The following is a 115343-nucleotide window of genomic DNA, read 5'->3' on the forward strand; positions in this document are numbered from 1 at the left end:
AAATTAGAAATGAAAGAGCTCATCGAAGCCGCTAAAAAACCTTACAAAGGGTAAAAAAAGGGGGCGTCCAAAAAGATCGGACAGCCCCTTTTTTTTTAATATCCAGCCAACTATAATCCAACCAACTCCCGAGCCTAAAAGAAGAATTTTTATGGGCTTTAAGGCTTTCTTTATATTGTGGATCGGATGAATCCGCCGAAATGAGCCATACAGCACATAAATTTGAGCTATCAGCAAAAATAGATCTTTCTCAGCAGTCTTATCTTTGTTGTTATACAATATGCAGATGGCAACAAGAAACAACAGGAAGAAGTGGCTTCTATTTTTGAAAAGAACAATCTTAGGACTGGCAGTTCTCATCGCTCTTATCGGACTATATATGATGCATCCACAATTCGGCAAAAGACCCTCGGGTGAAAGACTTCAACGCATACAGCTATCGAAACAGTTTAAAGGAGGAAAATTCCAGAATAGCAGCCCTACACCACAGCTCACGCAGCCCTGGACGGTCGCCCTATACGATTACTTTTTTAAACGCTCGAACGAAACAAGTCCCAGACACACTATACCAACAGTGGATATCGACTGGGAAAAGTTGTTACGTCAGTCGCATGGCCTTGTTTGGTTTGGTCATTCTTCCTATTTCCTTCGTCTCGATGGTAAGAACATACTCGTCGATCCAGTCCTTAGCGGCAGTGCTTCGCCTATCCCAGGAAGTGTAAAAGCGTTTAAGGGAGCCGATGTCTCTACCGTATCTGCCCTACCGCCGATTGACTATCTATTCATATCACATGACCATTATGATCACATGGATTACAAGACGTTAAAGGCACTACAACCCCGGGTTGGAAAAGTCATTGTTGGTCTTGGTGTTGGCTCCCATCTTGAATATTGGGGATATCGTCCTGAACAGATCATCGAAAAAGATTGGTGGGACGAAATCAACTTGGGTGATGGTTTCAGTGTAACAGTTGCACCCGCCAGACATTTTTTGAGGCCGCAGCATATTTTCTGCCAATACATTATGGGCATCCTATGCGCTCCAGACACCTTCCATGCGGCTCTATTTAGGCGGGGACAGCGGTTACGATAACCACTTCAAAGAGATAGGTAATCAATTGGGTCCTTTTGACCTGGCTATATTGGAAAATGGTCAATATGACCTTAGCTGGAAACATATACACATGATGCCAGAGGAGGTTGTCCAAGCGGCACATGATCTCAAAGCCACCTTGCTATTTCCGGTTCATTCGTCCAAGTTTGTATTGGCCAATCATGCCTGGAATGAACCTTTAGAACGTATTTCCAAGGAAGCAATACGACAACAACAGCCCTTGCTTACCCCCATGATCGGCCAGGTCATCGACCTCGATCAGCCCCCTTTAACACCTAGTTATTGGTGGCGGAAATAGTTTTAAGCAACGGAATTGATAGTCGCTGGTGTTATGCCAAACTTCTCCTTGAAAGAGGCATAAAAATGAGAAAGGTTTTCAAAACCCAGATCAAGATAAAAATCTGCAGGTTTTTGCCGCTTATTTTCAATTAGATAATAAGCCTCAGAAAGACGTCTTTCTTGCAGCCATTTTCGGGGCGATGTCTGGAATATTTTCTCAAAATCACGTTTAAAGCTTGCTAAACTCCGCCCTGTTAGTTTCGCAAAGTTTTCTAAAGGTACATTGTACCGATAGTTTTTAACCATAAACTGCTCGAGATCAATTTTATGCGGCTCTGAAAAGTCAAAAAGCAGGTCTTTTAACTGTGGATAACTTTCCAACAACAAGGTGATCAACTCGTAGATCTTTATGTTTTCCATCTGCGGACTTACTCGGTCGATGGCTTCTGCATAAGGGGTCAATGACTCAAAATAACTTTTTATAAACAGGTTACTTTCCAGTACAACATTGGACTCACCCTGATACTTTTTGTCTGAACTGAGGTGATGATCCATTGCGTATTGCTTCAGTCGATCCGCTTGCAACAAGACGGAAACAGATTTATAGACATTATTTTCTGCAGGATATTTAAAAGCTTTGGCCAATTGGTTTCTACGGGCAACCACAATCTGCCCTTCTGTTGCTACCAATTTTCCTTTTTGATGATCCAGGTGCGTTTCGCCAGACATCTGGAAAAAGACCACATGTTCGGAAATAAACTGTTCATGCCCAAATGCTTTCTCGACATAACAGGAATACAAAAAGGCATTCCCAAAATCTCTCTCTTCCATGCTCAATACGATTTATTTTAAACGGCTATGCGACTATGGGTACCAATCGCTAAAATCAGTCCCAGTCTAAAGGTAGCAAATATCTCATACCTTTTGCAAAGTCTAGTTGTCCAAAAGCTCAAAATATATTTGCCGCACAGCTCAAATCAAATCGCAAAAAATGCCACACAGAAATCCACCAATTTTAATAAAGCCTGCGGTTCAATCAAGACACTTCTCGTCCATAAAAATTTGTATTTCATTACGAAACCATTCGGACTGATTACTATTTCTTCCATTAGGCTTAAATAACACAAACATGGCCTACCTTTACAGCATAACAACTTCATAAATTATGTCCAAAATTTCACATGCTCTACTTTACTGCCTATCTTTTCTTTTACTGGGCAACACGCTATTTGCACAATCCGTTTTTTCAAAGAAGGTCCTCGAACAGAGTCAGCTCGACTTTGTCAATCTTGGATTCGGTATGTTCATCCATTATGGCATGCCGACGTTTATGGAACAAGATTGGTCGGATCCCAATGCCGCACTTGAACTGTTCAAATCGCCAAAGCTCAATGCAGTTCAATGGGCGAAGGCGGCCAAATCGGCCGACATGACCTATGGTTGCCTAACCACCAAACATCACAGTGGCTTTCCGATCTGGAATACCAAAACAACAGATTATAATGTAATAAATACGCCTTTACATCGTGATGTTGTTAAAGAATTTACGGATGCTTTCCGTAAAAATGGTTTGCGTGTTATGCTGTATTATTCCATTCTGGATATGCATCAAGGTATACGTCCACATACCATTACCAAAGCACACATCCAATTGATCAAATATCAGCTGACGGAATTGTTGACCCAATACGGGGAAATCGACGCCTTGGTCATTGACGGATGGGATGCCCCTTGGTCGCGTATTTCGTACGATGATGTTCCTTTCGACGACATCTATTATCTTGTCAACCGAAATGTTTGTTGATGGATCTCAATTCAGCAAAATACCCAGGTGATGCGTTGTTTTACACCGATATTAAATCCTATGAACAAGGTGCGGGTCAATTTATTTCTAAGGAGCACAACAAACTTCCGGCAATGGCCTGTCTTCCTTTACAACAAAATTGGTTCTGGAAAACATCATTTCCGAACACCCCAGTTAAAAACGTCAATGAATTGGTCGAGAAATTTGTCATTCCGTACAACAACGCGTATTGCAACTTTATGCTGAATGTAGCACCAAATAGTGATGGTCTGATGGATCAAAATGCACTTGATGCACTGAAGACAATCGGTACATTATACAAAAATAAACCCAACTACATTACCAAGTTATCAGGCACCAATAGTCGACCACAATATGGCCAAACAAGTACCTTCATACAGTAGCTGGAGCGAAGATATGAACATTATGGATTTTGCCAACGACGATAACTTTGGCAGTGCCTGGGTCTCCAATCCGGCAGTCAAAGGTGAAGTATGGTATGAAGTGGATTTTGAACGTAGTAAACCTTTCAATAGTGTTGTTATTACCGAAGGAAAAGACAATCCTTCACAGTATAACTTATCCTATCTGAAAGATGGAAAATGGCACCCTATCGAGGTTACAGCGGTACAACAGGGCCGCATCAAGATCTTCCGCTTTGATGAAGTACTGGGACAAAAATTACGCTTTAGCATCAAACCTGAAAAAGGCCATGCGGTCGTAAACGAGATTGGCGTTTACCAAGAAAGACGTTAACAAGCCAAAAAACTTTCATCACACTAAACAATACACCCTTAGTAGTAAAAAGAGGCTCCTTGCAATGCAAGGAGCCTTCTTTTATGGGGACTAATAAGTTAAATTCCTATTTACTCCAACCTGGGTTTTGTGTCAGATTTCCGTTCAGCACAATCGCTGCAGACGGAATTGGGTAAAGGTATTGCTTGTTGTTGTCATCCCAAGTACGCTTCACAGCTTTAAACCATTCCAGGTGATTGTCCGAAGTCATTGTCTGGAAATTGGTACTTTTACCCCCTATAGCCACCTTGGCTACTCCTGCAGGAACAGTTATCGAAGGAGCTGATTTACTTCCATCATAGTACACAACATCTGGAGTTCCATTGTGGTCGATATCAATCAGCTTATCTAAAGCAGGGATATAAATTCCCGTCCAAGGCAAATTTGCCATAAGCGGTCCAAGTTTCCATCGCTTCAAATCATTGAAACGGAAACCCTCCAGGGCTAATTCCACCTGTCTTTCACGACGTATTTCTAAAAGCACGGGGCTATTGACTTCGGGGAAGAATGTGTTTTTCAAGTAGGTATCCACTTTGGTTGGCAGTGTATTCGTTCCACTTGTTATTCCAGCCCTTGAACGTAATGCTCCAATAGTTTTCGACCAATCCGCATCATTGAAAGTACCTAGTTCCTGTTTCGCTTCAGCATAGTTTAATAATATTTCCGCATAACGCATTAAAGGAACCGCATTGGTATTGTAACCGCCATTGTCATAATAGGGATCGTCTAGAGTATACTTGATCGGTTGATACCCCGTATAAGTAAAACTTGCAAAATTTGGGGGAGCAGGCTGTCCATTACGGGAATATCCTGGCGTCCGGATCAACTGCGCCAAGCGCAAGTCGCGATTTTGACACTCCTCATAGAATTCCTCAGTCTGAAAGTTCGGTCTATCCGTATAAGGAGTACCGTCAACATTCAAAAAACTATTGATAAAAGGCCTTACCAAACTTAAACGTGGACCGTAGGTTGCAGATGTCCACCACCAGTTGGCGTCGTTCAAAAGCGCAAGATCTTTACTGAAAGTTACGGCCAACATAACCTCTTTTGTCACTGGCGTATTACTGATAAACAACTGTCGCTGTGATATTTTAGGGTCTGCGGAGATATTAAGCCCATAAGGACCATTTTCCATTAAAATCTTGCCAGCGTCTACCGCCATCTGGAAAAATACTTCCGGCTGTGTAGCCAAATTGAGCTTTTGGTATTTACGAAATGTTCCTTCGAACAGCGCAATTCGGGTCTTCAAACCCAGTGCTGTCCATTTATTAACCGTACTACCGTCGCCCGCCGTATTTGTGATATTGGCGTAGGCAAAGTCCAGATCTTCCATGATGTGTTTCATGACCACTTCGCGCGAATCCCGTGGTGCTTTAAGAATATCCGTCTCATCAACCGCCAAAGGGTGATCTACCCAAGGCACATCGCCAAAACGAACTACTTTCTCATAATAGAACCAAGCTCTGAAAAAGCGGGCTAAGCCGATATAATTATTTTTGATGGCATCGCTCAATTTGGGACTATTACATTTAGCTATCAATTGGTTGATATTACGCAGGGTAGTCCAGGACCACCCCGAACTGATCTCAGCACTGTAAGCGCCGCCGACCATAAAATCATTGAGGTTATTTACGGCCGAATAGTCAGCCATAGCGTCACCTTTATAAGCGTCACTACCAGAGGTAATATTCCGATAGAATGAGTTGCTGTAATTTTTTAATCCACTTTCGCTCCCGAAAATATCCTCCTCGGTGGCACCTGCCTTCGGCAGCTCGTTTAGTTCACAGGAGGAGAACAAAAGCGCAACAATAGGTATATAAAATAATTTTTTCATGATAATAAAAAACTATAAGCCAATAGATAAATTAAAACTAACACTCTTCATAATCGGATAGTTAAATCCGTCGCCAGAACCCGTTCCGATCTCCGGATCAGATTTGCCCAGATTACCGACATCGAGATCCTTCGTTTTTTTGTAAAGAGGCGACCAGGTCCATAAGTTTTCGCCCGAAAGTCCAGCCCGAAGACTACTGATTTTTAACCTGTTGGTTACAGATTTAGGAAAACTATATCCGATCTGTATATTTTTCATCCGTATATAGGCAACGTTCTGAAGATATCTTGTCTGTGGCGTTGTTTTGATAGATTCATTGTACCCAGCATAACGAGGAAAATAACCGTTTGGATTGTCTTCAGTCCAATAATTGTTGAGGTGCCATTCCGGCAAATTGTTGTAAGGTCGATTGTATTGTCCCCAAAAAATAGATTCATTGCTCGGGTACCAATTCTGTTTACCCACCCCCTGGAAGAAAGATGAGAAATAAATACCTTGCCAATCCAGATTAAGGTTAAAACTGTAGATATATCGTGGATCGGCATTACCGATTACAGTTCTGTCACCATGGCTATAAATCGTATTATTTCCATAATCAATTACACCATCACCATTTAGATCCGCAAAACGTACGTCACCTGGATATATTGTACCATTGTTTGACGATTTGATCAATTTTTGTTTTGCAGCACCATCAATTTCCGCCTGATTCTGAAATAAACCCTGTGTTACATAGCCCCATATTTCGCCGATGCGCTGACCTTCATAATACGATCCATCTTTGATTAAACCCTCTTTATTTTCGTAACGGTCTATATTGGATCTATAATCAGCCAAAGTACCCCTTACGGACCAATTGAAAGGACTACCGTTCACATCGAATCTATCCTTATAAGACAAGCTCACTTCAAAACCTTTTGTGGTCATGTCAGCATAGTTCCCTTTCGGCGACTCCGCACCAAAGATATCAGGCAAAGCTACACCTAAGGTATACATATTTAAGGTCTTGCGTTGATAGATATCGCCCGTAAAAGTCAGTTTTCCATTTAAAGACGATAGATCAAGACCTAAGTTTGCTGTGCGCGCTGTTTCCCAAGTTAAGTTATCCGGGATCACCTTAGGCACCGAAGTATATGCCGGCTTCTGTCCGTTCAATACCCGATCCATAATCTTGATCTCGTAAATATCCAAATAGGAATACGGATCGACATTACCATTACCCAATGAGCCATAGGACGCTCTTAGCTTTAGATCAGAAAGTGCTCTTTTGTCCACCTGGAAGAATGGCTCTTCAGAAATACGCCAGCCTACGGATGCGGAAGGGAATAGTCCCCATCGTTGGTTTGTCGGAAATTTGGACGAACCATCGTAGCGGCCATTGAATTCAAAAAGGTAACGGTCCTTGAAAATATAATTGGCACGCATAAATACCCCGACATTACGGTACTTGTTATATCCCGCTGTCGCTGTGGTATTCTGCCCTACTGCGAGGTTGATATTTTCAACATCATCATTGAGTAGACCTGTTTTGGTAATATAGGTTGAATTGTAGGTACGCTGCTCATAATTGTATCCGAGCAAACCTTTAAAATAATGATCGCCAATTGTGCGTTCATATTCACTGTAGAGATTTCCAAACAAGTAACGGTAGCGTTGGTCTACTTGATAAATATTGTCGTTCATACTTGTTTCCAACCGCAACATCTTTCCCTCCTGTGTGCTATACGGAACAGGTACACGGACTCTTACCGAATTAAAATCGCGATTTCTAAAAGTCAGATCCCCTTTAACGCGGAACGTGTTGTTGAAAAACTTAGTCTCGAAAGAAGTTGTGTTGCGGAGATCCTGATTTGCCGTATTCGTACCATTTTTACCGTAGATAAAATCCCCTACTGTATAGGCTGCAGAGAAGCTCATAGATCCATCAGGGTTAAAGATCGGCGAAGAAGGGTGTCCCTCATCGGCAATATTGCGCCAGATATTTCCACCTTCGCCAGCAGTCGATGGGTCTCTGTATTTGGCATAATTAAAATCGATGTTATTGCTTATCCGTAACCAGTCGGTGACCTGAAGTCCCGCTTTTGCACGTGTATTATAGGTCTTATATTTATCACTGTTGTAGCGGTACATGCCATTGTAGTCGTAAGCACGTCCAGAAATATAGTAATCCATTTTTTCTGAATTACCACTGATGGACAGGTTGTGATCCTGGACAAACGTATTGTCCTTGATCAACGTACCGTAATAATCTTCATTACCGTAGTATACATAATTACCTTTATCGTCGACAGTGACCTGTTCGGTAATGCCCTGTTCTTTTCTTCTCTTAAATTCTTCCAGCCAATCTGTTGTAAAGATCTGTGTCTTGTTGAGCTTGCTCGGAATCGATGAATAATTGTTCCAGGCATTATAGGCTGTAAAGAAATGCGAAGCATATTCGTAACCATCTGTCACGAATTTAGGCAAGGTTACAGGTTTTTGAAAAGAGCCACTTCCTGAATAGTTGATCGAAGTTTTTCCGGACTTGGCACGTTTCGTTGTAACCAAAACTACCCCGAAGGTACCGCGGGAGCCGTAAATCGCAGATGAAGCCGCATCTTTGAGTGTAGTTACACTTTCAATATCATTGGGATTGATCGCCGAAAGGTCACCCTCGACACCATCAATAAGCACAAGTGCACTTCCACCCTGACCAATGGAAGTTGTCCCACGGATATTGAAACTTGGTGCACGATTGGGCTTACCATCTGCTGGGGTTACATTCAAGTTGGGAATTACACCTTGGAGCATTTGGCTTGCATTACCCAGTACGCGTCCCTCAAAAGCTTCCGATCCCACTTGGTCTACTGCACCGGTAAGATTCACTTTTTTCTGCGTACCATAACCGACCACCACAACTTCCTCCAGTTCGGTATCTTTAGATTCCATGATGATATCGATCTGCCCTGCCGTCACGCTGACGATCTTTTCACTATAGCCTATCCCTGTCAATTTGAGTCTTTGCCCTATAGTGGCTTCAATCGTGAACTGACCCGCTACATTCGTCGAGGTTGTTTTTTGGCTGGTTAAATTGGTAATGGTAATTCCGGACAAGGTTGTTCCGTTTTTGTCTTTTACCACCCCTTTTACGGTAGACTGAGCTGCAACACCGTGCGTCTCTTTGGTCAATTTAGCATAATCACGCTCTACATTAGCCCAAGTTGGGTATGAGAGACCCAATGCCATACTGATTAGTAATGTTTTCTGCATCTTTAGTCTAGTTTAGAATTTTGCATCAAAGTTGACGCTTTGACTTGGTTTATAATTAACCGTAATGTTAACAAATATTTAATTAACATCAAAAACATCAACGACTAAACAGGTTTTGCAGGTAGATATTTAATAGAAAAAAAACTTTTATATAACATAAATCATAAGAACAAGTATTGACACACTTAAAAGTTAATCTATTCAATTCAAAAACCTAAAGTCCCATTTTTCATAATCCAGAAATACGCTAATTGACCGCGAAGGGCAACAGATCATATTCAATTAAATCCATCAAGCGGGATCGCATTAACGGTACTCAGCCTATTTCCGCATTTTTCTTAGGGTCAAACCTACAAATTAATTCGTTTCGAGGTCTCTGTGTACGTATCGATAATAAATTTAAAAATCCTACCACCTGTCAGTTTTGCTAAGCAGCTGATTATACTTTCTAGCATAGCAATGCTCATCTGTTACTTTCCTTCCCGCCAAAGTGACCAATAGAAATAGCTCTAAGATAGGATAACAAAAAGATGCTGCCTTGATAGTATATCAAGGCAGCATCTTTTTGTTATCGCTTTTTGTTGTATGCGCTTATTTTCCGCTAATAAAATCCAAAATATCCTTATTAATGGTCTCCGCTTCTGTAGTAGGCATTCCATGTGGAAAACCGGGATAGGTAATTAAAGTACCATTTTGGACTAACTTAGCCGCTCTTCTACCCGTGATATCAATCGGTACGATCTGATCATCTTCACCATGCAATACTAAGACAGGAATCTCGACTTTTTTAAGTTCTTCTGTAAAATCAGTTTCAGAGAACGCTTTGATACAATCATAGTGTGCCTTAATACCGCCCATCATCCCTTGCCGCCACCAGTTGTCCATCACGCCTTGCTGTACATTCGCTCCATCGCGGTTATAGCCATAAAAAGCGAGGGTAAAATCTTGAAAATACTGTTGTCTGCGTGTTGCAGTATTCAATCTTATTTCGTCAAAAACCTCCATTGGTACACCATCGGGATTTGTAGCACTCTTAGCCATGGTCGGGGTAACCGCACTGATCAATACAGCTTTTGAAACCCGAGAAGTACCGTGATTGGTTATGTAGCGAACGACCTCGCCACCACCTGTTGAGTGACCAATATGGATGGCATCTTTTAAATCCAATGCTTCTACCAATTGTGCAATATCCGACGCATAGGTATCCATCTCATTTCCCGTTGCCGTCTGTGTCGAGCGACCATGACCCCGGCGATCGTGTGCGATCACACGGTATCCTTTTTCGAGGAAGTACATCAACTGCGCGTCCCAATCGTCGCTGGATAAAGGCCAACCATGATGAAATACGATCGGTTGTCCTGTTCCCCAGTCCTTGTAATAAATTTCTGTTCCGTCTTGAACTTTGAATGTTGCCATGATGAATAGTTTAAGAATTTTATTGTTTACATGATATGTTAATTGGATTGCAATTCATAGTCCAACAAACATATACAACTGTATTTAAGTATATTAAAAAATTAAAAGTCAATTTAAAAACAACGATATTTCGTTATTTATACAACAGATTCATTCGTTTTTACCATATGATCTATTATCCTGCAAGAGACTTCTCGTCGTGTGCTCACCTGTGTTTAAATAGTATTCATATATTCAGTTTTCACCTAATATTTGAACCAGATCTTCCGCTCCACCGTCAAATTTCTGTCCATTAACAAAAAATGTCGGTGTCCCATTAACGCCGCTAAGCATACCACTTTCAAAATCGCCATCCACGCGATCCTGCAACGCTTCGTCCTGCAAATCAGATTTGAACTTCGACATGTCCAAATCCAGTTGCTCGGCGATATCCAGCAGCAATCTTTCGCTCAGCAAGTTTTGGTTTTCAAAAATGGCATCATGCATCTCCCAAAATTTCCCTTGCAGTGCTGCAGCCTCCGCCGCCAATGCTGCGGGTTTTGCATAGGGGTGCATCTCCGAAAGCGGAAAATTGCGGAATACAAACCTGATCTGGCTTCCCAGTTCGGCCATCATTTCTTTTATAATTGGATGAGCTGCACCACAATGCGGACATTGGTAATCCCCATATTCAACAATGGTCAGATCGGCCTGGCCATTTCCCAATATATGGTCAGCAGTGCTGACCTTCGGTTTCAATGACATAATTATTTTGATTTAAGATTCTCCAATGCTTCGATAATACCGTCTGCACCCGGATTGACCGCAGTCGGAGACAGATAACTCCAAGCGATAACGCCCTCCTTATCAATCACAAAAAGTGCACGCTTGCACTCCCCTTCCTCTTCATCGTAAACACCATACTTCTTGGCGACCTCGCCTTTAGCTTCAAAATCGGCTAAAAGTGGAAAATGCAGCTTTCGGGATTGCGCAAAGGCCATATGGCACCATTTGCTGTCAACGGAAATACCCATAATTTCGGCATCATATTTTTTAAAATATTTGAGCATTTCATTATATAAGGCCATCTGATCGCTACATACCGGACTCCAATCTGCCGGATAAAATGCCAATATCACATTATGCCCTTTGAATTCAGATAATTTAATTTTTTGATCCGGTGTCGCATACAAAGTGAAATCTGGTGCAACATCATTTTTTTGTAACATACTAATATCTTTAAAGTGTAAGCAATATTGGCATTCCAGTCCGCCAGTTTAATATTTATAAATAGATCTGTACCACCATAGTATAAAGGTGTGAACAGTTAAATTTGTTTTATTTAGTTTCAGGTTTGATAAAGATCTGACTTTTCGGAAGTCCCTCACGGAATGAATTTCCGAACCAAAAACCATTTTAAGGTGTCTCTCTTATACATCATAAATTATTTATATTAAGAATTCCTTGAAAAGGCAGAAATTATCGTTCAACACAGCCAACTTTAGACTATTTATTTAACCATTTTCGAATCAGCTTAGTATATTCTGGCATGACAACATAGACCATCAAAAACACAATCGTACCAGAAATCAAGAGTGCATCCGAAAAGTGATTGAAGGATAAATTTAAGGCGCGCAATAATGGCACGAGTAACATGGGTATACAAATGGATAATGGATAAATAGCAGACCAAGTGACAAGATATTGTTTCCAGCGAGGAGGGATTTTTGCGCTATTCTCTGGGGCCTCAAAAAGAAAATCCAAACCCGACCGGATCTGATAGTGATCGTGGCGACGAAATAGTGGCTCAACCTTTTCAATCCAGCGCTTTCGCTCCGTCGATTCTAGCCACATTTTGAGATGGTCGACCGTGTCAAAACGAATAATGACCGTATATACAAAAGTCAATTGAGGAATAGGCTTTACGATCTGAAGATCAATAAAACCCTTTGCATGTCTAGTTAATGGCATAATCTCTTCAAGCCATTTTTCATATTCATAGATTTTATCATCCAGAATATGATGTGTGATTACAGCGGAAGCGCCTTGGTTTTCCATAGGATCAGATGAAATTAAAATGCACGTTTGTATTGCCAGGGTATTGCTATTTCCTCTCCGAGTATTTTTGCTGCATGTAAGGCAAAATAAGGATCCCGAAGGTGCTCACGAGCAATTAGTATAAGATCGGCCAAACCGTCGGTAATAATAGCATTGACCTGCTCAGGTTCATTGATCATTCCTACAGCACCGACTAAAATCCCTGTATGATTTTTGATTGCCTCTGCAAAGGGAACTTGGTACCCCGGGAATACGCGATCTTTACTTACGTTTGCAAATCCGCCGCCGGAGGCCGTAATCAGATCCACGCCATGTTCTTTCAATACCTGGGCTAATATCAGGCTATCCGCTAAGGTCCAAGCATCGGCGGTATCGAGATAATCAACTGCAGATATGCGTACCAGCAGCGGCATTCCTTCAGGAATTACCCCTCGTACCAAGTCAACCGTTTCGATAAGGAACCGTATGCGATTAGATAGAGACCCACCATACTCATCCGCTCTTTTGTTAATAACAGCTGAATAGAATTGATGAAATAGATAACCGTGTCCCGCATGCAGCTCAATTGTATCGAATCCTGCACCGACAGCGCGAATTGCTGCTTCGGCAAACTGTTGCTTTATTTCAGTGATCTCATCGCGTGTCAATGCCTTAGGAACGAGCTGATTGATCATTGTCGCCGAGGATGATTTCAACTGCCATCCCCCTTCTGAAACAGCCAAAGGCAGCATCCGTTCCTTTGGGTGCTTTAGGCTTCCTTTTGCGCCTGCGTGCCATAACTGTATCCCTATTTTTGCACCCTGCAGATGCACAAAATCTACAATAGCTTTCCAGCTTTTCTGCTGTACCGCATTCCAAATACCGACATCACTTAACGTCGCCATTCCTTGGGGCGAGACAGCAGTACATTCAGTGAGTAGCAATCCTGCTCCACCAATCGCACGGCTGCCCAAGTGGACAAGATGCCAGTCTCCTGGTATACCTTCAGTCGCACTATACTGTTGCATAGGCGATACCACAATCCTGTTTTTTAAGGTAAGATCGCGTAGTCTTATTGTTGAAAATAAATTCATACTATTAGTTTTTTGGGTTCTTTTGCACATAATTGATCTACTATTTTTTTATAAATTGTAGTTGTTAAGCAGGAAACTTTACCATTCATCGAGGCGGTCGATCCTTTTTTCTGGACAATCAGGCTATTGGTTTTCATAACATATTGATTTAATGAAAAAGCGCTATTAGTCTTCCTTCGTTTAAAATTACCCAACATTTTTTTTAAGCTGTATAAATTTCGTCGAACGGGCAAATTCAGTCGTTGAAAGGATAACAATCCACGATTTGACTACAAGATCCGTTGATCTGCCTACATCCAAACTCGATCGATTAGCCACCTTTGTAACATCAATTTATTTAAAAAAAGAAATACATGAAATCACAAAAAGTATGGTTTGTCACTGGCGCTTCCAAAGGGCTAGGTCTCAGTCTCGTTAAAGAATTGCTCGCCCAAGGTTATCTTGTGGTTGCCACATCACGAACAAAACAGGCCCTAGAAGATGAAATCGGCGATCAGGAAAATTTTCTGCCGCTTGAAGTGGACATTACCGATGACAAAGACGTTGCCCGGGCAGTACTCTCGGCCATTGATTATTTCGGAAAGATTGATGTATTGGTCAACAATGCCGGATATGGTCAGACCGGCACCCTAGAGGAGCTCAGTGATCGGGAAGCACGCCGCAACTTCGAAGTGAATGTCTTTGGATCACTTAATGCCATCAGGCATATCGCCCCCCATATGCGACGCCAACAAGCGGGACATATTTTCAATATAGCATCTATCGGCGGACTCGCAGGAAATTATCCAGCCTTTGGTGTTTATTGCTCCACCAAATTTGCTGTCGCAGGCTTTACCGAAGCCCTCGCTGTCGAAATGGAACCTTTTGGTGTACACACGACCTTGGTGTATCCCGGTTACTTCAGAACTGATTTTTTATCCGAGGGATCCTTACACACCGCAGCCAATCCAATCGCTGCGTACGTCACTGCCCGAGAAAACGAAGCTACCCATCTGCATCAGATCCATGGCAATCAGGCAAACGATCCCCACAAAGCAGCAACCTTATTAATTGAGTTAAGTACGCTCGCACAGCCCCCAGTTCATTTTTTAATGGGCGAGGATGCGTATGAGCTGGCAAAAAATAAGATCAATATGCTTATGACGGAGATCGAAAAATGGAAAAGTTATACCGTGTCAACAGCTTTCGAGCAATCCGTATAACAGCTTAGTTCAGTATAAGGAGCTTCCTAGGATATTTCACAATAATCAAATTAGAAATTCATTAAATTTACAACATGGAGAATACATTTCGCTTTCATTCGCTTTCGGAATTCCACAGCTTTTGCGGACTACCTAAGCCCGAACATCCATTGATGAGCTTGGTTGATTATAGTCAAGTACATTACCCCATAAATGACAGCAAATTGAATTGGATACAACATTTTTATTCGATCGGTTTAAAGCGAAATGTAAATGCCCGGTTCAATTATGGACAGCAGCACTATGACTTCGACTCGGGCATACTCACTTTTATCTCGCCCCTACAATTTCTACAAGTGGAGATCAATCAGCAAGTGCAGGCACAACCCAGCGGCTGGATTTTGTTGATCCATCCCGATTTTCTCTGGAACAGCGAACTGGCAAAACATATTCACTCCTACGATTTTTTCCAATATCAGGTCAATGAAGCGCTTTTTCTTTCGGACAAAGAAGAAGCCATCATTGTCGATATTCTGCAGAATATAGAAAAAGAGTATCAGTCCAATATCGATAAATTTAGCCGCGAACTCATTATCAAACAGATCGAGCGCTTGCTGATTTACGCCGAACGATTTTACGAACGTCAATTTATCACCCGCAAACGATCGACCCAAGAGCTGGTCACCAAGTTTGAGCAGTTACTGTCAGCACAGTTTCAGCAACACATACTTGTGGAGCATGGCGTACCAACCGTCAGCTTCCTGGCGCAGCAGCTCAATTTATCACCAAACTACCTGGGCAGTTTGCTGCGTATCTACACCCAACAAAACACCCAACAGCATATTCAGCATAAAATGATCGAGTATGCCAAATTAAGGCTAAGCACGAGTTCCCTTTCCATCAGTGAAATCGCCTATGAACTGGGTTTCGAACATCCACAGTCGTTCAGTAAAGTGTTCAAAAAGAATACCCAACAAAGTCCCGTGGAATTTAGGCAACAATTTCAGTAGGTTATTTATCTTTACTCCGCGTAATATCCCGCTACCCCAATGCCAATCGTCCAAAAGAACTTTGACTTTTTAAGGTCCTCCAGCAGCATATCCGCATTGTCTTCGTATTCGCCATCGGCTTTGATTTCCTCAATCTCCTCCTGAACATCCTCTTCAGTCATCTGTCTCCAGACGCCCACAGAGCTATTTAAAAATGTATAGCAATATCCCGCTTCGGCATCATCAACCTCACCCTGATTTTTATCCGTTAAGAGATTGACCAGTTCAGCTGCTTCGACCTGAAATGGATTAACACCATAGATATTGATTTCAGTTTTTTCTGGATAGGGTCCATTGATGCTTTCTATAAATTCCAATGTTCCCTGATCATTAAAATCAAGTCTCAATTCGAGTTCATCATAATAATATTGGTCGTCCAGCGCATCTGAAGGAGCACCAAGCACACCTTGAACTTCAGCACGGCCCGCACCAAGATTAACTTGACCAATACCTTCAATTTGAATCCCAACAAGTGGGACTAGTTCGATCTTTTTCATGCGTATTCAGTAAATTATAAAAAGGATACCTGCATAAATAACACTTGAACATCTGCTATCGTTTTATCCAATGATGAACATAGCTACAGCGTTATGCTGACATAAATTTACACTAATTCCCATTAAATAATTATTAACATTTTTAACTTTTCATACGATCCATAGCGCACATGATAATTCGCATACTCAGGCAATTATGACTAACTTTATGAATGCATCAAAAATCCACCATTATGCAACAGACACTAGCCACATTAGACAGTTATATCCAAAATCTAAGACCTGAGCTGTATATCGATCTACAGTCCTCGTTATCGGCAGAAGAGTTTAGGGCCCTTGAACAGCAATATGATATGGAGATACCTCAGAATCTTAAAGCGCTCTATCGCTGGAAAAATGGGCAATGCAATACAAGTTGTGAAGCCTTTGTTAACAATTCGACTTTTATCCCGCTGGAAGAAGAGCTGGATACAGCGTAGGAACTGACCAATATGATTGGTATGGACTTGGAAATCGAAAACTGGTGGAATGAGTATTTTTTTAGCCTAGATAACACCGGCGAATATCCCAAACGTTTTAAGGTGGGCTAACAGAAACTCATCGCCCTCATTTTTTTCTCTCGATGAATTTTTGAATTACACTCCTGTCGTTAAACATTACTTTTTTCACATAGTAACCTTTTCCACTAGAAGCCAGAGCTGCCGAATCTGCCGAAATGTAATTACAAAAAAAAGAAATCAGTTCAGGAGAAGCCTCATACACCAAATAATTCAGTCTTAAAGTTTTATTATCTGGATTCAAACATAATTGACATAAGGATTTTTCATGATCAAAAAACTCAATCTCTAGATTCGAGCAATAGTTATGTTTATGCCCTATATCATTCTTTTCAGGTTTGTACCGCTTTAACTTATCTAATTCATCGAGAAGAATGTCCCATTTCGCTAATGGAAAGGTATCATTCTTGGCCGCAAAAAAATCAACCGCATGATGTTTATAAGAATCACTCAAGTATCTTTCTTGACTATACTGTTCATCAACGAATTCTCGACTGAACAAAATCCGTAATTCCTTTTCCCGCTGTTTCTCTTTGGAACCACAGGATAAAAACAGAGGCAACATGCAATAAAGAGTAACAAAAATTAAATAAGTTCTTTGATTCATAATACTATTGGTCTTTACACTAAATCGAAGAAAACAATACATGCTGGTTTCAAATAACCGCATCAACAAGATGCCGACATTATGGAGATGCAAAATTTCATCCAGTTCCACACATTAATAAGTTAAAATCAAAAGATATACTGTTTTTATAAAAGGTAAAATAGGAATTTAAACGAATAGATAATAACTTTGGACAGATAACACACCGTCCATTATACGAATCAGACTTTGATGAAATCGAAGAAAACAAATCCTTGCGATCACTCCTGCCTTATGTGCCGTTATGTCTTACAAGATTGGCTCGGACAGATCGACCTTCATCGGAAGAATATCAAATTAAAAAAAGGTGAACAGTTTATCTCCGAAGGAGAATCCGTTCGGGGAATTTATTTCATCCAGTCGGGACTTGTCAAAGTTCACCGTAATCTGGGGGATAAAGAAACCATTGTACGATTTGCAAAAAAAGGAGATATCGTTGGCCATCGCGGAATCAGTACCGAACAAACTGTCTACCCTATTTCTGCAACAACCCTGGAAGTGTCACAGCTCTGCTTCGTCGAAATGCCGTTCTTCCTGTCCACGCTACGCATAAATCCAGAGCTGAGTTACCGGTTGATGTTGTTTTTTGCCGACGAACTACATCTTTCTGAACAAAAGATGACCCGCCTGACACAGCTCGCTGTTAAAAATCGCCTTGCCTGGAGCCTATTGTTACTTCACCGTGTTTTCAGCGACGGACATAAGGATGGATATATTGGATTATCCCTAAGCAAAAAAGACTTGGCTTCCTACGTAGGCGCTACGTACGAGACCGTATATCGTACGCTGAGCGAACTTATCGAATTAGGAGCCATCATAATGGACAAAAAAGATATTTTTATTAAAAACCTCCAGCTTTTACAGGATTTATCAGAAGAAAACAATGGGGAGTTAAACTAGCTAGAAAAGCCAACGACTCCCCAAATCATATATTCCCTTAAAAATACATCACCTTAAAATTTAAAGCCCATACCGACTCCCAATCTCCATTTACCATCAGCAGCACTCGTTTTTGCGGTATAGAATGCTGGCAGCTGAATGGCAATATGTCGGAATACAGCCGTTAAACCAAATCCCAGAGAGGGCGTGATCCAGGAGTTCTTTGGCTTCCCCGATTCAACCTTATCTTCTTTCAGTTTTAAGCTAGGTAATAGACCAAGCAACAGGCAGCTTTTGGGTGCGAATATGTATTTCACAGCTGGCCCGGTACAATTGAAGTAAACACCCCGATCGACGTAGCCCGCTACCGCAATGCCTTCAAACAAACTGCCTTTTATTATTTTTTCCTGACTATAAATTCTATCGCCAGCAATCAGCAACAAGATTAGCGTCAATAGTTTTTTCATTTGATCCATAGAAATTCAATTTTGTGAAGTTGATACCTTTTCTTTTTGATGATAAGTATAATAGATAGCCATCCCCGTAAATAGCAGACCGCCAACAATGTTTCCAGCGGTTACGATCAGCTGATTACAAAGCCACCAGTCGGAGATCGTCACTTTTGCACCAAACATCATCCCGGCAGGGATCACAAACATGTTAACAACAGCGTGCTCATAACCTAATGCAAAGAATATAAAGATCGGAATACCCGCAGCTAGAATTTTACCAAGGGTAGACTTAGAAGTCATGGACATCACCACGCCCATACAGACCATCCAATTACACAGAATAGCTTTGACAAAAGCCGAAAACAAACCCGCCGCACCATGACTGCTGTATCCAAGGGTTTTCTTTTCACTGATCAGAATCAGACTATGTTCGATATTTCCGAGCTGGCTCGACTGCCCGGTCTCTGTGCTAGCCGCCCAGAACAAAATCGCAAAGAGCACACTGCCCAACAAGTTGCCCAGAAAAACCCAGAAAAGATTATTGGCCATCGCCTTAAAATTGATCTTACCTTCAAACCAGGCTAAAGGCACCAGCGAAAAGCTTCCCGTCACCAGCTCCAGACCAAGGATAACGATAATGACAAAACCCACCGGAAAAACAAATGCACCGACTAAGCTCAGTCCCGTCTGGGAAGTCGCCAATAGTGCGAGTGTGACAGAAATTGCCAATAAGGCTCCTGACAATGCTCCCCGTATCAATAGATCTTTGATTGGAAGCGTAGATTTGTAGATTGCGGTATTCATCATTGCACCAGCAACCTCTTTTGGGCTAATATAATCCATGGTATTTTTGTTTTTAAAAGGTTTTAGATTCAGTTATTTATTAGCTTAGCTAAGCAGTCATTCCAATAAAAACACTTCCGTTTTCAACCTTCACCGGGTAAGTTTTAATCGCACATTCATCACCCGAAAGACATTCACCTGTGTCTAGGGCAAAGGTTTTTTTATGGAAAGGACAAGCGACTTTCGGCGTCTCACCCAAAGAGCCCAACATCCCGCGGCTTAAAATCATCTGCCGTTTGTGCGGACATTCATTCTGCGTGGCATACCACTCATTGCGGCGGGCAAAATAAAACAAGGCCACCTGTTCGTTATTCAATTTAAGACAGACTCCGCCGTTTTCAATGGCATCTTCAATCCGGCAAGCCTTCAGCCACTGCATGTCAATTTGCATATTCATATGATTTCAATTAAAAGGTTTAGTGATTCTATATTTAATAAGTATTGATGTTCCAATCTGCAGCTTTCTTTCTGTCCGCGAAAGCTTTCGAAGCGAACAGTTTCATCCTTCTCCTCTGGTGCATTTACAAAATGAACAAAGCGTTTACGAATTTCCGGATCCTCCACAGCGACTTTCCATTCACAGCGATAACTATCAACAAGCAGCTGCATATCCTGTTCCCAGGAATCACCCATCCCCAGACTATCCTGTACCACAACATTTCTTAGATAATCTATTCCGCCCTCCATTTTATTGAGCCAGGTAGCAGTCCGCGTTAACGGATCCGCGGTGCGGATATAAAACATCAAAAAACGATCGATATAACGGATACAGGTTTCACTATCGATATCCGAGGCTAATAATAAGGCATGCTGCGGCTTACTTCCACCGTTGCCGCAAACATAAAGGTTCCAACCTTTTTCGGTTGCAATAATTCCAAAATCCTTACTCTGCGCTTCAGCACACTCGCGAATACAACCACTAACGGCCGACTTGATCTTATGCGGAGCACGTAGTCCACGATAGCGTTCCTCTATCCGTATCGCAAAAGAAACACTATCGTGCAACCCAAACCGACACCAGGTACTGCCTACACAGCTTTTAACAGTCCGTAATGCCTTACCATAAGCATGTCCACTTTCAAAACCCGCAGCAATAAGTTCTTCCCAAATCAATGGCAGATCATTGAGATGTGCACCAAATAAGTCAATGCGCTGTCCACCCGTAATTTTTGTATATAACCTGTATTTCTTGGCCACCTCCCCAATAACGATCAGTTTATCCGGGGTAATTTCACCGCCTGGAATACGCGGGACCACCGAATATGTCCCACCCTTTTGTATATTAGCCAGATAACGGTCGTTGCTATCCTGAGCCACATCATTACCCTTGCCAAGAATCATCTCGTTCCAAAGACTGGCAAGCAAGGAAGACACCAAAGGTTTACAGACTTCGCATCCATGGCCATGGCCCAGCACATCCAATACATGATCATAACTTTTGAGCTCGTGGATCTTGATCAGATCATAAAGCTCCTGACGGCTCAAATCGAAATGTTCGCAGATGGTACTCCGGATATATTTCCCTTGCTGTTTCATGGTGTAATTAACAAGGTCCTTAATCATCGGCACACAGCCGCCGCATCCTGATCCGGCTTTGGTACATTTCTTTACGGCGTCCGCATTTTCACAATTTTTAGTTGCTACAGCATCACAAATCTGTGCTTTAGAAACTCCTTCACAACTGCAGATTAGCGCCGCATCAGGAAGAGCCTCTAGACCAGAAGAAGCCGACCTACTTTCACGCTGCTGGTCGAAAAGGAGAAGTTCTGGATGTTCTGCTAATGGGAGGTTATTGTTAACCATCTGAAGCAACATGTTGTAACTTGTCGCTTCCCCGACAAGTATTCCGCCCAATAGCCGCGTTCCATCTGTACTGACGTTTAGTCGTTTATAAATACCCTTATTACGATCCTCCAATAAGATCGTTCGAGCATAAGGTTCACTGATAAAAGGATCTCCAAAACTTGCCACATCAACTCCCATCAGTTTCAGTTTAGTGCTCATATCAAACCCTATAAAAGATTTTTCTTCTCCTATGATTTGAGCTGCCGCAATTTCAGCCATCTCATACCCAGGCGCCACCAGACCATAAATCATATCATTCACCAAGGCGCATTCACCGATGGCATAAACTGAAGGGTCTGAGGTCTGCATCTGTGCATTCACCAAAATTCCACCCCGTTCACCGACAGCTAGGCCCGACTTCTTGGCGAGTTCGTCACGGGGACGTATACCAGCCGATATCACCAGCAGATCTGTCGCCATGGAGGTGCCGTCGTTAAAGGCGACTCCTGTGAGGCGATCATCACCTAGCAGTTGACTTGTGGATTTTTGCAATAAGCAACGCAAGCCCAATTCCGCGAGCTTATGCTGCAAAAGCACACTTGCACTATCGTCGATCTGGCGTGGCATCAGGCGCGGAGCAAATTCAATCACAGCAGTTTCTTTTAGGCCAAGATCTAGGAGAGCTTTAGCCGCTTCAAGACCCAAAAGTCCGCCCCCCATGACCGTACCAGTTTTGACCTTTGCCGCATAAGCCTTAATCAACTCCAAGTCTTCGATTGTACGGTAGAGAAACACCCCTTCTTTCTCAATCCCAGGAATAGGAGGAACAAAAGGGGAAGAACCTGTCGCAAAAACCAAATAGTCATAATTTAATGTAATCCCTTTTAGAGACTTCACTTCCTTTTTCAAGAGATTTATAGCAATAACAGGATCATCTAAATGGATTTTTACATTATTCTCTATATACCACTCATTTTTTAGCAAAAAAAGTTCATTAATGGACGAAACTTTGAAGTAATCTGTCAAATGAACACGATCATAAGCACGAATTGACTCCTCTGCGAATACAGTTATACCTAGGTTATTAGATTTTTGCTTTAATTTTTCACAAATCTTATTACCAACCATACCATTTCCGATAATAACAACATTTTTTCTATCCATAATCATAATTTTTATTGAAAAAAATCAATTTACACTTTCAATAACACTAATTTATGGAATAAAAAATCAAAAAATCAAAATAAATATGATTTTTATAATATTTTTTCAAAAATAAAACATAAAAATTAACACAAAACATGATTTTAGTCATATTTTTTTAATACTTTTATATAAAATAAAAACAAAAAAAAAGGATATAATGAAAGAAATAAAGAAAAAAACCTTATTTATTGTAGGTTCTGGACCGGGAGACCCCGAATTACTTACCATAAAAGCTTATAAAGCGATAGAAAATGCTGAAGTGATCTTATATGACAACCTAATTAATCAAGAAATCCTTCAAATAGCAGACAAAAACTGCTTAAAACACTATGTTGGCAAGCATCCTTATGGAAAATACGTTCCTCAGGAAGAAATAAATGAACTTATCCTACATTACTGCAGCAAATTCGACAGGGTGCTACGACTTAAAGGTGGTGATCCCTATCTTTTTGGCCGGGGTTTTGAAGAATGGCTTACCGTGCAAAACAGATCCATTGACATCACCTATATTCCGGGTATCAGCAGCATGCAAGGCGCAGGCCTTCATAATATTCCATTAACACATCGCGGTGTAAGTGAAGGCGTATGGGTATTGACAGGCATGAAGAAAGATGGAACCCTTTCATCCGATCTGCAACTAGCGGTTCAGAGCAGATCTACAGTAGTTATCTATATGGGCATGCGTAAGCTCGACGAAATTGCACGTACTTATGTGTTACACGGTAAAGGAGAAACAACAGCCTCGATTATACAGCACGCAAGCTTACCTCAACAAAGACAAGTGCATTGCAAAGTCAAAGATCTCGTAAAAATAAGCAAAGAGTATAACATGGGACATCCAGCCATCATTATCATCGGCGACGTCGTGAATCTACAACATACATTGACACTGGCTACCGAAAAAAGGCACATCATCTAACGCTATCTGCCCGTCATTCTGCCGGACACAACAATACCACTTCGCAGCAGCACGTAAACAGAAGAGCTTGCCGCAGGGATGAATATTCGCTGAATTCGACCACAATACAAGGCCAAAATAGTCAGGCCGTCTATACAATCTGCAGATCCATATTTCTAAAGGGATTCAGTTCGGAATCATTGGAGTCCAGGTCGGTGATTAATGCCGTGAGCGAATCTATTGGACATACCCTAAACAGTTCCCCTTGATAAAGCTTATTCTGGCTGGCTAAGGCTATTGTTTTCTTTGCACATTGCACCATCATCTTTTTTGTTTCGCCATCTGCAGCTGACGTTGCCGATACACCGAGCTCAGGATCTACAGCACAAGTTCCCATAATAAAGATATCGGCGTTATATTTAGCAACTTCCATACAGGTTGTGATGCCTGAAGTTACAGCCAGATCGGGTTCAAAATTACCACCCAAAAAAATAAGTTCTACATTTTTGAACTTCTCGAGCAGCGGCACTATGGAAAAATTATTTGTAACCATCCGGATCAGGATATCCAATGGCATCGCATTCACTACGGCCCATGTCGTAGTGCCACCATCCACAAAAAGGGTCATGCCATCTTTCAGAAACGGCTGTACTTTTAATGCAATAATATCTTTTTCTTTGGTCAGAAACGATTGCCTATCCTGGAAAGTCAACGGATCTTTTTCGCGAAGCATAGCCCCACCCCTGGTCTTGGAAAGCAAGCCGTTCCGATAGAGAAGATCTATGTCGCGACGGATGGTATCTTCCGATACCGCCAACAATACCGCCAGTTCTTCAAATTTCACCTTCCTCCGACTCGCCAATTCGCGGAGTATTACCTCAAAACGCTCTTCTTTTAACATGCTACTACTTCCTGATTTTATAGATAAGGGCTACCACTAGAAAAAGTAAAGCTATTGTTTCGAAAGCAATGATCAAAGAAAAATGCTGTGCAATAGCACCCAAAAGCGCCGGTCCTGCCAGCTGACCTGCATAGCCCATGGTTGAAATAACCGGAATGGCTACTGTCGGTGAAAGTCCTTCAATCCGGCCACCCTCGCTAAAAAATACAGGGACAATATTGGCGGCTCCCAGTCCCAACAGGACAAATCCAACAAGTGTAACAGAAAGCCAGGGACTAAATACCAGGATCAAAATACCTAATGACGCCAATAGGCTCCCACCGATCACCACCACTTTACTATTCAGCTTGCTTACTAATCGATCTCCCTGCAATCTCATCACCGCCATCGCTACGGAGAAGGCCGCATATCCAATTCCCGTAAATTCCGGAGATACGCCTTTGTGATCCCGCAAGAATATGGCGCTCCAATCCAACATCGCTCCCTCCGACAGAAAGGCGATGAAACACATCAGTCCAAGTACCAGCACACTCCACCTGAGCCATTGAAATCTTTTTTTGGAAACCCGAGTCTCATCAATGTGGGAAAACTCGACAATGATTTCCTTTTCCTTATGGTAACCCAGCAGCTTTCGATATTGTAAGATCAATAGCAGTATTAAAAAGATAGCGATAGTAACTGCCGCATAAATCGGAATTAGCCCCATCTTTATCAGAAAACCCAAGCCGATCGATCCAAATAGGCCACCTACGCTGAACAGCCCATGTAAAGATGACATGATCGGTTTACCCATGGCATTCTGAACCTGCACACCATGTGCGTTCATAGCCACATCTATACTACCTATACTGCAGCCAAATATAAAAAGAACACAGGCCATCAAATAGCTATTTGTTACCATCAACAGAACAGGGAGCACAACGGCAGCAATTATACCTGAGATCAAAATCACTTGTCTACTCCCAAGTTTCCCGATAAAAAAACCAGAGAGAGGCATCGTTAATAGTGCACCACCACCCAAACACAGCAGTAAAAGCCCCAGTTCTCCATCGTTAAGACCAAGACGGTCCTTGGCGAAAGGTACCATCGGTGCCCAGCTTGATAGCGCGAGGCCACATACCAAAAACATAACCTGTGTCGCTGTTTTTGCCTTAATTATCGATTCGTTAATGATCGGTTTGTTCAACATTCTGATAAATTTTACATTGCAATATTATGCAAATTTGCATAATATTGCAATGTAATTAAATAAAAAGATTTGCCATGCGAATAGAACACCTCGCCCTGTGGGTCGATGACCTCGAGAAAATACGTGCTTTTTACGCCAAATACTTTGGTACTGTTAGCGGAGAAAAATACCATAACCCGAAGAAAGGGTTTTCATCCTACTTTCTTAAATTCCGCGAGTCAGACGCACGTTTAGAGATTATGAACCGTATTGATATCACTGCAGCAGCAGCTGACAGAAGCCTGAGCAAAGGTTATACCCATCTAGCCCTAAGCGTCGGTGGAAAAGATGCTGTCGATAAGTTGACCGAGCAATTACGGTTGGATGGATATATTATCGAAAGCGAACCCCGTACGACGGGCGATGGGTATTATGAAAGTGTCATACTTGATCCAGAGGGAAATCCAATAGAAATTGTAGCTTAAACGAAAAAAAATAAAGCATCTCGATGGTGTTCGAGGTGCTTTACCTTAATCCGTATGAAAAGAAAGTCCAAAAGGCCTATTTAAGGGATTCAATTACGATTTTTTATAACAGGATCGATCCAGTAGTAGTCGTGGTCGGTATGGGAAAAGAACTCCATGGGGGTGACGTGACAATCAATGGTGTCGCTGAGCCCATCGTCGGTATAACTGACTACCTCTTCGGAGGGAAGCACCATACCGCTCATAATGGAACCATAGTCCAGGCAATGAAGATCCGACATCAGTACATTGACATGATTCGATACGACCCATTGTTCCATTTCTTCCTTACTGACACGTTTTACACGATCGGCCAAAAAGCGAGCTTCCTCCAGCTCTTTTTCAACGCTGTCCGGAAAAAATAGTAGTAAAAATGCCTCATACTTTTCAACGTCTTTATTTCGAATTGCTTCATTCCGTAGAAACAGCTTCTCGCCCATCTGTCCATACTGGTCCGCATATTTTTTCAGTTCCATCTGCGCAAGTTCCTGATCCGACCATTTTTGCAGCTCGGATAAGGCATACACCTCCGTACCTTGTCCGTCACAGCGGTTGAGGTATTCCCAGATATCGCCCTGCACGACTTTAGGTTTCTTCTGCTCCAGCACATTGTAGCCTTGGGCTATCCATGCGTCTATTTGTTCCCTTCTCATGTTCTGCTATTCTTTTAAAAAGAAACAACAGCGCAACTGCAATGGTTTGCTTTTTTCTATTTGAGATTCCGGGCTTTCAACTCCGCATCGACAGCCTTTTCATTTTTACCAAAATATTTATAGGCTAGGACCGCCAGAATCAGGGGAAAAATTGTCGGCCAGGTTATGCCTGCGACGAATACACTGTAGGCAGCTATCCCTAAACAAAAGCCAATGATCGATGCATTGATGATTTTCGTGGGTTTGGCTTTCTTCTTAAGAACCAACAACTCTTCATTACTGAGTTCATTTAATTTCTTTTCTTCCATCATGTCTATACTTTTATAGGTTAGTTATTTTGTATGTTGATGCGAATATAATTATTTAAATGGGCAATAAAAAAACAGAAAAGGTTGGAAATTAGCAAAAATAATAGCGCAAAAAAATAAAAAAGGTCGGATGAAAATGGAACACCCGACCTTTTTAACTAAGTTACTCCTTACATGGATATCTATAGGACAACAGCCGCAGGCAGATGGTTTGTTTTTTTTCCAATTTGTATCAGCTTCTGATCGACCAGTTTTCACCCAATCAGCTCTTGCTTGTACTTTGCAATGCCCAGGCCACCAATAGGGGTTGAAAAAATAAACGGGCGAGCCGCTTTCCATCCGTATCCAATCCAAAGCCATCCCGATGGTCTGTATATTGGGCAATATTTCCGGGAAACACGGCTGCAAAAAATGCTGCTGCAATTTTTCCAACGTTCGATCGCTGTTTGGCAGGTGCTAAAATCAATGTAGCACCAAGAGCAATTTCCGCAAAACCCGAATATACAACCGTATCATCTTTGGAGATCGGAACCCAGTCTGGCACCTGAGCCTGAAATTCCTTACGGGCAAAGGTCAGATGTCCAATACCGGCAACAACCAAAAAAGCACCTAATCCAACCCGTGCAATCTTCTGCATATGTGATTTATCCATAGCTTTTTTATTCAAAGTACATCATTCGACGTAAAATTGTTTGACCTATTGCAACGCATCAATGTCATAGCCTATGATCAGAAAGAACAGCAACATATTACAAGTTTACTCAACGAGGCTGTCGTTATGCCCAAGCGTGTTGATTTGATGTGCTATCCTACCGATGATTTTTGGGTGCGGAAAGGAATGGGGATCGAAGGAATAACAAAAAGCGGCCGATCTCCTCAGAGCAAGGCCGCTTTTTCAGATAGACAAATGGTACGTCACTGCATCCTGGCTCTTTCCTGTAGTGCAGATCGGTATCACTAACGGAACAACTGCCGGCACTCAAACGTTTTCGAAGAAATATAAGAACAGCTGCCTTTCTCAAATCCAAAACCTGAGCATGTTTCCCTATATTTATACCCATGCTCCTAGAGCTACTGTTATGTCAATTTCTTAATACTCGATTAAACGGGTTGAAAAAACTTACAAACAGGCAGTTTGAGATCAGGAGCCGGAGCTCGCAAAAAGTAGTCTCAACATCAAAAGTTTAGCGCTTCTCGGGCGTTCCTCAAAGGTGAAATGGACACAAGGAAGAGATACGCTACAGCTGTCTTTACCCACTGTCAAGAACCCAAAAATCCCGAATTACGTGTATAAGATCGAATCGAATTAGACCAACGCCTATTTCACAAATCGTCTTACTCCCTTTAACAAAAAGCTCCTTGATCATTGATTGATCAGTGAGCTTTTACAATCAACACACTATTCTTACCATGATGCTATCCGTCGGACGGTATTGTAAAAAACTATTGCTTCAGCTGCAACGAATCGTAAGCCAAAGCGATCGGATATAAATCCACAGAAAAGACTAGTCTTAAAATGTACATCTTTGCTTTAACGACAAAAGACAAAGTACACACATGAAAAAATATATTATCGTATTCAGTCTATCCTTACTTACGTTAAGCGTCTCGGCGCAGAAGAAAAAGAAAAAATAGGGCCCGCCACCCGTGGTGAACTTCCTTATTCACGACAATAGGCACCATACCGATATCTTTAGAAAACTGAATAATTTCTTTCTTGATATTTTCATCCGTTTTAGGATGTGCCATGATTTCAGCTGTATTGCGCAACCATATTTGATTGGCAAAATGTAGATTCAAAAACTGTTGTGGCCTACCCGTACTATCTGCAAATTGACTCGGCAATAAGGTAGAAGAATTACTTGCAAAAATCGTTTTGTCAGCAGCCAATTGCGCTGCCTGTTTGTAAAAATCCTTTTTTATTTGGATTTCTTCTGGAATAGCTTCAATAAGCAAATCGGCATCTTTAAGCGCTTCCTCCAGATTACTCGTATAGCTCAAATGCTCCTTTGCCGCTGCTATTTGCGCATCGGTAGCTTGAATATCGATACGATAATTTTTTGCTAAATCATCAAATTTTGATTTTGCTCTATTTACAATCTCCGCATTGATGTCATAAACGGTAACATCAAAACCGTGAAAAGCAGTCTGAAAAGCGATTTGATAACCCAAAACACCACTACCCGCTACGGTGATTTTTTTATTGAATTCATTTGTACGACAATTAAAGTTTATAAAAATTAGGGTCAAAGGCTTCTTGCAAATTCGTTGGCTCTCTTCTTTTTTTATGATTAAGATCGTGCCTTGCCGTGGAAGAAGTGACGTATGCCGATTGCCTTGCTCTTTGCAAATTGCCTATAGGCGCATTTTCTTCCAACGTGCGGAATGGTGTAAAAGATAAATTTTCCATCACATCAAAATTGCCATCTACAGGAACCTGTTGTTTCGGAATTCTAATTTTTGCAACCGTTTGAAAAGGCGATAATTCCTGCGACCATTCTTCGGTCAGATCATTAATCGGCATCTTTTTTAGGTCTTTGCACAACTGAATTTGCAATTCAAAAGTCAAATCGTTTTTCGCAATTTCTTTGATAATCCCCTTGCGGTAAGGCCAATCGGCACTATCTATATCAATATCTTTTTCGGTAATAAGATTTTGAGTTTCGACAGTAGGTGCAATTCGAATTTTCGCCATATAATCGCCATGACGAACAGCACCCATACTGTAAAATTCATACAAAAAACTGTTTATAGAAGGGATTTTTTCAAATGTTTTTAAAGCGCCCAATTCCTTTAATGCTTCAAAATTTGGGAAAGCTTTTTTGTTTTCAGTCACCCATAAAGTGGCAAATTCCAACTTACCCAAAGCACCTCTTTCAAAGAAATCGTTTAGCTGTAAAAATAACTTCGAAATAAACACATAATGTGCTGCCGTGTTGCAGAAAAACACTGGATTATTAATCAAATTATAATCAACATTAGGTGAATCTTCCTCACCCGGAGCTAATTTTTTACCTTTAATACCAAAAATTTTCAACGCAAAACCCTGTGCATTTCCGCTTAATTTATCGGGCAACACACGAGATGATCCGTTCGAAAACCGCACGACAGCTTCGTATTTTCCAGCTTGCTTATAAATGCCTTGAGCCAGTTCTTCGGGTAGATTGGTTAAAATTTCAACCTCTGCTTTTAGTGCGGCATAGCCATTGGCATGCGCATCACGCGTATGGTGTGCTATTTTACTAATCTCAGGCGTATTTCTGATATAATCTTGAATATCTTTATTAATCTTAGCTATATATTTGTCAAAATTCGCAGGAATTTCTTCTAAATCATAGCTGTATTTTACATTTTCGCTCATGCTTACATTTTTAGCTGTTACAATTCACTGATCCATTTTAGAGCGGACATACTCGGAATAAAACAATATTCACCACCTTTTACTAAGTTGAACGTTTGCAAACCACGGTATCTTTTCACCAATGGATCGGCAGGCATCGTAAACAATCCCTCTTTATCCTGAACGCCAATCATTGGGTCTTTTTCGGTTCCCAAATTCTGAGAATTCCCATCATTTGCCCATTGTTTTTGCAAAAATTCAAGCGTTCCCATCGCATCAGCACTGATACCCATGAAATATTGACCCCGCTCTTTGCCATCATCCTTGGTAACTTCTGGTGGAACAATGTCCCCAAAAGTCACACTACGTCGAATAATGCGGTGCAGACGCTCATCTTCCAACACAAATGATTTGGAATCTCTAGGATTCATTCTTCGGATATGCGAACTGAAAGGACATTTTTTACCATCTTCATCCCCTTTGAAAGAGAAATGATTGTTCTTGTTCATATCCTCACCAAGCTCTTTATCGTCTTTATCCGCCGACAAAACCAGCGGAGCACCACTTCGCCAACGTCCCACCATTTTCGCAGCCAAAAGTTCGCCCTCTTCGGCAGAATTGGTATTTTCTTGAATGTATTTATTGAAATCGGCAACTTGACTTTGGTATTTTCTAAAAATCATAAACGAGCTGTTCTTGCCCAAAACATCGGGTTGCGGATACGGTTTCGTAATGTCGCCTTCGCCAGGGTAGCCCAACACAAATTCGCCAGCTTTCAAGGGTCTATCAAAACCTGGAGGAACATCAATACCGCTGCCTTCAATTTCGGGATTGCTGATGCCATCGCGGAATCCAAAGACATTTTTCACTTCTTCGGTCGCCCCAAAATCGTGACTAATTAAAACCTGAACGCCAGAACTATCGTGTAATTTGGATTTAAACTCTTCAAATTTTGCCTTCCAATCGGTTTTGTTATTGGCAATAATAGCTGCCGCAATATGGATGTTGGCATTTTTGAAATCCCTCTCCCAACTTTTAGGATCATTAACCCCGATATCATTTAAAAAACCAGCCCTTTTAGCCATTCCTTCCTTGAAAGATTCAGGAAAAGAATCCAAAGAATCTTTGGGAAGGCCAATTTTCTCCAATCCTTTATAGGTGAAGGTAATAGAAACCGAAGAGCCGTCATTTTGATCCCAATTTTCTGCTGAATTCACCAAAGGAATTAGGTTTTTCAACGTCTGTTTTGCGTTAGTCGCATCTTTAATCTCCAAAAGAGCCACTGTACCGTAATAAGGAATTGGTCTGCTTCGGAGTACCAAAGCCTGAATTTCTTCTAATGCTATATTGACTTTATCCCTATTGAAAATTCTTTTTAAGAAATCTATTGCCATAATGAATCTATTTAGTAGGGTTATTTTTCAATTTTGTTCGCGTCGTCAATAGCTTTATTTAGACCAGTGATGATTTTGTCGTTTCTGCGAATATCATTCACCGTTAAGTGCGGAACCCCCACATACCAACCTGTAGCCGTGATTTGTTTGCTTAAAATAAAATCTTTAATCGTAGGATCTTTGATACCCGGCCAGCCTTCGATATTCCCAAAAATAATGTCCATCAACTGTGGAATTTTTGTAGCGAAGTCGTTGATATAAGCATCCCAATCGCCGTCATAAGCGGTACAGAAAAGAATTTTTTTATCATCATCGAACAATACAATTCTCAAATCGTGAAGCGTACCTACTTTGGTTGCTCCTTTCAGGTTTCCGTTGGCAATTTCCATGATTTTACGCAGGTTGTCTGCACCTCCTGGTTTCAAATCTGCCATAGCGGTAAGCTCTGAAACACGACCCGAACGCAATCCTTTTCTACCTGCCGAAGTGGTAGAATGATCGTAACCATCTTCAATTCCTTCGGATAAATTTGCTTTAATAAGCTCTGCTGTAAGTTTTAAATTATCAAATAGTGACATAATATGAGTGTTTTTAATTTATAAATTCATTCTTGCTGATTGATTTGAAATGACACGAATAGATTTCTCATTTCAGCTTAGGATGCTTTTAAATTCTATATATTAACAATAAGAAAACACATATATAATGTAGTTGATCTTGTTTTTGTACATATCTAATTTCATATATTATAGACCTTAGTAGCATTAAAACAACGTAGTTAAGAAATTGTTTTTTGTGATTAAAATATATCTACATATGTGACTTAATACAAAGCGCTTTGTCCTTTTATTTTGTAGTCATGTAGTCACGTGTTTTTTAAAACTTTTCAATTACAATGAAAAATCGGAGAAAATACTCAACAAACAGAATTCACCTCATTAGCTCCTCTTATTGCATACTCAAGGTTTAGTTGACTATCATGCCTAAAATAAGGCTCAATATAAAATAAAAGGACACAAATGATATATTCAATGATTAATAATAAAAACCCAAACGATACAATTCGCACACCTCTTTTCATATTTTGTTAAGCTAGTCTACTATAAATTACTTTCATACTTGTTCCTCTCTCAGAAATCATACTCACATTAAATGATCCAGAATTAAAGAATGAAGTGTTTTTTTTGGCCTTTTTTTTACTGAAGCAAATATATAACTTTATTTACTTGGAAATAAAAATTGTAACCATTACTGAAGATCTAGCTCAATTCACCAACAAATAATTATATTCTCCATAGTTGATAATATAATATACCAGTTGGCGATCCTAACCGCTTCAGCAGATTGGACGATTGATATGGCAAAATTAGCGATAAGCACATGAAAAACTTCGACAGAAACGGAAACGAGTACAAAATGAAACCCCAATTAGGAACCTATGTTCCTTTGGTTGCTATATTTTCTATTATGACCCTAGTTGGGTTCATCAAAATGCCGGAATCCCCTTTCAAATGGTGGATGCTGGGAGTTGTCGTAATCTTGATGATTTCCCTGCTTAGAGCCTATTTTATCATTGACATGGACAGAAGGGAAATGCGCGTCCGCAAGGGACTTTTAGGCAAAGAGGTGACTGTTCCGCTGGAAAGCCTACAGGGATTTACAATCCATAAACTCAAGCAGTACGGCCTCATCACCGTGAGCGTATCGCTTCACGCCCGTTATCGAAATGAAGATGGTAAAGAAAAGAAGGTGCAGCTCGCACAGCATTATTTTACAAAACCGATACAGCGAATATGTAATGAGATCGACGAAATCATCGCTGAAGAGAATAATCGGTGATCCGCTTATCCATAATCCTTAAGCCTGTTGAAACCCCACTCTTTCGATTATGCCCGATTTAAGAATCCTAAAACGACAATTTCTACATGCACTGAAACGCGGAACAGGTGAAGCATATCTGATCGTAAAAGAGCATCCGGAAATTGACTTTTCAAATCAAATTATACAAGGTGCATTAAACATTTTCGCCTATGACGGGCAATGTGAAGGCGACCGGGCAACTTATATTTTTGAGATTATTTCTATTTCAACACAAAAAGACAAAATCCGTAGAGCCGTTTTGCAGGGCTTGGCAAAAGAACAGGATGACACCTGGAATCTGACACATTTGTTTGCCCTGGCAAAACTTTACGCGCAGCAAAATGACACCGAGGCAAAACAAGCTATTTATGACCGGTTTTTAAACAATCCGATCGTCGGCGCTGATTGGGTCGGCGCTCATGAAATACTAGAACTTGATGGACTAAACGGCTTATTTTACGTAGCCGAGAAATTTGGAAAACACATTGAACAACACCCTGACGATTGGCAAGACGATGGCATAATTCAGCATTTTCAAGCAAAAAACCAAAGCATACAGGTTGCTGAAGAACTTAAAAAGAAAGCCCAAACCAATAAGTTCATTCGATTTTACCTTGACAACATACAGCGAACAGAAATAAACCAGAAAACACAGCGGACAAAACCCCAAAAATACAAAGACATCATTGATGAAGTGTTAAATAGCAAAGCCCGGATTTCTTTTGCAAGAATGAGAAAGCTAACAGAAGAAGAGATAAACACCATTGCAAAGCATCTTTTGAAAGAAACGGACCAGGGAAATATTGAACGCCTTTTGGATATTTTTGACTTTCACAAATTTCCTTATGATAGCCAATTCATTTTAGACTTTGCTAAACAAAAGGGAACAGGCAAAAACAGCATAGCTGAAAATGCCCTTAATGCACTAAAACATCTAAAAAGCAAAGCCATTAGAGACTTTGCTCTGGAGAAAATACAAACAGCCAAAAATCCGATTGACTATTTAGAATTGCTGATTTCTAATTACAGAAGTGGCGACTCGAAGCTACTGACCGAAATCGCCGAAAAGGCAAAAAATGAACACGAAATTGAGCGATTGGCAGGGATATACACAGCTATTTTCAAAAAAAACAACACCAAATCCTGTAAAAATCCCCTTGAAATCCTGTATAGCAAAATGAATTGTGCGCTTCACAGAAAAGATATCATAGAAGTCCTGCTGCATAACAACGTTCTCTCCGACACGATAGAAAAAGAACTTCACTATGACTGCAACCTGGAAACAAGGATGATAGCTCTTCAAGCTGGGTTGCAGCATCCTAGTGACCGTAATTTCTGATTAAATTCTCCAGCACCTTATTGTTCAAAGCCGTGAAATACCTAAATATTATTATCTTTTATTTCAAAAACAATTCATTTGGCTCAACAAGGCTATAAATCCCGATATAATCATCAAACTGCAAAAATTTATTATTGATAAAGCAATAGTAACTTATAGACATCAGCTGTGATTTAGCATATCCATCTTTAAGTCTCCAACTACTATTTTCCTTGATGAAGTATTCAAGTAGAAAATCTTCTAAACTATGACTTTTATAGTAATTAGCTACTTTTGAATCCAATAAAAAGCAATCAGCGCCACTTAAAATACGCGTATCATCTACCTCTATCTCTTGGTTCAAAGCTAAATCCAAAAATTTTTCATAAGACCATCTTTTCGGATTTTCACGATGAATTTCCCACAGAGCGGGTTCGTTTAGCACAGTGACCTTGTCGTTTTTGCATCGAACAAAAAAGTCAAAATCAAATCTTGAGGGCGTTGTTCTGTCATCATAAGCCATTTCATAAATTATCCTTGAATCAATGCGCTTTGTATTCTTATTTCTAGAACAAGAGCTTAAAACGATGAACGCTATCAATATAAATTTTAACATATTTATTCAGATCATTCCGGATCAATCCCAACTATTTTCCTATCGCTAAGTTTGCTATTATCTGATTAATTTCTTGTTGTTCTTCAACAATCTCCGGATCAATCTGGGTACCAGTGTCAATAGTATAGCTGCAATAGACTATTTTATTATCAGCTGCAAAAATCCAATTAAAAATAGTTAACGCTTCGCCGCTATTTTCCGATGACGAGATATAATAAAGATAATATAAATCAAATGACTTGGATAATTAAATTTTGTCCACCCTCGGTTGGAAACAAAATGATTATACTTCATAGCGGTTAATTTACAAAATTCTCGCCGCTTCCGATCATCAGATTCAAAGAACCTTTTTCTACTGAGATGTTGCATTAAGGTCGTTAGACCTCATTCCTTATCTCCTCCGCAAACTTATTACCCTTTTCGGAATAAACAGCATGGAAAATGCAATGATGACCGTATTTGGACTTAGGAAAATGAAAAAGTCAACAGTTAAAAAAGCCACATCTCCCGACGTGGCCTTCACTTAAATAAACATAAACATATGAACCATCACCTAATCTAGCGGTTCCAACTAACTCTTATTTCACATTCACATTAAATGTAAACGTCGCCTGCACGGTTTTCGCTCCTTCGTACGTATACACCAGTGCCTGCTTAATGGTATATTTCTTTTCAGCTGCCAGAGCTCCCGGATATTGTCCGATCGAGAACGTTATCGTACTTGCGTTAAATTCCGAAAACAAGCCCGCACTAGCGCCCCAGTTGGTGACGGCCCCGGCAGGCGTAAACCAATGCCCGTAACCCGTGGCCGTATTGTTGGGATTTAAACTTCCATTCGGCTCCACAGCATAGAACTTAATTTTTCCACTGCTCATCAAACCCGCCAGGTCTGCCGAAGGTATGGCCAAGGCCTCCCCTAGCTGCGCTGCATTGACGCTTACTTGCGTACCCGAATACCCTGTAGCATCTGCCGGGAAGCTCAAGTCATAATTCAATGCGATATCTTTCGGCTGACTGCTCACCTCATTGTATCCCGTAGCCGTTGTACCCTGAATTTTGATTTCGTAAGGCCATTGCTCATCGTTGCTGTCGTCATCATCCCAGGCATGTGGCTGGTAAACAGATGGGGCGCCTGTGACAACAAACCAGAGGTTGCTGCAATTGGCCGGAACAGTAAACGCGACCGCATTCTCCGTGCCCTCCGTCCTGTCACCGTATACCCGCGTGCCATCTTTCAATAATGCCACATAGCCATAGCGCCATCCGGCACGGCTGGCATCCACCGGATTGAATCCGGCAGCATTTGGTAGGCCTTTAAAAGCTACCGAGACCTTGGTTCCCGCAGCCGGAACTTCCAGCGGAATCACATTGTAACCCGTAGTGCCCGGACAACGATCATAGGCAACGCGAAGACTACCGTTGGATTGACGCGTAAATTTGGTCGTCAGCTTACCGATATAATTCTTCCCATACTCCCGGATGCTGTTCAGGTCCCAGGTCACAAAGCGGGTCGCCGCATCATAGATCTCATTGTTGAACTGCTTCACATCGATACCCGTTATACGCATATAAGCCTGCACCGGATCTTCGGGTTTTAAAGCTTCGCGCCAGATGCGGCCAATCATATCGATCCCATGTTTGCTGGTCCAATACCAATGGATGAAATAGCTGGCATAACGATATTTCTCGTGATGAATATGGCGATGATAATTTTCGGTATAGACGGGAAAATCGGCTCCCGAAAATGCCTGTGCGGGATAGGTTTGGTAGGCCTGCCATTGCGCGGTCTGCTCCCAGAACCCGTTGCCGCTGGTTCCGCCGTAGCCGTAACGAAATCCATGTCCGCCTTTCAGATCGGCAAATACCTGATATTGAAAACTGTGCCCGATCTCGTGCGCAATTACAGAACCCACCGGTTTACAGGTCGCCGGATTAATCCACAGTGCCCCGATTGTATCGTCGTAACCGCCACCATACGCCATCCATTCTGTCGTATAATGCACAAAAATCATCATTTTGTATTTATCCAGATTGGAACGGTTCACTTTGCGTTCTGCAAACTTCAGCGTGCCGACGTTCAATGCGTAGAACTGTTCGGCCTTGGCCAAAAGATCATCAATATCGACCCGATATTCTTCAGGGACGGTGTTCGCATTGGGATCGTTCTTCCCATAGCTTGCACCCCAGAACACAATAAAATGCTCCGACTGACGGCTGCGCGAATAGGACCATTTGCTCCCTTTATCGTTATAATCCATGCCTTCAAATTCTTTGGGCTTATAAATCTTCAAAGAATCTGTTCCCACAGTAACGGGCGGCGTGGTGACCTCTTCCTCGACAGGAAGCGCTACTTCTTTTTTGCTGCATCCCTGCGAAAGGAAAACAAGTGCTGAAACCAGCGTCAGCAGGACTTTATGCAATACGATACTTTTCATCATTTGAGCGTTTAATAGGTAGAGATCAACTATGTGTAATGGTCAAAAAACGGAAGCGAACGGTATAGGTACCACTTCGGTAGAATTTGATGGTCGATACGGGGTTAAGATTACGTCCCAGCGTAGTCGCCGTACCAACAATACGGTAATAAGAAATGGGATCACCCGACCAAAATTCTGTGCCTACATAAGTACCGTTCATGATGGGATACACCAGACCCGAAACATCTGGATAGCGATACACCAAGCCCGTATCGGTAACTTCCTCCGGATAGTAAGGCGACCAATTTTTGAATGTCGGCCGGTCTCCACGTTTGATGACCTCGCCTTTTTTAGGATTGAAGGGCTTGCCGTTTTTATCTTCCCATTGATATACAATTTTGTTTTCTCCTTCCGCCTTATGCTCTACGACGATCTCATAGTCTGTATACGGTAGAAAATTGGATTCGGCCCCGTAGTCCGAACTCGTGCACGACTTAAATAAAATATCTTCCTTCTTAGCACCGATGACATTAAAGTCCAGTATATTCTTAAATTTTTTCTGTCCGGCGACATTGCTCACCTCCACATCGATCGTGTATTGTCCCGGGGTCACGAATTGCGTCGCCTGTGTAAAACCCACGCGACCACCGGTCGCATTGAGCATCATCGGTGGATATTTAGCTTTGCCGATCTTGGCATTCAACAGATCCAGGGTGGTATCCCGCCAGGTGATCTCCGCCAGGTAGGTGGATATCTCATGCTCTTTTGAAAATTCTGTTGAGAGCTCGCCAGTTTCCTTGTTTCTTACCGCAAGCAGATTCACGGTCAGCGGGGTTGTGCTTCCATTGGCAACAATGGCATCCGTGTACACCACTGCCCCCTGATTGACTTGCAGATTCTCCACATTATAGCGTATATTTTCACTTAAATAACCTATTTGATCACTCTTGCAGGAATCCAATAGCCCGAGGGACAAACCTGCTAAGCCGATTATAAAACTTCGTTTTTTCATCTGTTTTATTTTTTCATGTGTGACGAAACCATCCGGTTGATTCAGCACTGCCGCGGAATCCATCCGGCTAGTTTCATAATTTATTTGATCTTAATGTTGAATACAAAAACAGCATTCAAATCACCCTTTGTTTTCGACTTGTACACGAGGGATTGTCGTACCGTATAGGTACTACCCACCGTTGTTTGCCCTGGATATTGCAGAATATTGAAGGTCATCGTTGAAGTTGCCAGCTCAGATACAATGCGTGCATCGGCACCCCAGGAGCAGGTTTGCCCTTTGGCATCGAACCAGTGTCCTGGTGCATTTGCCGTACTGTTTGCATTTAAGTTACCATCAGGCTGCACGGCATAATAGGTGATGTCCTTGCCTACCAACGCGGATATTGCTCCGCTCTCTAGGCCATAAAAGCGTGCTAAACGCGGAAGCAAAACGTCTACTGTGGTGCCAGTATAACCGGCGGCATCGTATTTAATACTCAGGTCGTAGGTAAAAGTCAGCGTAGCACCAGTTTCCACAATTTTAGGCCCCGTCAGGATGCGCGGCACAAAATCTCCGATAAACGTATGTGTATTGGCCAATACATTCAGCGTTGTTCCTGAAGCCGTTTTTATCCCGGTTGTCTGACAATACACCCGCATATCGGCCTGATCATCTTCTTTGACCGTCACAATACCGTCGGGACTGATCTGATCGGCCTCGCCACGCACTTTCACGTAATACAGATAATAAACGGGCTGTGAAGACCAGGCTGCTTTGGGCTGCTTTTGCTTATGATAGAAAAATCCACCCACATTGGCCGCATTGCTGATCGTCGTATACGCTGTGCTGGCCGTTTCCAAATTGTAAGGGGCATCGTTGTAGATGTATGCCCTCACTGAATCTACAGGGATCTCGTTGAGAAACTGGTCAAAAGAATACTGTGCATTTTCATCCACATACTTTACCGAGTCCGCCTTCTGCTTATAATAACGGTTGACCGAATAGTCCGAAGGCGCCCAAAAGGTTTTCGCCTTGTTGATTTCGTCTTTGAGTTTAAAATGGTCAATCACCAGCAGCAGGGTATCAAACATCCCATTGGGATGAGCCGCCAGGTAGTCGTAAGTAGACAGATTGACTTCGGCTGTATGGAGGCCGTCATCCGTCAGATAAGCTGCTTTCTTGCAACCGATCACGGTCAGTCCAAAAGCCAGCAGCAACGCAAATCGATATAAGGTTTTCATTTTTTTTAGGTTTAGTGGTTTACATATTGACAGTTCCCCAGTATGGTGTCTGATTCAGCATAGGATTGGCAGACAACAACGATGGATCAAATGGCCAAAAGTATTTCTTCGCATTAAATTGCGACTGGTTCATTTTGCCTTCCGGAAATTTGTAGACGTTAAAGTGTTTATACAACCGCACGAGATCGTAATAGCGATGGCCTTCCAGAAAAAGCTCGCGCGCTCTTTCACTAAAGATGGCCTCAATAAGCGGTTCCTCGTTTGTGTAGGCAGACAGTCCAGCTTGCGTGCGGATTTCATTTAAGATGGTTTCTGCGGAGCTATTTTTACCCGTTGCGGCCAATCCCTCTGCCATCAGCAGCTTAATATCGGAATAGCGAAAGATGATGATGTTATTTTTAAAAATCGCATTGGCATTTGACGCATTACTCGAAAACTTAACATTTGCATATTTCGTACACAGCGCATAGTTACCGTTATATACCATATCAAACACACTTTTAAATCGTTTATCGTTACTGTCTTTAAAGAGCGTTTTAATATAATCCTGACTGATTCTTAAAATCGGATCTGTTAAAGACCGAAAATAAGGTCCGGCTAGTGAGAAGTATCCTATTCCCGAGTTTGTACCTTCGTTTTCCCCATTTTGGGAGATCTCAAAAATACCTTCATTGGATTTTCCCTGATAAATACTACGGTAGTTCAAACTATCCCTTCCCACAAAAGAATACTCGCCGCTTTCCAATACCGATTTAGCGGCCTCGATGCAGTCCGCATATTCACCGCGCCATGCACTCAGATGCGCCTGCAGGGCAAGCGCTGCCCCGGTATTTGCACGCAGGGCAAAATCATCTTGGTCGATATTGCTCCATTTCAGTAAAGTCAAAGCTTTAGTTAAATCGGCCTGGCTCTGATCCAGCACATCACTTTCTTTACTTGCTGGGAGATTTACAGCATCGATGGGCACCACAGACTCTGTGATAATCGGCACTGTTCCCCATACCCTCGCCATATAGAAATAGGCAAATGCACGCACAAAGTAAGCTTCGCCGATATAGTAATCCCTGGTCGATACATTGTCAAAGGCATTTTCATCCATCTTAGGGAGCTTTTGGATCACGCGGTTGGCCTGATCAATCGCCTGATAAAAGACATCATAGCGCCGCAGCTGATACGCGGGCCGCCAAGTTTCCGAAGCTGCTACAGCTGTGTTGAGCTGCATATTGACAATTGGATTAAAGTCTGTATTGGTCGAAGAAGTAATCTCGTCCGTTAGCAAATCGCCATAAGCATAGTAAGCCATACCGCTGGCTTGATTGAGGGCCTTGCGCAGCAGTGCATACATGGCGTTGGTTGCGCTATTGGCATCTTCCTGCGTTTTCCAGAAGTTCTCGTCGGTTGCCGAACTGACAGGCTCAATGTCCAGAAACTTGGAGCAGCCTGAAGCGAGATACATGAAAGCACTCAGCATTAAAAACAATATTTTTCTTTTCATCTCTAAATAATTTTAAGCCACCGTTATGCGATGGGACTGACATGATTAAAAGGTAACATCCAAGCCTATTGTCCATTTCTTCGGGATCGGATATCCATTACCCGTTGAATAACCATTGGCTTCCACTGCTTCAGGGTCCGGCACGGAAGACCAGGACTTGACAGCCACATTATCCACCACCCCATAAATGCGGAGCATTTTCAACTTAAGTTTCTTAATCATGGCCTGCGGGAATGTGTAGCTCAGCTGAATATTTTTCAGGCGTACAAAACTGGCATTTTCGACAAACGTACTGTTGGCGATGTGCCAGTTGTCTACCGTATTGCGAAACAAAGTCGGGTATTTGGTCTGATCGCCGTCTTTCATCCAAAAGTCGCTGGGCTTAAAATCCCCTGCAATAGCCGAATTGGTACCCCAGGTATTATACAAGGTAGATGAACCGGCATCCTGTAATTTATCCGACAGGTAACCGTTCCACAAGGAGCGTCCAAATACAAAACTCACGAGTGTGGATAAGCTAAAATTCTTGTAGGAGAACTGATTGATAAAACCGCCTACGAGGTCAGGATTTGGATTACCCATATCAATTTTATCGTTGTAATCGATCACATAATCCCCATTGACATCCCTTCGGCGCGGATCGCCAGCCTGATATAAATTCCCCCTAAAATGCGTGAGTCTTTTTCCTGTCAAAGGATCAACAGGTACGTCTGCATCGGTTGCATATACCCCATCCACATCCCATACTTTGAATGGAAAAATAGGTTGGCCTACATTCAGTGCACGCTGCATCCATACATCCCCCACCTGTATTTCCTTTCCACCGTCAGGCAGGCTGGTCACATAATTTTTATTGTAAGCGATATTGAAATTGGTCGTCCACTGGAATGCCGACGAAGGAGCCATATTTCGGGAGATAATCGTCATTTCCACACCACTGTTTCTCACGCTGATAAAATTATTGGAGACGGTGCTATATCCTGAAGTAGCGGGCATCGTCAGATCGTAAACCAATTCTTTGGAGTCGCGCACATAAAAATCGGCAGTTACCGTAACTCGGTCGTGCAGCAGGTTCATATCGAATCCGGCATTAAACTGCGGTGAACGCTCCCATCGGATCGTCGGTGATGTTGCCGCCGCCGCATAATTAGGAGATACTGTCGGCTTACCGTTATACGAGAGTACCGAACCAGCAATGCCATTTTCCAGCACCGCCCCTGGATAAGATGCGTCAAAAGTCAGTCCTGTGTAGCGCGCATAGTACGAGCCCGGATCACGACCCGTAATACCATAGCTACCCCTTATTTTGAAAAAGGATATCGCGTTTTTGACTCCCTGGAAAAACGGTTCTTCCGAAAGCACCCAGCCTGCAGATATGGATGGGAAAATACCCCAGCGGTTATCCTTGCTGTAGCGCGACGATGCGTCCATCCTGTAGCTTGCAGAAAGCAGGTATTTGTCCTTATAATCGTAGCCAAAACGACCGAATACCGATACGCGCGAGCGCTCATTGATGGAAGTCGTTGCATAGAGATCAGGCCCGGAAGGGATACCGGTTACGGTTTTCACATAATTTCCATTGTCGTTGTAGCCATACATATAATTTTCATTGGACGTATTGCGTTCAATACCAGTACCCAAAACGGCACTAAAATTATGGATATTGCGAATGCTCTTGATGTAGTTAAAATAGGTTTCCCATTCCCAGCGCTTATTTTGGTTCACCCAATTCTGTGCAAAGTTTCTATAGCCCGTAAGCAGTTTGGGGCGAAAAAGATCGCGTGTATTATTATTGACATTAAACGAAAACTGCGAGCGCAGGGTCAGGCCATTGATCAGAAACTTTTTCAGTGTCCCTGCGAAGTTTCCATTCAGGCTGAAGGAGTTATCGCGATCCATCAAACCATCGTAGCGCCCTGTATAAATCTGCTGGTCTACATCCGTAAGCTGATAGAAAGAAGAAGGAAATCCCCAGGTGCTAAAGGGATATTTCGTATCGTCACCCGAACCATGTTTCGCTTTAGTAAAACCTGCGAACAAATTTGTTTCAAATTGGAAATTGTCCGTCGGGTTAGCCTGTAACATCAGGCGCGGGGTTAGGTTTTCATTTTCAAAGCCCATCATTACGCCCTGCTCATAGTAACGCTGTGCCGAGAAACGGTATAAAAATTTCTCCATGGTGGCACCGATACTCACATTGACATTGTTGATGTTGGCCGACTGCAGAAAAAGCCCCTGCCAATCGGTATTGTTGTTAAAGGCTGGATTTAAACTATCTGTTAACATGGGGCTAATGGATCCGTTATTGAACCAGTCGTACGATCCACCCTGATAGAGCAAGTTCATTTTCAGCCTGCGCTCGGCTGCACCAACGGTGATGGGCTTCATTGCCGGACGGCTAGAAACTCCGTTGTAAGCCGAGATCCGTATTTCGGGTTTACCCTGCGCCGGACGTTTGGTTTTGATGATAATGACCCCATTTGCAGCACGGGCACCATAAATGGCCGATGCCGAAGCGTCTTTCAGGATGTCAACCGATTCGATGTCGTTGGGATTAATGGCCTGCAAAGGACTTGCATTACCATAAGCCGACCGGATATCACTCACGTCGTAAATAATATTGTCGATCACATATAAGGGCGCCTGCAGTTGGTTGTCTGCTAAGCCCAGGTTGCTCGTCCCGCGGATGTTGACAATGTTATTGGTACCGGGTTCGCCCGAAGTACTCAATACCGTCAGACCAGCCACGCGTCCCTGCAGCATGGCATCGAAGGTTGCATAGGGCGTATTTTCAAAATCTTTCCCTTTTACGGTAGCAATAGCTCCTGTCGTCTTCCGCCGCTGCACATCCTGATAGCCCATCACGACCACCTCATCCAGCCCCGTTCCATCTTCCTTCATGGTGATCTGAAGTGTATTTTCGCCGGCACGCAGCTGTTTCTCCTGCCGTACATAACCGACGTAACTAAAAATCAAGGTCGGATTTGCCGATTTAAGCGGTAGGCTGAATTTTCCATCCGCATCTGTTTTGGTGGCATTGCGGATGCCTTTCTCTAAAATACTCAGATCAGACAAAGGTATGCCTTTTTCGTCTTTAACGATCCCCGTGACCGTTCTCTGTTGTTGCGCATATAGCTGTTGACAGACCAACAGCAGCAACATAAAAATACCCGTTAAGCATTTTTTTGGAAGATTTTCATACATAGTCATAATTTCGTTAAGCAGGTGTTCAGTTTAGCATACTGTCAATGACACATCTATCCCTGGGATAAATGAATTCCTTTTGCAAAAAAGGCTGTAACAGCATGTTAAAAAATTGATTAGTTCTTCTTTCTGTAACAAAATTAGTACTTCGGAGTAGCGGTTTTCGGTCAGATCTTACCCACTCATTCTAGCATTTTAACAAAAGAAAAAGAGGCCTATTGGCGAGCTGTAGGATTGCAGCATAGTGCATAAAACAGCAATTCCGTCCAATCCTATCGGGAATATTTTCCCCGTTATGGTTAGACGGAATTGAATCAGAGCCGAAATCGCGCAGGAAATTGAGCGACCTTCTGCCAGATGGGATCAAATAGCCTAAAGTGATTAAAAAGTTTGTTAATCGTATAGATAATTTCGGTAGTTGCGCACATATATTTTGGGCGATATCCCCAATATACTTCGAAACACACGGTTGAAATTGGTGATGCTATTAAAGCCGGCATCATAGGCGATTAAAGAGATCGAGTCGTGCCTACCCAAACCCAATAATTTACAGGCTTCACGGATACGCAGTTCATTTAAATAGGCGACAAAAGTTTTTCCGGTGCAATTCTTAAAATAGCGGCAAAAGGCATGCGGCGTAAGGTTTGCCTTTTCGGCTATTTCATCCAAACTGATATCCTCTTTAAAGTGCTCTTCCAAAAATTTACATAATTTTTCGATTCTGAAAGGTTTGGAGATTTCCCTTTTGGCCAGTTGAACACCAGAAAGCGGCTCCAATTCGGCGAATACTTTGCTGAGTGATTTTAACAGATAAAAGAAATTGACGAGCTGATCCAGAAAGTCGGACTTTTGCAGGATTTCAATATAATAGCATACCTGTCCCTGATGTTTCGGCGGAACCTTAAATCCCCGCTGGCATTTATGCACAAAATCAAGCAGATTACGAAGTTCGGGCATGGTGGCCATGGTAGACAGTGCTCCTTTCGGGCTAAAAAATAGTGAGACAGACCGCACAGATACTCCTGCGATGAAACTTTTAAACACATGGGCCTGGTTTGTTCCCAATAGAAAAATGTCGCCGGGCTGAAACTCATGTACATTATCGTCCACGAGTAGCTGGCCGATACCTTCTTTAATCCAGATTAATTGATATTCCTCATGACGATGCATATACGGATAGAATTTATCCAGTACATCTTCTTGAATATAGATAGATTTATCCTGAGGGGCAGGAACTTTAAATTGAACTGGCTTCATAACAATTTAGATTTAAATAAATGTCAATATGACATTAAATATACAATAGCCAGTTTAGTATTACAAAGCTTAACTAAAAGAGGTTAAAATAAGGTGATAGTTGGTTATAATTTGCACATGAATGCAGCCACTACTAGCTGTTAGCCAGCCCCCAGCTCTTCAGCCAGCGATTGTAAGCCTTGATTAGCTTCTTCAAATCGTTTGAGTTCGACCGCATAAGATTCCGTAACCGTTTCGAGCAAGGCACTTCCCGCGGTAAAGTCAACATAAGCCATCACCGTATCACCACCCCACATCCAGTCAAAAATCAGGGCATAACCCTCCAAAACAAAGCCTTCCAATTGTTTTAAAAGAGCCAGCATCGGCAATATTTCAAGATAGTTTTCACTGAAGTTCAGTACGGCGAATGTCCAGTGTTGCTTTTCCTCATCGTAATACTCCTTCGCACCATAAAATTGATCCTTGAGCAGATTATCGAAGACTTCACGAATGCGCGCCTGTGAATAACTTGGAATAATTTCCAACGTTGTTTTGCTGTACATCTGCCGACTCTCCCACCACTGCGACCAATTATCATCTTTGTTCGGGGAAATCGGTTTAGAAGAAAAATACTCGTTTAATCTCGATTTTTCTATTTTAATACTTATGTAAAGGCTATCCAGTTCCATACGATTGTTCTAAGCTATTCTTAACTTTTTTAAACGTTACCAGCTCGACAGTTTGATCTTACCATCGCTATCAAAATCGGTATTATCGGTCACTCTTTTGAGGTTCAGCTGCTTCAATGATAGGCCTTCTTTCAGGGGCAAATCGGCAGCTTTCATCCGAAATAAGGGATAAGATAGCGGCTTCTCATTCCATTCGAGCACAAAATGATAGCCATCTACGATCTTTTGCTGGTCGTCGGTTTTGATGATCAAGATATTGTGGAAGGTTTGCTCCGGCTTGGCCGGATCACTATCTGGTGAGATCCCCCTTGCTTTATAGGTGGCGATAAACTTGTAATAATGGTACTTGCCATTTACGGGATTGAATACTAATTCGCGGCTGTTGTTTTCCTTGATTAAAGCTGAAAAAGACTGCTCAAATCATCCAGCAACTTATAATTAAAATCAGTATTGATCTTATTGGCGACCAATATATAGGTCTTTTCATCTTTACCGGCACTATTTCCCTTCGCTTGGTTTTGTGCAGCGACCGAATAACAAGTAAACCAGCCTAACAATAGGACTATTAAATATCTCATCCTACTAATTTATTAAAAATCAAAGAATAATACCTTAGTTGGCCAACAATCATTTTATTTTTCGATTTCTAGGTGACACAAGCAGGAAACTTTTACACTACTCCAATAAATTTTCCACTAGCTTATTATGTATTGGTCAATTGGGAGCCATTATTCTCGCAAATGCCCAATCATCCTGTAACCAAATTGCAGCTTTTAGCGTCTGGAGCGAACTATTAACTTATATTTATTAAGTTTGTAGCATAACGCATATTATTTCCGTTTGCAATAGTATAGTATCAAAATAAATTATGAAAAGACCTATTTTAACGAAATGCGCAGTTTTATTGATTTTCCTGTAAGACTTCTTACTGATCTATTTTACATTATTATGCTAAACATATTTCAAAAAGTGAATAAAGGACAATGGTTGCTCTTTATCCTACCATTCTTTCTATTTGGGTGCGAAAAAGATGAGCGCGATGGCACAACCTGTGCGCAGAATTGTATTGTACTATCGGGAGTTGTTGTGGATACTCCTGCGAACAAATTATTATCTGATGTAGAAATAGGGATTTCTTTCCAATATTACAGTTCGTTCCTTAAACCATCTATAAGTTTGGGGAAAACAAAGACAGATACCAAAGGCAAATATAGTTTTCGATTTGATGCCAGCAAATACCTATCCCGAGAAGGCTTTTTTATAGTTAGTGTCAAAAAGAATGGTTATTATCTTAATGCATACCATCCAGATTCCTATCAAAGCGTAGCTTCTTATGACTTGGACGAGCTCAAGTATGACACGCCAACTGATGAACGAATAATGCTTTTCAAAAGGGGGGAAATGGAGTTGCATCTCAAAAATGTCAAAAAACTCGATTTGAAAATGCTCTCGGTTAGCTATGGTCCAGAGAAATCCAATACTGGTTTTTCTATCGCTCCTGTCCCTCGTGATTTGGATACCATCGTTAGGATAACGATTCCTGCCGATATGGAATCTGTATTAAAATGGCAAGGCTATAATGGACCGAACCCCTTACAACTCGACAAGGCCGCCACTGTTAATTCAGAAAAAGGAAGCTTTACACGTTATCAGTTAGATTTCTAGTGAGAATTAGCGCCAATTAAAAAGAGAAAACAATTATAAAATCTATAATCATACATTCATATGCTTAAAAAATTACATTGCAGAATATTCCTTTTCCTTTTAACTTTATCAGGATCCTCCCTCTATGCGCAGCAAAACAATAGTGGCAGTTATGACATCGAACTTTCTATTACTCCCCTAGCTGAGAGTACTATTGGACCTCGGAAAAGCCTTATGGGAGCCGGTAGCGACGACAGTAAGAATTATATCGCTGGATTGCTCCGCGTAGGCTATCACTATAATGAAACATGGTCGTTTGGTGCAGGTGTGGGCTATTCCCACCAGAACATCACGACAACATCGGCAATAGTCGATCCATCGGTGGAGCGGATGCAATATTCCTCGGAACTTTCTATTTGGGAATTCCCTTTAGATGCCAGGGTAAAATTTTTGAAATATCTCTACGCAAATGCGGGACCGCTGTTACACTTCCAGCAGAACGCAAATAGTTATGTAGACAAGCAGCATGGCATAGGTTTCCATATTGGACTAGGCGCAAAGGTTCCATTATCCCAACAGTTTGCTGTCTTGCTGTCGCCAAATTACAAAATGTACTCCCTCATCCCTTTCCAATCGGGAAGAAATTATGATCGCGTGCAGGCTTTGGGAATTACGGTTGGGGTGAATTATAAGTTTGCAAAATAGCATTTGCCGGATAAAGGAAATACGGCTGACCTATCAGCAAACTACTGACATAGTCCACCTGTAAGTCAGCCACAGCTATATCATGAATGATTTAGCAATATTGCTTTTAGGCCTTCTCAAACCAACGTTTAAAATCAGCAGCATGGTAACGGCTTACCAATATATCATCTTGCTTCTCAAAAGACGGCTTTAGTTCAATCGTTAATATACCATTTTCTAAAGCACGATATTCTTTGATGATACTCCGATTAACGATATAACGTCTGTACATCAGGTAATATTGATTATGGTCGAGGACCTTCATCAATGTCTCGAGGCTATAGTTGTGTGTATATTCCTTACTACTCGTCAAGGTCAGGAGCTTCTTATCATTCGCCGAGCTTTTGATAAAGGCAATGCCGTCAAGTGCGACATAGTTATCTTCATAACCGTATTTCACCCCAAGACAAGGAGCAAGCTTGATCGCATCGGAAAGGTCCTCACTCCGCTCATCCTCCAATTTCATTTGCAGTGTTTCATAACTTACAACTACCTCCCTGAGAGCAGCCAACTCAAGTTCTGCCTCTAAGTATTGATCTTTCACAAATCGGGCAAATCGCATAACGTATATCACCAGAAATAACATGTTCAAGATGCTAATAAACAATAACACAAACCTAAATTCGTGCCGCATGTAAGGTATGATAGCCCCCCAGCCTTTTGCAGTGAAAGGAAAAAATACCAGCATCACAAAAACCACTGTAAGTAGTGCAGGCAACAGCAGTCCGTAGAGAATTTGCCTGATCAGACGAGGCTTAAAATCTGTCAGCCACGATAATCTGCTATCCATATACCGATTAAAAATATGTGCCCCACGAAGCACAGCCATAACGATCAGCGAAGAAAGAAACCAATAGAGATAAAATTTGGGCATTGCATACCTCACATCAAAAACAAGAAATTTGTTGGGCGAACAGAAAAAATTACCCAACAAAACAGCCAACAATAGCTGAACCCTAATCGGGATGTAGTTAACCTGAATCTCGGAATGAAATTTCTCAATAAGTTTTTTAGTTTGCATAAAGTTTAATCGGTTAAGGCAAACTAAAATAAAAATTTTCCGGATAAAAAATTAAAAATAGCGTTGCAGGATTCCGTCAAAATTTACGGAATCCTGCTTTATTTTGCTTGCGTACTTAAATACGCACCACCATTCATGCTATAATCTCATTTTTACATAAGACACAAATAACCGCCTTAAACAACCTCAAAGCGATATTCTAGTTCAATCTCACTTACCATTCGTCTGTTTTTCCAACATTTCACCTTGTCTTCAACGTAAGACCTTCATAATTTTACAATAACGCAATTAATTATTGGATAAACAGCTACATCCAGGCCATTTGACAAAAGCCATACGACTATAGACCAAAAAAAATGATTATGAGAAAACTAAGAATAACCTATGGACATTCTTTTTATAGTTCCTCGATAGAACAGTGTTTCTATTGCGAACGCCACTTGAGTGACCATAACAACTGGACCAACCTCCAGCGGTGCAATGACCTATTTCGTCCATCGACGAAATTGTGCGGCAATAAGATCAGAGTTGTCGTATGCCATACCTGCCAAAGAGCCAAATCACGGCTTGAACCCGAAGAGTTTATCGAAATACTGCAAGCCAGCTTTGACAAGATACAGGAGTTTAAATATATTGCTCTATCGCATATCCAGACCATCATCAGCAATATTCTTTACATTCTGGATCATCTGGAGCCCGATCTCAACGGACGGAATCTTACTGTGCTCAAGAGAACTGACTCCGAAAAGCCTCAATTAAAATACCAGGCTGTATCCAGCCCTCTTTCTATCCAACAGAACGCATCCCAGATTAACACAAGTCTGACCTGCTATTACTGCAATACACCATTAGACATCTCACGGCAAGATCCCAGCCTTCAGATCACCCGCGATCATGTACGCCCTATTTCCAAACATCCTGAATCCAGAAAGATTGTATTTAGCTGTCATAGTTGCAACAACAGCAAGGCGAATGATGAGCCTGAAATTTTTCTGGCAAAACTAAAAATTGCCCATTATCATAAACAGAGCTATAAGAAAATACCCTATCATCTTCTAAGCACTATTATTGTTAATCTACAAGATTTGATCCATAAGTCCCTGAAGCCTTTTGCGCCATACCCGGTACTAGACATCCTCCAACGCTACGACCTTTCGCTCCTGCGACAACAGCTTCACGATAAAAAGCGGCAACTTTGGCTCGAGCGGATTGATGACTACGCCTTGCTAGAATTGCTCTTGCTTTGTCTCGGTGCTCAAAACAAACGTTCAAGGGATGGCTTAGCACATGATGCTGCTTTTTTTAACATCACACTTTGTCAAGAGCGACTTGAACTGGCATTGGAGATCGGATGGATATCCGCATTTTACCGCATCGATACGATCGATTTTCACGCGCTGATGGAGGAGCAGGAGTTTGATCAATTTTATATTCTAAGCGATCGAGGCCGCGCGGCCCTACAGCTGGAGACAGTCTGTAGTCAACAACAAAAAAAGTAAACATGATCCGATCATTAAACCAATTGGAAGACGCAATCCATGCGTATGGCATACTGCAAGATAGTGGGACAGAAAGCTCCATCCCGAACGACAAATCCATTATAGTCGCTTGCGAAGCCCTGATCCGCGATTCGGAACAGCTGTATATCAGCCATGAAAAATCAGGCATGGCCAAGGAATCTTTTCGACGCTACTACACCAAATTCAGGCTCCTTTTCGATAAATTATATAGGTACAAATCTTATCAGCCAGATCATACCGTTGCAAAAATTCATGAAGGTATCTGGCAGAGTATTCACCATTTTAAAGAACATATGAATCCACTGGAAGAGCTCCCCCTATACGATCAGCAGCTGCTCAAGGAGAGCAGTCTCAAAAAACTTGCTAAGCTATCTATGGATTTAAACGCCAAGCAACTGGACGAAGAATATCTTTTAGAAATCAACTATGGACTACACAGTCTTTTTGACGAACATAAGCTGCCGCGGCTACTTTTTTATCATTGTGAATGGCTAGCGACCTTCCTTTCGGCACTGGAAAGCCTCGCGCAGGATCAGCGTGACAAGCACTATGCGAAGCGCTTTATTGAGTTATTGATCCGTTACAATTTTAATTATCTCGGCCTACGCAACCGGTGGCACGAGCAGCTCGAACGGAAACTCGCCCCCCTTTCAAAATCGGACCAAATATCCTCGCTATTGCTGCTGGAAAAGGAGATCACACACTACCGCCCCCTCCCCATGAACAACTATGATATTGATCAGCCCAATCTCAAGACAATGATGAATGAATATATCGGAGCTGAACTAGATTATCTTCAAAAAATCTCGAAACTAGAATCGGAGGAAAAGGATACGCGCCAGGAGATCTCTGCTTCTTCTAACGGAATCCATATGACACTCACAGGAGAAGGAATCACCTGCCTATTCCATTATTCCAGCAAAGTCGGTCTTTTTAAGGACAAGCATAAGAGTGATGCTGCCATAGGAGTAGCACAACATATCGTCACCAATCGTGGTAACCATATTACTGCAAACCAGCTGACAAAATTCAACAAATTTGAACATATATTAAGCCTCTATCTCGTCGAGGACAAACTCAAAGAAATGCTACATTTCATAAAAAAAGACATTGAAGACGTTGAGCTAAGAAAATAATTCAAAAAAACACCTGCTTTATTACCTTAAAAAAAGCCTTTTTAGAAAAACTTGGGGGATTCCAGTTTATCCCCCTCCTACCCTCGGTCTACGAGATAACCTCCTGAAGGCGAAAAGGCCGAATACCTATCATGAGGTCATTTTGAGCCCGCTATGCACTCCATCTGTGCCATGAGCAAAATAACTATCGCTTATCCCCTATTCTATCTCTAACAATCGCTTGAGACGTATTAAAAGCCGATTTCTTTCAAAAATCCTTCTACATGGAATGAAGTGATGTTGTCCTTACTTTGCTTTCAGACTTACACAGTATAAACAATGAAAGCGACAAAGATTATATATCAGATCATCCTCATTACACTGATGGCACTTTGGATCCCGATCAGTCTAGACAAGTTTATGAACTATGAACTATTCAAGTCTGCGATGATACAGCAGCCCTTTAGTGATCAGCTGGGTGAGTTCTTAGCCTATAGCTTGCCAGCACTTGAGCTTGCGGTGGGTCTACTTTTTATCCTACCAAAGACAAGGTTATGGGCATTTAGCTTGTCTTCGCTGTTGATGGCAGCTTTTGTGGCCTATGTAGGCTTAGCTGTCCTAAAAGTATGGGGCAAATTTCCTTGTGGCTGCGGCCTGGTCTTCCATCAGATCGGCTGGATTGCCCATCTCTGGTTAAATATCGGATTTTTACTTATTAGCCTGCTCGGCTTATCGGCTTGAGCTATATTTTTATAAAAATCAAACCCCTAAAAATAAAATTGCAAAAAATAGTGCTAACACAGCTGTTTCAGCAAGACAATCGGCTGCTAAAATAGAGGTTCCAGCGGAACCGAAACCCAGTCCTAGGTTACAAAGAGAATAGTGTACCAGATCAACAGCGGAACTTGGATTCAAGGCTGATCCAAATGAAGGGCGCGTCTGCCAAAAGACACTTATGGTATTCCAGCGCTGTTGTCGATGGCTACGTACAGAAAACCGACGCATCGAAGGGATAAAAGAAATTTAAAAACTGAAGTAAAAAAACTTAAAAATTAAAAACATGAAAAATTTAGTAAATTCCATTAAAAAACACGGCTTATCCATATTTGCTATGACACTTTTATTAGGTTATGGAGGTTATAGTTATGCAAAATCGATGTTCAGTACGCCTTGGTATGAAATTACAAGTATGGCATCTAATCCAAACGACGACCAATTGGGAAGTTCAACCCCCGATCCAACTTCAGGGGGAGAGTGCGACTTTCCTGAGGAAGACATCCGTTGTGCTGTACAATTCAACAATCCGAACAATCATGATCTTACAAACCAAAACCGTTGCTCAAGCTTTAGCATTATCAGGTGTAACCATCAGTGATTACACGTATAGAGACGATCCAAACAACTAATTTATGTCAAATTGAGGCTGTCTCAAAAAAGGGCAGTCTCTTTTTTTTGCATTATCTAAGGTTTATTATTTGTTTTAACGGTTTGATTTTCATATATTTATAGTGTAAACAAAAAGGATATATGCCATCTCAAAGAGCTACTTTTAAGCCTTACTATCAGGACCAGATCATGGCCATTCCTCCAACTTTGGACGAACTGGTGTCCAAAGGTCATCCGGTACGTATCGTTAACGATGTAATCAACCGGATCAACATCCAGTCCCTATTGGACGCTTATAAGATAAAAGGCTGCTCCAGTTATCATCCGCAGATGTTGTTGAAAGTTTTGGTGTTTGCTACGTAAGCAATGTCTACAGCAGTCGCAAATTGGAAACGGCGTGCCGGGAGAACATCAATTTCATGTGGCTGAGCGGCATGAGCTATCCCGATCACAATACCATCAACAGATTTCCGAGGCGTTCGTTTGAAAGAAGCACTTCGTAGTGTATTTGAAGAAGTTGTCAAACTCCTATCCGAAGAAGGTCTGCTGAGTATAGAAGATGTTTACACCGATGGCACCAAGATTGAAGCCAATGCTAACAAATACACCTTTGTCTGGAAAAAAGCTATCCAGACCAATAAGGAGAAGATGAAAGCTGCCTTAAAAGATATTTGGGAATACGCCCAAAGTATCGCCAAAGCAGAGGACAACCTTCCGGAACCTCCCGATCTGACAACAATTGACCGCGAAAAAGTTCAGGCTACGGTCGATAACCTGAACCGGGTCTTGTCCGATAAACCTTCGGTAAGCAAGAAGATGAGGGCAAAGTTGCGCTATGCGACTAAAAAACTACCCGGCCAAGATTGTTCAATATGAAGAGCAGGAAGTAACGCTTGGAGATAGAAATAGTTATAGCAAGACAGATCCCGATGCTACTTTTATGCGCATGAAAGAGGATCATATGAAAAATGGCCAGCTCAAACCAGGTTATAACATTCAGATATCTACTTCCAATCAATACATCGTCAATTACACCATACATCCCAACCCCACAGATACCACAACGCTACCCGGTCATCTGGCACAACATGAGGCGAGCTTTGGGGAAATACTGAAAACCATTACCGCAGATGCTGGCTATGGCAGCCAGGAGAACTATGCGTTACTAGAAGGGAAAAAACATTGGGGCCTATGTGAAATATGGTATGTTTGACAAGGAGCAGAAAAAGAGTTATTCGGGCAAGAAGCCATTCTCCGTTGATAAACTACATTATAACCCTGCAAAAGATTGCTATATCTGTCCAATGGGACAGGAAATGAACTGCATAGGTCTATTTACACAAAAGACCTCCACAGGTTTCGAGCAAAAAATAAAAAGATATCAGGCAAAAAACTGCACAAACTGCCCATTGAACGGTGCTTGCCACAAATCACAGGGCAATAGAATCATCCAGATAAATGAACAGCTTGAGGCTTATAAAGATAGAGCATACGGATTGCTTAACAGCGATGTCGGTATAGCCAAAAGAAAACAGCGATGTCACGATGTCGAACCAGTCTTTGGAAACATAAAAACAGAACCACGGGTTCCGAAGATTTATGCTCCGCGGTAAGGAAAAAGTGTCCATAGAATGGGGGTTATTGGCTATAGCGCAAAATCTAAGGAAAAAAGCAGCTTAAAAAGCTACTTTTTGTTCTTTTTCTTCCCAAATGAACAGTTCTGTGAAATAATCAACAAACAACTCACAAATCTATCGCATAGCCATATTTAATAAAAAAGCTGCCTCAATAAATTTGAGACAGCTTCAATAACTAAGGGTTTTGTTCAATATTGCTTTTTAGCATCACATCTTTAGGAATTGGGAAAATATATCGCACACTATTGGGCGGTAGTTCGTATTCCTGATCGTTTACCTTCCGCTTCAAGATCACAACATGATCTTGTTCTCTATTTAAGCGCCTTAGATCAGACCATCTTATCCCCCGCAGCAACAATTCTTTTTGTCGCTCCAATAAAACCAGTTCTAATGCTTTCTGCTGGGAGATACCTGCCGTCGGCTGAAATTTCCCCGAAATAAACCGCTTAGATAGCAACTCGTTGAGTGCATTGATCCCTTGGTCAGCGCGCCCCAATCGAATCGCACATTCAGCCTCATTGAGCAACAATTCATCCCAAGCATATCCGACAAAATAAGTTGCATTTCCCAGGTAAGAGCCTTTATAAAGAATATTACCTTTGGCATCCTTTTCAAAAAGCAACTTTTTTCGAAGGTCATTATCGTCATAACTGTTATAAAATTCTACGGGTATTAACGTCTTTGTTTTACTGGAAAAATTCGAGCTATTTGATCCGTCGAGATAGATTATTTCTGAATTCCCTTTACCATAGGTAGGAAATGGATACGCTTTGGTGCCCGATACCGTATTGTAGTCTAGTACAGCTCACCGATAGCCCTAGCTTTGGCGGCACAATCTAACGATTTTTCGTAGTCGCCAAGTTGCATATAACAACGCATGAGCAACATATATGCGACCACTTTATTAGGCGAATACACATCTTCACTTCTTTCAGGCAAAATTCCTATGGCTAAAAGGAGGTCGCTGACAATCTGATTGTAGGTCTGTGTTACGGTAGACCGTGTTGTTACCAAATTAACATCACTCTCCAATTTGATCGGTATCCCAAATCGATCCCACTCCGGTATACCTGCAGGCGCAGCGAACTGTTGGGCAATACTAAAAAAAGCATCCGAGCGAATAAACAATGCACTTCCCTTTATTCGATTGTAGTCTACATTATAATTGGGGACTTGCATCTGATCCAATCTTTCAAGGATCACGTTTGCGTAGAGGATCCGCTTATAAAGGTTGTTCCAATCTGGCACATTCTCTTGCGTATTCAAGATCTCATCTGACCAAGTATAAGCAAATTTTTGCAGCTGGGAGCTCGCCAAATTCCAGGTGTTATCCTCCACATAAAACTCACCTGCCGCAATTGTCCCCAAAGACTTACCTGCACCGACATTGATGGTCGCATAGTCATTCAATAAAGCATCCAAATCATCCAACGATTGCGGAATTACCTGAGACTTATCCCTTTTCAGTTCCAGAAAATCAGGATTGCAGCCCATTAAAAAAAGTAGCAAAGCTAAAATCATATTTCTCATACTCATCATCATTAAAGATTAATCTGAAAACCCATAATCCATGTCCTCGGATTCGGATAGGTAACATTAGGCATGTCGGGAATTAGTCCCAAAGCATTAGCCCGATAAATCCATGCAACATTTCTGACCGTTGCAAATAGCCGACATTCTTTGTTTTTTAAAAAGCCCGGAAATGTGCGATAGGAAAGCTGTAAGTCGGCCAACCTCAAGAAATCACCCTTTTCATACATCAATGCCGAATTAACATAGAGTCCATCACGACTGATGTTTTTATCGACTGGAAATACGGGTACAGACGTCACATTTTCATCGCCTGGCACCTGCCACCTTTTTAAATAATCCATATGCCCTACTCCACTGGTAAACAATTGACTATAATTGATTGTATTACGCTTAAAATAAAAGCCAAATTTATAATCCATACTCGCGCTCAAGGAAAAGTTCCCATAAGAAAAGGTATTCCTAAATACGCCCGCATAGGGTGGAAATTTTAATCCCATATCTACTAGGTCATCCATTTTTGCATTATTCAGATAGGCAGTATATTCCTTCGTACCATCTGGAGCTAATAGTTCGCCTGTCGCGGGATCCAAACCACCTGATTTCCATGCATAATTCAGGTCAAGACTTTTACCAACAATTGGAATAGGCGTCGAAACCATTGTTGACATCGTCACATTTGAGTTTGCCATATAATCAAGTACTTTGTTTGCTGTATAGCTGAATGAAAGCGAGCCATTCCATTTCAAACGGTTCTTCCCCAGGTTGGCATTCACTGTCAGATCCACACCTTGAGTGCGAAGCTTCGCATAGTTTATCAGGTTATTGATCTGATAGAAACCAGTTGTTTCAAAAATACCAGTCGTCGGATCCATAAAGTTAACCCCTATCAGATCGCTTGCATTTTTCTGATAGTACTCTACAGATCCGGAAAGCAAATTATTAAACAGTCCGAAATCTAGTCCGATATTGACCATACGCACCTTTTCCCAACGCAGTCCCGGATTGCCAACACTTGTTAGTTGCGCATAGCTTTTTTGAGTAACAAAATTGACATCACTGGAAAACGATGTAATTGGATAGACACTAACGGTGTTATTGACATTGCCGCTTATCCCATACGTTGTTCTGAACTTTAGGTTATTTATCCAGTCTGATTTCATCCAGTCGAAACGATCCAGATTAATCGCAGTACCGACAGACCACAGTGGCACTCCTTTTTGATTGGTCTTGACACCGAAAAGGTTGGAGGCATCCCAACGCAGGCTAGCTGTAAGCGACAGCTTGCGGTCATAGGTATAAGCCCCATTGAAAAAATACGATAAAAATCGATCTGTCAATGAAACCATCCCGGTTGGCGCAGAAGGTACAGTCGCTGAACCCAGAGGCCTCAGTGTATAGAATGTGGTATAATCCAGGTTTGATTGCGCTGTCAATACCTCATCGTTGTAGCCATACAGTCTATATCCGGGGTTGGAGAAGCTTTTTGTCTCGCGAAGCTCTGCTCCTGCAATGGCATTGACTACATTCATCTCCCCATATTGCCGATTAAAATCCAACTGCATCCTTCCTGACTGCGATGATATTTCGTTATTAAGCCCTTCTTTGATGGCACCCACGGGAATAATGCGTTTTAGATCGGCTTGCGTGTACTGATTTACAAGATTCCGGACATAATAAGAGTCAGCATCATACACATTGGTTTGATCCGTACGGAGCCGTTGATTTTGATATTTAAGCGAAAGCTTCATGCCATCCAAGATGGTATAATCTAGCCCCAGATTGATCAAAAGATCTTTTGTAGCAGACCTTCTATCTCTCATTTTGACTTCCGCAAGCGGCACATAGTTCCAGTCTAAGAGACCATTGCCTACCGCCTGATCCACATAATCTTTGGCATATCGTCCTGTAACAGACACAGGATCTCCGTTTTCATCGACCAATGCAGTATAATTGGGGAGTTCCCGACTCCCGACCTTTAGTCCCTGCAAAGTCAACCCGTTATTCTTTGCTGCCATCCAGGCGTAATTGAGTCCAAAGGAAAGATCTAGCCCTTTTGTCAGTTTGATCTGGTTACGTAGATTCAGCGTATTTCTCCTATTACCGTTCCCCTGCACATTAGCGTTATTCTTCGAGAAAGATGAGGAGAGCCAATAACTGTATACAGAACCACCGCCATTAAGTGCCAGATCATATTGCTGCAATAGAGCGGGCCTATAGAGATATTTGCGCGCATCCTTTCTCAGGTCACGCTGTTCAAGCCTATCCCTTTGCACACCAAATTCCTTTTCAGAAATGGCATTATTTTTACGATCCATCAACAAAGAGACATATTCCGGCAAAGCTGAGTAATCCGAAGCATCAAAATTATCCAGTTCAAAGAGCTTATCTTCTACATCAAGCATCGATGCCGAAGGAAGATAATCACGGGAATACGAAAGATCAGGCCGCTGGGACAACTGCCATGTGCTGCCAAATACCAGATTATTAGACTGCTCAAACTTTCCTTTTTTTGTCGTAATGACGATTACGCCATTCCCTGCTCTTGCTCCCCAGATGGACGCTGCTGAGGCATCTTTCAGTAAAGTGATGGATTCCACATCATTGGATTAATCGAATTCAATGAACCCTCATACGGAAAGTTATCCAAAATGATCAATGGTTCAGTCTGAGAATTGATCGTACTCAGTCCCCTCAACCGCAACTTAGGTTCTGTTGAAAATTCTCCTGAATTAATAGACCTGTCAAACTGTAATACCGAGCTTATCCCTTCGAGCCGCTCAATGATATTGGGATTGGGGTTTCTGTTCAACAGATCCCTGTTGATTACTTCAAAGGAGCCCGTTACACGCTCTTTTGGAATGCGATAATATCCTGTGGAGACTTCAACTTCTTGAAGCACGTTGACACTTTCCTGTAGGACTATTTCAAAAAAATGATTTTTAGCGGGGTCGACAAATAAGCGCTGCGCTATTTTTCCCGTTCGGGTCACCACTAGGGTATCAGGTCTGAACAAAGAAAATTCGAATTTTCCCAAGCTCATCAACCCGTATAAACTTCCCTGTTCCGACAAGCTTCAGGCTTACATGACCGAGCGCTTTTCCCGCCTCATCTTTTACGATACCACTCACCTTTTGTTGCCCATAGGCATGCCCTAAAGTCCATATTCCAACTAAGAACACAAACAAACATCTACAGATTTTCATGGCCAGTAGATTTGAATGATCAGCAGACTGACCTATGTGTAAATAAGGAACTGGTTTCTCCTCGATGAGGATCTGTAGGCCATATTGTTTCAGCAGATTTTGAATATTTTTCAAACTTTTGCTCTTGTGCCATAGCAACGGGAAAAGAAAACTTAGCTGGAAAATCAGGTGCTATTCCGGTACGGTCCCAGATCCTATATTCAGTCAATTGCAATGACTTTATATTCTTGAGCGCAGTCTCAATGAATAACTTAAAATGTGGTTGGTCGCTAAAAGGAACAGCATAGTTTTCGTAGCCTTTCTTTGGCCGACGCTGTAGTTTTTGGGATAATTTGATCTCTGCTCGCCGTCTGGTATTTAACGGTTTTAAAATAGGGTAACGTATCGTTTCACCATCTTGTATTTTTGCGTCAAGACCAAATTTTTGTTCGACCTGGTCGGCCAACAACTTTTGCATTTTTCTTCTCGCCATGCTGATGCCACTATCCCTTGGAACACTCACCATAATGCTTAAATAATGCTGCCTCTTCCATTCCTCCAGCTGCTTGTCTTTATGGAGATCACCAGTCCAATTTTCTCTTGGTTTACTTTTTTCAAGATAGGAAGCAAAATCAATCCCCACATCCCATCTAATTGCTTTCTTTTTAATTTGGTAGGGATATATTTCGTCTTTATAAGCTTCTTGGTAAATGCGATCTATTGTCGAATTAACGGCATATAGCGTGAGCGAATCTCTGGTCTTAAACACTTTAAAATTAGCTTCGGTGTAACCAGGAATATATCCAACCAGTTTACAGCCTTGGCTATCGTAAAAAACATGATCAGGTAGCCCGTTATCTTTAGTAAACAAAGCTTTGGTCGTATCAATAAGCTTAACTTCAGTTTTATTAAAAACTTCAATCTTTTTATCGGTTAACACTGCATTTATATTCTCTGTCGTAGCGTAACTGGTTTTCGGGGTGGCTATGACACGGCCATCTTTGATCCATACCATAAATGGTAATGCTTGATGGATAAGTCGATCCGAGAGGTAACTATCGTCATATATTGATTGGTAATCCCATTTAAAAATAATTCAGTGTTCGCGTTATATCTTTCAACCCATTGGTGGTAACAGGTATGATAACCACTTTATTTGCGTCCCAAGTTTTTTTTAGCGAATCAAGCTTTTTTAAAGAGCCTAAGCAGGGACTGCACCATGGCGCCCAAAAGTCTAATATAATCAGCTTATCCCTGTGCAATGAAAGATTGGTCTGTGAGACCGCTTTGGAGCTCCAGTCAACGGATTTGTGCATGTGACTGTAAAAATCATCGCCGACAAGATCACCGACCTTTAAACCTTTTACCTCGGAGAGCCCATCGGCCCCGCTGTCCTTGCGGGGCGTCTGAGCTGATAAACTAAACATAGAAACTAAACATAAAAACAAGCATGTCAAAATCATACGATACACACGCTTATAATCTGCAATCAACAAAAAGCATTTTAAAGCCCGCTGAACAACTAAACTTACTGATCCAAGCAAAGTGTTGGCTCGCAACACCAAAGCCTTGCAGATCGACTTAAAGAACCATAAAACAGATCGTTCAGATTCTACTCCATACGTCAATCTAAAATCTCCCATCTGCTGAAATGCTTGCTTTTGTTGTGTGGGTCTTGTGCAATCCTTTAGTTGTCCTTGAGTATAACAAGGGCTTAGCAAGGGTGAACCTAGGGTCGCGCTATAGTCAAGCTTGTGTGTTTCTTGTGCCAAGCTATAGTCGACCATCTTTTGAGCAATTCCTGCCGAATTTTTACATTTCATCGGATTTTCATCGAGTCCGCATCGGGTTTTGATCGGTGTAGCCTGATGAGATCCCGATGAAAACTCGATGCCAATGGCATGAAAGGCAGACGCTGAAGCGAAGTTGATCAGGCAAAAGTCCGAAGAAGATAATACCTCTCCCGCTCGTCGACTCGCCTCTGGCTCCGCTTTGAGACTTCTTCGGGACACATTCGAGGCATGTTCGGGAGTTCTTCGGCTCGGCTTCGGCAGGGTTTCGAGTACGCTTCGACTCGTACCCGAAGCGCAGTCGAACAACACTCGAAGCGTTCCCGAAGATGAGGCGACGCTGGTCCGACGCAGTGTCGAACGATCCTCAAACAAAAGCCGAAGGCTGCCCGAAGAATCTGCATTTTTTAAAAGGTTTTGAGCGCCAATCGTCCAGCGCTTTTTTAGCAGGACGGAAGTACCTTTAAAGTACGTTTTTCCTTGTCTAATTTTCTTACGCAAATTTTGCGTAATTAGTACTATATCTGTGCTTAAGTAGTGCTTAACACGTACTTGAAATATATAGGTTATATAGCCCCTTAAAAAGGCTAGTAATTGTTGGCTATTCATCATTTTTTTGTTAGTGGTTATTTCGACAACCGACCGAAAAACTCAGCGACTTTTCTGCTCAATTCTAGCTCTTTTCCGATGCGCTCTTCAGCTTGTGCTGACAGCTGCATTTTACGCAGGTCTATATTGCGATGATTGGCGATACAGTAAGCTATCAACACCCGATACAATGCGGTTGCAAATTCCTGCATTTCCTCATCTTTTAGGAGCCTATTTTCTCCTAAGCCACCATTAAGATACGTACTCAATAGCTGGAGGATATGAGCAGAAATAGTATCTAAGACATAATGATTCCAAAACGCCTCAATCTCCTTTATAGGATCGTAATCGACCTTATGGACATCATAAATCATCAAGTCAAAAGAAAGTTGTAGCGCTAAAATCCCGTTCATTTTTCAGTCTGTAATCTTTAACCGAAAGTACATAGCATCCCCTCTCCGATCGAAATCAGCTTTTTTGGGAGCCTGATGTTACTCAGTTCACATTAGTAATAATTAATTCATTCTGGGAGCCAGATCGCGTTTGAATGAGGGGTCACAAAGGTGTATAATATTGGCGTTACGCGGTCCATGGCAAAGAGAAGCCAAATCCTATTTGGCCACACCAGCCGAGCTACTCGGGGGCAGTGATGATGTTCTTTGATTGTTGTTTTTTGTTCATAACTCGTTTTTATAAATAAACGAGCCTTATAGAGGCGAGGCAAAAATATATGGGGCCCACCTTCTTCACCTCTCCGAAAAAAGTTTCTGACGCCTTAACGGGATGAAGTACAGTGGAGCCCCATACAATTGCAAATATAGAATATTCCAATAATGTATGGGGATAATAATTCCACTGCCTTACTCCGATGCGTCAGAATGGAGAAGTAAGACTCATTAATTACTATCCTAAAAGCAGGTAGTTCATTCTAAAAATCAAAATAAAATGAGTACATTTACCTTAGCTTTTTCAAAAATAACAAACTGATTTCTATATTATTATAATGAATTCTTATAATAACATAGACATAGCCTATAAAATTTTAGCCATGAGTACCGGAACAATATTAAGAGCCCTCAGAGACGAACATGCGTGGTCACAGGAATTTGTCGCGAATGAATTAAACATTAGTCAACCTTCTTATTGCAGCCTAGAGCAAGACAAAACAAAACTTTCAATAGAGCGTGCCACCAAATTAGCTGAACTGTATAATGTTCCAATAGCTATCTTTTCCGAGGATAAAGATTCAATCATAAACTATAACCTTGGGAGAAAAAGTAGAACAATAATCAACTCTAATATCATAAAAGAAAGCTTATCTTTGAAGGAGGAAAATCTTTATGAAGAAATCATCGAAGATAAGAATAACCAGATTCGACATCTAAAATCCGAAATTGCGGAATTAAGAAAGAATATTAATTTTTTACAAAAGCAATTAGAGAAAGCATTAAATTAAATAATATTTTAGAAGACTATGGCACAAACCTTACTTGCGGAATTGCGAATAAAAAAAGAACTGATACAAGAAACTGTTGCTAAGGAAGCGAATATTGATATTGAAAGATATAAGGACCTAGAAGCTGGATTAGCTTCTTTAAAATATGAAGAAGCAGGTTCACTTGGGCAAATACTTGGTATTAATCCAATCCATTTACTGGAAACTGCCAAAACCGTCAATTACAACATTGGCTCCTATGCAAGAACTATTTATGCAGAAAAATATTACGAAGGGGAAGAAAAAGAAAGATAATACACTAAGCTATTAAAGTTATCTACATATTTTTTATTGATTTGGCAAACGAGCACGAAGGCAGATAAATAATAAAAGTGTTCTTAAAAAAATCGTTCAGTACGATGTTATTAAGGAAAGCGATTTTAGATTTGATTAAGGCAATTGCTGATTTAGTGGAAGAGATGAAGGAATTAGAGGGAGGAAGTTGAGCCTCTATTCCGAAGATGTTTATTAATAGATTGAAGATGAGTTCAAAAAATACTGAGTTAGGTAATGGCAATTAATGAATTTGATGAGATAGATTGGTTAATCGGATTTCTTAAAAATGCTGATGGGCTAAAAAAAGAGGGGATATCTCGAATAAGGAACTTCTTACTACTTTGGAATTTACTAGAAGATGTAACACTGGGAAAGGACGCTAATATTGCTAAAATTAGACATCTGGTTGATCAAATCCATCAAAATGTTCCCCTTGTAGCAGGTGAATTTGATGAATTTGTTGATTATTTCTCCAAACGCTATTTTGATCCTACTGGTCAAAGTCCCTATTCTCTGGACGGATTGAAATTTAGATCAGGTGCAAATGATCAGGGCGCAAAAGCCGAAGTTAAAGCAGTCTTGACTAAAAGTGAACAAAATCCAGTAATGGTTTTGAAAGCTTTGCTGATAATTTGTTATCGTTTCCGTAACAACTTATTTCACGGAGAAAAACAACTAGTTATTTTAGATGGACAAATCAATAATTTTATTGTCGCTAATAATATATTAAAGCTCATACTTGAAAAAATGAAGGCTGCCGGAATTCTTAATCTATAATTTACAAACTAATAAAATATCTCGAGACTGTAACCTGAACTGTGTCAGAGGAATAATCCAATAAGATTATTTAAACTAACTTAAAAAGGCATAATGAATAACCCCATTGTTTCAGCTAGATCAGCCACTAGCTTTTCAACAATTTTTATTGTATTTTCAACTGTAGCCTTATCAATTGTATGAACATCACCCTCATTAGATTTTCCATTGCGATGCACAAGATCATGACGCACTTTCACACATCGCATAACATCACCAATGAATGGGAATGTTATATCTAACGTTGTTGAATACATCATACGTACTTTTACAAGATCATGATAAATAGTTTCTAACATAGTTTTCTTAGCTATATCTCCAATAGAGTTGTATTTATCGTAAATTTGATCTAAGGTGAACTTTCTATCTTTAAAAGCTGGGTGGGATCTGACAAACTTTTCCATAAATAATTCGCTATTTGTCACCACTTTAACAAATGTTTCCGACAGAAAAGTTTCCATGGTAGTAATTGCTGCTATATAAACCTGACGCCTTAATATAACTTCTAGATCTTTATTTCCAAGATCAAGGTTATTCAATCGACGCAAATTAACTATTTCCTTTTCAAAGTTATCTAAAAGTTTGCTAGTCTCTGTAATAGCTTCAAACTCATACTCATAAGGCTCCGCATCTATAATTACAGAAGCATCTACCTTCACTTTTCGGTCATCGACACCAGGAATTCTTGTCAAAAATTCTTTTGGAACATCCCTATGAAAGTTGACAGTAAATCCAGTAATCAAACCATCCTTAGACTGATTTTCTATAAGATCATATTCATATTTAGCCAATTCATAATAGTCTATCCCCCAATGCTCAGCTAATGCATCAGTCACATAATCATTATAACGTTCAATCATTAATTCGCTAAAATATCCCATATTTAATTTATTTTTATTTGACGCAAGTATAATGTCGCAGACTCATTTAATCGCCATTTTGAAAAAATTATTATTTTGAAAAATTTTACTTCACGTTCTTTTCCTATAGAGCTGCATTAGCAGTTAATTTTAATTAGATAAAATATTCATCAAAAGCATACACAGTTTTTTTTGAAATGCCTTCCAGTCCTGGATAAATAGAATCATAAGAAATCCCTAATTGATAAAGATCCTTTTTTATTTGTCTAAAGTGTTTATAAGGAATTACTATTTGTTTAAGAAAATCGCTATCAAACGGATGTAGCTTTAATCCATCCAGTTCATGTCCAAACAAAGTAAAACATGAATTTTGACTTTTCATTCGATCATCTATATAAAATGGTTTTAACGCAATTGGATATTTAACTTCGTTAGATTTGGCCTTTAGTAAATCAATATCAAAATAGCTCAAAACTTCTTTCTCAGGGTTTATTGAGGGATATAATCTTAATTCTTCGACGTCAATGCCACTTACAAATTTATTTGTTGATGAATTTAATTTAAAAGGATCTAATACCCATATAAAAGCATCATTATTACTATAAACATTCTCAACAGCAAAAAATAAAGCTATTAGTGAATTCTCCGTCCAATCTAAAAGTCTAGTATGCGAACTATAATGCTGCATAACGAAAGATGTTCCAAGATCATCATTTATAAGGTCGAATTTCCTTAAAAAAGGGTAGGCTTCATTTCGGAAAACAGCTCTGAGATTCCATTCCTTTATATAAAACTCTACAGTAGCGGCAGGCCCAATTATATACTCCCGATACAAGTTTGGTATGAGATAGGTTTTATCAAATTTAGAGTTTTCTGCCCTGAACCATAAATTATGTCCATAGAAATTTTCATTAAAATTTATTGACTTTACTTCATCAATATATTGAGTTATCGAACTTATATTTTTAGTGATCATTGTTCTAGTGTATAATTTTGAATGCTATCTGTTTCCACTAATTTTACCTTTATAAACCTTGTGCTATTTTTTGCCATTCTGCATTGTTCCTCCATAATTAAGACTTATAAAACTTCTCCAAAAGTTTTAAGCCTTCTTAGCTTTTTGATTTGCTTCTTGCTGAAAGTTTATAGTTCATACCCATCTATATCAAAATACCAAATTGCAATTAAATTTTTCTATATCTCGTAATCGCTTAAACTTTTTTGCTAATACTTTGTCTTATTTAACAGAAGTTCTTACATTTGATAAGACCTAGAAATTAATAGAAATGTTTGTCTTCATTATTTTTGCGTTTTGTGTAATAGCGATAGCATTCTTCCTATTTTATAGCCCTTTATATTTTATTGGCTATAAAGTATTCGCTTTTGACAAAAAAATAGGTGACAAAAGTTTAGCTTTAGCTATATCAATAATGGCCTTGGTCTTATCTATTATATTTTTTAAAACTTTTTCGTCAATCCTTCTTAATCTGTGCTAATGACTTTTCCGAAGATTCAATTGGTTCAGTTTGCATATGTTTTGATGAATCCGCAAGTTCTTTAACTGCCGTTTTGAGAGTATTATTTTGTATTTTATTAAGTGAGTCTTGTAACAGCTGGACATCTATCTTATGACGAAGTTGTTCTAATTCACTTTTTCGAGCAAGAGAATCCTTTTTATAATCTATATCCAGATCCTCTGATTTATATTTGTTGTAGGCATCAAGCGCGTTCCCATCATATTTTATATCTATGTCTAAAACACTAGCGGCCTTTGCTTTTAATTCTAGATTATTGGAGAATAAACTGAGATACATAATAATTGCTGTAATTGCACCAACACAGCCCCCTATTAAGATTGCGCTTCCTCTAGATTGAACTTTTATCTTTATGTATAATTCTTCATCAACTTCATAACCATTTTCTTTACAAAGTTCAGTATATAGGGTAGTGATCGCATCTAAGAATCTCTTCAGTTCGAAGGCATTTATATTCTCATCTTGATTGATATAAAATGTCCCATATGTCATTTCTTCTTTAACAAATACACTTGAAAGATTACTTTCAATAAAATCGCCATATTTGTCAGCATTAGTCAACCCTAGGCGAGATGAAAATAAAGAACGTAGATCACCAACAACCTCACTTTTTGGTAAAATCTTTTGCCATTTTACCTTTCTAATTTTCTCAGGATAAGACTCATCTTTATCGTTATGTTTTACGATCCCAGTGGTTTTTTCTATTTTTATATCCGAATCTATTAAACCAATCGCAATATAGTCACTATCAGCTGATGGCATCATTACAACATCCCCAATCTTCACATCATGATAAAATCTTAACAGTTGATTCGCTAACTTAGTAGCTTCACTTTGATTTTCTTGTACCTCGTTTTGATATATATATTGTTGAAGTGTTGTAAAAGTGGTATTATCATATCGTCCATTTTTAATGTACTCCAAAGGCACTGAGTTCCCAATTATACCGACCTTTTCTCGTTCATAAAAATAACTAAATAATTGCCCCCCAAATGTTCTTATAAACCAATATTTTCTACTGGAAGGGACATTTCTCGCCTCTTGTATTTCCAGTCCAAATGTATTTCCCATATTATTAATTTGATTCAGTTTTTAATTATCTGTAATTATTTTCCGCTAACTTAAACACATGTACAATAAAGCTATATCTTTGACAAATGTTTATCTAAGAAATTTAAATGACAGAGGTTATACTTTTCATTAACAATATCGATCTACTCAATATTGCTACGGTAATCAAACATCGGAATTTGACTTGAGTTTTCCAAACAATAAATCTACTTACATGAAAGTAGAAACTTAAATTTTGGCATATTTGATGATTAAGTAGATTTTTTTAAAATCATTTCCTCAACCTACTTCTAAAATACCGTTCATTCTCCTGCATACGTACGCTGGGACATGCTCTCGGAATATCTGCGCGACGGGAATCTGCAGATTGACAATAACCTTATCGAGAATGCCATTCGCCCTGTTGCTCTGGGACGCAAAAATTGGTTGTTCGCCGGAAGCCATGAGGCAGCAAAGCGATCAGCAATGATCTACTCTTTCTTCGCTATCTGCAAAAACCATGAGGTGAACCCATTTCTGTGGTTAAAACATACAATAATGAATATAGCGTCAATAAACCACAAGAATATAAAAGAGCTTTACCCACAGAACTTAAAAAAATCAACTGAAATGTAGTTCATAGGCCGGATACATAATAAGGTAAAAAAGAAAACCCAACGCCTAAAAAGAGTTGGGTTTTATAAATTCTTGTTTTAAAGTGCTGCTCTATAGCAATAGAGTATAGAGGGGCACTAACTACGGTACAAATATACAAACTTTTCTATTAAATAGCAAGATCAAAAACTATATGTTGATCAATCATTTCATTTACAGCTCCATTAGTTCTAGCACTAGCGAACAGAGCTATGAGTTCTCTCTCTAAATCATCAGCTCTATTTTGAGAAACTTTACTCAATACAAAAAGAATTAGACGAATTGACGCATTAAGATTCGTTTGATTACGTGTTCTTAATCTATATCGTTTGTTGGGAATTCTTCGGATACCTAAAGGTTGATTACAATCAAATAAAACACCACTGTGACTACAAATATTTCGAATATTGATTAGGGCTAAAATATGATTTTCAAGCACATCTATGTCTCTTATTTGATATACATCTGAAACTTTTTGCTTAACAATATCTTCTTTCAAACTTTTAAAAAGGGTATATACCTGACCAAATGTAAAAAATTCCAACGTTTTCCAGGTCGGGGCATAGATATCGTTAATATATTTAGCATGATGATCTCGTATAGGAACGTTTTTAGATTTAAATTTATCGTTATAGATCTTCGGCAACTTTTGAATAAATGGGGCATGCACTACTCTAGGATCATTGAACCAAGTTGGAGATTGTAGATAGTGATTAGAAACATGATAGACTACCTGCGTTCGAAAATGGACTTCAATTCTGTATAAATATTTTCCCAAAAGATTCCGCAAATCAACGTCGAAATAATAGAGTTTGATAATATCATCAAGACTGATCCCCTCACGAAGATTGTGATTTTCATCCACTTCAAAGTAATGCCAATAAAAACCCAGCCGATAATACCCAATATCTAATAAATATTCTTTGGCTTTTTCATCGTCATCAATATACAGCCCTCTATCCTTGAGTAACTGAATTTGTGCGTCCACATCTGTAGCTTGTCTCCCCATTTTAATTTTCTGAAAATTAATAAATACTTGCTAATTAAAAATACTGCTCACTACCTCTCCAAATAACGTTGTGTACTATTCCGAAATTCCTGTTTAAATTGATCATCCATTAAACGTTTCGCAAATTCCATCTGAAACTTACGCATGGAAAGAGCTACATCATCAAATATCTTCTTATAGGCAAGTTCTCGCGTATAAGGGTCCAAATTATCTACATACTTTTGCTGGTAATCCGGATGATCTGCGATACGCTGGGTAAATGTCTCGTATACCTGACGCTTATCCTCTGGCGTTGCTTCCCAATCCGCAAACCAGCGATCATTAAAATCGCGAATAATCTTATCCAAAGCATCGGTCTCATCATCACCATGCGCGCCACGCGGATTGGCATTGGCAGGATCTAACGTGCTTTCACCCTTGTCAAGTAGTAGCGATTCATTGAGGCGTACACGCTCAATACCATATGTTGACAAATCTACTGCATCCAATAACTCATCCAACAGTTCATCTTCTTTGCGCTTTATGATCATCTTAGGAATAAGGAATTTTAGGAACCAAAATAGCTTTTCCCAAAACATATTTTCAAAACTGATCACCGCAGCCACTTGCCCATACACTTTTACAAAATGCTTAGCCTTGATCTTGAGATCCGCTTTTTGCTCTTCATTTAAATCCAGAGTATTATTAAATCGTAATGCAGCTTGGTCAATAATAGGGCTCAATTGATCTGCCGGTACACTTTGAAAAAACTTGGTATTGAAAATCTCAACCTCATGCCACTCGTAAATACCGGAATCATCAAGGCTATCTTTGAGATCATGCAGCACATTGACGTCGGTAGCACCACTCAGGGATGTCGCCGTATAAAATGGATCAAATGCGGCTTTGATATCAGCACCATCATTGAAGAAATCTAATACAAAAAGATTTTCTGTTTTCTTTCCGTATTTATTGGCTGAACGGTTAAGTCTGGAAAGTGCCTGTACACATAATACGCCCTGCAATTTCTTATCTACATACATTGTGGTCAGCTTGGGCTGATCAAAACCCGTAAGGTATTTATTGGCGACCACAAGGATACGATTGTCATCCTCGTCAAATTTGTCTTTGGTCTCTGAATCTGGAAATCCATTCAAAGATGCTTCGGTATACTCAATACCATCCACAAGCTTTTTCCCTGAAAACGCAATAACAATTTTAAAAGGATTGTCGTATTCTGCTAGTATAAGCTTCAAGGCTTGATAGTAGCGTATAGCCGATTCGATACTCTGCGTAACGACCATCGCCTTCGCTTTTCCTTTGAGCAGCTTTTTGTAATAAACCTGCTGTAGAAAATGCTGTAGCATAATCCGTGCTTTGGCCTGTATGGTTCGGGGATCACGCTCTACAAAGGCTTTTAAACGTTTCTGTGCCTTGCTGGTATTGAATTCAGGATTATCCTCAACAGACTTTTGTAATTGGTAGTAGCTGCGGAAGGTGGTATAGTTCGCCAATACATCTAAAATAAACCCTTCCTCTATCGCCTGCTTCATTGAATACAGATGAAAGGGCTTAAAAGATCCGTCGGCTTGTTTGGTACCGAAACGCTCTAGCGTAGCATTTTTAGGTGTTGCTGTGAAAGCAAAATAGGACGCATTTTGACGCATCTTACGAGCTTCCATCGCACGCAGGATTAAATCCTGTGCATCGACCTCGCCCTCTTCGTTCGTATCCAACTTACCCAAAACCTGATTCATCTTATCCGCTGCTGAGCCACCTTGGCTACTATGCGCTTCGTCGATAATAATAGCAAAGCGTTTATCGCTCATGTCATCGATATCCTCAAGGATATGTGGGAATTTTTGTATGGTGGTAATAACGATACGCTTTCCGCTTTCGAGAGCCAGTCTCAGATCGCTGGAAGAAAATGCTGCACCAATAATATTTTTCACCTCGGAGAAGCTCTTAATGTTATCGCGCAATTGCCGATCCAATACCCTTCTATCAGTAACTACGATAACGGAATCGAAAAGCGGCATACCTTGCTGGTCTTCCACTTCGATAAGCTGAAAGGCTGTCCACGTAATGGAATTGGATTTACCAGAACCAGCGGAATGTTGTACCAAATAGGTGCTACCAACTCCTTGTTTACGTACATCAGCTATTAACTGTTGCACCACATCCAACTGATGGTACCTCGGAAAGATGTAGAACTTCTTACTAAGCGGATCGCTATCTTTACCCTCTAACAGCATAAAATGCTGTATAATGCTAGCCCAGCTTTCTTTGCTAAATGTTTCTTCCCAAAGATAGGCTGTCCGGTGTCCATTAGGATTTACAGGATTTCCCTTGCCCATATTATCGCCTTTATTAAAGGGCAGGAAGAAGGTGTCCTTTCCTTGAAGTTTGGTTGTCATATACGCTTCGTCCGTATCAACAGCAAAATGTACTAAACAACGCCCGAACTGCAATAAAGGTTGATTACTATCACGCGTATGTCTATACTGGTGTATTCCTTGCACCGCGGCAGTCTGGCCGGTCCAGGTATTCTTTAGTTCAATCGTACAAAGTGGTATGCCGTTGACTGTGATGACCATATCAATTTCTTCCCCTGGATTGAGATTGGAGTAACGCACTTGTCGGGTTACAGCAAATTGATTATGTTCAAAATTATTCTGTACAGCCTGCGCACTGCTAGCACTGGGTGCTTCATAGAAAAGGGTAAAATGTGCATTATCCACATCTATTCCTTTCTTAAGTACACGCAATACGCCATACTTTTTGACCATACGATCATAACGTTCCAAGATCTTAAGTTTCCAATCGCCATAGACTTGCAATTTAGCAAGTTCTTTGGCCTGCGTAGCCTGAAGGAAATTCCAAAACCGGTGTGCATCTAATGCATAGCTCTTGTCGAAATCGAGTGGATCGCCCAGATAGTACCCTTTTCCGGACAGATATTGCCCATATTTATCGTTGGCATCTGCAATGGTTGTCCCCTGCTCTTTCAGATCTTCCAATGATGATCCTGTAAGTGCCTTTTCAATAAGGGATTCTAAAGCTTGTTCGTTATATTTTGAGGTCATGAATTGAATAGTTATTGGCTAATAAATTTATTAATCTTTTAAATTAGCAAAAGGTCGCTTTCCGTAATAGCGCGTAAACTCTTTTATCAAATTTGTCTCTACCGTTGTTGGTTCAATACCTTCTATAGTTTTCCAGCACACAGTGAGTTCTTCGGCCTTTTCCAATTGCCAGATATATCTGCCGCCTTGATGTCCGACGGCCTTTCCTTGGCCAAACTGAAAGTATTGTATTAACCTTGATCGCAAAGTTGATAGACTGGTAGTTGAACCCGCTTTTCCAACATATACAATGTGACTATTATCTACCCAATTAGCTTTTAATTCATCCAGCGATACATTAGGATCTTTACCCTTAAAATAACCACCGGAGCCTATTTCCCGAAAAGTGTATTTTTTTGCTGTATTTAATATTATATACACGCCCTGTGTTTGAGGTATTATTTTATTATTTTGTCTAACATGATTAATAGTAACAAAACCTTGGAAATCAAAATCTTTTAGTTGAGTAATAATATTCTCTGCATGATTGAGGCTTAACATTTCAAAACTACTTTGTAAAATTGGACTTTTCGCCTTCTCCTTCAACACGGTCTTGATTGGAGCTTGATCTACTAAAGTCGCATCCTTCGTTTCAATGATCTTGGCCACACGTCTAAAATCATTTACAGTGTAGCCGTTGCCTACGCCGAAATCACTCGCATAAAATCCTAACGTACGAATCTTAGCCCGAATGCCTTTCTGCTTATCCGAAGATGCATTGCATTTTTGCTCAATGAGCTCCTCAATTGCCAACGCTTCTAGTTTTGTAAAAATAGTTTTCCCCTTCATTCAAATTTTGATTTAAAATTGATTAATAAGAACTATCCTGTTACTTTTATCTTTCCTGTTACTACCTCGTTAATTAAACTTTGCTTGTATTCTTTGAGTTTAACAATCTGTTCTTGCCTTTGACTAATCGCTTTATCAATTTTTGAGGTTTGCTCTTGTAAATGGGTGATTATGGCTTTTTGTTCTGATACAGGAGGAATTGGTATCCACAAACAGCCTAAATCAGTAGAATTGATTGCTGGATAACTCATTCCCTTAGATGCAAAACTAACTTGATCGGTAAATACATTACTTCTAACCACATTAGCTAAATATTTCGGCGAGACACCATTAGGAGTTAAAATTGCAAAGCCAGTAGAAAAAATAAACTTAGATTTGCTCTCATCAATAAAATCAATTGCTTTTAAATACGTTCTTACAGTTGAAATAATTGTATCATTCACACTTGCAATTCTTCTTGCTCTTGATGGCGAATTGCCAAATAAATATGATTCAGTTTTTTCAATTCCATGCGTTAAAGAAACGCTACCTATATCAACATAATCAAGTTCCTGATTTTTATCCGTTGTTTCCGACAATGATTTTTGATTGATTAGACAAGTATATTTTAACCTCTTCACTTCCCAATCCTCTGGCACTTTCCCAATCCATTCGATTCCTGAATCTTTCATTTGGACAACCTCTCCCTTAGAATGTCGAACTCCCTTAGTGACAGCATTGTGGATGGTAATCTGACGGAATTCCTTAAGCTTTTCAATTTGTTGCTCTTTGAAGTGTATAGCTGAATCAATTTTCTCACATTTGTCGTCTAGAAATTTAGCGATAGCTTCTTGTTCACTAATTGGAGGAAGAGGATATATTAGATTAGAAAAGTCGTTAAATCTAAAATCAGTACTTCTTTCTCTAATTCCCTTAGCTAAACTCGAAATTACACCAGCTAAAGCCATTGATCTAAGATAATAAGCATAAAAGTAGTTCGAAACGTTGCTAACTCTTGGTGAACACACTGAATAAACTGGAGTGGATTTACCATCTGAATCGGAAACACCGATTGCACCAGCGAAAGCATCCATTTGATGGATCACCAAGTCTCCTTTTAATACTCCTTGGTAACCAATTTCTTTTAATGAATTGGTGAATCCATCCTCACGTCTATTTTTTCTTAGAGTAACTTCTCCATCTCTAAAACATGTAATAACGTCGTAATCGGCTAGAACTGGCCTCTCATTTTTAATAAATAACCATTTTCCTTTTTCTGTTTCCCAATTTACAGGAATCTTCCCCAACCAGTCTATCCGGCTATCTTTATATTTTTCGTATCGCTGCATGCTACTTCTTCTTTTTACTTTCTAGACTTTTGGCTGTGGTATCAATGAAGGCGACAAAATCCTTCTCCACTTTGGATAATTCATTTTTGGTCTTCTCCTTGTACTTAGCATATTCAAGCTCCGCCTTTTTCACTGCTTGATCATGGCTTACTGCTCCGGCATGTTGTAATACCTCATTACCCACCATACGTAGAAAATCATCTAGACGCGTAATCCAGTCCTGCATATACATCGGCTTACGATTGAGTGCCTGCAATTCGGCTAACTCCAAATAGGCTGTTACCGTACGATTGAGAATATTAAGTTCCTCCTCTGTCAAATAATTTTTAGCAACCTGTATTTCTTGTTTGCTTGGTTGTTCGCCTTTGAAGTTCGTTAGTCCAAGATTCGGTTTATCGGCATCAATGCGTTTGTAAATAATCTCAGCGGCTGTATTTCCATGCGTAGCAAAATGCATCTTGTTCTGTACAGTTTTGAAAAAGTGCTGTGAGACCTCCGTCTTAGGGTCGTAATCAATACTCGTGGCATAGATATCCAACACTTTGCGCCAAAAGACTTTTTCGGATGAGCGTATATCACGGATGCGAGCCAATAACTCGTCAAAGTAATTGCCTCCTCCAGCTTGCTTCAACAACTCATCATTCATGGTAAAGCCTTTGACGATATATTCGCGTAAACGCGCCGTAGCCCATTGGCGGAACTTGGTGCCCTGATGACTCTTGACACGGTAGCCTACGGAGATAATGACATCGAGATTGTAATAATTAGTAGGCTTGGTAGAAAAATCGGAAATTCCGATTTTTCTCTTTACCTCATCCTCAACCAGTTCCTCTTCCTTGAAGATATTAAGCACGTGCTCATTGATTGTGGACTTAGATTTTTGGAACAGCTCGCTCATCTGTTCCAATGTCAGCCATACCGTTTCGCCCTCTAAACGTGTCTCGATACGGGTAACACCGTCTTCACTTTGATAAATAAGTAGATTACTTTGTGGCTCCATAACCTAGAAGTTTAAAATATCTTGCAATAAGCCATCTGCCTGTTCTTCTAATGCCAAGAGATCTGCCTTGACTTCTTCGATAGAGCGTAATGGTGTATGCTTATAGAAATATTTGTTGAAGGAGATCTCATAACCGATCTTGACAGAATCCAGATTGATCCAGGCCTCCTCTACATGCGGAAGCACCTCACGCTCAAAATAGCTGATAATGGATTCATCCAATGGAATTTGTTCGCTGTCTCGCAGATCACTCTCGGTCTCGTATACGGTATACTCCCCTGCTTTAGCAGTTGCATAATACCCAAACAATGGCAACTGCTCCTCGGAGCAACCTAAATGATTAAGCAATTGGACTTTTTTATCACCCGTAATCTTTTCGATCTTTTTGATCACTTTCTCTGCTTCGGCATCGTAAGTGCTTATCGCCGATAAGATCGCTTTCTTTTCCGTAGCAGCAAGGGTAATCTTATGCTTTTTGCAGGTATCGTCCACCAAACTTGAAAAGGCATTAAAATCCTTAAACTCATTATCGCCAATATGCGACCACAGCACAAGAGCTGCGTCATATAGTGCTTTGGGTTTATTCCAGGTAGCTGCTTCGATCAGCTTAGCCAACTGCTTTTTGTTGAGTCCCCAATCTTCTTTCTCAGCACGCTGGTTGATCTCTTCGCTTTTGCTAGCAAGGTCGGTATAAACTAGGTCGCCATAGGTTTCGTACAGGGCCTGCATCGGTACTTGAGGACTTTATCAAAACGTAATTCGTCCAAAGCAATTGCTGTAAACTGTGACTTAAGTCTTTTTGGACGTTCGATATTGACTTTATAGTAGCCAAAGTCTGTGTTCTTAAAGCGTTTAACTTGAAGCAGATCATTCTCCGCGCTCTCGGATCGGTTCTCAAGATAATTTTTAACGATCTCCCCTATCTGTGCTGGTGAAAACTCAGAGTTCTTGCTCCCCAGGTTTTTACGTAATTTTTGAAACAGCTTATTGGCATCAAGCAATTGTACATGTCCTTTTCGCGCAGCTGGCTTATTATTGTTTAATAACCAAACATAAGTGGTTATACCCGTGTTATAGAACAAGTTATTGGGCATCTGAACAATTGCATCCAATAGATCGTTCTCGATAATATACCGACGGATGTTGCTTTCACCAGAACCTGCATCACCTGTAAAAAGTGATGAGCCGTTGTGCACAGATGCAATACGGCTACCTATCTTATTGGAAGTAGGAGCTTTCATCTTATCCACCATTTCCATCAAGAAAAGGAGCTGTCCATCGGAACTACGCGGTGTAGCATCTACGGTTTCCCAGTTGCCCCAATAGTCTTTAAGTTTGATCTGAAAACGGGTATCGATAACATCCTTACCATCTTTGATGTACTTCTGCTCTGAAGCCCAAGATTTACCATAAGGTGGATTGGACAACATGAAGTCGAACTTCATATCCGAAAACTCATTGGTCGATAATGTAGAACCGACACGAATATTCTCTGGATCCTTGCCCTTAATCATCATATCGGACTTACAGATGGCATAAGTCTCGTCATTGATCTCCTTACCATACAAGTAGACATCCCCTTTATATTTAAAGGCGTCATCTTCGACAAGATAGTTTTCACTTTCGGTAAGCATCCCCCCACTTCCACAGGCAGGGTCATAGATGGTAATAATATTGGGTAGATGATCTTTTAAAGGTTCGAAGACCAAGTGGGTCATTAACTGAATGACTTCACGTGGTGTAAAGTGCTCTCCGGCCTCTTCGTTATTCTCTTCGTTGAATTTGCGGATCAGCTCTTCGAATACATAACCCATTCCCAGGTTGGACAACGCTGGCAATAGACGTCCCTCGGGATCGTTCTTTGTTAGCGGTGTCAGGTTGATATAAGGAGAAGTAAACTTTTCCAGGACATCCAACAATACATCTTTGGTTGCCATGTGACGTATCTGCGCACGCAGATTAAACTTCTCGATAATCTCTTGCACATTGGCAGAAAAGCCAAGCAGATACTCTTCAAAATTAGCCACCAATTTTTGTTGCGAATTGGTCGCTGTGCCTTTGAGCTTCTCCATTGTCCACGGTGATGTGTTATAAAACACATACTTGGATGCATGTCTAAGACCATCGGGATCGAGTTCGATCTGGCCTGCATCCTCCCGCTGATAGCGCACTTCCTCTAGTACCGCATCTTTTGTCGTTTCCAGCAAGGAATCGATACGCCTTAATACAACAAAGGGCAAAATAATATCACGATACTTACCTCGTACATATACGTCGCGAAGGCAATCATCGGCAATGGACCAAATAAAACTAACTAATTTATTATGAGCAGTATGAGTCATCTATCTATTTATCTAAAATCTCTATGGCTTAACCTACAAATTAACATTTTTTTTAACTGATTAGCAATAAATGTTATTAACATTGTAAAATAGCATTCTTTTTAAGCTGTCACAAGGATAAAATGGTAAGATAAGGTCAAGGCTGTTCAGTTTATTAATGCTTGATCTTTCTACTAATGTGCGCTGATGGATATTCTTAAACACCAAAATCAAGCTCCTGCGAAAGACTGATCGTGAAACGAACAACTGTAATCTTTTTTGAACAGTTAAATATCAAACAGGTCCAAAACCAAACAGTACCACAAACTTTCTGCGGACGTACTATTGGACTTAGTTACCAGTCCAGTTTCTAAGCACTGTCGGAGTTTTTATTGTTATTTGTCCATTTTGGCTTCTTTTAACATAAATTTTTAAAATTGAATTCAAAGGCCTACTGACATTACCCCGAATCGCAGCTTTCCATTTTGAGGTACCGTCGCCAAAATAGTTCGTATTTTTTTCAGACAATTTCTTTTGAAGCGCTTTAGAATACGAAGATTTATTACCATATACTGGCTCTACTTCCTCTAAGTCGCCTTCTTTTGATATTTTTACTTTAAATAGAAAAACACTATCTACATCATTTTTTGACAGCTCAGGACGACTAATTGAACTTAGATTTTTTTCAAGTTCTTTCGTTCCTCCAACATACCTGGCAGCAAACGCCCATACGTTTTCTGTAAGATAATCTCTTGTACCCGAAGAAATGGTAGCACTAAATAATGATAGATGAAGTTTTTTTCTTTCTATAGTAATGGATTTTATCCTCTGAATCTTTTCTATTCTTAAACTGGCATTGCTATTAAACTCGTCCGATTGTAAATCCAATACTTCAATCGAAGGGTATGCTTTTTTTAGAAGCCATAAATCTCCTTCAAATGTCAGGTCAAAGTGCTCAGTCTTGGTGCCTAACGAATCATTCTTAAAATTTAATAAAATGTAATAAGGTTTTAAATCCTTATATCCTATAACAATTGAATTTATTGAATCATAGGATTTAAAAAATGTCTGGTTGGTGGCAATATCAAACTGTATATCATCAGTCCAAAAGGCTGGATCATTGTTACGACTAGTTTGAGCTATACTCGTGGAAGTACAATAGAAACATATTATAATTCCTAATAAGAATGAAGAGAATATTCGTGATGTTTCTTTTATCATAACTGATTATTTAAAATATTTAATTGAATAGCCTGGTCCCTAATAATAGGGATCTTCATACAGTTTAAATAAGCCAAGCCAATTTATAAAAAAAATCACTCCGATAAAACTATTTCAAATTGGCTATTGTTCTAACAATACAAAACGGCTACAAGCTGCCTTTCGAAAGAAAGGTTCAACATAAAAATTGGCGTCGCACAGTGAAAATCCAATAGTCTTTAAAAACATTGGATGACGAAACAAAAAAGAGGAAACGATAGGAAACATAAAAATTGCTGTACAAATAAACGCTAAGAGAAAGGGTCTGATGAGAATCAGGCCCTTTTGACGTAAAAAGCCACATCTCACGATATGGCTTCTAAACTAAACTTAAACATATGATTCACTAGTGGTTTGTCTCCTTTTACTGACAAACCACTAGTTATTGGATATTACTTATACGAATTGATCGATTTGGATACTTTCCAGTCATTGCCCACACGCTCCAAGGTAACGAGGTCAGTCTTGATGAAGTTTTCAAATTTCAAAGTCACTTTAGCGACCATATAGTCTGCTGATTCTTCTAAGATATCAGTGCTTACTGTACAGTTCAGCTTCTCTCCTTTTTGCTTTTTCAATAGTTTGAGCACTCCACTACGGCTGTTAGATTGTGCATTAGAAGATTGGATCTTTTGGTTGAAATCTTCAGCGAATAACTGTTCTACTCCTGCTGATTCTCCCTCTGTCGTTACCGCAACGTAGTGCTCTAAAGCAAAGTCTGCTGTGGAAAGGTTAACGTTAGCTTTTGTTGCTTTTGCTCCTGGTCCTTCAGCTGCAATAGCGAATGTTGATATGGCGATTAAGGCTGCTGCTGCAAATGTTTTTATTAGCGTTTTTTATCGAAATTATTTGTTTTTTATTTGATGATAAAGCTATCATGAGTGTCCTTTGAATACACTCATGATGGTTCATAATATCTTTATTTTATAATGTTAGTTCTGTTGTTCTTATTTGTTGACTCAAAACTACAACACATTAGGCCCCTAGCCTACGGGCTTTAGACCAACGATCGGGAAAACTCGGTGAGTGGCGGGAAGAGGGAGGTAAGTCTGCCTCATATCACATTCGTACCACGTTCGGATCATCAATAGATATTGTACAGACACCCAGCAGACCTTGTCCAGTCTCTGTACAGGGAAAAACTGGTCAGATACTGGTCAACAATCGAACCCTAGATGTCCTGATCCGAAGGCTATACGAAGCAGGTACGAACACAACCCCTATTGAAGTTATTTAAACTTATCCCTAATTAGCAGTTTTTAGCAAATAATGCCTAGTGCAGCGACGAAATCCGTGAGTTCGTGTTGGAGCGATCACCGAGATACCATGTCTTTGGTCATAACCATGCACGCTATGGTAAGAGGAAAACTAAGGCGATCCAGTTTATCAAAGCTTCGTTGTATGAGCTGTTGTAGGGAAAGGTGTGATTAAACTACACGATCAACTCAAGTGCATTCAAGATCTATAAACGAGGCGATACTACTATCTTTCTACTAATTCTTCTACTTTCTTTCTACTTCTTCTTCTCCTAATCTTTCCCTAGTTCTTTCCCTAAAATATTTACATTTTTCCTTCTGAAATAGCTCACAGCCCATTGTACGAGCGTTATAACAACTCTATTCCTTTAATCTCTTCTCCTAATTCTTCTCCTAGATTCATCTATTCTTTCTACTTAATTATTCTAATTGAGCTCCACTAGCTGGCTATCCCCGAGGCAACTCGCTATTTTAAATAGATCATGAAAAAGCCACATCTCCCGACATGGCTCTACAACATATATATATTTATTTGAGATGGCTCTTATTTATACGAATTGATTGATTTAGATACTTTCCAATCATTACCTACACGCTCCAAGGTAACCAGGTCAGTCTTGGTGAAGTTTTCAAATTTCAACGTTACTTTAGCCACCATATAGTCTGCCGATTCCTCGATGATATCTGTGCTTACTGTACAGTTCAGCTTTTCGCCCTTTTGTTTTTTCAAGGATTTAACCACTTCGCTACGGCTGTTAGACTGCGCATTGGATGCTTGAATCTTTTGATTAAAATCAGCTGCAAATAACTGCTCTACGCCTGCTGATTCTCCCTCCGTAGTGACCGCAACATAGTGCTCTAAAGCGAAGTCAGCTGTGGAAAGGTTAACGTTTTCTTTTGTTGCTTTTGCTCCAGGTCCTTCAGCTGCCATAGCGAATGTAGATACTGCGATTAGGGCTGCTGCTGCGAATGTTTTTACTAGCGTTTTCATAATGTTTTTTTTTATTGTGTTAGTACTTTAGTTCTTATTTGTTGACTCAAAACTACAACACAATAGGCCCTTAGCCTAAAGGCTTTAGACTAACGATCGGGAAAACTCGGCGAATAGCGGAAATAGGGAGGTGAATTTATTCTTCAAGAAATCATTCTCGTTCCAATAGGCTCTTTCCCTCTTCGCTGATCCGATCGGGAGTCCAAATAGGATCCCAAACGAGCTCGATAATTATTGCCCGCTGTGGAAATTGCTGTTGCAATGTTTTTTCAACGCCATGAACGATAGAGTCGCCCATCGGGCAATAGGATGAAGATAACGTCATGGTAACAACAATACGACTGGGATCGGTTAAATTAATATCATAAATTAAGCCCATATCTACGATGTTGATCCCCAATTCGGGATCCATCACAAGCATCAATACCTGAACAGCTTTTAACTGATCGGAAGCCTCCGGTTTTGTTAGATCAATTTTCATGGTATCTTTCATTAAATATATAGGCGAGGTGCGTAGTTTATTTACTTTTTCTTTGATGAAAAACTACTTTTCCGACATTGACAACATAAACAGCAGCAAGTGCTGCCCAAAGCCAGGCTGCACAGTATAATGCCCACCTGAATTGACCGGCTACAGCAACCGCCATGACGACAAGCGCCACTAGGTAAAGATAATATTGTATAGAAAGTAATCGCTGACTATAAAGTTCCTTGGGCAAAGGTATTTTTTTGATGCCATTGAGATCTTTATAGCGCCAATTCCAGATCATAAAAGGCAGGGTCTTATAGGTCATCCCTAAAATAATACCCGTTATCCATCCAAAAAACACCCATACGGCATATAAATTCACCCAATTACCAGACTCCTGCCGGACAACCATAGGTAAGGTGAGAAACGCGAACAATAAACTCAAAAAGGAAATGAAACTATGTTTCATCGGAATATCCAGTACCTTACGAGCCCGGTGCACTAAACAATCCACGACAAAAACGGCCCAGCAAACTACTCCCAATAGCACTATTGCTCCAAAGGTAAGAGATCTTAATCCCACAGGATGGCTGTATCCGTCCAATAAAAAAAGTACCAATCCAAGGTTTATCAAAATGACCGAAACATAAAGCCACTTTGTTTTGGTGGATTGTCCCAAGAGAAACATCGGCAGCATCTTCGCTCCCGCTCCCAGGATCAACTGCAAAAACCAACCAACAATACCGACGTGGGCATGTAGCTTTAGGATATCGAGGTGACTTTTTGTTAGAAAACCATGGGCTAAATTAATGGCAAGCAAAAGGCCTAAGGTGGTTGTAAAACAAAGCCAGAAGGCCGAGAACGTAAAATAAAGGCGTAGTTCAAATAGATGCTCCACATCTTTAGTCGTCATCCACAGCAAGTAGAAGTACAGGTAGGAGCTGAGCGTAATCAATAGCCCTCCAACGCACATGAGTAAACCGATCTTGAAATACCAGAAACTATAAATCAACACACAGGTTCCCGATGTCAATAAGATATAACTGAAAAATGCCAATTTGGAAGAGCGAAGTGAACGTTCAAAAATAACCGGCACCAGCTGATACGCCGCTCCATAAATCACCATCGTGCCCCAACCTAGTGCTAGGCTATGGACGATTGCCAGCACTTTTGGTTGAAAATGGTGCCCAAAGAGCTGCCCCCCGCTAAAAACCAAGAGGAAGCTGAACAGTAGAAAAAAAATGCCCGCAGTGATAAAAAACGGCAATACAGCATACGCTTCTGGGCTCTTATGAATAGCAATATGTGCCATTTTATTTAACGGGGTAAATTAACAGATGGACATCTCCAGGATGTTGTTCATGGATGAAAATCCGATAAGAAAAATGATCCAGTTCTTCTAGTAAATGGAGCGGAACCTTCCGATGTTTTACATAGACAACCTCATCGGCTTTCAGTTGAGCAAGGGCCTCAAGAATTGATTCCATGGGCTGCGGCATAGGCAATGTCCTGACATCCAATGTAACAAGTTGAAGCGCGGAAAGTCGCGCTAATTTCTGCTCAAAAAGTCGTTTCGGCACAAATGAAATATGATCGCCCTCAGCAGGCTGAACGGACAGCACTGTATCTTTTTTATAAAAGTAACTTCTGAATTCGCCCTCCGCCCATTCGTGGCTATAGCTTGGCACTCCACGCTCCTCCATACGCCTAATCAATGGAATGGGGACAAATGAATTGCTGATGCAAAGAATCCCTCCTGCGACGAGTGAGCGATACAACTGAAAAATATCTTTTAATGGATCTTGCCCCATTTCCAATAGGGGTCTCACATCGAATACAACCGTCACTGCTGCATCATCCATCCAACTTGGCCGCTCTGCTGCATCGAATGGATCATTGACTTTCTCAGCTCCATCTGACATCCAAATAAAGCCGAGCGGTACCAGCGCAGCACGAAAATCTGCAACCGAACATCCGCCAATTTTTGCTGCTTCGCCTATGGAGACCCGAGGGGCCAGTATCCGACGCAACACCGGGATCCGGATCTTACGCAAGGGTTTGGCAATAGCTGCAATGGCTTCAATGCTTAAGTCATTATAGCTGATCAGTTCTGAAATCTTGGTATGCTGGTTTATCCGCATGGCTTTTCTAGTTTTTAATTCATTTGAACACCGTAGCTCGTGAGCAACTTTGGAAATAAAATATTATTCTCCAGGTGGATATGCTGCAAAAGATCGGATTCGAAAGATTCGATCTGTGAAAATAATGACGTGTAGGAATTGCAGGCATTGGCTGGCAATGTGTAATTTTGGGTAATTTTGCGCAACTGCTGAAGTTCCTTTCCTGAATCTTCGTGTTCGGAAATCAAAAATTGAATGAGCTGATCTACCTGTTTGCTGGTCAATTCTTGTTCATTCTTGGTTGCCGGAAAGAGCTGCTTCTCCTCTTTATCCAAATGATGGTAAAGGTCATCAAGAAAGGCATCGAGTTCTTGGGACAAGTTGACCAGCTCGGGATGCTGCTGTGCATGCACATCGGCCACTTTATGTGCAAGTTCCTGAATAATCGGTCCTTTTTCCCGGACATACCGATGATGAACATTCTTAATATAATCACTTAAAAAATCGATATCCCAATCTTTAAAATTTAGCGGTGGGCCGGCTATAGGAAGCTCTTCGGATTGGTTTAACCGTCTGCGCAATTCAATTTCATCGAGACCAACACTATGAGCGGCCTCCTTAAGCGTCTGCTTACCACCGCAACAAAAATCTACCCCAAGCTGTTTTAAAACTTCGGCCTTGCGGATATCCTTGGCAGCAATATGGCCAACGGTTTCCAGTGTTTCGCTTTCGAGCGGTTTGCCAAGGCGAACCTGCCAGTATTCGGGCCCCGATTCAAGATAATTCCAAATGAGATCCTTTCCACGTTCACCCAGCAACTGATAATAGAGCGGTTTAGGATCATGATCGTTTTTGATAATAAATGACTCGCCCGAATCCAGGGCATCGAAGTGATCAAATATGGTCGGGTGTTTAAGTCGAGGTTCCATATTGAAAACCTCCAATAACGGTGATTTAATCATGATAATAGTATTAAATGGTCAATAAATTATTATAAATCCTTTTTCTTAAAATAGCGAATAGATAGCCCTAGAGGAATGAGGCACCAGAGCAACATGACCAACAGGGTGATCGCAATGCCGAATGTATTACCGAAGAAATTCCGAAATATCGCCCCTGTATAGCCCATCATCGCGGAGAGATCGACCTGTAATAAAATAAGGATGCGACAGATATCGATGGGATTGAGCATGGACAGTGCAACCATTCCATGTTCGATGGGATAATCCGCAAACTGAAATAGGATGAAAAGCACCAGTGCGTCAAAAAGCAGCGTGAAATAAAGCCAAAGCAAAATTGCCAATCCTATCCCCTTCGACTTATCTCTGATCAATACAGATGTCCACATCGCGATCGAAACGAAAATCAAAGAAAGTAACAGTCCGCAACCGACCAAAGTAATTCCCGAAGAGCTAAATGCATAGATAAAAGTTGGTATGCCAACGCCAATAAAAAAAGCTAAACTAAGTGCACCTGCCAGACCCACATACAGGCTGCCCCAAATGCTTTGCCGTTGCAAAGGCTGACTGACAAGGCAATTGATAAACTCGGAACTCTGGTAGATATAGATGCCTGAAAAAATGATACTCATCAGCGGAACTACAAACAACACAATATTCAGTAGACTGAGTAATCCCTTTTCATAGTTGTCCTCCATGCTATAAACCGTCATGGAAAGTACAAAGAGTAATATGGTGTAGCATAAAATGGTCTTGTTGCGCAAGAGATCCACAAAAACGTAGCGTATAATTTTATTCATCTTTTCTCTAATTAGACAGGTCGCGGTTCTGCATCAAATAAGCGATTGCTTTAGATAGCTTTTCAGTACCTGTATCTTCTTTTAATTGCTGCAAACTCTTATGAAACTTCAGCTCTCCTTCCTGCAGAAAGACAATCTGCGATACAAATTCATCGAGATCACTAAGCACATGGGAACTGATGATGATCAGTTTACCGCGTCCGATTTCTTTTTTGATTTTATCCTTGAGAATTTCGGTAGACAGAGGATCCAGTCCTGCTGTAGGTTCATCCAGGATGAGTACTTTGGGGTCAAACATAAATGCGATACAGGCACTTACTTTTTGTCTTGTGCCACCGGAAAGCGTTGCCATCCGTTTTTCCAACAGCTTGTCCACGCCAAAAGCCTGATAAAGATCCGAATCCGCCTGGGGCTGTTTACGGATATCTTTGATCATATCCAGGACCTGTTTGATGGACATATTCTCAGGATATTGACCGATCTGCGGCATATAGCCGATATGGTTCCGATAAGCCCATTGCTGTCCAATGTCCTGTCCTTCAAAAGTGATCCGTCCGGCACTCGGCATGACCATACCTAGGACAGACTTGATCAAAGTAGTCTTACCACTGCCATTGGGGCCAATTAAGGCAACGCATTCGCCGCCATTCAAGGTCAGATCAATGCCCTTTAATGCATTGAATTTTCCAAAGCTTTTCGTTAACTGCTGGATACTAATCATACTTTTATTGATTTCATGCGAGGCTTATCGTCTTTAAGCCCCTCGGGTGTCAGACTTGGTAATAGCTTTTCAGTCCGGTCGAACAACATGGCCATAAAACTTCGAAAAAGTAACATCGCCGAAGGATAGCGCTCAACCATCATCGAGAATAGGCTTACGGGACGAAAAGGGATATCCCCAAATCCGTCTTTGTTCAGATCGTATCCCTCGTATTTGTCCCAATAGTTATGCACAAAGCTGTTGAGTGTAAGGGTACCATTGGTGGCAACATCAAAGGTATTCTGAAGAAAATTATTGTCTTTAAGCACATTGTCCATACAGCTCGACTGAATCTTGAGCCCCCATCCGTTGCTCTTAAAATTGTTATGTTCAATATGGATACGATTCGATCCTTCCATAAAAATACCCGTGGTATTGCGGCTAAACTGATTGTTGATGATCTGACTATCGGAAATATCTTTGAGCAACAATCCATAGGCGGCATCGCCCCAATTCTCTTCGAAATTATTGTTTTCCATATGGACATGCTTGGTATACATAACAGCTACACCTGCACCATTGCTGCGAAAGGTGTTTGAGATGTAACTGTTCTCATGGGAAAACATAAAATGGAGACCATAGCGCAGATTTTTTTCAGAAAGATTGCCCTGTACTCGAGTATGGGTCACAAACTCAAGATAAATACCGTCCCTATGTCCAGACACTTCATTATTTTCAACACTTAAACTATCTGATTTCCAAGCATGAATACCATTACCAATCAGCTGCTCCGCTGTACCAAAAGCTTTGAGGATATTGCCCCGTATTTCAACGTTTGTAGCATTCTGCGCATAAATCCCGAAAAAATTGTCCACGAGCTCATTGTCAAAAATTTTGATATGCGCTGTATTGTAAATTTTAATACCGGCAATATCATTCATGGAAGAATGTCCCGAATGCTGTATTAAAAAGCCTTGAACAGTAACCTGCGGTGATTTGATCGAGAGCGGTTCATATTTTTTCTCGCCGTCCAGCACAGGTTTTCCCAGGCCTTTCAGGAAAATTGCCTTATCAATAACAATATTCCCCTCCTTATACACACCCGCCGCTACTAAAACGGTATCACCTGATTTCGCTTGTGCTAAGCCAGCCTTTATTGTTCTGACCGACTGCCCCTTTCCTACCTGGATGGTTTTCGCCGATACAGGCACGTTTACGAGCCAAAGACAAGCCATTGCACAGTACAACGCTAAAGCTAGATTCTTCATTGTTATTCATTTATTTCCACAGATCATTCCAGGTCATCACCGTGCCACCGATCTCTGCTTTGACCTTATCCAGTTCCACCCGTTTTTCAAATACAGCAACATTGCCTCGCATTGGGCTTTTCAAGGCTTCACTTTTGAGATAATATGCACCTTCAGCCGGCACGAGCTTATGGCTAACATAATCCGGCAGGTAATAAACGGCAATCTCTTCTTTTTTGACCGAGTTCCCTTTGACAAAGGCGATCATACATTGTACGTCATCAAAATTAAAGACCCGTCCCTTTTTTGTCTGCAGCTGCGTACCAAAACGCGCGTCCGTTATTGTCATCTTACAGTGGGCACATTGCTCGCTACCGTATTTAATAGGCTTGGGTTTATTGTTGCCCTGACAGGCCTGCAAACTACATAGAACCAGCAATATACTACTACAGATCAACGCAAATAATTTATAGTTTCTCATATGATTTTAGTTTTAGGGTTTTATTATTTTGCCACTCCCGCACTGTACAAAAGGCCAAGATAATTCCACAGAGTATAAAGATCCATCCCCCGATATCAGGTATAGAATAGGCGCCAAAATTTAAAAGCTGTTTGTATCCGATCAGTGGTGGCTGATAAGACATTCCGGGAACTTTTATCGGTGCAGATGGATCGAGCTGATGCCCATAGTTGTATTCCCAGATATAAAAGTCAACTAGGGCTGCGACTCCAAAAAGCAGAAAACAAAAGAATAAGCCATAGAGCAGTTTTCTATTCTGCACGAAACCGGTAAGCAAAAAAGCAAGCGCAAAAAATAAGATGATATAGGGCAAGACCTTAAATTCTATGAAATCTTCCGCATGTAGCGTTTTCATCCCGATATAGTGGTTCAGTCCATTGATAATATCAACTTGTCCGGCCAACTTGTTGCTATAGATCTGTAGTTCTAGCCCTTCTGGGTATTGTGCTGCGTCGAGCTCAATACGCCAGATGGGTAGGAAGATGACCGCTACCAGGGCCAGGCCACTCAGGATCAAAAGAATCCGATGTACTGCTGACAGGTGACTTGTAGTTTTCATCATTGTAGGTTATATTAATTGGTCTTCTCTTGCGGTTGATTGGTTCCCAGACTATAAATCAACGGAACATTGTTTCCTTTTTTTGAGATACGGATATACCCCTGCATCTCTTGGTGTAACGCGCTACAAAAATCCGTACAGTAGAACGGGAATACACCTACTCTATCTGGAACCCATTTCAATGTCTGTGTCTCTCCCGGCATAATGAGCAATTCTCCATTCTTTGCGCCTTTGACAGCAAAGCCATGCGGCATATCCCAGTCCTGCTCAATATTGGTCACATGGAAATAGACTTCATCGCCTAGTTGTACACCCTCGATATTGTCCGGAGTGAAGTGTGAACGGATGGATGTCAGGTATACATGTACCTGGTTACCTTTACGTTCAACGCGTGCATCTTTGTCTCCTTTGGCAACAAATGGGCTGGTATTTTCTTCAATTTTAAAAATCTTCACACTTTTGTCTTTCACTTTCTCCGCTTTGATAGCTTGCGCATAATGTGGTTCACCAATGGTCGGAAAGTCTAACAACAATTGCATTTTGTCTCCCGAGATATCAAACAATTGGGCACTCTGAGCCAACTCCGGTCCTGTAGGGAGAAAGCGGTCTTTCGTAATCTTATTATAGGCGATGACATATTTGCCTTCTGGATTTTTGGTATCTCCACCAGGTATCATTAAATGGCCTGTTGAGTAAAATGTTGGTGTACGGTCGAGCACCTTTAAATCCTTAATATTCCATTTCACCAATTCGGAAGACACAAAGAATGACGTGATTGCATTTCCTCTGCCATCAAATTCTGTATGCAGTGGGCCCAAGCCAGGTTTTTGGACTTCGCCGTACAGCGCAGATTCGTATTTGATAATTGGGATACCACCGAATTTTCCTTCGAATTGTTTTTCCTGGATTGCTTTCTGCATCTTAGCGAACGAGAATACAGGTATGACCGCAGCCAGTTTACCCGACCCTACAATATATTCGCCTGTAGGATCAACGTCGACACCGTGCGGAGATTTTGGGCAAGGGATATAGTAGCATAGCCCCTCCAGCTCCTCTGCCTTCAATACGATCGTTTCTGTATTAAAAGATGTTTTTGCGGTATGTGATTTCTCGTCGTAAGTGTTATGGGCATACTTCAACCCGGTAACCTTTTTCCCTTTTCCGGCTTTCAAATACTCTTCGGCTTTTTTCCAGTTGACGGCCAATATAAAGTCTTTGTCATTTTTGGATGCATTGACCTCCAGCAATGTATTTGCCTGTTCGGTATTGTAGGTGGAGAAGAAGAACCAACCATGAGAAGTCCCTTTACCGGCTCGGCTCAGGTCATAGTTTACACCGGGTGTCTCAATCTGAAAAGCCAATTCCATGTTGCCATTATCCTTATTGACGCTGACAAAGCTCAATGTTCCGCGAAAATTCTTTTTAAAGGTATTGATAGGTACATCGCCCGACTCACCGTCCAGCGGAACCGAAAATCGCGTTCCTGCAACAACATATTCGGTATTTTCAGTAATGTACGGCGAAGAGTGGTTTCCACCGCTGTTGGGGAGTTCGAGTACTTCAGCCGTACGAAAAGTTGTCAGATCCACCCGGGCAATACGGGGTGTATTGTTGGCATTGACAAATACCCAGCGGCCGTCGTAGTTTCCATCGGTTTTCGAAAGCTGCACGTGGTGTAAATCATCCCAAGGTACATTGCCATGGGACGTTTCGAGCATCGGTTTAGTTTCTTCACTAAAACCCCAGCCCTTTTCGGGATCTAGTGAAAAAACGGGTATTACACGCAATAATCTGCCGGATGGAAGTCCATAAACGGAGAGCTGCCCACTAAATCCCCCGGATACGAAATTGTAGAATTCATCGTATTTCCCTGGGGCAACATATACCTTCTCAGCGGCATCACCACTCACGGCGGCTCCCGCTCCTTTGGGTTTACAGGCATGGAAAGTCGATAACATCGCGCTCGCCATTAGGCTCGTCAATATGTATTTTGTTAAAGTCATTCTATTCTTATTTTAAGGTTAATACCTATGCAGCTTTGTTGATTCTTATTCAGCTTTTATTATTTTACACCATCATTTTGTCGCATAAACTCCAATACCTTTCGGGCTTCCTCGTCCGTTAGATTTTGGTTAGGCATCCGGACCATGCATAGTTCAAGTTGCGCCTGTAATTCCGGATCCTTATCGATCATCGGATCAGGATTAGTGATAAAATTCATGATCCACTGTGGTTTTCTCCGTTGTGTCACACCTTTCCATCCTGGCCCGACTAGTTTCTCGTCGGTTAGCTTGTGGCAGGAAGCACATTTCAGGTCAACAATCAATTTTCCGGCTGCGGCCATTGGTGCATCCAAATGGTCAGCGATTTCCACTTTGTCAAATTTTCCCTCACCGCGGTGAGGATCATATCCACTGGCGTCATTTGCCGAAGCCCCAGATTCATTAACACTGTTGGCAACGGTCTTTTTCTCACCATTGTTTGAGGAACAGGAATAGATAAATAATCCCATCAAACAACATACAATTAGCTTTCTCATCTTATTTTGGTTTTGTGTTCAAACTTGATTGTGTTTTACTTAATCCAAAGGTATTATCGAAGCGTGTAGCCATTTTATGAGGCAAATCATAAAATGATTCCGGTGAGAACAAACCATCAATCAAAAACAATAAAACACTATATATAAACACATTAACACCATATTGATTTTCATCACTCATTCCCGTGATCAACATCAAGATCTATTTTGTGACACTACTATATCTTTACGCTGTGTAGTAAAAACTAACTTATATCGAACGATGATTCCAACCGCAATACTTCTCGAAAAGGGAGCGAGCAGCCTACATGCCGATATTGGTGAAATACTTTTTCATGAGGATAGCATGGCCACATTTTATTATCAGTTGTTAAGCGGGCGAGTTCGTCTTTCTAATTTCTTATCAGACGGTAGGGAGGTCCTCCACAATGTTATCTGTGCCAATGAGGGCTTTGGAGAAGTAGCGATATTGGACAATGGCGTTTATACAGTGACGGCAATTACCGACAGTTCATGTACATTACTGAAGATCAGTTCGAAAAAATTCATCGAAATCATACATGAATATGGTAACCTACATCGTTTGGTATCACAAAAGATGGCGCGCGAACTACACTTTAAACTCTTTATGATCAAATTAATTTACAATCGTTCACCGGAGGAGATCCTCTCCAATCTGATCCAAAAGTTAAATGAAAGCAAGAGACTCGTTTGTCAGGAATGCAACCGACTTATGCTTACGCGCCAACAATTGGCTAATATGACCGGGTTAAGAGTAGAAACAATCATCCGGACAATGAAGCAAATGGACAAGGAAGATAAATTGAACATTATCCGCGGAAAAGTTTTTGTTCCGGCCGATGGTATTGATTGAAGCTTGAAACAACGATGTTTCAGCTATCGGAAAGAAATCAACGTATGAATAAAATCAGTAGCTATTTAAGTATCAGGAAATGGATCGTCATCACCCTATTCAATTTACTTATTGTAGGTATTTTCGGGTTGATTATGCGCTTAAAATTTTTATTTCCCATTCCTTGGATCGACCAGAAAAACCTCATGCATGCGCATTCGCATTTTGCTTTTTCCGCCTGGGTATCCCAAGCTCTTATGATTTTTCTCATAATGACCGTTCTGGGAATAAAAACCAATCAGATTTTGTGCAGGAAATATCAGCATATCCTATGGGCTAATTGGACGGTTTCGATAGGCATGCTTATTTCCTTTTCAGCTGCTGGCTATAACCTATGTTCGATTATATTATCCTTTTTATCGATACTTGTCTCTTATTGGTTCTGCTTTCAATTAGTGCGGGATCTTAAATCATCGACGCTTCCTCCGGCCATTTCGATCTTAATTAAGTCGGCACTATTTTTCAATATATTTAGTTCACTAGGGACCTATTTTCTGGCATATCTCAAAGTGAGCCACCAACTGGATCCATTAAAACAGCTTGCATCAGTCTATTTTTATCTTCATTTTCAGTATAATGGCTGGTTTTTCTTTGGCTGTATTGCTCTGTTTGCCAGTTGGCTGTATAAACGTACTGGTAAAATACCAATAAGTCCGCGTTTTTCGCTCGTGTATGTCATGACTGTTATACCAACCTATTTCTTATCTGTTCTATGGTGGAAGGGTTTACCCCTGTGGCTATATATTATTATAGTCATTACAGTCGGATTGCAATTTGTCCTGTGGGGAACATTAGCACAACGAGTCGTCCGACTGGTCCGAAGCAATATTTCACTCCGCTTAAGCCCCGATACATCTAAAATTTGGTTATGTGTCCTGTTTGCCATTTTTCTCAAACTGATATTGCAAGGCATATCGGTCATACCTGCTCTGAGCCAACAAGCTTATGGATTTCGACCAATTGTTATTGCTTATCTTCACCTCGTCCTTTTGGTGGTAATATCACTCTTTTTAATTGGGTATGCTTTTCAGATTTGTATGTTAAAAATCGAAAAAGGCATTCACTATGGCGTTTATGGCTTACTTGTTGGAATCTTTTTGAATGAATTTGTGTTAATGTTGCAGGGGCTCGGTGGATTTATACATTATTCTATCAGGGGAACACATCATGTGCTGACGGTCGCTGCAGCTATTATTGTTGTCAGCCTCTACAGGATAACGCAAACCCAATTACGCAAATGATGCTATTAGCATAAGCCATGAGAGATGATCGATCATGAAATAGCTAGAAAATAAGCCACATCTCTCGACATGGCTCTACAACATTTATATATTTATTTGAGATGGCTCTTATTTATACGAATTGATCGATTTAGATACTTTCCAGTCATTACCTTCACGTACAAGAGTCACTAGGTCTGTTTTGGTAAAGTTTTCAAACGTCAACGTCACTTTGGCTACCATATAATCCGCCGACTCCTCAAGGATTTCGGTGCTTACCGTACAGTTTAGCTTTTCACCTTTTTGTTTTTTCAAGGATTTAACCACTTCGCTACGGCTGTTAGACTGCGCATTGGTAGCTTGGATCTTTTGACTAAAATCAGCTGCGAATAACTGCTCTACTCCTGCTGATTCCCCTTCAGTAGTTACCGCAACATAGTGCTCTAAAGCAAAATCTGCTGTGGAAAGGTTAATGTTAGCCTTTGTTGCTTTTGCTCCAGGTCCTTCAGCTGCCATAGCGAAAGTTGATACTGCGATTAAAGCTGCTGCTGCGAATGTTTTTACTAATGCTTTCATAATGTCTTTATTTTATTGTGTTAGTTCTGTTGTTCTTATTTGTTGACTCAAAACTACAACACAATAGGCTCCTAGCCTATCGGCTTTAGACTAACGATCGGGAAAACTCGGTGAATGGAGGGAATAGGGAGGTGAAGCAAGTTGCATTTCAGGATAATTTTGTTCATCTTCATCCTCCCAACAATTCGACTTCCAAGCTGAATGATTGGACTTTATTACGCATTAAAAAAAAGAAAATGGTCACATATCTAGATTCTGGAAATATATTCAATTTACCTGATGTAAAAAATTATGCTCATGGTTGTAATTGCGCTGGAGCAATGGGGAAAGGAATCGCTTTACAATTCAAAGAAAAATATAATCAAATGTATTTGGAATATAAAAAGCGTTGTAAAGATGGTGATTTCTCTCTTGGGGATGTTTTTTCTTACGACTATGGTGAAGGCACTGTTTTCAATCTTGGCACTCAAAAGACCTGGAAAACCAAAGCAGAACTTAAAGCAATTGAAGATTCTCTTCTCAAAATGCTTGTATATGCCCGCCAAAATGGCATCGAAAAAATAGCCCTGCCAAAAATTGGGGCCGGGTTAGGTGGTTTAGTTTGGGACGATGTAAAAGCTACTATTAACAGGGTTGCCAAAGATTATGATGATATTGATCTTATCGTTGTAGAAAATTATAGAAATATTTAAAAAAATAATTGACAATTAGTAGCAAGTGGACAAAACTAAAAAAGCCACATCTCACGACGTGGCCTTAAATAAACATATGATTCACTAGTGGTCTGCCTTTTTATAATTGACAAACCACCAGTTATTGGATACTACTTATATGAATTGATCGATTTAGATACTTTCCAGTCATTACCCACACGCTCCAAGGTAACTAAATCTGTTTTGGTGAAGTTTTCAAATTTCAACGTTACTTTAGCGACCATATAGTCTGCCGATTCCTCAATGATATCTGTGCTTACTGTACAGTTTAGCTTTTCACCTTTTTGTTTTTTCAAGGATTTAACCACTTCGCTACGGCTGTTAGACTGCGCATTGGTAGCTTGGATCTTTTGATTAAAATCTTCGGCGAATAACTGCTCTACTCCTGCTGATTCGCCCTCTGTAGTTACTGCAACATAGTGCTCTAAAGCGAAGTCCGCAGTGGAAAGGTTAACGTTTGCTTTTGTTGCTTTTGCTCCAGGTCCTTCAGCTGCCATAGCGAAAGTTGATACTGCGATTAAAGCTGCTGCTGCGAATGTTTTTACTAGTGTTCTCATAATGTCTTTTTTTATTGTGTTAGTTCTGTTGTTCTTATTTGTTGACTCAAAACTACAACACAATAGGCTCCCAGCCTATCGGCTTTAGACCAACGATCGGGAAAACTCGGTGAATGGCGGAAATGGGGAGGTGGAAGTTCTCGTTCAAAATATCGCTTCAATTGAGCTATATTTAAATAGGGAATTACAAAAGTCAATGGAGCATAAAACGAAAGGTATATTTTTAATAAGTCCTTACCTGCTCACCAATTGGACAGTTAAATAATAAAAAAATATCATGCGCAAAATAATAATCTTATTTACTTTCTTAGCCGTATTAGCCTTCCAACTTATTGGTAGCTGCTTTGCTCAAACCCGATATGTTGTATTTGATCAAGACAAACTAACCGATTCACTGGACGGGCATTTACTCTGCAAAAGAACATATGCAGAAATCAGATCCGACAGCACCAATTTCCCAGATTTAACTATTTATAACTTTCTGTTCAAAAAAAGCATAACTGATTATGATTCAAATCAAAAAGTATTTCAGAATTTTATAAGCTTTGAACGTGAAGGGAAAAGTTTACCCGTTGATATCTTAGTTACAATAACGCCGTTGACAAGGTCTAAATTTGAGCTAAAAAATATCTCGAAAGCCATTGTTAACAAGGATATAAACGTAATTTCTTTGGATAGCCTATTGCGAACCTCAGCAAAAGATATATTTTATGCGACTTATGCTCCTTTAGGTATTTTTTCAGAGACGCCATCACTCAACTTGAAAAGAACGGATTATAAAATCGTGATAAAGCGAAAAAATGAATATTTTCTAGTTGACAACGAGACCTTAACTGAATCCTATTTTATTGGTAATGGGTATATGGAGCCTTATAGAACCAATGCGGCGGGAATATATCCGCATAGTAAGAATTTTCAAAACAAAATTATCTTTCTGTTGAAAAGTTAAATACGCTAAAAGGGGGAATAATAAAAGATACTACCATAAATTTAAATAATCAAGGCCAAATTATAGCTATAGATAGATTTTGGACAAATGAACCTCACATTCCTTTTACAAAAAGTGCAGGTTTAAATAAAGGTAATGATTGGCATGCAGTAGAAGGAATTGGAGATTTTGAGTTCTATTGGGGCAATGGTATATTAAACGGTAATTTTTGGACTATTTTAAAAAAGCCAAGTTAAATTATATGCCCGATAAACAGCTCAATAGAAAACTGAACCTTTGGTATAAAACAAAGAAAATTAATGGGATACCATTCGAAGATTTTTTTAAAAACAAAGGTGTGAACAACTCAAACTTGAAATCAATGTTATAGTTATCAATACCCAATGTTTCATTGGCGTTATACATTGTAAATTCAATTATCTTAAAAACATTTGGTGACGAAACAAAAAGAGGAAACGATAGGAAATATAAAAATTACTATACAAATAAACGCTAAGATAAAGGGGCTGATGAAGAATCAGGCCCTTTTGACGTAAAAAAAGCCACATCTCACGACGTGGCCTTAATAAACATATGATTCACTAGAGGTCTGTAGTCTGCCTGAGCTGACAAACCACTAGTTATTAGATACTATTTATACGAATTGATCGATTTGGATACCTTCCAGTCATTGCCCACACGCTCCAAGGTAACTAAATCTGTTTTGGTGAAGTTTTCAAATTTCAACGTTACTTTAGCCACCATATAGTCTGCCGATTCCTCGATGATATCAGTGCTTACTGTACAGTTTAGCTTTTCACCTTTTTGTTTTTTCAAGGATTTAACCACTTCGCTACGGCTGTTATTTTGTGCATTGGAAGCTTGGATCTTTTGATTGAAATCAGCTGCAAATAATTGTTCTACCCCTGCTGATTCTCCCTTTGTGGTTACCGCAACATAGTGCTCTAAAGCGAAATCTGCGGTAGAAAGGTTAATGTTAGCTTTTGTTGTTTTTGCTCCCGGTCCTTCAGCTGCCATAGCGAAAGTAGATACTGCGATTAGGGCTGCTGCTGCGAATGTTTTTACTAGTGTTCTCATAATGTCTTTATTTTATTGTGTTAGTTCTGTTGGTCTTATTTGTTGACTCAAAACTACAACACAATAGGCTCCTAGCCTATGGGCTTTAGACTAATGATCGGGAAAACTCGGTGAGTGGCGGGAATGAGGAGGTGAAAAGTCTTATAGCAGTATTTACTTTTTTACGGTTATAATAATCTTATCGTCTGCCATATTTGAATATCGGTCTCTTGCTGAAAAAGTGAGTTCAAAGTCCCCCTCGACGGTTGGCAGCCCAGATAATTTCATTTGTTCTCTATCAAAATGCAGCCAATTAAGTTGGTTTTGGTTAATACTGTACACCAACCGTTCATCATCTATATCTTTAAAATAATTTTTTGGGACGGATATCTCGAATTTCCTTCCTATTTGAATTGTTGTATCAGAAAGAGAATTATAGACAAAAGGCTTAAACAGTTTTGAAGTATTAACCCAATATATATCAGATTCGGTTACTCCGCTTTCTCCAATTTGCAATCGAGTAAAAAACAGGAACTTATTATCAATAGTTACAAATGGTCTTCTGTCCCAATCTTTTGAATTTATTGTTGAATGAACAATTTGCGGCACAATCCAATTATTGTGTATATCGCGGTAACTGATATATAGATCGACTTTACTTTCATCGTTTGTATATCTACAAAAAATTATGTAATCCTCTTTTGGAGAAATAAATACACTTTCCTCATCATTTGGGGAGGCAAATTCCGGTATGATATCTGCGCTTGGATGCGCATTACCCACGAGCTTTGAATAGAATAAATCAGCGTTGTGGCAATTTTCCTTTCCCTCGCAATTTCTGTTGGATGAAAAATAGATTGTACCGTCATAAGTCATGCAGGCGTTTGCTTCCCTACTTGCCGAATTTATTGGAGCTTGTATCATATTTGGAATCCCCCACTCACCTTTAACTTTCTCAAGTATCCAAATATCTGTGGAGGCGTTGTCCTTTCCAGCATTACTTTGACTAAAAAGTAAGGATGTACCGCTAGGTGAAAAATAGGGTAAATAGACACACTTATTTCTTAATGGTTCGAAAACTACAGGTTTAGTCCACTTTTTGTTGATTATTTTAGCATGAAATATCGCTCCACTGAAATCTTCTTTATCGAGTATTCCAAATGCTAATTCCCCGCCATCAGGTGTAAATGAAATACCATGTTCCAGTCGGCCTTTTACTGAAATGGTACCTGGGGCAAAAACAATAGGGATAGAATCAGGGTAGGTTTGCCCAAAATAATCTACCGAATCGGTAATCGATTTACAACCAATTAATAGAAAGATTAGAATAAGAGGAATGATTATTTTAGTCATATATCCGAATTTACGAATGCTCAGGAATCATGCCCAACCAATCTATTCCATTATCTTTATGTACTCGCATCTTAGCATATTTTCTTCTTCTTATAAATACAGGTACATTTTTATTTCCGTTTTATTGCGGGTGGCAGCTCTTCGTAATAATCTTTTATATAACGACTAAATGGATCTCCTGTAAGACCGATACTATATTCAAATAAATCAAAATCAAATGTGAAAGAAACTTCCTTATCCAGAAAAACCTTATTCTTCTGGTAGAGCTCTTCGTCTATAAAATAACTGACATCTTTAAACAAGAAGGTTTCAGTAGTCACTTGATCCTGAAAAAGTTCATAAAATTTTTCATAAGGAATATGAGAGACATTTAAATAGCCAAAAACGTAATCGGCTCCTTTTAAAACAATTTGTAAATAAAGTTTATAATAATACTTTTCGGTCATAATTAATATATCCTTGTGGCAATACTCACTTCATAAAGAAAACTCATCATCACCCATGAATACTTAAAGTTAACCAAAAAGTCTGTCTTATACTTGAGCAAAAGAAAAAAGCCAGATCTCGCGACCTGGCCTTTAAACTAAACTTAAACATATGATTCACTAGTTGTCTGCTACCGAGCAGACAACTAATGATTAAATACTATTTATACGAATTGATCGATTTGGATACTTTCCAGTCATTCCCTACACGCTCCAAGGTAACGAGATCCGTCTTGGTGAAGTTTTCAAATTTCAACGTTACTTTAGCCACCATATAGTCTGCGGATTCTTCGATGATATCTGTGCTTACTGTACAGTTTAGCTTTTCGCCCTTTTGTTTTTTCAAGGATTTAACCACTTCGCTACGGCTGTTAGACTGCGCATTGGTAGCTTGGATCTTTTGATTAAAATCAGCTGCAAATAACTGCTCTACTCCTGCTGATTCTCCCTCTGTGGTTACCGCAACATAGTGCTCTAAAGCGAAGTCTGCTGTGGAAAGGTTAACGTTTGCTTTTGTTGCTTTTGCTCCAGGTCCTTCAGCTGCCATAGCGAAAGTTGATACTGCGATTAGGGCTGCTGCTACGAATGTTTTTACTAATGCTTTCATAATGTCTTTATTTTATTGTGTTAGTTTTTTATCTGTTCTTATTTGTTGACTCAAAACTACGACACAATAGGCCCTTAGCCTACGGGCTTTAGACTAACGATCGGGAAAACTCGGTGAGTGGCGGGAATGGGGAGGTAAAAAGAGAAAGTTTTTTGCTATCTTATAGTAACCCATTAGAAATATATCTTTATGCAATCTTATTTAAGATCTTTTTGGAAAAGTATCCTCGATTTCAATTGGAAGTTTGGGTTATTTCTAATTCTAATAATTTGTGTACCAAGATTTATTATGGTGCTCCATGCTAACCAATATGCCGATTATCGTTTTATTGGTTTAATAATGCTGGTATCATTTATTGTTCCTTTCATATTCTTAAATAAACAGGGAATTAAGGCTATTGGCTGGAACAAACCTGAAAGTTATAAGTGGTTATCCATAGCTTTTATTAGCGGTTGCTTGTATGCTTACCTGTTATTCCTCTTGGGTAAATACCTTTATCAGGACAGTTATCAAAACTGGTATGTATATATATCAAATTCCTATAAAATTCCCACAGATTTAACTGTAGAGGAAAAAAGGCAAATGTTCTTCATCATGGCTGGCACAGGAATGTTATTTAGCCCTTTTGGCGAAGAACTTTATTTTCGAGGAATAGTTCATGAAACCTTTGTTTCGAGATTCGGGAATCGTGGAGCATCAATACTTGATAGTTCGGCGTTTGCCTTAACCCATATCGCACATTTTGGATTAATATTCCTGCTCGACGGCTGGCATCTTCTTTTTATACCTACTCTCATATGGTGTTTTTCGATGTATTTTGTAAGCAGACTGTTTTACTTCTTTAAAGTGAAATCAGGAGCCATTTGGGGCGCAATAATTTGCCATTCAGCTTTTAACCTTAGTATGATTTATTGTATATTTTACCAGTTATAATATCAAAAGCGTCTAAAAATTTAGTAGAATCATATAGATTGTTGTAATATGTAAAGGTTATTTTATCGTGACTATATTTCTTAATCGCTTAGAATATTTCGTTATTCTGCCCTTTAACGATTCATGCTATCTTGAATTTTTCTGATACTTATTAGAAGTTCCTCCCATGTTAGACTTTCTCCCACTATCATATTTTCACGCATGGTTTTATAATCCGCTGCCCACTCTTTTATTACCTCGTCAGTCGGAAGGATACTTAACCTCCCTTTTCGATGGTTGGAATAGTCAATTCCTCGTATTGGAGTGACTGTTTTGCGATGCTGAACTATTGTGTTAAATAATTCTTCGTCAGCAATGGCTTTTTCCCCAAAATCAGTATTCATAATCCGATCTATATCATAGAAATGCCTAGTAAGTCTATCTGTCCTGATTTTGTCAACCGGCTTCGAAAACTCTTCATGTAGTAAGAGAACCTTTTCTATAAAAGTCCGCGTAGGAATTACGACCCGAACATTAAAGGCTGGTTGAATAAAGTCTTGATCTTTATAATGGTTGTCTATAAAAGATACGACCTCTTGCGTTTCAAATGGTTCTGTCAGTGATCTCGCTCCCATTTCGAGCAGGACTCTCTGTTGAATGTAAACATTGCCAACAGGGGTCACAGGCTGATAATAAATTTCCAGCGTATTGGGATCGCTGGTATCGTCTACATGGGCATTATAACGAATTTCATAGAACTCTTTGGAAACTCCCAGTTTTTCCAATTGGATGATCAATTCTTCCCTAAACTCATTAACGATAAAACCTCCAGAAGCCTTCCTTAGTTTTTTGATTTGAGATTTCGAATCTAATTCATCGAAACCTAATAGATGTCGATCGATAATTAAATCGATATCTTCTGAAAAACGGTCTATCAACTGATACGCTTTGCTTAAAGACGTACCGCCTTTAAAAATAATAGACTCTGCATATCTTGTTGCAAAAACAGCCTTCAGAACAATACACACCCACCAATCCTTTTCAATAACAAAAGCTGGCAATCCCATTATATTGCTCAATTGATCCAATACAAGCCTCTTTTGTTCTGTCTTAAGATTTAACCACATAATTTTAGGATTGGTAAAGCTTAGTTATTTCTTTCTGGATCCATACTGGAGCATATTTCAACTGAGAATCAAGAATTTGTTTTTCTATCTTTTTGACTGAATGTTTGATCATGCTTAAGAATTCTTCAGAAAGTCCCTCTTGACCTTGTTCTTTAAAAGCTGAAACAACCAACTGTAATAAATCATCTTTTATCGCAAAGCTTTTGGGTACAGTACGTTTAAATTTGATTGTACGCTTACCTATTTTAATATCCCGCTGTGAACCATCTGTTAAATAAACGGCTTTTAGCGGCACCTGCGTAGTCAGCCCTAATAAATACAACGCTAATACACCTGTCGGAGCAATACGAGCTTTGTCTCGCCTTGCAATTTCTTTAGCAATTTCTTCAACACTAGGATATATTGTACCCAATAAAGGGTCCTTTTTAGGTTTAATATAAATACCATGAGCCAATCTTTCAATAAGTCCATCATTCTCCAGGCGGAAAAGTGTCAACCTGATATTCTCTGGTGTCCCATAATTCTTAAAATCAGCTGCGAAAAAAAATTCGCCGCGAGAAGACTTAAAAATCTTTGTTTCTATCTTATTTCTAGATGTTTCTGACATTAAAAACCATTTAATCTGTAACAAATTTAGCAAATATTTGTTACAACAAAACAATCTATCGTATAGTATTTACCTTCGATTGCGCCAAATTAAGTGGTATGTCGGAAATTCTGAGCAAGCACTTACAACTATTTCTTTCCCTAAACCTTTTCCTAATCCTTTTCCTAACTTGAAGTTCCTGTCATTTACAGTCAGATCTTCGGGCATTGACCTCTCCCTAAAAACTGGAGCATTTAAAAATAGAGAATTCAGTCTTGAATTAAATTTCACATCACGAGTCTCGTTTTAGCCAGAATTGAACAGTGCGGAGTGTAATTTTAAAACAACTTACCTAATTGTAACAATATCAGAAATACCGTTTCGTAAACTATCTTATTCAACCATAAAATAACAATGAATTCAACGCTAACAGTCAATGTAACGTCACTAACGCATGGGATGGTTCAAAAGAATGAAAACAATACTATCGTGGTGCCATAAAAAAGATAGGAGGAAATAATTTTTCATGAAGCTTATCATCCGAAAAAACATGCATATCCATCATGATTTATTTCATCCAACAATAATTGCAGATTAGTACTCTCGGGCTCCGGTTCATAAGCCTCCCATTTGCCCGATCTTCGCATCCAATAGAGTTTCCAAATTTTAGATGCTTTCACAAAGCGAAGCTTTGCAAACGGTAATTCTAAAATATTCGATGGGTCATTCCATTGTGGTCTAATTTCAAACAGTAAAGCCGTTTGTCCATCCCACGAATAACCAAAATCCAATTTTTTGCGCACTTCTACATCTTTCGGTCTTTTGGAATCTATAAAGCTTTTCAACTGAATTTCAATCATTAAAATAAGTTCTTTTTTATCCATCATCATTACAAATTTAAAATTATCGGCTTATTCTTCATCTCATACCAATCATCTAACATACTTTTTTGAACTAAAACCTTGATCGGCAATCAACGAGTAACGCACATTGCATGACAAAACAAAAAAGCCAGATCTCAAGACCTGGCTTCTAAACTAAACTTAAACATATGATTCACTAGTGGTCTGTAGCCTGCCTGAGCTGACAAACCACTAGTTGTTGGATACTACTTATACGAATTAATTGATTTAGATACTTTCCAGTCATTGCCCACACGCTCCAAAGTCACCAAGTCTGTCTTGGTAAAGTTTTCAAATTTCAATGTCACTTTAGCCACCATATAGTCTGCCGATTCCTCGATGATAGCTGTGCTTACTGTACAGTTTAGCTTTTCGCCTTTTTGTTTTTTCAAGGATTTAACCACTTCGCTACGGCTGTTAGACTGCGCATTGGTAGCTTGGATCTTTTGATTGAAATCAGCTGAGAATAAATGCTCTACTCCTGCTGATTCTCCTTCAGTCGTTACCGCAACATAATGCTCTAAAGCGAAATCTGCGGTGGAAAGGTTAACCTTTGCTTTTGTTGCTTTTGCTCCAGGTCCTTCAGCTGCCATAGCGAAAGTTGATACTGCGATTAAGGCTGCTGCGGCGAATGTTTTTACTAGCGTTTTCATAATGTCTTTTTTATATTGTTAGTTCTGTTGTTCTTACTGTTGTTCTTATTTGTTGACTCAAAACTACGACACAATAGGCCCCTAGCCTATGGACTTTAGACTAATAGACAGGAAAACTCGGTGAATGGCGGGAATAGAGAGGTGAGCCTGCTTCGTATCAGATTCGTACCACGTTCGGATCAACTACAGATAATGTACAAACACCCAACAGACCTTGTACAGTCTCTGAACAGGGAAAAACTGTTCAGAGACTAGTCAACAATCGAACCCTACATGTTCTGATCCGAAGGCTGTACGAAGCAGGTACGAACAAGACCCCTATAAAAGTTATTTAAACCCATCCTCGAACAATAGATTTTCATAATTGCTAAAATCAGAATTTTATATTTTACAACATGGACAAACAGAAGCCGCTAACCATAATAGTCCAGGTCGAACTATAGTGATCGGTAGATGTTGAACGGATGAGCCCAGCATTCTCTTTACAAAATTGCAGGTCTAAATAAAATTACTAATTGTTGGGGAATCAATTTATAAGCTTTCTCCATAGCTGAATTATAGAATATAAGCCATTTTCAATCATCCTGACTTTCAATCAAATCCCTAATGCTATTCGACCGGTCAATTATTTTTAGCCAATTTTCTTTTGCAAATTCCTCTTTCATGGTAAATATCCTGTTATAAAAAAAAATCACTCCAATAAAACTATTTCAAATCGACAACTGTTCCTACTATACAAAACGGCTACAAGCTACCTTTCGAAAGAAAGGTTCAACATAAAAATTGGCGTCGTACAGTGAAAATCCAATAGTCTTTAAAAACATTGGATGACGAAACAAAAAAGAGGAAACGATAGGAAACATAAAAATTACTGTACAGATAAACGCTAAGAGAAAGGGTCTGATGAGAATCAGGCCCTTTTGACATAAAAAAGCCAGATTTCAAGATCTGGCTTCTAAACTAAATTTAAAGATTTGATTCACTAGTGGTTTGTCTTTTTATGATTGGCAAACCACCAGTTATTGGATACTACTTATACGAATTAATTGATTTGGATACTTTCCAGTCATTGCCTACACTTTCCAAAGTAACTAAATCAGTCTTGGTGAAATCCTCAAATTTCAAAGTTACTTTAGCAATCATATATTCTGCCGATTCCTCGATGATATCGGTGCTTATTGTACAGTTTAGTTTCTCGCCTTTTTGCTTTTTCAAGGATTTAACCACTTCGCTACGGCTGTTAGACTGCGCATTGGAAGCTTGAATCTTTTGATTGAAATCAGCTGCAAATAACTGCTCTACGCCTGCTGATTCTCCTTCTGTCGTTACCGCAACGTAGTGATCGAGTGCCAAGTCTGCTGTGGAAAGGTTAACGTTTGCTTTTGCCGATTTTGTTCCCGGTCCTTCAGCTGCCATTGCGAAAGTTGATAATGCGATTAGGGCTGCTGCTGCGAATGTTTTTACTAGCGTTTTTTTATCGAAATTATTTGTTTTTTATTTGATGATAAACCTATCATGAGTGTCTTTTGAATACACTCATGATGGTTCATAATGTCTTTATTTATTGTGTTAGTTTTTAGTTCTTATTTGTTGACTCAAAACTACAACACAATAGGCCCTAGCCTATGGGCTTTAGACTAACGCTCAGGAAAACTCGGTGAATGGCGGGAATGGGGAGGTGAAGTAAAATAAGAGCATTTTTTACACCTAAACAAAAAACAGGAGTGCTTTTTTACTATTTTTACACTCGTAACACGCACAGAAGTAAAATTTACACTCGACTGTAATTAAATCAAGCCACATCTCCCGACGTAACCTTAATAAACACATGATTTACTAGTGGTCTATAGTCTGCCTGAACTCACAAACCACCAGTTATTAGATACTATTTATACGAATTGATTGATTTGGATACTTTCCAAGATATCCAAAACCTAATTTTTACAAACGGTCTCAATCCCCGCTTTTACAGAGAAAGGTTCTACTTTCTTCGGAGTTGAAAATAAAGTAATAGACCCTTCCGTCTTTTAAGATCACTTTAGTAATCTCTCCGCTTTTCAAATTTTTAATGATATCAATATCTTTTACAGTAAATGGTTTTGATAGTTTCGAAGTAAAAAAACACATCGTTTTCATAGGATAAATCATCCAATTTATAATATAATCCTAACTTCTTGACAAGAAATACATATAAAAGGAATATCAACACGAAAAAAATTACGACTAAACTAAACGGATAGCCGGCCAAAAAGCCGATACAAATTTGAACAAGGCATGTAAAATAAACCCCTATAGGTAATAATTTAATAAATTGCGTATTTTGATTAGTTAACTTCATTTTATGTACTCATTGCTTATTCATTCGCATAAGTGCTTTTGTAATGGTCTTAATTACTTTTTTTATTAAAAGTACAGAATAATTTCTCCTATTTAATCCGATATCTTCGAATCAGCCTTTTCATAAAAAAAATTACAGGTATCATCCAATACAATATTGATCTTATTTCCAACTTTTTTTATTTCTAACTCATTTGAGACCGTCCCACCTGAATTGCTTAAAACTAATAGTGTTCTAAAAAAATCATATTCTATACGATATTCCCCATTTCCCCAGTAAGAACTTCTATATTTATTTTCATCAAGCAAAGTAAGCATATCATCGCTTTTCGGTAAATCCCCCATAGCAGTACATTCGTGATATTTAAAATAATATTTCCCTATAATCATCGAATGAGTAATTAACCGTGAATATACAATTGCCAAAACCAATAAAAATACAATAAATAAGAATGGCCAATTTTTAGTTTTTTTCACTCTTAAACCGACATTATACTGTTGATCATTATTGGTTGCATAAATTAAAACATGTTAATATGGTCAATTATTGCTCACAGTACCTATAGGTTTTTTGATCAGAAAGCCTATTTAGATATAACCTTCTTTCGCCATAATAGCTATCAATCCGGTTAATCACAGCGATTGGGGAGTCAATAACCAGCCTGCTATAGATGGTATCATTCCGTACGAAATTACTCGTATCATTAAACACAAGGATATCCTGTAGGTCACTATTATCGCCACAATTTTTCCAAATGGAATTTGTTAAACTCTTGTTTTTGCAAGAAAAAAGCAAAAAGCTTGGCCCCAAAATAACAAGGAGAAATTTTAGTCTCATCGTAAAACTACTTTGCATAATATGTACGCTAGCAATAATACATAATTTTCTAAACTATTTCAGCCTCCAATTTTGCAGAGAAGTCTTCTACTTACCTCAGACTTGAAAACAACATAAAATAGAAAAAGCCACACCTCACGACATGGCTTCACAACTTATCTATTTGTAAGGGATGGCTCCTAATTTATACGAACTGATCGATTTGGAGACTTTCCAGTCATTACCTTCGCGCTCCAAGGTAACTATGCGCTACGCCTGCTGATTCTCCCTCGGTCTTTACCGCAACATGGTGTTCGAAGGCAAATTCAGCGGTGGAATCCAATTTCTAACAGATTAATTTTGAAAGCAGGATTCAAACTAATATATTAGTTATAAAACTAAAAAACTAGTTATGAAGATATTTTTCACGCTATTCCTACTTATAATTAGCGACTTAGTCTCAGGACAAATCACAACGCAAAAATTATTTGATCTCAATGACCAACTTTTTAAAAAGCATCCAGAAAACTACCAGATAGCTATCCAGGAATTCAACAAGCTAACAGTGGATAGCATGGATGCAAGAACGAAATCTCTTTTTTATCAACTCCAATCTACCTATCATTCTTTTATCGGCAACTATGATAGCTCCAGATTTTATTGGGATCAGCAATATGTCCACGCGCTCAAAAACGATGAAATAAAATATGATAGCAAATTTTATAAGCAGCACGACTTTGTCGATGCCAGAAAGTTCATCCTAAAAAAGGCCAAAAATGAAAAAGTAGTCATGATCAACGAAGCTCATAATATTCCCTATCATCGCACATTTGCAGCTCAATTATTAAATGGGTTTCGCAAATTAGGTTTTAAATATTTAGCTATTGAAGACCTTGCTGATCAAAACATTAACACGACACGAACCGTTACAGATACAACAGGCTATTATAGCCATGAGCCCCTTTTCGCAGAAATGATCAGGGAAGCATTGCGACAAAATTTTGTATTGATAAATTATGACGCCAACAATACAAATAGTAATCGCATGCGCGACTCATTACAAGCCGTCAACCTAGCAAAATTGCTAAAAACTGATCCTGATGCGAAACTGCTTGTGTATGCAGGATATGACCATATCCATGAAAATACACGAACCAACTGGAAAAAAATGGCTCAGTTCTTTAAAGAAATGACCAATATCGACCCCTTAACAATATCACAAACTCGACATATTGAACGATATTATTCCCAATTTGAAACGGACGAATTCCTTACCGTAAACAAGTTTGTTTCGTTTAGCTTTAGCAAACCTGTCGTCGCTTTAAAAGACGGTACAGCCTGGCATGATGACTTCGTGGATATTTCACTTTTTTACCCTCGCTATCTAACTCCAAATAGTCGCCCTGAATACTTGTCAGATAATAACCTTACAAAGTCAATACAGCTAGATACGCACGGACAAAAAGGGATTTTTGTTCAAGCTTATTATGCAGACGAAAAACAAGGACATCGAATACCAGCAGACCAGCTTTTCATCAAAAACACAAAGGAATTTCTATATTTAAGGCCTGGCAACTATATTCTTGAATTTAAAAACACAAATGATCAGATTGTAAATACAAAAAGATTAAGTGTTCGTAAATAACAATCAAAAAGCCAGATTTCACGACCTGGCTTCTAAACTAAAATTAAATAGATGATCCACTAGTGGTTTGTCTTTTGTTACTGGCAAACCACAAGTTGTAAAGTTCTATTTATACGAATTGATTGATTTGGACACTGTCCAGTCATTACCCACACGCTCCAAGGTAACTAAATCTGTTTTGGTGAAGTTCTCAAATTTCAAGGTCACTTTAGCGACCATATAGTCTGCCGATTCTTCTAAAATGTCTGTGCTTACTGTACAGTTCAGCTTCCCTCCTTTTTGCTTTTTCAATAGTTTAACTACGGCACTACGGTTGTTAGACTGTGCATTGGAGGCCTGGATCTTTTGATTGAAATCTTCTGCGAATAACTCCTCTACTCCTGCTGATTCGCCCTCCGTAGTTACCGCAACATAGTGATCGAGTGCCAAGTCTGCTGTGGAAAGGTTAACGTTTGCTTTTGTTGCTTTTGCTCCAGGTCCTTCAGTTGCCATAGCGAAAGTAGATACTGCGATTAGCGCTGCTGCTGCGAATGTTTTTACTAGCGTTTTTTCTCGAAATTATTTGTTTTTTATTTGATGATAAAGCTATCATGAGTGCCTTTTGAATACACTCATGATGGTTCATAATGTCTTTTTTTATTGTGTTAGTTCTGTTGTTCTTATTTGTTGACTCAAAACTACGACACAATACGCCTCTAGCCTACTTGCTTTAGACCAACAATCCGGAAAACTCGGTAAATGGCGGAAATGGTGAGGTGAAGGTTAGCAGTAGATTTTTATTTAAAAATAATATTAAATTTAGATCTTTACTGATAAAGCATTCAATCTTAAATTCTTCTCAAAATATGGTTAATAAAAATGTTATTAGTAAACTATCAGATAGAGAACTCGAAAAATATATAGAACCAGATAGTCGATCTGTTTCAAATGCTGTAAAATATGCCTACGAGATTCTACAGGAACGTGGGCGAACTTTTACTCCTTCCGAAACAGCACGAATCGAAGCTTTAATTGCCAAAAAAAACGATAGTGAAAAAATAGTGGACAAAGGATGGGACAAAGGGCTCACAGAGGACGTAAACGCTATTGAACTATATACAAATACACTTATTTGGATGCTTTCCGTAATATTTGGTGTCTTTTTTGGTGGTGTACTTCAAGTGCTAAATTTCATAAAAATAAAAAATATAAAAGGAGCTGTTATTACTACTTTTTATAGTATTATTTATATAGGCATTCAACTAATTATTATAAATTATATTCGAAATAATTATCCTGAAATGAGCCAGAATATATTTTATGTTAACTTCATCCTCTCGGGCATAGGTGCAACTGGTCTATTTTTTATCAGACAACAAATGTTTCCTAATGATCTACAGTATAGAGCCAAATCTTCCATTGTACCATTAATTGCATCACTAGGAATTTCTATTGCGCTATTCTATTTATCTTAAAATAATAAGTGCCATATCTTATAACAAATTGACTTAATGGGGCGAAGTTTAAGGCTCGATATATTCATGGTAACTTTTTTTGATGTACAGGATAATATCATAGTCGGACATGTATTTAGCGGCGTCAATATTCGGACGGTACAACTGCATGAAAGTTTGTAGAGAATCACCTTTAAGGCCCGTCAAATTTTGAACCTTACGCTTCGAAAAGGTATTATCAAGATACTGTTCTTCTTCTTCCTTTATCAATTTCTGTTGGAGCTTGGATTGAGGGGTCCTATTTTTCCCTAACATAGAAATAACAGAAAGCACATCAATACTAATCAGCGAGGCGGTACTATTGCTAGCTTGATTAGGGTGTCTCGGGACATTTGAAGAATAATTTTTGCTGATGAAAATGTCTTTAAATTTGGGTTTGCTATAATTGAAAGTCTTGGCAAATTCTTCCCGAAACTTTAAGGAATCAGCCTTATAATTTCCTAAAGAATTGATCTTGACTTCATCCAACAATATCGTTGTTTGCTTCATATATATGACCAAATTATCAAGATTGCTATTATCAACTATATATTTTTCCTCGCGATATCCTATTGAAGAAAAGGTAATTGTATCTCCAAGCTTAATGCCTGTCAATATAAATTTGCCATAGCTATCGGAATAGGTGCTGCGTGAAGCTACTTTGATCGAAACACCTATAAGAATATCACCCGAATACTTATCTTTAATCGTGCCTTTCAGATCTTGTGCAGAAGATAAGTTTGCGATAAAGAGCAATAGCAACAACAACTGCAGTCTACTCATTTTCAATTAGTTTTACAATAAAAATATTATAAAACCAAACATCTAGCAATGTTATTAACTCTTTTTAACGCGCGACGCTTAGAGGAAGGAGTAAACTATAGCGACACCACTCGGATTTGTACACTTAAAGACATCCCTATCCTGACGTATCATGGAACGGATAACGAAATCGCCATACACGAAACAGAACGTATAGCCGAATCTCTAAAGAAGTGCAATGTAAATATGATCTTTCACCGCATCGCAGGTGAAGGTCACGGCACCCAATACCTTTATGAAACTGAGCCCTGGATTTATGAGTGGTTGCTGATACAAAGGAAGACGTCGAATAATAACACGCCCATCAAGAAAATTTCAAATAATTGAATTTATCGTATTGTTTTAAATAGCGTAGTTCATTATTTTTATGGAGATACAAAATTTAACAAAGGCCATATAAATGAGATATCAAGACATGGGTATCAGAAAAACACTTTAACCTTTAAATTATACCATGGGAATGACACAAAGCTATCTACGTGTAGATAACGAAACACTTAATAACTTTATCGCAGATAGTAGACGTTTAGAAGATATTGCATTCAAACAAAATAATATTGATAGCGAAAACTTTCTGTATTTAGATAAAGCTTGGGAAGGCATTTTTTTCCTAATTACTGGACAAAGCTTGGCAGAAGCAGTTGAAGAAGAAGCACCGCTTTTAGGTATACTTATGGGGCCTACAGAAATTGACCCCGATCAAGATATGGGTTATGGCCCGGCAACATATAGTACAGCTGAACAAACCAAAGAAATATATAGCGCGATAAAAGATCTTACAAAGGAAGAGCTTTCAGCAAACTATAATCCGAATAAGATGATAGAAGAAGGTATCTACCCTGACATCTGGAAAGATGATGAAAATGCCTTGGAATATCTTCTCGATTACTTCGATGATCTCAAAATCTTCTATAAAAAAGCTGCGGAGAATGGAGATGCTATGGTGATGTATTTGAGTTAAAAATAATTAGGTTTTATTCAAAACTTAGAAATAACTTATATTGACAACAACTCATGTGAATTAATCAACATGAAACAATTAATATTTACTGTCCTTTTCGCATCATTATTTTCGTTAGGTTATGCCCAGACTACAGTGCAGCTCTCAAAGACATCAAAAGGAGCACCTATTATATTGATAGCGTACAGATAGGAAAGAGAACTGTTTGAGAAGTTTTTGAGGTGAGAAATATTCTTGAAAAAATGAAGTTAACAAAAGCAAAATTAATCACTAAAGTCAAGGCTCCTTTAGCGACATTGGGGTACCTCTATTTTAAAGACTCTATATCTAGCGCACAAGGATTTTTTTCAAAAAAGCTAGAAAACGGTTTTTATTTATCCTTAGGACTAACAATTGACAGGTATATGGAGAGTGAGTTTACTGGATGTTTTTATTATTCCAAAACAACCCGATGGGCTTCCGTTTGGGGTGATATTCCAACAGAAAGTTATGTAAGACCAGGCTCCTTAATGTCAACAGAAGAACGAAGGGTTTATTTTGACACTGAAAATGAACAACTACGTGATTATTGGTGGGATGGTTTTGATGATTCGTCGGTCGCTTCTTTTATTGAAGTCATCAAGCTCACCGAATCGAGATTGTATGAGGACCGATTGTTGACAAAAAGGATTGAAGATAGCCTCAGCGTGTCACAACTGAAAAATTACGCCGATGAAGTAAAGAAATTGGTCTCCGACATCGAAAAACTGAATTTCATTTATTCTTATTTACCAGACAAAGAAATAGATGGAATACCGATGCAGTGGTTTAAAGCTAGTGAATATATCTTAAAAGAACAGAATGGTATACTCAATAAGAATACGGTTAAAAATTTAGCGTCTGATGCTTTTATTCAACGTACAATAGACGTATCCATTCTACCAAGTACATATTGACTTAGGTCGGCTCAGTGGTTAGCTTTGCTGTTATGAACAACCTTCAAGAAAAACGTGAGCGTATGCTGTCTATGATAGCAGACTGGCAACAGAGCGGAAAAAGCAAGAAAGCGTATTGCACGGAAAATGGGATCAAGGAAGCGACTTTTTATTATTGGTTTTCGCGCAGTAAAGAAAATGACACTACCGGAGGGAACTTTATCACAATCGACAACGCGCCCCGAAGGAACGATGTTGAGATTATCTATCCCAACGGTGTGCGTATAAAGGTCGAAAATGATCTTGCCCTTGTATCACAGCTGATCCGTCTGTACTGATGTTTGCACTGGGGTCATCGCACCGCTTTTATCTTTACGATGGGTTTTGCGATATGAGAAAGTCATTCGACGGGCTCTGTGGATTGATCAGTTCGGGGATGGGTCGTCAGGCTACCAATGGTGAGGTTTTCGTATTTCTGAACCGTAGCCGTACGCATATGAAACTGCTGCACTGGGAACAAGGAGGCTTTGTCCTTTATTATAAGCGTCTGGAGAGCGGAACATTCATGCCGCCGAAGGTAAAAAACGGAGAATTGTCCTGGAGCGACCTGGTACTGATGGTCGAAGGGATACAGGTGGTAAAAAGTATTCAAAAAAGACGTTTTTCTTTACCTTAAAAATGGACTTAAAATAGGAATAAAGGTATCTTTTGAGTATCTTTAGGGTATGGAAACAGCACTGGAAAACCTATCAAAAGAAGACCTTCTGAAAATGGTTTCCAGTATGTCCAAACAGAATGAACTCCTCCATCAGGAGCGTGAGATTCTTTCACAGGAGCGTGATTACCTGAAAGCTCAGGTGGAGATGCTTCAGCGTATGCAGTTCGGACAGAAGCGTGAGCGCTTTGAAGGCGATCCTGATCAGACGATGCTCCCTTTTAATGCAGAGCCTGCTGAAGCAGAGCAGCAACAGGAAGAAATCAAAGAAAAGATCGAGTA

General features: G+C 40.0%; 115 protein-coding genes and 2 pseudogenes (1 of these 117 running past the window's edge). 37 read left to right on the plus strand and 80 right to left on the minus strand.

Translation table 11 applies throughout. From position 1 onward, the window contains the following. The first annotated feature begins 286 nt into the window (after positions 1–286). A complete protein-coding gene (locus DTA23_RS00085) occupies positions 287–1093 on the plus strand; it encodes an MBL fold metallo-hydrolase (RefSeq protein ID WP_256602453.1) in 807 nt (268 codons plus the stop codon). Next, positions 1056–1412, plus strand: coding sequence for an MBL fold metallo-hydrolase (locus DTA23_RS28255; RefSeq protein ID WP_256602455.1), 357 nt, complete (start codon positions 1056–1058; stop codon positions 1410–1412). Before DTA23_RS00085 ends, DTA23_RS28255 begins: the two co-directional genes overlap by 38 nt. A 2-nt stretch (positions 1413–1414) precedes the next feature. Here the strand turns inward: DTA23_RS28255 and DTA23_RS00090 are convergent, their stop codons facing one another. After that, on the minus strand, positions 1415–2224 hold the full coding sequence (locus tag DTA23_RS00090) for a helix-turn-helix domain-containing protein (protein WP_112373432.1): 810 nt from the start codon (positions 2222–2224) through the stop codon (positions 1415–1417). A gap of 334 nt (positions 2225–2558) precedes the next feature. Between DTA23_RS00090 and DTA23_RS28260 the strand changes: the two genes are divergently transcribed. The 3 genes from DTA23_RS28260 to DTA23_RS28270 are packed head-to-tail and all read left to right on the plus strand — an operon-like array spanning position 2559 to position 3953. After that, the gene (locus DTA23_RS28260; protein ID WP_236560138.1) at positions 2559–3197 is read left to right on the plus strand and encodes an alpha-L-fucosidase; all 639 of its coding nucleotides are present in this window, start codon (positions 2559–2561) and stop codon (positions 3195–3197) included. After that, positions 3197–3601 (plus strand): alpha-L-fucosidase, encoded by a 405-nt coding sequence (locus tag DTA23_RS28265; RefSeq protein ID WP_236560137.1) that lies wholly within the window; start codon positions 3197–3199, stop codon positions 3599–3601. The genes DTA23_RS28260 and DTA23_RS28265 overlap by 1 nt, the downstream gene beginning before the upstream one ends. Next, the gene (locus DTA23_RS28270) at positions 3573–3953 is read left to right on the plus strand and encodes a discoidin domain-containing protein (RefSeq protein WP_236560136.1); all 381 of its coding nucleotides are present in this window, start codon (positions 3573–3575) and stop codon (positions 3951–3953) included. Before DTA23_RS28265 ends, DTA23_RS28270 begins: the two co-directional genes overlap by 29 nt. 106 nt (positions 3954–4059) lie before the next feature. Here DTA23_RS28270 and DTA23_RS00100 read toward each other — a convergent pair whose 3' ends face one another. The 7 genes from DTA23_RS00100 to DTA23_RS00130 all read right to left on the minus strand — a co-directional run bounded on the left by DTA23_RS00100 (position 4060) and on the right by DTA23_RS00130 (position 13601). Beyond that, positions 4060–5826: a RagB/SusD family nutrient uptake outer membrane protein gene (locus DTA23_RS00100; protein ID WP_112373433.1), complete on the minus strand. Its 1767-nt coding sequence runs from the start codon at positions 5824–5826 to the stop codon at positions 4060–4062. A gap of 12 nt (positions 5827–5838) precedes the next feature. Further along, a complete protein-coding gene (locus tag DTA23_RS00105; protein ID WP_112373434.1) occupies positions 5839–9075 on the minus strand; it encodes a SusC/RagA family TonB-linked outer membrane protein in 3237 nt (1078 codons plus the stop codon). 591 nt (positions 9076–9666) lie between these two features. Beyond that, on the minus strand, positions 9667–10491 hold the full coding sequence (locus tag DTA23_RS00110; protein WP_112373435.1) for an alpha/beta fold hydrolase: 825 nt from the start codon (positions 10489–10491) through the stop codon (positions 9667–9669). A 234-nt stretch (positions 10492–10725) separates the two neighbouring features. Continuing rightward, positions 10726–11235 carry a DsbA family protein gene (locus DTA23_RS00115; RefSeq protein WP_112373436.1) on the minus strand — a complete coding sequence of 170 codons (510 nt, stop codon included), beginning with the start codon at positions 11233–11235 and terminating at the stop codon, positions 10726–10728. 2 nt (positions 11236–11237) lie between these two features. After that, positions 11238–11699 carry a redoxin domain-containing protein gene (locus DTA23_RS00120; RefSeq protein ID WP_112373437.1) on the minus strand — a complete coding sequence of 154 codons (462 nt, stop codon included), beginning with the start codon at positions 11697–11699 and terminating at the stop codon, positions 11238–11240. A 277-nt stretch (positions 11700–11976) separates the two neighbouring features. Continuing rightward, entirely contained in the window at positions 11977–12528 is a 552-nt protein-coding gene (locus DTA23_RS00125) for a putative antibiotic biosynthesis monooxygenase (protein WP_112373438.1), read from the minus strand. Between the two features lie 14 nt (positions 12529–12542). Then, on the minus strand, positions 12543–13601 hold the full coding sequence (locus tag DTA23_RS00130) for an NADH:flavin oxidoreductase/NADH oxidase (protein ID WP_112373439.1): 1059 nt from the start codon (positions 13599–13601) through the stop codon (positions 12543–12545). 353 nt (positions 13602–13954) lie between these two features. On the opposite strand from DTA23_RS00130, the gene DTA23_RS00140 reads away from it, so the two are divergent. Together DTA23_RS00140 and DTA23_RS00145 are read left to right on the plus strand one after the other, a co-directional pair. Beyond that, on the plus strand, positions 13955–14803 hold the full coding sequence (locus DTA23_RS00140) for an SDR family NAD(P)-dependent oxidoreductase (RefSeq protein ID WP_112373441.1): 849 nt from the start codon (positions 13955–13957) through the stop codon (positions 14801–14803). A gap of 74 nt (positions 14804–14877) precedes the next feature. Next, positions 14878–15792 carry a helix-turn-helix domain-containing protein gene (locus tag DTA23_RS00145; RefSeq protein WP_112373442.1) on the plus strand — a complete coding sequence of 305 codons (915 nt, stop codon included), beginning with the start codon at positions 14878–14880 and terminating at the stop codon, positions 15790–15792. 11 nt (positions 15793–15803) lie between these two features. On the opposite strand, the gene DTA23_RS00150 is transcribed toward DTA23_RS00145, so the two are convergent. Further along, positions 15804–16328 (minus strand): hypothetical protein, encoded by a 525-nt coding sequence (locus DTA23_RS00150; protein ID WP_201639556.1) that lies wholly within the window; start codon positions 16326–16328, stop codon positions 15804–15806. Between the two features lie 233 nt (positions 16329–16561). On the opposite strand from DTA23_RS00150, the gene DTA23_RS00155 reads away from it, so the two are divergent. Further along, positions 16562–16807, plus strand: a complete 246-nt coding sequence (locus DTA23_RS00155) for an SMI1/KNR4 family protein (RefSeq protein WP_146752969.1) — start codon at positions 16562–16564, stop codon at positions 16805–16807. A 127-nt stretch (positions 16808–16934) separates the two neighbouring features. On the opposite strand, the gene DTA23_RS00160 is transcribed toward DTA23_RS00155, so the two are convergent. Then, a complete protein-coding gene (locus DTA23_RS00160; protein WP_146752970.1) occupies positions 16935–17492 on the minus strand; it encodes a hypothetical protein in 558 nt (185 codons plus the stop codon). 231 nt (positions 17493–17723) lie between these two features. Between DTA23_RS00160 and DTA23_RS00165 the strand changes: the two genes are divergently transcribed. After that, complete coding sequence (locus DTA23_RS00165) at positions 17724–18431, plus strand: Crp/Fnr family transcriptional regulator (protein WP_112373446.1); 708 nt, start codon at positions 17724–17726, stop codon at positions 18429–18431. Between the two features lie 53 nt (positions 18432–18484). Here the strand turns inward: DTA23_RS00165 and DTA23_RS00170 are convergent, their stop codons facing one another. From DTA23_RS00170 to nirB, 4 genes are read right to left on the minus strand one after another with little or no spacing between them, the layout of a single operon-like run. Continuing rightward, positions 18485–18886: a hypothetical protein gene (locus tag DTA23_RS00170; protein ID WP_236560135.1), complete on the minus strand. Its 402-nt coding sequence runs from the start codon at positions 18884–18886 to the stop codon at positions 18485–18487. 6 nt (positions 18887–18892) lie between these two features. Then, positions 18893–19705: a formate/nitrite transporter family protein gene (locus DTA23_RS00175; RefSeq protein WP_112373447.1), complete on the minus strand. Its 813-nt coding sequence runs from the start codon at positions 19703–19705 to the stop codon at positions 18893–18895. Positions 19706–19754: 49 nt separating this feature from the next. After that, entirely contained in the window at positions 19755–20102 is a 348-nt protein-coding gene (gene nirD, locus DTA23_RS00180; RefSeq protein ID WP_112373448.1) for a nitrite reductase small subunit NirD, read from the minus strand. Beyond that, positions 20099–22654, minus strand: coding sequence for a nitrite reductase large subunit NirB (gene nirB / locus DTA23_RS00185; protein WP_112374024.1), 2556 nt, complete (start codon positions 22652–22654; stop codon positions 20099–20101). Before nirB ends, nirD begins: the two co-directional genes overlap by 4 nt. A 199-nt stretch (positions 22655–22853) precedes the next feature. Here nirB and cobA point away from each other — a divergent pair, with 199 nt between their 5' ends. After that, entirely contained in the window at positions 22854–23615 is a 762-nt protein-coding gene (cobA, locus tag DTA23_RS00190; RefSeq protein WP_112373449.1) for a uroporphyrinogen-III C-methyltransferase, read from the plus strand. Between the two features lie 130 nt (positions 23616–23745). On the opposite strand, the gene DTA23_RS00195 is transcribed toward cobA, so the two are convergent. Together DTA23_RS00195 and DTA23_RS00200 are read right to left on the minus strand one after the other, a co-directional pair. After that, positions 23746–24495: a DeoR/GlpR family DNA-binding transcription regulator gene (locus DTA23_RS00195; RefSeq protein ID WP_112373450.1), complete on the minus strand. Its 750-nt coding sequence runs from the start codon at positions 24493–24495 to the stop codon at positions 23746–23748. Between the two features lie 4 nt (positions 24496–24499). Beyond that, the gene (locus DTA23_RS00200; RefSeq protein ID WP_112373451.1) at positions 24500–25684 is read right to left on the minus strand and encodes an MFS transporter; all 1185 of its coding nucleotides are present in this window, start codon (positions 25682–25684) and stop codon (positions 24500–24502) included. A 74-nt stretch (positions 25685–25758) separates the two neighbouring features. Here DTA23_RS00200 and DTA23_RS00205 point away from each other — a divergent pair, with 74 nt between their 5' ends. After that, on the plus strand, positions 25759–26148 hold the full coding sequence (locus DTA23_RS00205; RefSeq protein ID WP_112373452.1) for a VOC family protein: 390 nt from the start codon (positions 25759–25761) through the stop codon (positions 26146–26148). Positions 26149–26237: 89 nt separating this feature from the next. Here DTA23_RS00205 and DTA23_RS00210 read toward each other — a convergent pair whose 3' ends face one another. The 3 genes from DTA23_RS00210 to DTA23_RS00220 form a co-directional block, all read right to left on the minus strand. After that, the gene (locus DTA23_RS00210) at positions 26238–26840 is read right to left on the minus strand and encodes a hypothetical protein (protein WP_112373453.1); all 603 of its coding nucleotides are present in this window, start codon (positions 26838–26840) and stop codon (positions 26238–26240) included. Positions 26841–26896: 56 nt separating this feature from the next. After that, on the minus strand, positions 26897–27151 hold the full coding sequence (locus tag DTA23_RS00215) for an FUSC family protein (RefSeq protein WP_112373454.1): 255 nt from the start codon (positions 27149–27151) through the stop codon (positions 26897–26899). 259 nt (positions 27152–27410) lie between these two features. Next, positions 27411–27800: a DoxX family protein gene (locus DTA23_RS00220; RefSeq protein ID WP_112373455.1), complete on the minus strand. Its 390-nt coding sequence runs from the start codon at positions 27798–27800 to the stop codon at positions 27411–27413. A 48-nt stretch (positions 27801–27848) separates the two neighbouring features. Between DTA23_RS00220 and DTA23_RS00225 the strand changes: the two genes are divergently transcribed. After that, the gene (locus DTA23_RS00225; protein ID WP_159332809.1) at positions 27849–28109 is read left to right on the plus strand and encodes a hypothetical protein; all 261 of its coding nucleotides are present in this window, start codon (positions 27849–27851) and stop codon (positions 28107–28109) included. 638 nt (positions 28110–28747) lie between these two features. On the opposite strand, the gene DTA23_RS00230 is transcribed toward DTA23_RS00225, so the two are convergent. Genes DTA23_RS00230 through DTA23_RS00245 form a run of 4 tightly spaced genes read right to left on the minus strand, consistent with a single transcriptional unit; the run spans position 28748 to position 32460 of the window. Beyond that, positions 28748–29398: a 3-hydroxyacyl-CoA dehydrogenase NAD-binding domain-containing protein gene (locus DTA23_RS00230; RefSeq protein WP_201303490.1), complete on the minus strand. Its 651-nt coding sequence runs from the start codon at positions 29396–29398 to the stop codon at positions 28748–28750. Further along, positions 29373–30509: a catalase family protein gene (locus DTA23_RS00235; RefSeq protein ID WP_112373457.1), complete on the minus strand. Its 1137-nt coding sequence runs from the start codon at positions 30507–30509 to the stop codon at positions 29373–29375. Before DTA23_RS00235 ends, DTA23_RS00230 begins: the two co-directional genes overlap by 26 nt. A gap of 17 nt (positions 30510–30526) precedes the next feature. Beyond that, on the minus strand, positions 30527–31882 hold the full coding sequence (locus DTA23_RS00240) for a Dyp-type peroxidase (protein WP_112373458.1): 1356 nt from the start codon (positions 31880–31882) through the stop codon (positions 30527–30529). A 20-nt stretch (positions 31883–31902) separates the two neighbouring features. Beyond that, on the minus strand, positions 31903–32460 hold the full coding sequence (locus DTA23_RS00245; protein WP_070567536.1) for a hypothetical protein: 558 nt from the start codon (positions 32458–32460) through the stop codon (positions 31903–31905). A gap of 802 nt (positions 32461–33262) precedes the next feature. Here DTA23_RS00245 and DTA23_RS00250 point away from each other — a divergent pair. After that, complete coding sequence (locus DTA23_RS00250; protein WP_112373459.1) at positions 33263–33721, plus strand: hypothetical protein; 459 nt, start codon at positions 33263–33265, stop codon at positions 33719–33721. Between the two features lie 49 nt (positions 33722–33770). Further along, on the plus strand, positions 33771–35081 hold the full coding sequence (locus tag DTA23_RS00255) for a hypothetical protein (RefSeq protein WP_112373460.1): 1311 nt from the start codon (positions 33771–33773) through the stop codon (positions 35079–35081). 58 nt (positions 35082–35139) lie between these two features. Here DTA23_RS00255 and DTA23_RS00260 read toward each other — a convergent pair whose 3' ends face one another. From DTA23_RS00260 to DTA23_RS00305, 10 genes are all read right to left on the minus strand, one after another. After that, positions 35140–35676 (minus strand): hypothetical protein, encoded by a 537-nt coding sequence (locus DTA23_RS00260; protein ID WP_146752971.1) that lies wholly within the window; start codon positions 35674–35676, stop codon positions 35140–35142. Between the two features lie 578 nt (positions 35677–36254). Beyond that, on the minus strand, positions 36255–38114 hold the full coding sequence (locus DTA23_RS00265) for a DUF4859 domain-containing protein (protein WP_239468728.1): 1860 nt from the start codon (positions 38112–38114) through the stop codon (positions 36255–36257). A gap of 22 nt (positions 38115–38136) precedes the next feature. Then, complete coding sequence (locus DTA23_RS00270) at positions 38137–39105, minus strand: hypothetical protein (RefSeq protein ID WP_146752972.1); 969 nt, start codon at positions 39103–39105, stop codon at positions 38137–38139. An 80-nt stretch (positions 39106–39185) separates the two neighbouring features. Further along, positions 39186–40328 carry a DUF4859 domain-containing protein gene (locus tag DTA23_RS00275; protein WP_112373462.1) on the minus strand — a complete coding sequence of 381 codons (1143 nt, stop codon included), beginning with the start codon at positions 40326–40328 and terminating at the stop codon, positions 39186–39188. 19 nt (positions 40329–40347) lie between these two features. Further along, complete coding sequence (locus DTA23_RS00280; protein ID WP_112373463.1) at positions 40348–41823, minus strand: RagB/SusD family nutrient uptake outer membrane protein; 1476 nt, start codon at positions 41821–41823, stop codon at positions 40348–40350. Positions 41824–41868: 45 nt separating this feature from the next. Continuing rightward, positions 41869–45027 (minus strand): SusC/RagA family TonB-linked outer membrane protein, encoded by a 3159-nt coding sequence (locus DTA23_RS00285; protein WP_172462277.1) that lies wholly within the window; start codon positions 45025–45027, stop codon positions 41869–41871. 393 nt (positions 45028–45420) lie between these two features. Then, positions 45421–46284 carry an AraC family transcriptional regulator gene (locus DTA23_RS00290; protein WP_112373465.1) on the minus strand — a complete coding sequence of 288 codons (864 nt, stop codon included), beginning with the start codon at positions 46282–46284 and terminating at the stop codon, positions 45421–45423. Positions 46285–46424: 140 nt separating this feature from the next. Further along, positions 46425–46952, minus strand: coding sequence for a hypothetical protein (locus DTA23_RS00295; protein ID WP_112373466.1), 528 nt, complete (start codon positions 46950–46952; stop codon positions 46425–46427). Positions 46953–46988: 36 nt separating this feature from the next. Next, positions 46989–47204: a hypothetical protein gene (locus DTA23_RS00300; RefSeq protein WP_112373467.1), complete on the minus strand. Its 216-nt coding sequence runs from the start codon at positions 47202–47204 to the stop codon at positions 46989–46991. Positions 47205–47347: 143 nt separating this feature from the next. After that, positions 47348–47530 (minus strand): hypothetical protein, encoded by a 183-nt coding sequence (locus DTA23_RS00305; protein WP_112373468.1) that lies wholly within the window; start codon positions 47528–47530, stop codon positions 47348–47350. A gap of 370 nt (positions 47531–47900) precedes the next feature. Here DTA23_RS00305 and DTA23_RS00310 point away from each other — a divergent pair, with 370 nt between their 5' ends. Next, a complete protein-coding gene (locus DTA23_RS00310; protein ID WP_139145033.1) occupies positions 47901–48617 on the plus strand; it encodes a hypothetical protein in 717 nt (238 codons plus the stop codon). A 60-nt stretch (positions 48618–48677) separates the two neighbouring features. After that, positions 48678–49301 (plus strand): outer membrane beta-barrel protein, encoded by a 624-nt coding sequence (locus DTA23_RS00315; RefSeq protein WP_112373470.1) that lies wholly within the window; start codon positions 48678–48680, stop codon positions 49299–49301. Positions 49302–49407: 106 nt separating this feature from the next. Here the strand turns inward: DTA23_RS00315 and DTA23_RS00320 are convergent, their stop codons facing one another. Then, positions 49408–50361, minus strand: a complete 954-nt coding sequence (locus DTA23_RS00320; RefSeq protein WP_112373471.1) for a LytTR family DNA-binding domain-containing protein — start codon at positions 50359–50361, stop codon at positions 49408–49410. Positions 50362–50723: 362 nt separating this feature from the next. On the opposite strand from DTA23_RS00320, the gene DTA23_RS00325 reads away from it, so the two are divergent. The 5 genes and pseudogenes from DTA23_RS00325 (at position 50724) to DTA23_RS00350 (ending at position 56062) form a co-directional block, all read left to right on the plus strand. Next, on the plus strand, positions 50724–51860 hold the full coding sequence (locus tag DTA23_RS00325; RefSeq protein WP_146752973.1) for a hypothetical protein: 1137 nt from the start codon (positions 50724–50726) through the stop codon (positions 51858–51860). Positions 51861–51862: 2 nt separating this feature from the next. Further along, positions 51863–53017, plus strand: coding sequence for a hypothetical protein (locus tag DTA23_RS00330; RefSeq protein ID WP_112373473.1), 1155 nt, complete (start codon positions 51863–51865; stop codon positions 53015–53017). 318 nt (positions 53018–53335) lie between these two features. Beyond that, on the plus strand, positions 53336–53737 hold the full coding sequence (locus DTA23_RS00335) for a MauE/DoxX family redox-associated membrane protein (RefSeq protein ID WP_112373474.1): 402 nt from the start codon (positions 53336–53338) through the stop codon (positions 53735–53737). Positions 53738–54056: 319 nt separating this feature from the next. Beyond that, positions 54057–54371, plus strand: a complete 315-nt coding sequence (locus tag DTA23_RS00345) for a hypothetical protein (RefSeq protein ID WP_112373476.1) — start codon at positions 54057–54059, stop codon at positions 54369–54371. A gap of 152 nt (positions 54372–54523) precedes the next feature. Continuing rightward, positions 54524–56062: pseudogene (locus DTA23_RS00350) on the plus strand (IS1182 family transposase). Positions 56063–56194: 132 nt separating this feature from the next. On the opposite strand, the gene DTA23_RS00355 reads toward DTA23_RS00350, so the two are convergent. The 8 genes from DTA23_RS00355 to DTA23_RS00385 all read right to left on the minus strand — a co-directional run bounded on the left by DTA23_RS00355 (position 56195) and on the right by DTA23_RS00385 (position 63525). After that, a complete protein-coding gene (locus DTA23_RS00355; RefSeq protein WP_172462278.1) occupies positions 56195–56641 on the minus strand; it encodes a RagB/SusD family nutrient uptake outer membrane protein in 447 nt (148 codons plus the stop codon). A gap of 173 nt (positions 56642–56814) precedes the next feature. Beyond that, on the minus strand, positions 56815–57549 hold the full coding sequence (locus DTA23_RS00360; RefSeq protein ID WP_172462279.1) for a RagB/SusD family nutrient uptake outer membrane protein: 735 nt from the start codon (positions 57547–57549) through the stop codon (positions 56815–56817). A gap of 11 nt (positions 57550–57560) precedes the next feature. Beyond that, on the minus strand, positions 57561–60149 hold the full coding sequence (locus DTA23_RS00365; RefSeq protein ID WP_112373479.1) for a SusC/RagA family TonB-linked outer membrane protein: 2589 nt from the start codon (positions 60147–60149) through the stop codon (positions 57561–57563). After that, positions 60128–60586 (minus strand): TonB-dependent receptor plug domain-containing protein, encoded by a 459-nt coding sequence (locus tag DTA23_RS00370; protein ID WP_218565278.1) that lies wholly within the window; start codon positions 60584–60586, stop codon positions 60128–60130. The genes DTA23_RS00365 and DTA23_RS00370 overlap by 22 nt, the downstream gene beginning before the upstream one ends. Further along, on the minus strand, positions 60552–60755 hold the full coding sequence (locus DTA23_RS26850; RefSeq protein WP_146752974.1) for a hypothetical protein: 204 nt from the start codon (positions 60753–60755) through the stop codon (positions 60552–60554). Before DTA23_RS26850 ends, DTA23_RS00370 begins: the two co-directional genes overlap by 35 nt. A 19-nt stretch (positions 60756–60774) precedes the next feature. Next, positions 60775–61749: a hypothetical protein gene (locus DTA23_RS00375; protein ID WP_112373481.1), complete on the minus strand. Its 975-nt coding sequence runs from the start codon at positions 61747–61749 to the stop codon at positions 60775–60777. Between the two features lie 70 nt (positions 61750–61819). Then, entirely contained in the window at positions 61820–63025 is a 1206-nt protein-coding gene (locus DTA23_RS00380; protein WP_146752975.1) for a TlpA family protein disulfide reductase, read from the minus strand. Between the two features lie 125 nt (positions 63026–63150). After that, the gene (locus tag DTA23_RS00385; protein WP_112373483.1) at positions 63151–63525 is read right to left on the minus strand and encodes a hypothetical protein; all 375 of its coding nucleotides are present in this window, start codon (positions 63523–63525) and stop codon (positions 63151–63153) included. Between the two features lie 635 nt (positions 63526–64160). Here DTA23_RS00385 and DTA23_RS00390 point away from each other — a divergent pair. From DTA23_RS00390 to DTA23_RS00400, 3 genes are all read left to right on the plus strand, one after another. Further along, a complete protein-coding gene (locus tag DTA23_RS00390; protein WP_172462280.1) occupies positions 64161–64568 on the plus strand; it encodes a helix-turn-helix domain-containing protein in 408 nt (135 codons plus the stop codon). 18 nt (positions 64569–64586) lie between these two features. Beyond that, positions 64587–64862, plus strand: a complete 276-nt coding sequence (locus DTA23_RS00395) for an XRE family transcriptional regulator (RefSeq protein WP_112373485.1) — start codon at positions 64587–64589, stop codon at positions 64860–64862. Positions 64863–65117: 255 nt separating this feature from the next. Continuing rightward, complete coding sequence (locus DTA23_RS00400) at positions 65118–65660, plus strand: hypothetical protein (RefSeq protein ID WP_112373486.1); 543 nt, start codon at positions 65118–65120, stop codon at positions 65658–65660. A gap of 80 nt (positions 65661–65740) precedes the next feature. Here the strand turns inward: DTA23_RS00400 and DTA23_RS00405 are convergent, their stop codons facing one another. The 3 genes from DTA23_RS00405 to DTA23_RS00415 all read right to left on the minus strand — a co-directional run bounded on the left by DTA23_RS00405 (position 65741) and on the right by DTA23_RS00415 (position 69165). Then, positions 65741–66580, minus strand: coding sequence for a hypothetical protein (locus DTA23_RS00405; protein WP_112373487.1), 840 nt, complete (start codon positions 66578–66580; stop codon positions 65741–65743). A 133-nt stretch (positions 66581–66713) separates the two neighbouring features. Further along, positions 66714–67535, minus strand: coding sequence for an FRG domain-containing protein (locus DTA23_RS00410; protein WP_112373488.1), 822 nt, complete (start codon positions 67533–67535; stop codon positions 66714–66716). Between the two features lie 496 nt (positions 67536–68031). Beyond that, positions 68032–69165: a DUF8426 domain-containing protein gene (locus tag DTA23_RS00415; RefSeq protein ID WP_112373489.1), complete on the minus strand. Its 1134-nt coding sequence runs from the start codon at positions 69163–69165 to the stop codon at positions 68032–68034. A gap of 321 nt (positions 69166–69486) precedes the next feature. Here DTA23_RS00415 and DTA23_RS00420 point away from each other — a divergent pair. Beyond that, positions 69487–69780, plus strand: a pseudogene (locus DTA23_RS00420) (IS66 family transposase); the annotation flags it as partial. Positions 69781–69928: 148 nt separating this feature from the next. On the opposite strand, the gene DTA23_RS00425 reads toward DTA23_RS00420, so the two are convergent. The 21 genes from DTA23_RS00425 to DTA23_RS00515 all read right to left on the minus strand — a co-directional run bounded on the left by DTA23_RS00425 (position 69929) and on the right by DTA23_RS00515 (position 92769). Then, the gene (locus DTA23_RS00425; protein WP_112373490.1) at positions 69929–70807 is read right to left on the minus strand and encodes an Abi family protein; all 879 of its coding nucleotides are present in this window, start codon (positions 70805–70807) and stop codon (positions 69929–69931) included. 50 nt (positions 70808–70857) lie between these two features. Then, positions 70858–73872 carry a type I restriction endonuclease subunit R gene (locus tag DTA23_RS00430; RefSeq protein ID WP_112373491.1) on the minus strand — a complete coding sequence of 1005 codons (3015 nt, stop codon included), beginning with the start codon at positions 73870–73872 and terminating at the stop codon, positions 70858–70860. A 30-nt stretch (positions 73873–73902) separates the two neighbouring features. Further along, the gene (locus DTA23_RS27345) at positions 73903–74700 is read right to left on the minus strand and encodes a hypothetical protein (protein ID WP_204990797.1); all 798 of its coding nucleotides are present in this window, start codon (positions 74698–74700) and stop codon (positions 73903–73905) included. Positions 74701–74732: 32 nt separating this feature from the next. Beyond that, on the minus strand, positions 74733–76028 hold the full coding sequence (locus tag DTA23_RS00440) for a restriction endonuclease subunit S (protein WP_112373492.1): 1296 nt from the start codon (positions 76026–76028) through the stop codon (positions 74733–74735). A 1-nt stretch (position 76029) separates the two neighbouring features. Beyond that, positions 76030–77028: a virulence RhuM family protein gene (locus DTA23_RS00445; RefSeq protein WP_112373493.1), complete on the minus strand. Its 999-nt coding sequence runs from the start codon at positions 77026–77028 to the stop codon at positions 76030–76032. Between the two features lie 3 nt (positions 77029–77031). After that, positions 77032–77757: a hypothetical protein gene (locus DTA23_RS27350; RefSeq protein ID WP_218565279.1), complete on the minus strand. Its 726-nt coding sequence runs from the start codon at positions 77755–77757 to the stop codon at positions 77032–77034. Then, positions 77724–79370: a type I restriction-modification system subunit M gene (locus tag DTA23_RS00450; protein WP_218565280.1), complete on the minus strand. Its 1647-nt coding sequence runs from the start codon at positions 79368–79370 to the stop codon at positions 77724–77726. Before DTA23_RS00450 ends, DTA23_RS27350 begins: the two co-directional genes overlap by 34 nt. A gap of 330 nt (positions 79371–79700) precedes the next feature. Further along, entirely contained in the window at positions 79701–80570 is an 870-nt protein-coding gene (locus DTA23_RS00455; RefSeq protein WP_112373494.1) for a hypothetical protein, read from the minus strand. Between the two features lie 431 nt (positions 80571–81001). After that, the gene (locus DTA23_RS30845; protein WP_112373495.1) at positions 81002–81436 is read right to left on the minus strand and encodes a nuclear transport factor 2 family protein; all 435 of its coding nucleotides are present in this window, start codon (positions 81434–81436) and stop codon (positions 81002–81004) included. Positions 81437–82409: 973 nt separating this feature from the next. Beyond that, entirely contained in the window at positions 82410–82856 is a 447-nt protein-coding gene (locus DTA23_RS00465; protein ID WP_112373496.1) for a nuclear transport factor 2 family protein, read from the minus strand. Positions 82857–83007: 151 nt separating this feature from the next. Further along, a complete protein-coding gene (locus tag DTA23_RS00470; protein ID WP_070565732.1) occupies positions 83008–83337 on the minus strand; it encodes a metal-sulfur cluster assembly factor in 330 nt (109 codons plus the stop codon). A 37-nt stretch (positions 83338–83374) separates the two neighbouring features. Further along, positions 83375–84637 carry a hypothetical protein gene (locus DTA23_RS00475; RefSeq protein WP_112373497.1) on the minus strand — a complete coding sequence of 421 codons (1263 nt, stop codon included), beginning with the start codon at positions 84635–84637 and terminating at the stop codon, positions 83375–83377. Position 84638: 1 nt separating this feature from the next. Then, entirely contained in the window at positions 84639–85466 is an 828-nt protein-coding gene (locus DTA23_RS00480; RefSeq protein ID WP_075991506.1) for a DUF2249 domain-containing protein, read from the minus strand. Between the two features lie 14 nt (positions 85467–85480). Continuing rightward, entirely contained in the window at positions 85481–86407 is a 927-nt protein-coding gene (ric, locus tag DTA23_RS00485) for an iron-sulfur cluster repair di-iron protein (protein ID WP_112373498.1), read from the minus strand. 29 nt (positions 86408–86436) lie between these two features. Then, positions 86437–87204 carry an ABC transporter permease subunit gene (locus DTA23_RS00490; RefSeq protein WP_112373499.1) on the minus strand — a complete coding sequence of 256 codons (768 nt, stop codon included), beginning with the start codon at positions 87202–87204 and terminating at the stop codon, positions 86437–86439. Positions 87205–87211: 7 nt separating this feature from the next. Beyond that, positions 87212–87925: an ABC transporter ATP-binding protein gene (locus tag DTA23_RS00495; protein WP_088160564.1), complete on the minus strand. Its 714-nt coding sequence runs from the start codon at positions 87923–87925 to the stop codon at positions 87212–87214. Next, entirely contained in the window at positions 87922–89172 is a 1251-nt protein-coding gene (locus tag DTA23_RS00500) for a nitrous oxide reductase family maturation protein NosD (protein ID WP_239468730.1), read from the minus strand. Before DTA23_RS00500 ends, DTA23_RS00495 begins: the two co-directional genes overlap by 4 nt. Positions 89173–89182: 10 nt before the next feature. Continuing rightward, positions 89183–89632 (minus strand): nitrous oxide reductase accessory protein NosL, encoded by a 450-nt coding sequence (locus tag DTA23_RS27355; RefSeq protein WP_083295915.1) that lies wholly within the window; start codon positions 89630–89632, stop codon positions 89183–89185. Further along, positions 89619–90233: a hypothetical protein gene (locus tag DTA23_RS27360; protein ID WP_198386050.1), complete on the minus strand. Its 615-nt coding sequence runs from the start codon at positions 90231–90233 to the stop codon at positions 89619–89621. The genes DTA23_RS27355 and DTA23_RS27360 overlap by 14 nt, the downstream gene beginning before the upstream one ends. Before the next feature lie 11 nt (positions 90234–90244). Next, positions 90245–92233: a Sec-dependent nitrous-oxide reductase gene (gene nosZ, locus DTA23_RS00510; RefSeq protein WP_083295916.1), complete on the minus strand. Its 1989-nt coding sequence runs from the start codon at positions 92231–92233 to the stop codon at positions 90245–90247. Positions 92234–92292: 59 nt separating this feature from the next. Further along, positions 92293–92769 (minus strand): c-type cytochrome, encoded by a 477-nt coding sequence (locus DTA23_RS00515; protein WP_070565751.1) that lies wholly within the window; start codon positions 92767–92769, stop codon positions 92293–92295. A gap of 262 nt (positions 92770–93031) precedes the next feature. On the opposite strand from DTA23_RS00515, the gene DTA23_RS00525 reads away from it, so the two are divergent. Beyond that, on the plus strand, positions 93032–93643 hold the full coding sequence (locus DTA23_RS00525) for a Crp/Fnr family transcriptional regulator (RefSeq protein ID WP_112373502.1): 612 nt from the start codon (positions 93032–93034) through the stop codon (positions 93641–93643). Between the two features lie 44 nt (positions 93644–93687). After that, positions 93688–94923 (plus strand): hypothetical protein, encoded by a 1236-nt coding sequence (locus DTA23_RS00530; RefSeq protein ID WP_146752976.1) that lies wholly within the window; start codon positions 93688–93690, stop codon positions 94921–94923. 108 nt (positions 94924–95031) lie between these two features. On the opposite strand, the gene DTA23_RS00535 is transcribed toward DTA23_RS00530, so the two are convergent. Beyond that, positions 95032–95478, minus strand: coding sequence for a nuclear transport factor 2 family protein (locus tag DTA23_RS00535; protein WP_112373504.1), 447 nt, complete (start codon positions 95476–95478; stop codon positions 95032–95034). Positions 95479–95714: 236 nt separating this feature from the next. Here DTA23_RS00535 and DTA23_RS00540 point away from each other — a divergent pair, with 236 nt between their 5' ends. Next, complete coding sequence (locus DTA23_RS00540; protein ID WP_075994675.1) at positions 95715–96170, plus strand: macro domain-containing protein; 456 nt, start codon at positions 95715–95717, stop codon at positions 96168–96170. A gap of 131 nt (positions 96171–96301) precedes the next feature. Here the strand turns inward: DTA23_RS00540 and DTA23_RS00545 are convergent, their stop codons facing one another. After that, the gene (locus DTA23_RS00545; RefSeq protein WP_083663515.1) at positions 96302–96748 is read right to left on the minus strand and encodes a nuclear transport factor 2 family protein; all 447 of its coding nucleotides are present in this window, start codon (positions 96746–96748) and stop codon (positions 96302–96304) included. A gap of 277 nt (positions 96749–97025) precedes the next feature. Between DTA23_RS00545 and DTA23_RS00550 the strand changes: the two genes are divergently transcribed. After that, positions 97026–97697 carry a hypothetical protein gene (locus tag DTA23_RS00550; protein WP_112373505.1) on the plus strand — a complete coding sequence of 224 codons (672 nt, stop codon included), beginning with the start codon at positions 97026–97028 and terminating at the stop codon, positions 97695–97697. A 630-nt stretch (positions 97698–98327) separates the two neighbouring features. Here the strand turns inward: DTA23_RS00550 and DTA23_RS00555 are convergent. From DTA23_RS00555 to DTA23_RS00570, 4 genes are all read right to left on the minus strand, one after another. Then, on the minus strand, positions 98328–98774 hold the full coding sequence (locus tag DTA23_RS00555) for a nuclear transport factor 2 family protein (RefSeq protein ID WP_112373506.1): 447 nt from the start codon (positions 98772–98774) through the stop codon (positions 98328–98330). A 153-nt stretch (positions 98775–98927) separates the two neighbouring features. Then, positions 98928–100106 (minus strand): putative Ig domain-containing protein, encoded by a 1179-nt coding sequence (locus DTA23_RS00560; RefSeq protein ID WP_112373507.1) that lies wholly within the window; start codon positions 100104–100106, stop codon positions 98928–98930. A gap of 110 nt (positions 100107–100216) precedes the next feature. Beyond that, positions 100217–100552 carry a hypothetical protein gene (locus DTA23_RS00565; protein WP_075991470.1) on the minus strand — a complete coding sequence of 112 codons (336 nt, stop codon included), beginning with the start codon at positions 100550–100552 and terminating at the stop codon, positions 100217–100219. Between the two features lie 199 nt (positions 100553–100751). Continuing rightward, positions 100752–101198, minus strand: a complete 447-nt coding sequence (locus tag DTA23_RS00570) for a nuclear transport factor 2 family protein (RefSeq protein ID WP_112373508.1) — start codon at positions 101196–101198, stop codon at positions 100752–100754. A gap of 189 nt (positions 101199–101387) precedes the next feature. Between DTA23_RS00570 and DTA23_RS00575 the strand changes: the two genes are divergently transcribed. Further along, entirely contained in the window at positions 101388–102131 is a 744-nt protein-coding gene (locus DTA23_RS00575; RefSeq protein WP_112373509.1) for a CPBP family intramembrane glutamic endopeptidase, read from the plus strand. A 113-nt stretch (positions 102132–102244) separates the two neighbouring features. Here the strand turns inward: DTA23_RS00575 and DTA23_RS00580 are convergent, their stop codons facing one another. The 6 genes from DTA23_RS00580 to DTA23_RS00610 all read right to left on the minus strand — a co-directional run bounded on the left by DTA23_RS00580 (position 102245) and on the right by DTA23_RS00610 (position 108192). Beyond that, a complete protein-coding gene (locus DTA23_RS00580; protein ID WP_112373510.1) occupies positions 102245–103237 on the minus strand; it encodes a nucleotidyl transferase AbiEii/AbiGii toxin family protein in 993 nt (330 codons plus the stop codon). Between the two features lie 4 nt (positions 103238–103241). Continuing rightward, positions 103242–103844: a DUF6088 family protein gene (locus DTA23_RS00585; protein ID WP_112373511.1), complete on the minus strand. Its 603-nt coding sequence runs from the start codon at positions 103842–103844 to the stop codon at positions 103242–103244. Positions 103845–104359: 515 nt separating this feature from the next. Beyond that, positions 104360–104713 carry a DUF3024 domain-containing protein gene (locus tag DTA23_RS00590; RefSeq protein WP_204990800.1) on the minus strand — a complete coding sequence of 118 codons (354 nt, stop codon included), beginning with the start codon at positions 104711–104713 and terminating at the stop codon, positions 104360–104362. 218 nt (positions 104714–104931) lie between these two features. Further along, positions 104932–105378 carry a nuclear transport factor 2 family protein gene (locus DTA23_RS00595; protein ID WP_112373512.1) on the minus strand — a complete coding sequence of 149 codons (447 nt, stop codon included), beginning with the start codon at positions 105376–105378 and terminating at the stop codon, positions 104932–104934. Positions 105379–106407: 1029 nt separating this feature from the next. Beyond that, positions 106408–106794, minus strand: coding sequence for a nuclear transport factor 2 family protein (locus DTA23_RS00600; protein WP_112373513.1), 387 nt, complete (start codon positions 106792–106794; stop codon positions 106408–106410). A 1014-nt stretch (positions 106795–107808) separates the two neighbouring features. Next, positions 107809–108192 carry a hypothetical protein gene (locus tag DTA23_RS00610; RefSeq protein WP_146752977.1) on the minus strand — a complete coding sequence of 128 codons (384 nt, stop codon included), beginning with the start codon at positions 108190–108192 and terminating at the stop codon, positions 107809–107811. A 752-nt stretch (positions 108193–108944) separates the two neighbouring features. Here DTA23_RS00610 and DTA23_RS00620 point away from each other — a divergent pair. Next, complete coding sequence (locus DTA23_RS00620; RefSeq protein ID WP_112373517.1) at positions 108945–110177, plus strand: hypothetical protein; 1233 nt, start codon at positions 108945–108947, stop codon at positions 110175–110177. Positions 110178–110282: 105 nt separating this feature from the next. Here DTA23_RS00620 and DTA23_RS00625 read toward each other — a convergent pair whose 3' ends face one another. Further along, complete coding sequence (locus DTA23_RS00625) at positions 110283–110669, minus strand: nuclear transport factor 2 family protein (protein ID WP_112373518.1); 387 nt, start codon at positions 110667–110669, stop codon at positions 110283–110285. A 353-nt stretch (positions 110670–111022) separates the two neighbouring features. On the opposite strand from DTA23_RS00625, the gene DTA23_RS00630 reads away from it, so the two are divergent. After that, positions 111023–111631 (plus strand): hypothetical protein, encoded by a 609-nt coding sequence (locus DTA23_RS00630; RefSeq protein WP_112373519.1) that lies wholly within the window; start codon positions 111023–111025, stop codon positions 111629–111631. Between the two features lie 48 nt (positions 111632–111679). Here DTA23_RS00630 and DTA23_RS00635 read toward each other — a convergent pair whose 3' ends face one another. Then, on the minus strand, positions 111680–112432 hold the full coding sequence (locus DTA23_RS00635) for a carboxypeptidase-like regulatory domain-containing protein (RefSeq protein WP_112373520.1): 753 nt from the start codon (positions 112430–112432) through the stop codon (positions 111680–111682). Between the two features lie 493 nt (positions 112433–112925). Between DTA23_RS00635 and DTA23_RS00645 the strand changes: the two genes are divergently transcribed. From DTA23_RS00645 to tnpC, 5 genes are all read left to right on the plus strand, one after another. Further along, positions 112926–113432 (plus strand): YfbM family protein, encoded by a 507-nt coding sequence (locus DTA23_RS00645; protein WP_075991455.1) that lies wholly within the window; start codon positions 112926–112928, stop codon positions 113430–113432. Positions 113433–113674: 242 nt separating this feature from the next. Then, positions 113675–114367, plus strand: a complete 693-nt coding sequence (locus tag DTA23_RS00650; protein WP_112373522.1) for a hypothetical protein — start codon at positions 113675–113677, stop codon at positions 114365–114367. Positions 114368–114399: 32 nt separating this feature from the next. Continuing rightward, entirely contained in the window at positions 114400–114684 is a 285-nt protein-coding gene (gene tnpA, locus DTA23_RS00655; RefSeq protein WP_239468721.1) for an IS66 family insertion sequence element accessory protein TnpA, read from the plus strand. After that, on the plus strand, positions 114684–115022 hold the full coding sequence (gene tnpB / locus DTA23_RS00660; RefSeq protein ID WP_112373523.1) for an IS66 family insertion sequence element accessory protein TnpB: 339 nt from the start codon (positions 114684–114686) through the stop codon (positions 115020–115022). Before tnpA ends, tnpB begins: the two co-directional genes overlap by 1 nt. Before the next feature lie 49 nt (positions 115023–115071). Further along, positions 115072–115343, plus strand: partial view of an IS66 family transposase gene (gene tnpC, locus DTA23_RS00665; RefSeq protein WP_112373524.1) — the 5' end (the start) only. The gene runs 1246 nt beyond the window's last position; only the first 272 of its 1518 coding nucleotides appear in the window; its start codon is at positions 115072–115074; the stop codon falls past the right edge of the window.

It is taken from the genome of Sphingobacterium multivorum, from assembly GCF_900457465.1.
In the GTDB taxonomy this organism is placed as follows: domain Bacteria; phylum Bacteroidota; class Bacteroidia; order Sphingobacteriales; family Sphingobacteriaceae; genus Sphingobacterium; species Sphingobacterium multivorum.

Coding starts and splice junctions, on each gene's coding strand:
- DTA23_RS00085 (WP_256602453.1), top strand. CDS start 287: ATGGCAACAAGAAACAACAGGAAGAAGTGGCTTCTATTTTTGAAAAGA.
- DTA23_RS28255 (WP_256602455.1), top strand. CDS start 1,056: ATGCGGCTCTATTTAGGCGGGGACAGCGGTTACGATAACCACTTCAAA.
- DTA23_RS00090 (WP_112373432.1), bottom strand. CDS start 2,224: ATGGAAGAGAGAGATTTTGGGAATGCCTTTTTGTATTCCTGTTATGTC.
- DTA23_RS28260 (WP_236560138.1), top strand. CDS start 2,559: ATGTCCAAAATTTCACATGCTCTACTTTACTGCCTATCTTTTCTTTTA.
- DTA23_RS28265 (WP_236560137.1), top strand. CDS start 3,197: ATGGATCTCAATTCAGCAAAATACCCAGGTGATGCGTTGTTTTACACC.
- DTA23_RS28270 (WP_236560136.1), top strand. CDS start 3,573: ATGGCCAAACAAGTACCTTCATACAGTAGCTGGAGCGAAGATATGAAC.
- DTA23_RS00100 (WP_112373433.1), bottom strand. CDS start 5,826: ATGAAAAAATTATTTTATATACCTATTGTTGCGCTTTTGTTCTCCTCC.
- DTA23_RS00105 (WP_112373434.1), bottom strand. CDS start 9,075: ATGCAGAAAACATTACTAATCAGTATGGCATTGGGTCTCTCATACCCA.
- DTA23_RS00110 (WP_112373435.1), bottom strand. CDS start 10,491: ATGGCAACATTCAAAGTTCAAGACGGAACAGAAATTTATTACAAGGAC.
- DTA23_RS00115 (WP_112373436.1), bottom strand. CDS start 11,235: ATGTCATTGAAACCGAAGGTCAGCACTGCTGACCATATATTGGGAAAT.
- DTA23_RS00120 (WP_112373437.1), bottom strand. CDS start 11,699: ATGTTACAAAAAAATGATGTTGCACCAGATTTCACTTTGTATGCGACA.
- DTA23_RS00125 (WP_112373438.1), bottom strand. CDS start 12,528: ATGGAAAACCAAGGCGCTTCCGCTGTAATCACACATCATATTCTGGAT.
- DTA23_RS00130 (WP_112373439.1), bottom strand. CDS start 13,601: ATGAATTTATTTTCAACAATAAGACTACGCGATCTTACCTTAAAAAAC.
- DTA23_RS00140 (WP_112373441.1), top strand. CDS start 13,955: ATGAAATCACAAAAAGTATGGTTTGTCACTGGCGCTTCCAAAGGGCTA.
- DTA23_RS00145 (WP_112373442.1), top strand. CDS start 14,878: ATGGAGAATACATTTCGCTTTCATTCGCTTTCGGAATTCCACAGCTTT.
- DTA23_RS00150 (WP_201639556.1), bottom strand. CDS start 16,328: ATGAAAAAGATCGAACTAGTCCCACTTGTTGGGATTCAAATTGAAGGT.
- DTA23_RS00155 (WP_146752969.1), top strand. CDS start 16,562: ATGCAACAGACACTAGCCACATTAGACAGTTATATCCAAAATCTAAGA.
- DTA23_RS00160 (WP_146752970.1), bottom strand. CDS start 17,492: ATGAATCAAAGAACTTATTTAATTTTTGTTACTCTTTATTGCATGTTG.
- DTA23_RS00165 (WP_112373446.1), top strand. CDS start 17,724: ATGAAATCGAAGAAAACAAATCCTTGCGATCACTCCTGCCTTATGTGC.
- DTA23_RS00170 (WP_236560135.1), bottom strand. CDS start 18,886: ATGGATCAAATGAAAAAACTATTGACGCTAATCTTGTTGCTGATTGCT.
- DTA23_RS00175 (WP_112373447.1), bottom strand. CDS start 19,705: ATGGATTATATTAGCCCAAAAGAGGTTGCTGGTGCAATGATGAATACC.
- nirD (WP_112373448.1), bottom strand. CDS start 20,102: ATGAATATGCAAATTGACATGCAGTGGCTGAAGGCTTGCCGGATTGAA.
- nirB (WP_112374024.1), bottom strand. CDS start 22,654: ATGGATAGAAAAAATGTTGTTATTATCGGAAATGGTATGGTTGGTAAT.
- cobA (WP_112373449.1), top strand. CDS start 22,854: ATGAAAGAAATAAAGAAAAAAACCTTATTTATTGTAGGTTCTGGACCG.
- DTA23_RS00195 (WP_112373450.1), bottom strand. CDS start 24,495: ATGTTAAAAGAAGAGCGTTTTGAGGTAATACTCCGCGAATTGGCGAGT.
- DTA23_RS00200 (WP_112373451.1), bottom strand. CDS start 25,684: ATGTTGAACAAACCGATCATTAACGAATCGATAATTAAGGCAAAAACA.
- DTA23_RS00205 (WP_112373452.1), top strand. CDS start 25,759: ATGCGAATAGAACACCTCGCCCTGTGGGTCGATGACCTCGAGAAAATA.
- DTA23_RS00210 (WP_112373453.1), bottom strand. CDS start 26,840: ATGAGAAGGGAACAAATAGACGCATGGATAGCCCAAGGCTACAATGTG.
- DTA23_RS00215 (WP_112373454.1), bottom strand. CDS start 27,151: ATGATGGAAGAAAAGAAATTAAATGAACTCAGTAATGAAGAGTTGTTG.
- DTA23_RS00220 (WP_112373455.1), bottom strand. CDS start 27,800: ATGGATAAATCACATATGCAGAAGATTGCACGGGTTGGATTAGGTGCT.
- DTA23_RS00235 (WP_112373457.1), bottom strand. CDS start 30,509: ATGAGCGAAAATGTAAAATACAGCTATGATTTAGAAGAAATTCCTGCG.
- DTA23_RS00240 (WP_112373458.1), bottom strand. CDS start 31,882: ATGGCAATAGATTTCTTAAAAAGAATTTTCAATAGGGATAAAGTCAAT.
- DTA23_RS00245 (WP_070567536.1), bottom strand. CDS start 32,460: ATGTCACTATTTGATAATTTAAAACTTACAGCAGAGCTTATTAAAGCA.
- DTA23_RS00250 (WP_112373459.1), top strand. CDS start 33,263: ATGAAAAACTTCGACAGAAACGGAAACGAGTACAAAATGAAACCCCAA.
- DTA23_RS00255 (WP_112373460.1), top strand. CDS start 33,771: ATGCCCGATTTAAGAATCCTAAAACGACAATTTCTACATGCACTGAAA.
- DTA23_RS00260 (WP_146752971.1), bottom strand. CDS start 35,676: ATGTTAAAATTTATATTGATAGCGTTCATCGTTTTAAGCTCTTGTTCT.
- DTA23_RS00265 (WP_239468728.1), bottom strand. CDS start 38,114: ATGATGAAAAGTATCGTATTGCATAAAGTCCTGCTGACGCTGGTTTCA.
- DTA23_RS00270 (WP_146752972.1), bottom strand. CDS start 39,105: ATGAAAAAACGAAGTTTTATAATCGGCTTAGCAGGTTTGTCCCTCGGG.
- DTA23_RS00275 (WP_112373462.1), bottom strand. CDS start 40,328: ATGAAAACCTTATATCGATTTGCGTTGCTGCTGGCTTTTGGACTGACC.
- DTA23_RS00280 (WP_112373463.1), bottom strand. CDS start 41,823: ATGAAAAGAAAAATATTGTTTTTAATGCTGAGTGCTTTCATGTATCTC.
- DTA23_RS00285 (WP_172462277.1), bottom strand. CDS start 45,027: ATGTATGAAAATCTTCCAAAAAAATGCTTAACGGGTATTTTTATGTTG.
- DTA23_RS00290 (WP_112373465.1), bottom strand. CDS start 46,284: ATGAAGCCAGTTCAATTTAAAGTTCCTGCCCCTCAGGATAAATCTATC.
- DTA23_RS00295 (WP_112373466.1), bottom strand. CDS start 46,952: ATGGAACTGGATAGCCTTTACATAAGTATTAAAATAGAAAAATCGAGA.
- DTA23_RS00305 (WP_112373468.1), bottom strand. CDS start 47,530: ATGAGATATTTAATAGTCCTATTGTTAGGCTGGTTTACTTGTTATTCG.
- DTA23_RS00310 (WP_139145033.1), top strand. CDS start 47,901: ATGCTAAACATATTTCAAAAAGTGAATAAAGGACAATGGTTGCTCTTT.
- DTA23_RS00315 (WP_112373470.1), top strand. CDS start 48,678: ATGCTTAAAAAATTACATTGCAGAATATTCCTTTTCCTTTTAACTTTA.
- DTA23_RS00320 (WP_112373471.1), bottom strand. CDS start 50,361: ATGCAAACTAAAAAACTTATTGAGAAATTTCATTCCGAGATTCAGGTT.
- DTA23_RS00325 (WP_146752973.1), top strand. CDS start 50,724: ATGAGAAAACTAAGAATAACCTATGGACATTCTTTTTATAGTTCCTCG.
- DTA23_RS00330 (WP_112373473.1), top strand. CDS start 51,863: ATGATCCGATCATTAAACCAATTGGAAGACGCAATCCATGCGTATGGC.
- DTA23_RS00335 (WP_112373474.1), top strand. CDS start 53,336: ATGAAAGCGACAAAGATTATATATCAGATCATCCTCATTACACTGATG.
- DTA23_RS00345 (WP_112373476.1), top strand. CDS start 54,057: ATGAAAAATTTAGTAAATTCCATTAAAAAACACGGCTTATCCATATTT.
- DTA23_RS00360 (WP_172462279.1), bottom strand. CDS start 57,549: ATGAGAAATATGATTTTAGCTTTGCTACTTTTTTTAATGGGCTGCAAT.
- DTA23_RS26850 (WP_146752974.1), bottom strand. CDS start 60,755: ATGAAAATCTGTAGATGTTTGTTTGTGTTCTTAGTTGGAATATGGACT.
- DTA23_RS00375 (WP_112373481.1), bottom strand. CDS start 61,749: ATGGTATGGATCAAAGATGGCCGTGTCATAGCCACCCCGAAAACCAGT.
- DTA23_RS00385 (WP_112373483.1), bottom strand. CDS start 63,525: ATGAACGGGATTTTAGCGCTACAACTTTCTTTTGACTTGATGATTTAT.
- DTA23_RS00390 (WP_172462280.1), top strand. CDS start 64,161: ATGAGTACCGGAACAATATTAAGAGCCCTCAGAGACGAACATGCGTGG.
- DTA23_RS00395 (WP_112373485.1), top strand. CDS start 64,587: ATGGCACAAACCTTACTTGCGGAATTGCGAATAAAAAAAGAACTGATA.
- DTA23_RS00400 (WP_112373486.1), top strand. CDS start 65,118: ATGGCAATTAATGAATTTGATGAGATAGATTGGTTAATCGGATTTCTT.
- DTA23_RS00405 (WP_112373487.1), bottom strand. CDS start 66,580: ATGGGATATTTTAGCGAATTAATGATTGAACGTTATAATGATTATGTG.
- DTA23_RS00410 (WP_112373488.1), bottom strand. CDS start 67,535: ATGATCACTAAAAATATAAGTTCGATAACTCAATATATTGATGAAGTA.
- DTA23_RS00415 (WP_112373489.1), bottom strand. CDS start 69,165: ATGGGAAATACATTTGGACTGGAAATACAAGAGGCGAGAAATGTCCCT.
- DTA23_RS00425 (WP_112373490.1), bottom strand. CDS start 70,807: ATGGGGAGACAAGCTACAGATGTGGACGCACAAATTCAGTTACTCAAG.
- DTA23_RS00430 (WP_112373491.1), bottom strand. CDS start 73,872: ATGACCTCAAAATATAACGAACAAGCTTTAGAATCCCTTATTGAAAAG.
- DTA23_RS27345 (WP_204990797.1), bottom strand. CDS start 74,700: ATGAAGGGGAAAACTATTTTTACAAAACTAGAAGCGTTGGCAATTGAG.
- DTA23_RS00440 (WP_112373492.1), bottom strand. CDS start 76,028: ATGCAGCGATACGAAAAATATAAAGATAGCCGGATAGACTGGTTGGGG.
- DTA23_RS00445 (WP_112373493.1), bottom strand. CDS start 77,028: ATGGAGCCACAAAGTAATCTACTTATTTATCAAAGTGAAGACGGTGTT.
- DTA23_RS27350 (WP_218565279.1), bottom strand. CDS start 77,757: ATGCAGGCCCTGTACGAAACCTATGGCGACCTAGTTTATACCGACCTT.
- DTA23_RS00450 (WP_218565280.1), bottom strand. CDS start 79,370: ATGACTCATACTGCTCATAATAAATTAGTTAGTTTTATTTGGTCCATT.
- DTA23_RS00455 (WP_112373494.1), bottom strand. CDS start 80,570: ATGATAAAAGAAACATCACGAATATTCTCTTCATTCTTATTAGGAATT.
- DTA23_RS00465 (WP_112373496.1), bottom strand. CDS start 82,856: ATGAAAACGCTAGTAAAAACATTCGCAGCAGCAGCCCTAATCGCAGTA.
- DTA23_RS00470 (WP_070565732.1), bottom strand. CDS start 83,337: ATGAAAATTGATCTAACAAAACCGGAGGCTTCCGATCAGTTAAAAGCT.
- DTA23_RS00475 (WP_112373497.1), bottom strand. CDS start 84,637: ATGGCACATATTGCTATTCATAAGAGCCCAGAAGCGTATGCTGTATTG.
- DTA23_RS00480 (WP_075991506.1), bottom strand. CDS start 85,466: ATGCGGATAAACCAGCATACCAAGATTTCAGAACTGATCAGCTATAAT.
- ric (WP_112373498.1), bottom strand. CDS start 86,407: ATGATTAAATCACCGTTATTGGAGGTTTTCAATATGGAACCTCGACTT.
- DTA23_RS00490 (WP_112373499.1), bottom strand. CDS start 87,204: ATGAATAAAATTATACGCTACGTTTTTGTGGATCTCTTGCGCAACAAG.
- DTA23_RS00495 (WP_088160564.1), bottom strand. CDS start 87,925: ATGATTAGTATCCAGCAGTTAACGAAAAGCTTTGGAAAATTCAATGCA.
- DTA23_RS00500 (WP_239468730.1), bottom strand. CDS start 89,172: ATGAAGAATCTAGCTTTAGCGTTGTACTGTGCAATGGCTTGTCTTTGG.
- DTA23_RS27355 (WP_083295915.1), bottom strand. CDS start 89,632: ATGAGAAACTATAAATTATTTGCGTTGATCTGTAGTAGTATATTGCTG.
- DTA23_RS27360 (WP_198386050.1), bottom strand. CDS start 90,233: ATGATGAAAACTACAAGTCACCTGTCAGCAGTACATCGGATTCTTTTG.
- nosZ (WP_083295916.1), bottom strand. CDS start 92,233: ATGACTTTAACAAAATACATATTGACGAGCCTAATGGCGAGCGCGATG.
- DTA23_RS00515 (WP_070565751.1), bottom strand. CDS start 92,769: ATGAGAAAGCTAATTGTATGTTGTTTGATGGGATTATTTATCTATTCC.
- DTA23_RS00525 (WP_112373502.1), top strand. CDS start 93,032: ATGATTCCAACCGCAATACTTCTCGAAAAGGGAGCGAGCAGCCTACAT.
- DTA23_RS00530 (WP_146752976.1), top strand. CDS start 93,688: ATGAATAAAATCAGTAGCTATTTAAGTATCAGGAAATGGATCGTCATC.
- DTA23_RS00535 (WP_112373504.1), bottom strand. CDS start 95,478: ATGAAAGCATTAGTAAAAACATTCGCAGCAGCAGCTTTAATCGCAGTA.
- DTA23_RS00540 (WP_075994675.1), top strand. CDS start 95,715: ATGGTCACATATCTAGATTCTGGAAATATATTCAATTTACCTGATGTA.
- DTA23_RS00545 (WP_083663515.1), bottom strand. CDS start 96,748: ATGAGAACACTAGTAAAAACATTCGCAGCAGCAGCTTTAATCGCAGTA.
- DTA23_RS00550 (WP_112373505.1), top strand. CDS start 97,026: ATGCGCAAAATAATAATCTTATTTACTTTCTTAGCCGTATTAGCCTTC.
- DTA23_RS00555 (WP_112373506.1), bottom strand. CDS start 98,774: ATGAGAACACTAGTAAAAACATTCGCAGCAGCAGCCCTAATCGCAGTA.
- DTA23_RS00560 (WP_112373507.1), bottom strand. CDS start 100,106: ATGACTAAAATAATCATTCCTCTTATTCTAATCTTTCTATTAATTGGT.
- DTA23_RS00565 (WP_075991470.1), bottom strand. CDS start 100,552: ATGACCGAAAAGTATTATTATAAACTTTATTTACAAATTGTTTTAAAA.
- DTA23_RS00570 (WP_112373508.1), bottom strand. CDS start 101,198: ATGAAAGCATTAGTAAAAACATTCGTAGCAGCAGCCCTAATCGCAGTA.
- DTA23_RS00575 (WP_112373509.1), top strand. CDS start 101,388: ATGCAATCTTATTTAAGATCTTTTTGGAAAAGTATCCTCGATTTCAAT.
- DTA23_RS00580 (WP_112373510.1), bottom strand. CDS start 103,237: ATGTGGTTAAATCTTAAGACAGAACAAAAGAGGCTTGTATTGGATCAA.
- DTA23_RS00585 (WP_112373511.1), bottom strand. CDS start 103,844: ATGTCAGAAACATCTAGAAATAAGATAGAAACAAAGATTTTTAAGTCT.
- DTA23_RS00590 (WP_204990800.1), bottom strand. CDS start 104,713: ATGATGATGGATAAAAAAGAACTTATTTTAATGATTGAAATTCAGTTG.
- DTA23_RS00595 (WP_112373512.1), bottom strand. CDS start 105,378: ATGAAAACGCTAGTAAAAACATTCGCCGCAGCAGCCTTAATCGCAGTA.
- DTA23_RS00600 (WP_112373513.1), bottom strand. CDS start 106,794: ATGGCAGCTGAAGGACCGGGAACAAAATCGGCAAAAGCAAACGTTAAC.
- DTA23_RS00620 (WP_112373517.1), top strand. CDS start 108,945: ATGAAGATATTTTTCACGCTATTCCTACTTATAATTAGCGACTTAGTC.
- DTA23_RS00625 (WP_112373518.1), bottom strand. CDS start 110,669: ATGGCAACTGAAGGACCTGGAGCAAAAGCAACAAAAGCAAACGTTAAC.
- DTA23_RS00630 (WP_112373519.1), top strand. CDS start 111,023: ATGGTTAATAAAAATGTTATTAGTAAACTATCAGATAGAGAACTCGAA.
- DTA23_RS00635 (WP_112373520.1), bottom strand. CDS start 112,432: ATGAGTAGACTGCAGTTGTTGTTGCTATTGCTCTTTATCGCAAACTTA.
- DTA23_RS00645 (WP_075991455.1), top strand. CDS start 112,926: ATGGGAATGACACAAAGCTATCTACGTGTAGATAACGAAACACTTAAT.
- DTA23_RS00650 (WP_112373522.1), top strand. CDS start 113,675: ATGAAGTTAACAAAAGCAAAATTAATCACTAAAGTCAAGGCTCCTTTA.
- tnpA (WP_239468721.1), top strand. CDS start 114,400: ATGAACAACCTTCAAGAAAAACGTGAGCGTATGCTGTCTATGATAGCA.
- tnpB (WP_112373523.1), top strand. CDS start 114,684: ATGTTTGCACTGGGGTCATCGCACCGCTTTTATCTTTACGATGGGTTT.